General features: G+C 68.7%; 90 protein-coding genes, 1 tRNA gene and 2 pseudogenes (2 of these 93 only partly in view). 33 read left to right on the top strand and 60 right to left on the bottom strand.

All coding sequences use genetic code 11. The features are described 5' to 3' along the window. The 15 genes in view from CYFUS_RS22670 to CYFUS_RS22600 are tightly spaced (at most 31 nt apart) and all read right to left on the bottom strand, a layout consistent with a single transcriptional unit that may run on beyond the window. On the bottom strand, positions 1-1005 hold the 5' portion of the coding sequence (locus CYFUS_RS22670; RefSeq protein WP_095987127.1) for a phage tail protein. The gene continues 618 nt to the left of window position 1, outside the view; 1005 of the gene's 1623 nt are visible here — the first part of the coding sequence; it begins with the start codon at positions 1003-1005; its stop codon lies beyond the left edge, outside the window. Continuing rightward, the gene (locus CYFUS_RS22665; RefSeq protein ID WP_095987126.1) at positions 1002-3905 is read right to left on the bottom strand and encodes a baseplate J/gp47 family protein; all 2904 of its coding nucleotides are present in this window, start codon (positions 3903-3905) and stop codon (positions 1002-1004) included. Before CYFUS_RS22665 ends, CYFUS_RS22670 begins: the two co-directional genes overlap by 4 nt. Beyond that, on the bottom strand, positions 3902-5095 hold the full coding sequence (locus CYFUS_RS22660) for a hypothetical protein (RefSeq protein ID WP_095987125.1): 1194 nt from the start codon (positions 5093-5095) through the stop codon (positions 3902-3904). The genes CYFUS_RS22665 and CYFUS_RS22660 overlap by 4 nt, the downstream gene beginning before the upstream one ends. Then, complete coding sequence (locus CYFUS_RS22655; RefSeq protein WP_095987124.1) at positions 5088-5498, bottom strand: GPW/gp25 family protein; 411 nt, start codon at positions 5496-5498, stop codon at positions 5088-5090. Before CYFUS_RS22655 ends, CYFUS_RS22660 begins: the two co-directional genes overlap by 8 nt. Before the next feature lie 7 nt (positions 5499-5505). After that, a complete protein-coding gene (locus tag CYFUS_RS22650; RefSeq protein ID WP_095987123.1) occupies positions 5506-6327 on the bottom strand; it encodes a phage baseplate assembly protein V in 822 nt (273 codons plus the stop codon). Further along, positions 6324-7457, bottom strand: coding sequence for a phage late control D family protein (locus tag CYFUS_RS22645; RefSeq protein WP_095987122.1), 1134 nt, complete (start codon positions 7455-7457; stop codon positions 6324-6326). Before CYFUS_RS22645 ends, CYFUS_RS22650 begins: the two co-directional genes overlap by 4 nt. 3 nt (positions 7458-7460) lie before the next feature. Continuing rightward, a complete protein-coding gene (locus tag CYFUS_RS22640) occupies positions 7461-7751 on the bottom strand; it encodes a LysM peptidoglycan-binding domain-containing protein (protein WP_095987121.1) in 291 nt (96 codons plus the stop codon). Further along, positions 7751-8398 carry a hypothetical protein gene (locus CYFUS_RS22635; RefSeq protein ID WP_095987120.1) on the bottom strand — a complete coding sequence of 216 codons (648 nt, stop codon included), beginning with the start codon at positions 8396-8398 and terminating at the stop codon, positions 7751-7753. The genes CYFUS_RS22640 and CYFUS_RS22635 overlap by 1 nt, the downstream gene beginning before the upstream one ends. Before the next feature lie 31 nt (positions 8399-8429). Beyond that, positions 8430-8657: a hypothetical protein gene (locus CYFUS_RS22630; RefSeq protein WP_095987119.1), complete on the bottom strand. Its 228-nt coding sequence runs from the start codon at positions 8655-8657 to the stop codon at positions 8430-8432. After that, on the bottom strand, positions 8651-9973 hold the full coding sequence (locus CYFUS_RS22625; RefSeq protein WP_095987118.1) for an ATP-binding protein: 1323 nt from the start codon (positions 9971-9973) through the stop codon (positions 8651-8653). Before CYFUS_RS22625 ends, CYFUS_RS22630 begins: the two co-directional genes overlap by 7 nt. Next, entirely contained in the window at positions 9970-10998 is a 1029-nt protein-coding gene (locus CYFUS_RS22620) for a Pvc16 family protein (RefSeq protein ID WP_095987117.1), read from the bottom strand. Before CYFUS_RS22620 ends, CYFUS_RS22625 begins: the two co-directional genes overlap by 4 nt. A gap of 1 nt (position 10999) precedes the next feature. Beyond that, positions 11000-12040, bottom strand: coding sequence for a hypothetical protein (locus CYFUS_RS22615; protein WP_095987116.1), 1041 nt, complete (start codon positions 12038-12040; stop codon positions 11000-11002). A 15-nt stretch (positions 12041-12055) separates the two neighbouring features. Then, a complete protein-coding gene (locus CYFUS_RS22610) occupies positions 12056-12838 on the bottom strand; it encodes a hypothetical protein (protein ID WP_095987115.1) in 783 nt (260 codons plus the stop codon). Next, complete coding sequence (locus CYFUS_RS22605; protein WP_095987114.1) at positions 12838-13347, bottom strand: phage tail protein; 510 nt, start codon at positions 13345-13347, stop codon at positions 12838-12840. The genes CYFUS_RS22610 and CYFUS_RS22605 overlap by 1 nt, the downstream gene beginning before the upstream one ends. Before the next feature lie 17 nt (positions 13348-13364). Continuing rightward, positions 13365-15242, bottom strand: a complete 1878-nt coding sequence (locus tag CYFUS_RS22600) for a phage tail sheath family protein (protein ID WP_198316704.1) — start codon at positions 15240-15242, stop codon at positions 13365-13367. Between the two features lie 514 nt (positions 15243-15756). On the opposite strand from CYFUS_RS22600, the gene CYFUS_RS22595 reads away from it, so the two are divergent. Beyond that, positions 15757-18510, top strand: a complete 2754-nt coding sequence (locus CYFUS_RS22595) for a phosphoenolpyruvate synthase (RefSeq protein ID WP_157758598.1) — start codon at positions 15757-15759, stop codon at positions 18508-18510. Between the two features lie 13 nt (positions 18511-18523). On the opposite strand, the gene CYFUS_RS22590 is transcribed toward CYFUS_RS22595, so the two are convergent. The 8 genes from CYFUS_RS22590 to kdgD all read right to left on the bottom strand — a co-directional run bounded on the left by CYFUS_RS22590 (position 18524) and on the right by kdgD (position 28352). After that, the gene (locus CYFUS_RS22590; RefSeq protein ID WP_095987111.1) at positions 18524-18979 is read right to left on the bottom strand and encodes a type II toxin-antitoxin system VapC family toxin; all 456 of its coding nucleotides are present in this window, start codon (positions 18977-18979) and stop codon (positions 18524-18526) included. Further along, on the bottom strand, positions 18976-19905 hold the full coding sequence (locus CYFUS_RS22585) for a hypothetical protein (RefSeq protein ID WP_157758597.1): 930 nt from the start codon (positions 19903-19905) through the stop codon (positions 18976-18978). Before CYFUS_RS22585 ends, CYFUS_RS22590 begins: the two co-directional genes overlap by 4 nt. Before the next feature lie 250 nt (positions 19906-20155). Next, the gene (gene garD / locus CYFUS_RS22580; RefSeq protein WP_198316701.1) at positions 20156-21742 is read right to left on the bottom strand and encodes a galactarate dehydratase; all 1587 of its coding nucleotides are present in this window, start codon (positions 21740-21742) and stop codon (positions 20156-20158) included. Between the two features lie 15 nt (positions 21743-21757). After that, positions 21758-22999 carry an OprO/OprP family phosphate-selective porin gene (locus CYFUS_RS22575; RefSeq protein WP_095987109.1) on the bottom strand — a complete coding sequence of 414 codons (1242 nt, stop codon included), beginning with the start codon at positions 22997-22999 and terminating at the stop codon, positions 21758-21760. Between the two features lie 18 nt (positions 23000-23017). Next, positions 23018-24370, bottom strand: coding sequence for a glucarate dehydratase (gudD, locus tag CYFUS_RS22570; RefSeq protein WP_095987108.1), 1353 nt, complete (start codon positions 24368-24370; stop codon positions 23018-23020). A gap of 48 nt (positions 24371-24418) precedes the next feature. Then, the gene (locus CYFUS_RS22565) at positions 24419-25756 is read right to left on the bottom strand and encodes an MFS transporter (RefSeq protein WP_095987107.1); all 1338 of its coding nucleotides are present in this window, start codon (positions 25754-25756) and stop codon (positions 24419-24421) included. A 55-nt stretch (positions 25757-25811) separates the two neighbouring features. After that, positions 25812-27422 (bottom strand): aldehyde dehydrogenase (NADP(+)), encoded by a 1611-nt coding sequence (locus tag CYFUS_RS22560; protein ID WP_095987106.1) that lies wholly within the window; start codon positions 27420-27422, stop codon positions 25812-25814. Positions 27423-27437: 15 nt separating this feature from the next. After that, positions 27438-28352: a 5-dehydro-4-deoxyglucarate dehydratase gene (gene kdgD / locus CYFUS_RS22555; RefSeq protein ID WP_095987105.1), complete on the bottom strand. Its 915-nt coding sequence runs from the start codon at positions 28350-28352 to the stop codon at positions 27438-27440. 318 nt (positions 28353-28670) lie between these two features. On the opposite strand from kdgD, the gene CYFUS_RS22550 reads away from it, so the two are divergent. The 6 genes from CYFUS_RS22550 to CYFUS_RS22525 all read left to right on the top strand — a co-directional run bounded on the left by CYFUS_RS22550 (position 28671) and on the right by CYFUS_RS22525 (position 34178). Then, on the top strand, positions 28671-29597 hold the full coding sequence (locus CYFUS_RS22550) for a LysR substrate-binding domain-containing protein (protein ID WP_095987104.1): 927 nt from the start codon (positions 28671-28673) through the stop codon (positions 29595-29597). A gap of 81 nt (positions 29598-29678) precedes the next feature. Further along, the gene (locus CYFUS_RS22545) at positions 29679-30800 is read left to right on the top strand and encodes a branched-chain amino acid ABC transporter substrate-binding protein (protein ID WP_095987103.1); all 1122 of its coding nucleotides are present in this window, start codon (positions 29679-29681) and stop codon (positions 30798-30800) included. A 24-nt stretch (positions 30801-30824) separates the two neighbouring features. Further along, positions 30825-31730: a branched-chain amino acid ABC transporter permease gene (locus CYFUS_RS22540; protein WP_095987102.1), complete on the top strand. Its 906-nt coding sequence runs from the start codon at positions 30825-30827 to the stop codon at positions 31728-31730. Further along, a complete protein-coding gene (locus tag CYFUS_RS22535; protein WP_095987101.1) occupies positions 31727-32686 on the top strand; it encodes a branched-chain amino acid ABC transporter permease in 960 nt (319 codons plus the stop codon). Before CYFUS_RS22540 ends, CYFUS_RS22535 begins: the two co-directional genes overlap by 4 nt. Continuing rightward, positions 32683-33450, top strand: coding sequence for an ABC transporter ATP-binding protein (locus tag CYFUS_RS22530; protein ID WP_095987100.1), 768 nt, complete (start codon positions 32683-32685; stop codon positions 33448-33450). The genes CYFUS_RS22535 and CYFUS_RS22530 overlap by 4 nt, the downstream gene beginning before the upstream one ends. A gap of 2 nt (positions 33451-33452) precedes the next feature. After that, entirely contained in the window at positions 33453-34178 is a 726-nt protein-coding gene (locus CYFUS_RS22525) for an ABC transporter ATP-binding protein (RefSeq protein WP_095987099.1), read from the top strand. 86 nt (positions 34179-34264) lie between these two features. Here CYFUS_RS22525 and CYFUS_RS22520 read toward each other — a convergent pair whose 3' ends face one another. Then, complete coding sequence (locus tag CYFUS_RS22520; RefSeq protein WP_157758596.1) at positions 34265-34540, bottom strand: hypothetical protein; 276 nt, start codon at positions 34538-34540, stop codon at positions 34265-34267. Positions 34541-34722: 182 nt separating this feature from the next. Between CYFUS_RS22520 and CYFUS_RS22515 the strand changes: the two genes are divergently transcribed. Genes CYFUS_RS22515 through CYFUS_RS22505 form a run of 3 tightly spaced genes read left to right on the top strand, consistent with a single transcriptional unit; the run spans position 34723 to position 36141 of the window. Beyond that, a complete protein-coding gene (locus CYFUS_RS22515) occupies positions 34723-35067 on the top strand; it encodes an ArsR/SmtB family transcription factor (protein ID WP_095987097.1) in 345 nt (114 codons plus the stop codon). Next, entirely contained in the window at positions 35064-35540 is a 477-nt protein-coding gene (locus tag CYFUS_RS22510; RefSeq protein ID WP_095987096.1) for an SRPBCC family protein, read from the top strand. The genes CYFUS_RS22515 and CYFUS_RS22510 overlap by 4 nt, the downstream gene beginning before the upstream one ends. Before the next feature lie 46 nt (positions 35541-35586). Next, positions 35587-36141, top strand: a complete 555-nt coding sequence (locus CYFUS_RS22505; RefSeq protein WP_157758595.1) for a Uma2 family endonuclease — start codon at positions 35587-35589, stop codon at positions 36139-36141. A 78-nt stretch (positions 36142-36219) separates the two neighbouring features. Here CYFUS_RS22505 and CYFUS_RS22500 read toward each other — a convergent pair whose 3' ends face one another. Then, positions 36220-37161 carry a glycoside hydrolase family 43 protein gene (locus CYFUS_RS22500; protein WP_095987094.1) on the bottom strand — a complete coding sequence of 314 codons (942 nt, stop codon included), beginning with the start codon at positions 37159-37161 and terminating at the stop codon, positions 36220-36222. 88 nt (positions 37162-37249) lie between these two features. Next, entirely contained in the window at positions 37250-37873 is a 624-nt protein-coding gene (locus CYFUS_RS22495; protein ID WP_232537717.1) for a TetR/AcrR family transcriptional regulator, read from the bottom strand. A 481-nt stretch (positions 37874-38354) separates the two neighbouring features. On the opposite strand from CYFUS_RS22495, the gene CYFUS_RS22490 reads away from it, so the two are divergent. Continuing rightward, positions 38355-39926 carry a CocE/NonD family hydrolase gene (locus CYFUS_RS22490; protein WP_095987092.1) on the top strand — a complete coding sequence of 524 codons (1572 nt, stop codon included), beginning with the start codon at positions 38355-38357 and terminating at the stop codon, positions 39924-39926. A 79-nt stretch (positions 39927-40005) separates the two neighbouring features. Here CYFUS_RS22490 and CYFUS_RS22485 read toward each other — a convergent pair whose 3' ends face one another. The 5 genes from CYFUS_RS22485 to CYFUS_RS22465 form a co-directional block, all read right to left on the bottom strand. Then, a complete protein-coding gene (locus CYFUS_RS22485; RefSeq protein ID WP_095987091.1) occupies positions 40006-43098 on the bottom strand; it encodes a sensor histidine kinase in 3093 nt (1030 codons plus the stop codon). A gap of 197 nt (positions 43099-43295) precedes the next feature. Further along, positions 43296-45587: a hypothetical protein gene (locus CYFUS_RS22480; RefSeq protein ID WP_095987090.1), complete on the bottom strand. Its 2292-nt coding sequence runs from the start codon at positions 45585-45587 to the stop codon at positions 43296-43298. A 222-nt stretch (positions 45588-45809) separates the two neighbouring features. Next, entirely contained in the window at positions 45810-46586 is a 777-nt protein-coding gene (locus tag CYFUS_RS22475) for a MetQ/NlpA family ABC transporter substrate-binding protein (RefSeq protein WP_095987089.1), read from the bottom strand. 6 nt (positions 46587-46592) lie between these two features. Next, entirely contained in the window at positions 46593-47246 is a 654-nt protein-coding gene (locus CYFUS_RS22470) for a methionine ABC transporter permease (RefSeq protein ID WP_095987088.1), read from the bottom strand. Continuing rightward, the gene (locus CYFUS_RS22465) at positions 47227-48270 is read right to left on the bottom strand and encodes a methionine ABC transporter ATP-binding protein (protein ID WP_095987087.1); all 1044 of its coding nucleotides are present in this window, start codon (positions 48268-48270) and stop codon (positions 47227-47229) included. The genes CYFUS_RS22470 and CYFUS_RS22465 overlap by 20 nt, the downstream gene beginning before the upstream one ends. A gap of 223 nt (positions 48271-48493) precedes the next feature. Between CYFUS_RS22465 and CYFUS_RS22460 the strand changes: the two genes are divergently transcribed. Together CYFUS_RS22460 and CYFUS_RS22455 are read left to right on the top strand one after the other, a co-directional pair. Further along, positions 48494-49717: a methyltransferase gene (locus CYFUS_RS22460; protein ID WP_095987086.1), complete on the top strand. Its 1224-nt coding sequence runs from the start codon at positions 48494-48496 to the stop codon at positions 49715-49717. Further along, a complete protein-coding gene (locus CYFUS_RS22455; RefSeq protein WP_232537716.1) occupies positions 49714-50481 on the top strand; it encodes a spermidine synthase in 768 nt (255 codons plus the stop codon). Before CYFUS_RS22460 ends, CYFUS_RS22455 begins: the two co-directional genes overlap by 4 nt. On the opposite strand, the gene CYFUS_RS22450 is transcribed toward CYFUS_RS22455, so the two are convergent. The 6 genes from CYFUS_RS22450 to CYFUS_RS22425 all read right to left on the bottom strand — a co-directional run bounded on the left by CYFUS_RS22450 (position 50462) and on the right by CYFUS_RS22425 (position 58510). After that, positions 50462-51910 carry a patatin-like phospholipase family protein gene (locus tag CYFUS_RS22450; RefSeq protein WP_198316699.1) on the bottom strand — a complete coding sequence of 483 codons (1449 nt, stop codon included), beginning with the start codon at positions 51908-51910 and terminating at the stop codon, positions 50462-50464. The two genes, CYFUS_RS22455 and CYFUS_RS22450, sit on opposite strands and share 20 nt — an antisense overlap. A 142-nt stretch (positions 51911-52052) precedes the next feature. Then, positions 52053-52964: a CheR family methyltransferase gene (locus CYFUS_RS22445; RefSeq protein WP_232537715.1), complete on the bottom strand. Its 912-nt coding sequence runs from the start codon at positions 52962-52964 to the stop codon at positions 52053-52055. Continuing rightward, on the bottom strand, positions 52961-53473 hold the full coding sequence (locus CYFUS_RS22440; protein ID WP_095987083.1) for a chemotaxis protein CheW: 513 nt from the start codon (positions 53471-53473) through the stop codon (positions 52961-52963). The genes CYFUS_RS22445 and CYFUS_RS22440 overlap by 4 nt, the downstream gene beginning before the upstream one ends. 18 nt (positions 53474-53491) lie before the next feature. Then, positions 53492-55150 (bottom strand): methyl-accepting chemotaxis protein, encoded by a 1659-nt coding sequence (locus CYFUS_RS22435; protein ID WP_095987082.1) that lies wholly within the window; start codon positions 55148-55150, stop codon positions 53492-53494. A gap of 9 nt (positions 55151-55159) precedes the next feature. After that, positions 55160-56854 carry a methyl-accepting chemotaxis protein gene (locus CYFUS_RS22430; RefSeq protein ID WP_095987081.1) on the bottom strand — a complete coding sequence of 565 codons (1695 nt, stop codon included), beginning with the start codon at positions 56852-56854 and terminating at the stop codon, positions 55160-55162. A gap of 42 nt (positions 56855-56896) precedes the next feature. Then, entirely contained in the window at positions 56897-58510 is a 1614-nt protein-coding gene (locus tag CYFUS_RS22425) for a chemotaxis protein CheA (RefSeq protein ID WP_095987080.1), read from the bottom strand. Positions 58511-59309: 799 nt separating this feature from the next. Here CYFUS_RS22425 and CYFUS_RS22420 point away from each other — a divergent pair. The 3 genes from CYFUS_RS22420 to CYFUS_RS22410 all read left to right on the top strand — a co-directional run bounded on the left by CYFUS_RS22420 (position 59310) and on the right by CYFUS_RS22410 (position 64377). Beyond that, positions 59310-61118 carry a M20/M25/M40 family metallo-hydrolase gene (locus CYFUS_RS22420; RefSeq protein WP_198316696.1) on the top strand — a complete coding sequence of 603 codons (1809 nt, stop codon included), beginning with the start codon at positions 59310-59312 and terminating at the stop codon, positions 61116-61118. 140 nt (positions 61119-61258) lie between these two features. Further along, positions 61259-62962 carry a serine/threonine-protein kinase gene (locus CYFUS_RS22415; RefSeq protein WP_095987079.1) on the top strand — a complete coding sequence of 568 codons (1704 nt, stop codon included), beginning with the start codon at positions 61259-61261 and terminating at the stop codon, positions 62960-62962. Between the two features lie 140 nt (positions 62963-63102). Further along, positions 63103-64377 (top strand): hypothetical protein, encoded by a 1275-nt coding sequence (locus CYFUS_RS22410; protein ID WP_157758594.1) that lies wholly within the window; start codon positions 63103-63105, stop codon positions 64375-64377. Positions 64378-64397: 20 nt separating this feature from the next. Here the strand turns inward: CYFUS_RS22410 and CYFUS_RS22405 are convergent, their stop codons facing one another. After that, positions 64398-67178, bottom strand: coding sequence for a LuxR C-terminal-related transcriptional regulator (locus tag CYFUS_RS22405; protein ID WP_232537714.1), 2781 nt, complete (start codon positions 67176-67178; stop codon positions 64398-64400). 297 nt (positions 67179-67475) lie between these two features. Here CYFUS_RS22405 and CYFUS_RS22400 point away from each other — a divergent pair, with 297 nt between their 5' ends. The 3 genes and pseudogenes from CYFUS_RS22400 to CYFUS_RS22390 form a co-directional block, all read left to right on the top strand. Continuing rightward, positions 67476-70358: a YncE family protein gene (locus CYFUS_RS22400; RefSeq protein ID WP_095987077.1), complete on the top strand. Its 2883-nt coding sequence runs from the start codon at positions 67476-67478 to the stop codon at positions 70356-70358. A gap of 288 nt (positions 70359-70646) precedes the next feature. After that, positions 70647-70994 (top strand): hypothetical protein, encoded by a 348-nt coding sequence (locus CYFUS_RS22395; protein WP_095987076.1) that lies wholly within the window; start codon positions 70647-70649, stop codon positions 70992-70994. 288 nt (positions 70995-71282) lie between these two features. Beyond that, positions 71283-71699 (top strand): annotated as a pseudogene (locus CYFUS_RS22390) (CHAT domain-containing protein); the annotation flags it as partial. Here the strand turns inward: CYFUS_RS22390 and CYFUS_RS22385 are convergent. Beyond that, positions 71681-72667: an ADYC domain-containing protein gene (locus CYFUS_RS22385; protein WP_095987074.1), complete on the bottom strand. Its 987-nt coding sequence runs from the start codon at positions 72665-72667 to the stop codon at positions 71681-71683. The pseudogene CYFUS_RS22390 and the gene CYFUS_RS22385 overlap by 19 nt on opposite strands. Before the next feature lie 72 nt (positions 72668-72739). Next, a complete protein-coding gene (locus CYFUS_RS22380; RefSeq protein ID WP_095987073.1) occupies positions 72740-76660 on the bottom strand; it encodes a bifunctional serine/threonine-protein kinase/formylglycine-generating enzyme family protein in 3921 nt (1306 codons plus the stop codon). Between the two features lie 118 nt (positions 76661-76778). On the opposite strand from CYFUS_RS22380, the gene CYFUS_RS22375 reads away from it, so the two are divergent. After that, positions 76779-78044, top strand: coding sequence for a hypothetical protein (locus CYFUS_RS22375; protein WP_157758593.1), 1266 nt, complete (start codon positions 76779-76781; stop codon positions 78042-78044). A gap of 181 nt (positions 78045-78225) precedes the next feature. Here the strand turns inward: CYFUS_RS22375 and CYFUS_RS22370 are convergent, their stop codons facing one another. Continuing rightward, on the bottom strand, positions 78226-78723 hold the full coding sequence (locus CYFUS_RS22370; RefSeq protein ID WP_232537713.1) for a DUF4334 domain-containing protein: 498 nt from the start codon (positions 78721-78723) through the stop codon (positions 78226-78228). A 178-nt stretch (positions 78724-78901) separates the two neighbouring features. After that, a tRNA-Arg gene (locus CYFUS_RS22365) sits at positions 78902-78975 on the bottom strand. A 303-nt stretch (positions 78976-79278) separates the two neighbouring features. Between CYFUS_RS22365 and chrA the strand changes: the two genes are divergently transcribed. The 3 genes from chrA to CYFUS_RS22350 all read left to right on the top strand — a co-directional run bounded on the left by chrA (position 79279) and on the right by CYFUS_RS22350 (position 82421). Then, positions 79279-80439: a chromate efflux transporter gene (chrA, locus tag CYFUS_RS22360; protein WP_095987070.1), complete on the top strand. Its 1161-nt coding sequence runs from the start codon at positions 79279-79281 to the stop codon at positions 80437-80439. 116 nt (positions 80440-80555) lie between these two features. Continuing rightward, on the top strand, positions 80556-81821 hold the full coding sequence (locus tag CYFUS_RS22355; protein ID WP_232537712.1) for a hypothetical protein: 1266 nt from the start codon (positions 80556-80558) through the stop codon (positions 81819-81821). Between the two features lie 24 nt (positions 81822-81845). After that, positions 81846-82421 (top strand): metal-dependent hydrolase, encoded by a 576-nt coding sequence (locus CYFUS_RS22350; RefSeq protein WP_095987068.1) that lies wholly within the window; start codon positions 81846-81848, stop codon positions 82419-82421. A gap of 229 nt (positions 82422-82650) precedes the next feature. Here the strand turns inward: CYFUS_RS22350 and CYFUS_RS22345 are convergent. From CYFUS_RS22345 to CYFUS_RS22335, 3 genes and pseudogenes are all read right to left on the bottom strand, one after another. Further along, positions 82651-83430, bottom strand: a pseudogene (locus CYFUS_RS22345) (fatty acid desaturase family protein); the annotation flags it as partial. Between the two features lie 610 nt (positions 83431-84040). Further along, a complete protein-coding gene (locus CYFUS_RS22340; RefSeq protein WP_095987067.1) occupies positions 84041-85882 on the bottom strand; it encodes a sensor histidine kinase in 1842 nt (613 codons plus the stop codon). Then, positions 85879-89214 (bottom strand): response regulator, encoded by a 3336-nt coding sequence (locus tag CYFUS_RS22335; RefSeq protein ID WP_095987066.1) that lies wholly within the window; start codon positions 89212-89214, stop codon positions 85879-85881. Before CYFUS_RS22335 ends, CYFUS_RS22340 begins: the two co-directional genes overlap by 4 nt. Positions 89215-89379: 165 nt before the next feature. Between CYFUS_RS22335 and lexA the strand changes: the two genes are divergently transcribed. Further along, complete coding sequence (gene lexA, locus CYFUS_RS22330) at positions 89380-90042, top strand: transcriptional repressor LexA (RefSeq protein ID WP_095987065.1); 663 nt, start codon at positions 89380-89382, stop codon at positions 90040-90042. A gap of 32 nt (positions 90043-90074) precedes the next feature. On the opposite strand, the gene CYFUS_RS22325 is transcribed toward lexA, so the two are convergent. Next, entirely contained in the window at positions 90075-90818 is a 744-nt protein-coding gene (locus tag CYFUS_RS22325; RefSeq protein ID WP_095987064.1) for an ABC transporter ATP-binding protein, read from the bottom strand. 338 nt (positions 90819-91156) lie between these two features. On the opposite strand from CYFUS_RS22325, the gene CYFUS_RS22320 reads away from it, so the two are divergent. After that, entirely contained in the window at positions 91157-91429 is a 273-nt protein-coding gene (locus CYFUS_RS22320) for a hypothetical protein (protein WP_095987063.1), read from the top strand. A 78-nt stretch (positions 91430-91507) separates the two neighbouring features. Further along, positions 91508-92707 carry an HEXXH motif-containing putative peptide modification protein gene (locus CYFUS_RS22315; protein WP_157758592.1) on the top strand — a complete coding sequence of 400 codons (1200 nt, stop codon included), beginning with the start codon at positions 91508-91510 and terminating at the stop codon, positions 92705-92707. A gap of 112 nt (positions 92708-92819) precedes the next feature. Here the strand turns inward: CYFUS_RS22315 and CYFUS_RS50825 are convergent, their stop codons facing one another. Then, positions 92820-93059, bottom strand: coding sequence for a hypothetical protein (locus CYFUS_RS50825; protein ID WP_157758591.1), 240 nt, complete (start codon positions 93057-93059; stop codon positions 92820-92822). Between the two features lie 165 nt (positions 93060-93224). Between CYFUS_RS50825 and CYFUS_RS22305 the strand changes: the two genes are divergently transcribed. The 4 genes from CYFUS_RS22305 (at position 93225) to CYFUS_RS22290 (ending at position 97804) form a co-directional block, all read left to right on the top strand. Then, positions 93225-94088: a hypothetical protein gene (locus CYFUS_RS22305; protein ID WP_095987061.1), complete on the top strand. Its 864-nt coding sequence runs from the start codon at positions 93225-93227 to the stop codon at positions 94086-94088. A gap of 69 nt (positions 94089-94157) precedes the next feature. After that, positions 94158-96602, top strand: coding sequence for an ABC transporter permease (locus tag CYFUS_RS22300; protein ID WP_095987060.1), 2445 nt, complete (start codon positions 94158-94160; stop codon positions 96600-96602). Between the two features lie 178 nt (positions 96603-96780). Then, complete coding sequence (locus CYFUS_RS22295) at positions 96781-97485, top strand: C40 family peptidase (protein WP_198316694.1); 705 nt, start codon at positions 96781-96783, stop codon at positions 97483-97485. Between the two features lie 151 nt (positions 97486-97636). Beyond that, complete coding sequence (locus CYFUS_RS22290) at positions 97637-97804, top strand: microviridin/marinostatin family tricyclic proteinase inhibitor (RefSeq protein WP_095987058.1); 168 nt, start codon at positions 97637-97639, stop codon at positions 97802-97804. 9 nt (positions 97805-97813) lie between these two features. On the opposite strand, the gene CYFUS_RS22285 is transcribed toward CYFUS_RS22290, so the two are convergent. The 5 genes from CYFUS_RS22285 to eno form a co-directional block, all read right to left on the bottom strand. After that, positions 97814-98953, bottom strand: a complete 1140-nt coding sequence (locus CYFUS_RS22285) for a tetratricopeptide repeat protein (protein ID WP_095987057.1) — start codon at positions 98951-98953, stop codon at positions 97814-97816. A gap of 16 nt (positions 98954-98969) precedes the next feature. Further along, positions 98970-99995: a hypothetical protein gene (locus tag CYFUS_RS22280; protein WP_232537711.1), complete on the bottom strand. Its 1026-nt coding sequence runs from the start codon at positions 99993-99995 to the stop codon at positions 98970-98972. A gap of 102 nt (positions 99996-100097) precedes the next feature. Continuing rightward, on the bottom strand, positions 100098-100985 hold the full coding sequence (locus CYFUS_RS22275) for a LysM peptidoglycan-binding domain-containing M23 family metallopeptidase (protein ID WP_095987055.1): 888 nt from the start codon (positions 100983-100985) through the stop codon (positions 100098-100100). Between the two features lie 2 nt (positions 100986-100987). Further along, on the bottom strand, positions 100988-101779 hold the full coding sequence (surE, locus tag CYFUS_RS22270; protein ID WP_198316692.1) for a 5'/3'-nucleotidase SurE: 792 nt from the start codon (positions 101777-101779) through the stop codon (positions 100988-100990). A gap of 33 nt (positions 101780-101812) precedes the next feature. Continuing rightward, positions 101813-103108: a phosphopyruvate hydratase gene (gene eno / locus CYFUS_RS22265; RefSeq protein WP_095987053.1), complete on the bottom strand. Its 1296-nt coding sequence runs from the start codon at positions 103106-103108 to the stop codon at positions 101813-101815. An 85-nt stretch (positions 103109-103193) separates the two neighbouring features. Between eno and CYFUS_RS22260 the strand changes: the two genes are divergently transcribed. Next, positions 103194-104255 (top strand): ADP-ribosylglycohydrolase family protein, encoded by a 1062-nt coding sequence (locus CYFUS_RS22260; RefSeq protein ID WP_095987052.1) that lies wholly within the window; start codon positions 103194-103196, stop codon positions 104253-104255. 30 nt (positions 104256-104285) lie between these two features. Here CYFUS_RS22260 and CYFUS_RS22255 read toward each other — a convergent pair whose 3' ends face one another. The 4 genes from CYFUS_RS22255 to CYFUS_RS22240 all read right to left on the bottom strand — a co-directional run bounded on the left by CYFUS_RS22255 (position 104286) and on the right by CYFUS_RS22240 (position 106721). Continuing rightward, on the bottom strand, positions 104286-104465 hold the full coding sequence (locus CYFUS_RS22255; protein WP_071902205.1) for a hypothetical protein: 180 nt from the start codon (positions 104463-104465) through the stop codon (positions 104286-104288). Positions 104466-104832: 367 nt separating this feature from the next. Further along, the gene (locus CYFUS_RS22250; RefSeq protein WP_095987051.1) at positions 104833-105258 is read right to left on the bottom strand and encodes a type II toxin-antitoxin system RatA family toxin; all 426 of its coding nucleotides are present in this window, start codon (positions 105256-105258) and stop codon (positions 104833-104835) included. Positions 105259-105310: 52 nt separating this feature from the next. Continuing rightward, on the bottom strand, positions 105311-106276 hold the full coding sequence (gene glpX / locus CYFUS_RS22245; protein WP_095987050.1) for a class II fructose-bisphosphatase: 966 nt from the start codon (positions 106274-106276) through the stop codon (positions 105311-105313). Between the two features lie 43 nt (positions 106277-106319). Beyond that, positions 106320-106721, bottom strand: coding sequence for an acyl-CoA thioesterase (locus tag CYFUS_RS22240; protein ID WP_095987049.1), 402 nt, complete (start codon positions 106719-106721; stop codon positions 106320-106322). A 96-nt stretch (positions 106722-106817) separates the two neighbouring features. Between CYFUS_RS22240 and CYFUS_RS22235 the strand changes: the two genes are divergently transcribed. Then, complete coding sequence (locus tag CYFUS_RS22235; protein WP_095987048.1) at positions 106818-108443, top strand: alkaline phosphatase family protein; 1626 nt, start codon at positions 106818-106820, stop codon at positions 108441-108443. A gap of 6 nt (positions 108444-108449) precedes the next feature. On the opposite strand, the gene nadC is transcribed toward CYFUS_RS22235, so the two are convergent. From nadC to CYFUS_RS22215, 4 genes are all read right to left on the bottom strand, one after another. Continuing rightward, positions 108450-109292, bottom strand: a complete 843-nt coding sequence (nadC, locus tag CYFUS_RS22230; RefSeq protein ID WP_198316686.1) for a carboxylating nicotinate-nucleotide diphosphorylase — start codon at positions 109290-109292, stop codon at positions 108450-108452. 24 nt (positions 109293-109316) lie between these two features. Then, positions 109317-112811, bottom strand: coding sequence for a valine--tRNA ligase (locus tag CYFUS_RS22225; protein WP_095987047.1), 3495 nt, complete (start codon positions 112809-112811; stop codon positions 109317-109319). Between the two features lie 94 nt (positions 112812-112905). Continuing rightward, positions 112906-114183 carry a response regulator gene (locus tag CYFUS_RS22220; RefSeq protein WP_095987046.1) on the bottom strand — a complete coding sequence of 426 codons (1278 nt, stop codon included), beginning with the start codon at positions 114181-114183 and terminating at the stop codon, positions 112906-112908. A 121-nt stretch (positions 114184-114304) separates the two neighbouring features. After that, on the bottom strand, positions 114305-115117 hold the full coding sequence (locus CYFUS_RS22215) for a chemotaxis protein CheW (RefSeq protein WP_095987045.1): 813 nt from the start codon (positions 115115-115117) through the stop codon (positions 114305-114307). Between the two features lie 48 nt (positions 115118-115165). On the opposite strand from CYFUS_RS22215, the gene CYFUS_RS22210 reads away from it, so the two are divergent. Further along, positions 115166-115343, top strand: the 5' end (the start) of a protein-coding gene (locus CYFUS_RS22210; RefSeq protein WP_095987044.1) for a diguanylate cyclase. It continues 1199 nt past the right edge of the window; 178 of the gene's 1377 nt are visible here — the first part of the coding sequence; its start codon is at positions 115166-115168; its stop codon lies beyond the right edge, outside the window.

The following is a 115343-nucleotide window of genomic DNA, read 5'->3' as shown; positions in this document are numbered from 1 at the left end:
ATGCTCCTGGTCGCCCGCGTCGAGCGTCACGTCCCCCACCACCACACAGTTGCGCAGGACGAGCCGGCCAGCGACCACCTCCAGGCCCTGCGGCTCGACGATGACCCGGTTCTCGATGAGGTGCTCGCCGTCCGTCTCGAAGCGGCGGCTGGGGAGCGAGCCGGGACGGCGGCGGGGCCGGGAGCGCCAGGGATCCTCCGGCGCATTGGAGCTGTCACCCTGCTGCCAGCCCGGCGCGAAGAACCCGACACGGGGCAGCACGAAGGCCAGGACGCGCTTGGGGTGGAAGTGTCCCTGGCGGGGAGAAGGAGCGCGCAGATCCGGCGTCCGGCGGGACGTGTCCTGGAAGCGGCCCGGAGCCAGGGGGACGCCATGCGGGTTCATCTGCAGGGGGGGCCGGGGAGTCTTGTCCGCATACGGAGGCAACGAGACCTTCCGGGAGATGTACCGGAAGTCCACCGTCGCCACCGGCAGCGCGGGTGCGCGCACCGCCCGCCGGCGGGGATTGCCCGTATCCGGCACGGGCAGGGCCCCGACGGCTTCCGGCGACGCGAGCGGTTGACCGATGCGCGGCGTCACCGCGACGCGCCGCCAACCCTCCTGGAGGTACACGGGCAGCGCGGGTTCCCGCGCCGGATCCTCGGTCTCCCAGGCAAAGCGCCCGAGCGTGAGCAGGATCTGCTCCACCGCGCCCACCGTCCCCTTGCGCTGGCGCAGCGCCACGGTCTGCGCCAGCTCCTGCCGCCACTCCGCGTCGCTGGGGGAGGCGAGCTTCACGTCGAGCAACTGGGCGAGATACGGCAGCACCCACCCCTGGCTGTCCGGGTGATCCGGGAGCGAGTCCGCCAGGCGCTGTGTGAGCGCGCCCCGGATGAGATCCATCACCTCGCCGCACGCCTCCAGGTAGTTGCGCAGGTCGCCATTGTCCCGGCTGCGGTACACCTCCGGAAGCAGCCCGTAGAGCTGTGCGCCGATCCCCGTGCCGCCCGTGTTTCCCGTGCTCACAGCGAGTACTCCTGGAAGTTCAGGGTGAGGCCCGACGCTCCGGCCTCGAGGTGGATGACGTGCGCCCGGGACCACGCATCCAGGCGCTGCTTGCCCGGCGTCCCGTCCATGACGCAGACCGAGTTCTCCACGCCCGGGACCGCCTCGACGACCTTGTAGACATCACTGAGGTAGAGCGGCTGGCCCAGCTCCCGCCGGCGCAGCGACAGCGCCTCCGCGAGCACCTCGCGCACCGCCTTCACCACCGTGTCCGGGTTGTACGCCCGGGTATCCACCTCCACCGTCACATCGAGCCGCACGGGCTGGGGCTTGTAGGCGGACACCTCCACCTCCACGCCCGGCACGGCGTGCGCCTGCAGGTACTCCTTGAGCGTCTGCCGCAACGAGCCGAGCCCACCTCCGTCCGCGGGGACCACCACCACCTCCACGCGCTGCTGGCGGGAGTCGCCGCTGCGCCCGAGGAAGGACAGCGCCTGCCAGACGCTGCTGTGCCCCTCGGCGAGGCTGGCGAAGTCGCTCGTGGACACCGCGCGCTCCAATGACAACACCGTCGCCGGGGCGCTGCGTCGCAACGCCTCCACGCCCTCCATGTCGTTGCCTCCCGTGGCGCGCAGGGGCTGACCCACCGCCTCCACCAGCGGATGCGGCCGACTCGGCTTCACCAGGCTGCCCTCGGCCAGGTTGCCCACCAGCCCCGAGCCCACCCGGAAGGAGACGCGCACGTTGTTGGTGCCCGTGGGCAACCGCCGGCCATTGCGCCCATCGCCGAACACCACCGCCAGATCGCCCTCGAGCACCACCCGCACCATGTAGTGGGGATCCGTGGGTCCGGAGTCACGCAGGCTCACCACCTGGAGCCACTTGCGGCCCTCCACGATCACGTCGAGGTCCGCGCGCACGCCCGAGGGGCGCGTGGCGTCCGGGACGAACGAGAGGTCGCGCTCGCGCAGCACGAAGGATTGATTCGTCCGGGTGGCATCGCCGCTGCCGAGCACCCGCTCCGGTCGCCGCTCGCCGTGTCCCGCGACCACGACGTTGGCGTGAAGCACCAGGTTGTCCACGGTGCTGCCCGCGGGCAGCGAGTCGGCCAGGATGAGCGAGCCTCCCTGCACCGCGCGCACCCGAGTGAGCCGCGGGGGCTCGCCTCCCTCCTGGCGCATCACGAGCAGGCGGCCATAGCGCAACGCCTCGGGCAGGACCTCGAGCGGGACGGCGTTGCCGGTGAGCGGCGTCGTGTTCACGTTCCACCCCACCAGGCGGGCCACCTGCTGGAACTGGCCGAACACGCGCGTGCTCGCCACCGGGAAGTCCTCGCCCCCGCGGCCCGACCAGCCCTGCTCCGGCCACAGCACGGCGCGCCGCGCGTCCGTGTCCACCACCACGGAGCCCACCCGTCCCCACGCGGCCTGACTGCCCGTCACCGCGACCACGACATCCCCCGCCGCCAGTCCCTTGGGCTGCGTCACCGTCAGCGAGGCTGGCAGGCGCGAGTCCGGATCGTCCGCCACCAGCGTCACGTCCACCTCCCACGCCGCCGACACGGGAGGCACCAGGAAGGACGGCGGATTGGCCAACTGGGAGGCGTCGTTGCTCCCCAACCGCTGCCTGAGTTGCAGCGTCGTGTAGCCCTGACCCGCCTGCGTGCTCGGGGTCACCGGAACGGCCGAGGCCCCCACCACCCGCACGTGGCGCTCCGCCACCTTGCCCTCGAAGGCCCGGGGATCCGCGAGCGTCTGGCCGATGAGCCGGCTCCAGTCCCCGACGACCTGGACACGGTGCTCCACCTCCGGGGGCGAGCTGCCCTGGATCGGCCCCGAGCTCAGCCAGACCGCCACCGCGAGCAGCATCGGCCGGGCCACTGTCGCCCGCGAGAGGATGAGCGGGCCCACGGCCACGTCCAGCTCGAGCCGCCGCCCGTCGATCGACGTCACCCGCCGGTAGCACCAGGTCTGCCCGTCGGTGAGGGTGACGAGATCCCCGGGCAGCAGCCCCTGGGGCTCCACCTTGAGCCGGAGCACCCGGCCCACCGTCACCGCCGTGCCCACCACCGGGCCCACGGGCGCCAGCCGCTCGCGCGGCCGCACATGCACCCGCGTGCGGCCCCGGAGGAAGGCGTCCGTCTCCAGCGCGGGGGTCACCGTCACGAGAGTGGAGGCCAGTCCCAGCACCACGTTCTCCACCACATGGGCCACGAGCCGGGGCGTCGCCTCACCCTCGCTCTCGAGCACCAGCGGCTCGCCCACGTGGATGCCGGAGAGCGCGCCCTCCAGCTCCAACACCTGCGTCCCCGCGTCGAGCACCGCCGGGTTGACGCCATACCCCGACGGGCGCAGCGCGTTGAGCCGGGAGTCGATGTCCAGCTCATCCAGGGTCTCGAAGACGATGGGCGCGCCCCCATCCGCGGGCGAGTAGCGCGCGGCGAAGCCCTGGCCCACCCTGCCCCGCGCACCGGGTTTGGCGTCGAGCACCAGCGGCGTGGAGGCGGAGGCCGAGGGCCGCGGGTGGTAGTCGATCATCTCCACCAGGCGCCGCAGGTTCTCCCATTGCGTGGCCGTTCCCAGGTACGCCTCGTTGGCGTAGGCATCCAGGTGCTCGGTCAGCACGTGGGAGGCACGGGCCAGGGCACGGGCGATCTCCCAACCCCAGTCGGGCACGGGGGCTCGTGGTGCCTGATAGCGCGCGAGCAGGCTCGCCTGACGCTCCGTCTCCTGCTCGGACTCGGACGCCCGCAGCCCCGCCCCCCCCTTGGACTCGGGCACCTGCATCGCCTGCCATTGGGGAAACCGCTCGGCGAGGCGGATGCGGATCTCCTCGAGCAGCGTGGCCGCGTTGGCGTCCACGTAGCGCAGCCGCCGCAGTCCCGCGCGGTTCCACCGGGTGATGTCCGTCGCCTTGCTCATCCCCGCCTCCCCCCCTGGAGCTTCAGCGTGTACGCGCCCCGCTCGGGATGCGCGGGATCATTGTCACAGGTGGCGATCTCGATGCCCTTGAGCAGGATGCGCCCGGAGGCCGCCTGATCCAGGTAGCGCGAGCCCACGCGCTTGAAACGATCCAGGAACACCGTCTCCACGCCTTCCAGCGCCGTGAGGGCCTGGATGAGATCGCTGGCGTTGATGTCCTCGCCGAAGCGCAGCCGGCCCGGCTCGAAGAAACCTCCGGGAGCGCGGCCCAGTGCCTGCTCGATCGCGGCGCGCACCTCGGACTGGAAGTAGTCCGGGGCCACGCGGATGGACAGGCCCAGCAGGATGCCCACCGGCACCGCGTCCTCGAGCTGCACCTCCTGGCCGATCATCCGGTAGCGCTCCACGTAGCTGGCCAGCACCGCGCGGAAGGTGGCGTCCGTCCACTGGGGAGGCATGAGCCCCCGCTCGATGTGGAAGCGCTCCACGCGCCGCCGCAGCTCCAGGGGCACCGTGGCGCTCGCATCCGAGCCCTCGCGCGTGTCGAGCCTCCGGTCGTTCCAGCCGATGACCGCCACCCGCACCACGGACCACGAACCGCTCCACTCGATGGACGCCTGCGCGTGACGCACCAGCGGGTGCTCCTCCAGCAGCCGCCCGTAGTCCTCCACGGTGACCATGCGATGCTGCACGTGCAGCTCGCGCGGGCCCGCCTGCCGCGCCGCCTCCATCAGGAAGGGATTGCCGGCCCAGGCTGCCTCCAACTCGGCGCGTGCACCCGCCTCATCGTCCGCCGGGTTGCTCTTGATCTCCCCGGCCGCGAACGCCATCCGCTCCGCGTCGTACCCGATGAAGCGCAGCAGCCGGCGCACGGACTCGGGCCGGCGCGCCGTCTCCAGGTAGGCCTCGGCCGCCACCCGGTCCGCCATGTCCGAGAGCTGATCCAACACCGCGGCCATCGCCTCGACGAGCACCACCTCCAGGTCGGCCGCCGTCCACCGTTGGCGCTCGGGGAAGCGCGCCGCCAGCTCCTCCATCATGAAGAGGCGGAAGCCGTCGTAGTCGCGCACCTGCCAGTCGAAGTCGTTGCCCACGTCGGGCAATGGCCTGGGCAGGCCGCGCACCACGCGTCGGCCACAGCCCGGCAGTCCCGGCTCGAAGACGATCTCGGAGTACGGAGTCTCAGCCACCAGTGCCTCCCACGGAGAAGGTCTGCTGCTGGGACACGCCCAGCGTGGTCAGCCGGTAGCGCACGGTGATCTCCATCTGCTCGCCGCTGCCGGTGACCTCCATCTCCAGGCTGCCGGGATCCACCTCGCCCCGCAGGGCCTCGGCCAGCGCCGCCTGCAGCCGCCGTCCCGTCACGTCCCACAGGGGCGTGCCATTGGGCTCGAAGACGAGGGTGCGCGCGCCGCCCCCGAAGTCCGGACGGAACACCCGCTCCCCGGGCGTGGTGAAGAGCACCTGCTCGATCTGCTCGCGCACGTGCTGGTTGCGCCGGCTGATGGCCGGGCCCTGGGTGCCCACCCGGAAGGGAAACGCCAGACAGGGGGGGTCTCCCAGGCGCTGGCGCTGATCGAACGAGTCACTCATGCGTCCCTCACGAGGTCGTCACCTTCATGGACAGCGTGCTCATCTCCCCCTGCGGAATGGGGGGGGACGTCGGGCCGCCCGGGGGCCCGGAGGTGTGCATGTGCGTGGCGAACAGCGACAGGAAGCTCTGGCCCTTGATGACGGGCTCGCCGCCACTGCCCCCGAGCATCACCTGGGAGGCCTCGACGACGACCTTCTGCGCGGACACCGTCGCCCCGGACGAGCCCAGCTCGATCCGATTGCCGTTGGCATCCTCCACCAGCACGCCGCTCGAGCCGAGCTGCACCGAGTTGCCATGCGAATCCTCGATGCGCAGCGTCTTCGCCTCGGCGTCCAGCACCACCGTGGCGCCCTCGGCGTCCGTGAGCGCGATGGAGCCCTTGGGCTCGAGGCTCACCTCCGCCCCGCTCGGGTGATGGAGCAGGAGGCGCTCCTGGTCCGGCTCATCGTCGAACTGGAGCACGTGCCCCCCCGGCGTCTGGAGCAGACGCGTGGTGGGAGGCGTCTTCGCCGCCGGCTCGGGCACGTCCGCGGACTTCTGCCAGAACGTCCCGGTCCAGATGGGCCGGCGCACGTCGCCCTCCTCGAACTCCACCCACACCTGGGCATCCACCTCGGGCAGGAGGAACCAGCCCTGGCCCGCGAGTCCCCCGAAGGGCATGCACGGCAGGGCCCAGGGCGAGGGCTCCTCGCCCAGCACCGAGGGCACCATCACCCGCAGCCGCCCGAGCTTCTCCGGGTCCTCGTTGTCCACCACGAAGCCGCGGTACTTGCCGTAGTACTTCTCCCGGACCTGCCGGGTGAGCTGGACGAGCAGTTCATCCGTCACGAGAAGAGCCCCCGCAGCGCGTTGACGGCGCCACTCCCGAGATCATCGCCATAGGCGTTGCGCAGCAGGCGGATGGTCTGCAGGTAGCCCTCGTGCGAGAAGACATGCGAGACGCGGTCCACGTAGAACACGCCCCCCAGCCACTCGCCAATCCCATCCACCGAGACCGGCTGGCCCACCCGCAGCACATGGCCATAGGCAGTGCCATCCACCTCGCCCTCGGCCTTGATGCGCATGGAGAAATCATTCGCCCGGCGCTGGGCGCGCGCGGTGAGCTCCTCCTCGTCCGCCGAGCCCTCGCGCGTGAGCAGCCAGGTGAAGTCACGCAGCTCGCGTCCACCCTCGGCGGGCCGCGAGCCGAGCAGGGGCAGATCCGGTGTCAGCTCCCGCCGGCGCGCGCCGCTGCCTTGCTGCGCCGCCAGGTCCACCGCCACCTTGTTGGGCTGGTGCCCGTCCGTCGTCACCGACAGCGAACGGCAGTGGGTATCCGGCCCCGCGTACACCCGGAGGGTGGGCTGGGGCGTGGCCTCCAGGCGCATGGGGCCGAAGTAGATCTCCCCGCCCTGGAAGAGCAGCTCGTAGCCGTTGGCCTCGGCCCGCGCGCGCAGGAAGCGGATGTCCGTGGAGTCCTGCGGCAGCACGAGCCCGCTCATCCCCGCGCCGCTGGTGGGATCCACGCTCAGCCCATGTTGTCCGGCGATCTCCAGGAGGATGAGCTGATCTCGCGTGGGGACGTCCGCGCCCCAGACCCGGCGCACGTGCTCGCGATCGAGCGCGAGGGACTCGTCCTGGCACTCCACCGTCACCCGGGCGCTCGCGGTGTTCTCGGGGTAGTCGGCGCGCACCTGGCGCACGAAGCCGCGGAAGACCTCCTCCGTCCGGTGACCGAACACGGCCTCGATGCTCAGCGGCTCCCAGGGGACGAGCACCTCGGCGTCCTGCACCACCCAGCGCCCGTGCTCGTCGCGCCGCGTCTCGAAAACGAGCGTGGCCACACCCGCCTGTTCCCGGCTGCACTCCACCCGCACCTCACCGAGAAAGGGGTAGAGCTCGGTGATGGGACGACCGCGCACCCGGATGTTGCACTCGGCGGGGGCGCGGAAGCGGTCGGAGAACAGGTCGTCCAGCATGGGCTACTCCCCCGCCCGGGGAATGAGGATGATCTCGCCCACGTTGCGCTCGAGCGTGAGATCGCCGCCATAGAGGAAGGCCGGGTTGGCGTCCACGATGCGCCACCACAGGCGCGGATCGTTGTAGTAGTGCCGGGCGAGCAGATCCAACCGGTCCCCCGAGCGCACCATGTGCTCGAGCACGCCGGTGGCGGGCCCGATGGCGCGCGGCCGGACGCCGCGGAAGACCTCGCCGAGCACCGGATCCGGCGCGAAGGCACGGGCCTTGTCGTAACGCGAGCCTCGCAGGAACATCAGAACACCCCCTTGAGCACGTCGGCCGACAACCGGCCGACACCCACCGCGGCGCCCACGAGCTGGCGCGCCTTCTCCCGCAGGTAGAACGGGTTGTTGCCCTCGATGACCTGCAGCGTGAGCGAGGCCGTGGCCCGGTACGGGATGAGCGAGGGCAGGAAGTCCTTCTCCTCCACGCGCACCGAGGTGAGGAACACCGGCAGCACCTGTCCGCCCCAGACGAAGAGCAGGACGGAGGCGAACTGATCCCGGCGGAAGGCGCGCTCGGTGCCCAGCCCGAGGCTCGCGAGGAGTTGCAGGCCGCCCGGCCCCTGGGACTTGGGCTCGATCATCGAGCGGAGCGTGTCCAGCTCGGGCTGGATGCCCAGGGAGCTGGCCACGGCCTCGCCCTCGTGCATGCGATCCGTCGCGTCCAGGAGGATCTCCAGCGTGAAGGACTCGGGCTGGACGGTGACGCCCTGGGCCACGCGCGGGGTCTCCGTGGGCAGGGCGAAGTCATAGCCTCCCCGGAGGCCCGGCGTGCCCCCCGTGTTCACGGTGAGGGTGCGCGTCCGGGAGAGGGTACTCGGGTTGAAGTCGAACACCAGGGCCAGCGGTGGAACGGACAGCCCGTACTCCACCAGCGCCCCTCGGGTGACCCTCAGCATGGGTGAGCTCCTCGCATGGTTTGCCCCGGGTTCATCGCGTGCCCTCCACCGTGGCCAGCAGCGCCGTGGCGATCCGCCGGGCGATCTCCCCATCCGACAGGCCCGGATCGAGCTGCAGGGACAGCCGTGCGAGCGGCAGCGAGAGCTCGGCCTGGACGGGGGCGCGTGACAGCTCGCGCCCGAGCAGGTGGACGATGGAGGAGGCCCGGTGCTCGAACCCGGCGGGCAGCCGCAGGTGCAGCGTGTCGATGCTCAACATGGGACAGCCTCCGGGAGGTAGCGGCGCAGCGGGCCCAGCTCCGCGAGGGAGACGTCCCGCCCGTCCTTGCCCAGCTCGCGCCAGATGGCGAGCGCGAGGTGCCGCAGCCCGATGGGCCCTCCGGTCCCGGCGGCCAGGTAGGCCGCGTGCAGCGCCGCGTTGCGGATGCCACCTCCCGACAGGCTCACCGCGGTACCGAGCAACTGGGGATCCACGTCGGGCTCCAGGGGAGCCCGGGGAGGGAGCTGGCCCCGCCACAGCCGGGCCTGTGCCTGGGCATCGGGCCGGGGAAACTCCACCACCAGTTGGAAGCGGCGGGTGAAGGCCGGATCCAGGTGCCCCTTGAGGTTGGTGGTGAGGATGCAGGGCCCCTCGTGCTGCTCGATGCGCGCGAGCAGGTGGCTCACCTCGAGGTTGGCGTAGCGGTCGCGCGCCTCCCGCACCTCGCCGCGCTTGCCGAAGAGGCTGTCCGCCTCGTCGAAGAGGAGGATGACCTCGCGACCATGCGCGGCCCCGAAGAGACGGTTGAGGTTCTTCTCCGTCTCGCCGATGTACTTGCTGACGAGCGCGCCCAGGTCCACCCGGTACAGTGGCCAACCCAGCTCCGTGGCCAGCACGGACGCGGCGAACGTCTTGCCCGTGCCCGACGTCCCCGCGAACAGCGCCACCGGGCCGCCCACGGCGCGGCCTCCCCACTGCTCCACCACCACCTGGCGATGGCGGATCCACAGGAGGAACTCGCGCAACAGCTCCAGCCGCGAGGGAGGCAGGATGAGCTCCTCCCAGCGGGCGGTGCCGGCAACTCGCAGCGCCCCGGGGATGACGAGTGGCGGCTCGGGTGCGCCCAGCAGGCGCGCGGCGACTCCCCGCCCGGGACGGATGGCGGCGTACGCTCCTGGCTCCTCGCGCTCGATCAACCCCAGGCGCCGCAGCGGCGCGTCTTCCGCCAGTGCCACCATCAACCGCTGGCCCTCCTCGTGCCGCAGCGCGAGGAGTTCCTGGAGGAGCGCCGCGCTCGGATAGGAGGGCTGGGCCGCGCCCGGCTGGAGCTGCTGGAACAACCAGCCGACCTTGGGCTCCACCTCCGGCGCGATCACGCAGGCCAGCACGTCGTACTCGAGCGCGGAGAGCGCGGCCGCGCGCAGCCGCTTCCAGGCCGAGTCCTCCTCCTCCCGACCCCGCCGCACTCCCGCCTGGGCGGTCCGCAGCGGTTCCAGCAGGGTGTCCTCCAACGGCCCGCCCGCCCGGAGCCGCACGAGGCACTGTCCGAGCAACTCCACGCGCTCCCACTCGGCGCGCAGTGGCTCGCCACTCATGGCGCACCCCCGTGGAGCGTCACCAGGAGGGGGTTGCCGCGCACCTCGAGCTCGGCGCCCTGGGGCCCATCCGCCACGCGCCGGTAGCGGCGGACGGCGTAGAGCACGGCCTGACCGGGCTGGGTGGTGAATGGCAGGGCGACTTGCGCCCGGGAGCTGGCCGGTAGCTGCCGGGGATCCGCCTCATGGATCGCCACGCTCACGTCGACTCCCGAATCCACCGTCCGCCACCCCTGCTGCCGATCCCACACATCCCAGCGCAGGCGCACGGAGGTCCCCGGCTCGCCGACCACCAGCACCTCGGGTTGGAAGCTCACGAGTTCCGGGCTGCCCACCTCGAAGGCGATGCTCCGCAGACATTCGCCGTCGCGCACGAGGCAGATCTCCGGGGCCCAATCCTCCCGCTCCACGTCCACGCGCAGGAACGCAACGGGCGGTGTCCACTCGCGCCCGGGCCCACCCGGCCCACCGCGCGTGCGCACCCGCGTGACGACGGAGCCCACCCGGGGCCCCTCGACGGCGCGCGTCCGGGGCACCACCGGGACGAGCGCCAGCTCATAGGCCACGGAAGGCCGATAGGTGACGTCCTTCTGGGTGGACCACAGCCGGTTGATGTCGTCCAGGCTGAGCGGTTGGAAGAGCACCTGGATGCGGATGACCTCGCCCTGATCATCCACCGCGTCCATGAGGGGCTTCTCGTGGAAGAAGCGGATGACCTCGCCGAGCAGGCGCAGATCGTTCTCGCCCGCGCTCACCGAGTCCTCGACGACGGCGAACGCCGTCACCAGGCAATGGACCCGGATGTACCAGGACTGTCCGGGCAGCACGTCCGGCCCGACCAGGGACGGCTCGAAGCGGTGGAAGAACAGGTTGATCCGGTGCTCGGAGCTGGATGCGTCCGTGACGGCCTCGGCGGGGGTGCCAATGAGCACCCGAGGGGTGAAACCCTGCGCGCGGAAGCTCTCCCGGACGAACTCCGCCACCGAGCGACAGGCCACGGACACCGAGGATTCGGGCAGCGCCATCTCAGGTGCTCCGGAGGTAGTGGCGGCTGAGCAGGCTCGGGGAAGCGGCGGGCGCCGCCGGCCTGGGCGCCAGTGCGGGCGCGGTGATGGTCACATGGACCTCGCCGATATGGACGCGGGGCGCCGGCGGCTCGCTCCGGGGAGGAAGGACCGGCGCGCGCTCCGGGAGGGCCGGAGGTCCGGGCACTTGCGCGCGCTTCGACGTCGCCCCACGCTCCGTCCGGACGCCCTCGGAAGAGGTGGGCGCGACCGCCCGGGGTGCGTCCGGGGTAGAAACCTTGCTCCCGACATCGCCGGAATCCTGGCCGGCGCCCGCCCACGAAGACATGGACGGCCCCCGCGCCTGCCGGGAAGAAACGTCCTGCGCCGCTCGCGATGAGGGCGCGCCACGAGCTTCTCGAGGTGCCTCCCCTCCCCCCGAGGAGACGGTGAGCTCCGCCACGGCGTCCCCGAGAATCCTGGGGTGCACCGGCCCGCGCGTCTCGCGAGGCGCGGGCAAGGGCTCGAGCGCCTCCCTCCGGGAGGGCACGGGCGCTGGCGCGGGGCTCGTCCCCACCTCCCGTTCACCCGCGAGTCCGATGGGGGCTCCGATGGGGGCCTCTTGCGCGATGACCTCGGGCATCGCCCGGGAGCCAGACGAAACCACCGTGGGCGGAGGACGTGGCACGTGGACGCCGGCGACGCGGTGCTCGGCTCCGCCCGGTGCATGCGTGGGGGTCTCCACCGAAGCAGCCGCCGGAACGCGCGCGCGCTCCGCCTGCCCCTCGAGGACTCGAGTCGGGGCGGACGGGAACCCGGCACCCACCGGGGCCGTGTCCGTCACCACCGGCTCCAGCCTCGCGCCGTCTGCCGCGGGCAACGTCTCCACGACCCGGGCCACGTCGCCTGCTGTCGCGAAAGGGGGCTCGGACACATCGCTCGAGAGCGGTGAGCCGTCTTCCACCCATCCCGGCGCACCCTCGTCGCGCATCAGGGCATTGCCGGTGTGCCGGGACTCCGGGCGCCGGAATGCGTCAGCAAGGATATCGGACAGGAACCCCATGTACGGACTCCAATGTCACGCCACCTGACCCGTGGCCCGCTCGACCAGACGCAAGTACTGCCGCCGACGATGCAGCGGGAGCGCCAGGATGTCCCGCTCGCTCCAGTGATACGCGGAGGCCAGGGTGTGGACCTCCTCCAGCAGTGTCGACTCCATGAACAGGCAGGAGTACGGCTCCAACGTCACCACCTGGGTCGCCCCACATCCCGGGCATGTCGCGCCCACCCGCGTCACCACCCCCGGAGACACCGCCTCCAGGGCCTCCTCGATGAGGGCGATGTCCCCTTCCTCCAGCCGTGCCACGTCGGCCGGGAACAGACACCGCTCCAGCAGAGCCCGGACGTCCGCCGTGACCCGCTCGGCCAACGCCAGTTGATCCGCTCCCGTGGGAACCCTCCCGCGCACCCGCCCCTGCCCCGTCTCCACCTCCACGAAGGGGAAACCCGCGCCCGCCTCCTTCACCGGCAGCTCCGCCACGTTCAGCTCGAAGTCGAAGCGCTCCTGGCACCCCGTGCAGCGCACCGTGTGCCACGGCTGCTCGTCGCCCAGCCACGTCCGCAGCCGCCGCATGAGGAACTGCCGATCCGCGATGCACAGCTCCTCCACCTTCGCCAGCTCCGGCGGCTCGCCACCCAGGTGCTCCAGCGCCGCGACCAGCACACGGCTGACCTGGCGGGGCAACGGTTCCCGCCGCCGCGCGCCCTCCAGGATGCTCAGCTCCAGCGCCCCGTCGGGCTCGCGAAAGCGGAACTGCCGCCGCAGCTCCCCTTCCCGCAGGAGGCCTCCCGGCAAGCGCATCAGGTCTCCGCCGGCTCGGGAACGCTCGTGTCACGCTGCCAGCCCTCGTGCTGCAACGTGAGGGTCTGGATGCCCACCGCGTTCATCGAGCCCGCGTCCAGATCCGGCAGTGCCTGGAACTCGGACACCCAGGCGCGGAAGATCTTGTACGACAGGGCCACCTTGCCCTGGAGGTTGAGCACGTTGAGCACGAGATCCTTGCGAAAATTCTTCAAGGACATCGCGGCGTCACCCTCGACGTTGTTCACCAGGTTGGCCCAGTTCTCGAAGACCGGATCGTGCGTGAGGCCCTGCTCCAACACGAGCGGCTCGTAGCTCGTGCCGCCCGGCAGGATGCGCTCGTGAGAGGGATCTCCCGCGGTGCGCCACTTGATCGCCTCCGTCTTCCTCTTCAGGGCTCCCACCTTCTTCAGCCCGGCCACCGGCTTGCCATCGATGAGCAACTGGAACTTGAACGTCCGGTACGGATCATGACGGTGCGTGTTCACCGTGAACAGCGGAGCAGCCATGTCTCACCTCGGGTGGCCTATTGCTGGAGCTTCTGCTGGATGCGGATGATGACGAACTCGGCGGCCTTCAGGGGCGCGAAGCCCACCACGGCGATGACCTGGCCCCGGTCGATGTCCCCCTGGGTCATGGTGTCACCCAGGCCGCAGCGCACGAAGTAGGCATCGGAGGCCTTGTCGCCCTGGAAGGCGCCGGCGCGGAACAGCCCATCCATGAAGGAGCCGATGTTGGTGCGCAGCGCGGACCACAGCCGGTGATCATTGGGCTCGAACACGGCCCACTGGATGCCGTTGTAGACACTCTGCTCGATCATGATGGCCGTGCGGCGCACGGACACGTACCGCCACTCGGGATCCGCCCGGGTCGCCAGGGTGCGAGCCCCCCAGAGGACCGCGCCGAAGTTCGGCAGGACGCGCAGGCAGTTGACGCCCAGGGGGTTGAGCTGATCCTGCGCCCCGTCGTCCACCTGGAACTCGAGGCCCGCGGTGCCCAGCAGCGAGGTTTCCACGCCCGCCGGCGCCTTCCATACTCCCCGGCGCGCATCGATGCGCGACCACATGCCCGCGGCGAACGCCGAGGGAGCCACCGTCACGGTGGGGCTCGCCTTCACCGTCGCCCCTGCCTTGTAGAACGGGTTGGCCACCTTCACCCGCGGGTAGTACAGGACGGAATAGGTCGAGGTCGGCAGCCGGAGCTGGTTCACCTCCTGGGCCGACTTCAACTCGAAGCCTGGCGGAGGATCGATGATCAACACCCGGTTGCGCATCTCCTCGCAATGGGCGAGCGCCGCCGCGATGCCCGGATTGCCCGTGCCATCCGGTGGCAGGGATTGGTCCGGCAGCACCACCACGCTGATGTCGGAGATCTTCTTGAGCGGGCCTCCGAAGACGGACTGGTAGTCCTGTGCGCGGGGAGGCTCGGCCGCGCCGCTGGTGAGCTTGGTGGGCTCCACCGCCGCGGGAACCAACGGCAGCGAGCCGTGCACCCGGGTGGGCGTGGAGGCGGGCTCCAACCGCATGGCCTTGGCCAGGCTCGGACCCGCGCCCGAATCATAGATCTCCACGGAGGACGAGGCGGAGGCGGGCGAGCGCAGGGTGAACCGGTGCGTCGCCGCGTCATAGGTGCACGTCACCCCCTGGAAGGGCTCCTCGCTGGGAGCGATCTGCTGGATGGCGTCCTGGACCGCCTTCGCGACCAGCGCGGCATCCGCGTCGCCGTTCGTCCCTCCCAGTTTCAAGGACGTCTTGGTAAAGGAAAGGGTCTTCGCTCCCAGACCATCGATGTTGACGCTCAGGGACAACTTCTCGGGAAGACTGGAGAACCGGTCGCCCGCCACCGGGCTCGCGATCGCGGCCCCCACCAGGGTCCCATGTCCCGCCAGGTCCTCGGCGGTGGTGTCATTGACGAACTCGAGCTTGACGGTGCCCGCCGACCCATCCACCAACCCGAGCGCATACGTGGGCGCGCTCTCGTTCATGGACAAGTTGGAGAAGGTGGCATCCGCCTTGAACTCGCTGACACCTTCCACCAACTCCAGATGGCCCACCTCCAAGGTGAAGACAGGCGCGGCGGTGGAAAAGGAAGTCGGCCGGGTGACCCGGAAGTAGATGTCGTTGCCCCACTCTCCCTCGCTCGTCGCCGACAGGGTGAGCAGCGGCTCGGGCGTATCCGCATCACTGCCCAGCGTGGCGAAGGCCGCCTGGGCGCCGGTGGGATCGGCAACCCGGACGATGTACGCGTCCTTGCCCCCATTCTGGTAATAGGCGAGCGCCGCGAAACCCATCGCGTCCTGCTCACTGCTGATGGCCCCATAGGTGCGCTCGTAATCGTCCAGGCTGTGCACCAGGACGGGAGTCCCCAGCGGTCCCCGGGTCGCGGGACCCACGAACGCAGTCAATGAGGTCGCAACCCCTTCGATAGGTTTTGCACCACTGGGAATTTCCTCGAGATAGACCCCGGGGTGCAGATAGGCCGCCATATCGCCGCTCCTTAGGCAAAGGCATTCCACTCGCCAGATCCTCTCGTGGATCCTGGCGTCACTCCGTGTACCGCCGCTCTCGATTCGGAGAGAACAAGCCTGGGCTGGCTGAGCGCCCCCCTGACCATCACAGCACTTCCATACCATGGTCCCGCGGTATGAGGCCATGGCGAATTTCATATCGTTCAGCATCAGGCTCCAGCCGCGCATCACGATGTGTCTGGCTCTCTCCAAGAGCTCCTTTGATTACACGCGGGCTGCACCTGAGACACATGGACTGCATTTCAACCCAGGCAACAAGAGCACGGGCATCCCGTCTTGACACAGAGGTGAGACGAACGATCTATGTCTTTCCCGTATCGCGTCAGCGATCATGCCGCTGCCCGAGACGCGTGTTGCTGGACGGTGTCGCCTCCTCGAAGTGGAGAACCCCATGAGTACAGGCAACACCCTCGACGAATCCGCGCGCACCGTGGAAGCGGAGTCCTTCATCCTCCCGTTCGAGCGCATCTGCGCGGCGGACCTGCCCCACGTGGGCGGCAAGGGGGCCAACCTGGGCGAGCTGGCCCGCGCCGGGTTCCCCGTGCCTCCCGGCTTCTGTGTCACCACGGCCGCCTTCGATGCGTTCTTCGCCGGCGTCGGGGAGACCCAGGCGTTGTACGCGGCGCTGGAGTCATTGGATGGGAAGGATGTGGAAGCGGCGCGTCGCGTCGCCGAGGCCACCCGTGCCGCGCTCGGCCAGGCGCCCCTTCCCCCGGCCGTGGCCGACGCCGTGCTCGCCGCCTGGAGGGCGCTGGGGACCGAGGCCGCGTGGGCGGTGCGCTCCAGCGCCACGGCGGAGGATCTGCCGGACGCCAGCTTCGCGGGCCAGCAGGACACCTTCCTCAACATCCGCGGGGCCGAGTCCCTGCTCGACGCGGTCCGGCGCTGCTGGGTGTCGCTGTTCACCGATCGCGCGGTGCTCTACCGGGCCCGGAATGGCTTTGGCCATCGCGGGGTGAAGCTGAGCGTGGTGGTGCAGCGCATGGTGATGCCCGAGGTGTCCGGCATCCTCTTCACCGCGGATCCCCTCACCGGGCGGCGTGGCACCGTATCCATCGACGCGGGCTTCGGGCTGGGCGAGGCGCTGGTCAGCGGGCTCATCAACGCCGACCTGTACAAGGTGGACAAGGCGACGGGGGAGTTCCTGAGCGTCCAGGTGGGTGACAAGGCCCTGGCCATCCGTCCCAGGCCCGAGGGCGGAACCAGGGAGGAAGCCTTGCCGGAAGCCACCCGCAGCGCCCGGGCCCTGGATGACGTGACCGCACGGGAGCTGGCCGCCCTGGGCGCGCGCATCGAAGCGCATTACGGCGAGCCGCAGGACATCGAGTGGTGCATCGAGGCCGGGCGCATCTACGTGGTCCAGGCCCGCCCCATCACGAGCCTGTACCCGCTGCCCACGCCCGCTCCGGACGACGGGGGCACGCATATCTACCTCGGCTTCGGCCACGTCCAGATGATGACGGACCCGATGCCGCCGCTCGCCCTCCAGGTGTGGCAGTTGACGATTCCATTCGGCAGGACGTCGTCGGGCACGGAGGAGCCTCCCCACGAGACCCGGTCCGTCGCCGTCGCGGGCAGCCGGCTCTTCCTGGACGCGACGCCCATGCTGCGCCATCCCCTCCTGCGGCGGCGGATGGTGGGGATCGCCCGTCACGTCTACGAGGATCTGGGCCGGGGCATGGACGCGTTGGCCAACCAGCCGGCCTTCCAGCGCGGCGCACGCGGCGGACGGGCCACGGTGAGGGGCGTTGGCCGCATCGCCTTCCCCCTGGTCACCCGGATGTTGCACCGGCTGTTCGTCGCGGATCCCGCCTCACTCCTCTCCCGGGTGGAGACGTTCAGCGAGTCGCTGCTCACCGAGATGCGGGCCCGGCTCGCGGCGGCGGCTCCGGGCGCGGCACGGCTGCGCGAGTCGCGGCGTGTGCTCTCGGAGCTCATGAGCCGCGCCCTCGCCCTGCCCCCGAACCTGCTCGTGGGCGTGGTGGCCAAGGGGCTGCTCGGCCAGGGAATCCGGAGGGGACTGCTCGGCGGGACACTGGAGGATCTCTCCGCGCTGGAGCGGGGCCTGCCCGGCAACGTCACCACCGAGATGGATCTGGCCGTGGGAGATCTGACGGATCTCGTCCGCCCCCATCCGGCCCTGGCCGCGGTGCTTCACGACCGTCCCGCCCCCGAGGCCCTGGCCGCGGCGCGTGACCTCGAAGGAGGGCCGGCCTTTCTCACGGCCTGGCGGGCCTTCCTCGAGCGCTATGGCATGCGGGGACATGGGGAGGTGGACCTGTCCCGGCCTCGTTACAAGGAGGATCCCTCGCTCCTTCTCGCGACCATCGTGGGAGGAGCCGGACCGGCGGGGGCGAACCGGTCCGCGGGCGAGCACCGGGCCCACCACGCGGCGCTGGCCGCCAGGGCCGAGGCCGCGGGCGAGCGACTCGTCGCCGCGTCCCGACGCGGTCTGACCGGAAGCCTGCGCGCCCGGCTGGCTCGCCGGTGGGTACGACTGGCCCGCGCGGGCCTTGGGCTGCGGGAACACCCCAAGTTCCTGCTCGTCCGTGTGCTGGAGCTCGTGCGTGACGCAGTGCTCGAGGCCGGGAGTCTCCTGGTGCGGCGCGGGGCGCTCGGGGCGCCGGACGAGGTGTTCCTGTTCCGCTTCGAGGAGCTGATCGCGGCGCTCGAGGCCGAGCGAGCGCCCGATCTACGGCCCCTCGCCGAGGAGCGGCGGGCCGCGCTCCGGCGCGACGCCAGACGAGCGCCTCCCTTGGTGATGGCGAGCGATGGCGAGATTCCCGTGCTGGCGGGCCGCGAGGATCTGCCACCGGGAGCCATGTCCGGGACGGCGGCCTCGGCGGGCGTGGTGGAGGGGCGGGCGCGCGTGGTGCTCGATCCGACGCGCGAGGTGCTTCACGCGGGAGAGATCCTCGTGGCGCCGCATACGGATCCAGGCTGGACGCCCCTGTTCGTGCACGCGTCTGGACTGGTGACCGAGGTGGGCGGGCTCATGACGCACGGCTCGGTGGTGGCGCGCGAGTACGGCATTCCGGCGGTCGTCAGCGTGACGGGCGCCACGCGGCGCATCCACACCGGCCAGCGCATCCGCGTGGACGGCACCCGGGGCATCGTGGAGCTCCTGGACGAAGGTGCCGCGTGAGCATGACTGGTGCTCATAAGTTTCGAGGGCTCGGTGCCGGGTCGTACCAGGCGCGGCGCAAGAGTCCTTCCTGGTGAAGGGGATCGAAGTCCTTGTCCGTGGTCAACAACAACGCGCCGGTCGCCGCGGCCGTGGCGGAGATCCACAGGTCGTTCTTTCCCAAGGCCCGTCCACGGGCTTCGCGGAAAGCATCGAGCGCGGCGTAGTGTTCCAGGACTTCATTGGAGTGGATGTCGACGATGACGAGCTGCTGAATCAGTTCCCGCAGTGCGGTGACCTTGGACGTTCCCCAGCCGCGCTTCCTCGCGAATGCCAGGGCCTCGCCCACGGTGACGATGGAGAGCAGAGACCGCTCGCTCCGGCTCCGCAAGGCGTGTTCGCTGGCGGCCCTGGCGCCCAGGGCCGTGGCCCTGAGCAGGTGAATGAGGATGTTGGTGTCGAGCAGGACAAGACCACTGGCCGCAGTCACGAGAACCCCTCGAGCGCGGCCACGAGTTCCTCCTCCGACTCATCACCCGGCCACTGGCCGTAGATGGCATTGAAACCCGACCGTTCATCCTGGGCCACCCGTAGTGCTCGGGTGTCCAGCGGAACCCGCAGCGGCCTGGGCAAGCGGGACCACAGAGAGGTCTCCTGCGCGCTGGCCTCCTGCATCTGCTCCACGTCGATCCGCGAGACAGAACCAGAAGGCCGGAACACCGCCATCCCCGACACCACCACCTGCTTGCCGAAGAGCGACGCCATCCGTGTGGGTTCCAGTCGCTCCGCGACCCCCTTGAGCAAGGCACCGGATTCCAGCACCAGGGTGAAGACCCGATCACTGTGCCGGATGGTGTCGAGCGTGCCCGCGATCCGAACGGCCTGGGGGGCAGGAATCTGGCGGCGGAGCCGGATCATCCGCTCTACTCCCTCGGAGTCGATGGGAATGGTGCGGCCATTGACGATCTCGATGGCCTCCACGCCTTGTTCGAAGACCCGGGCGAATGCACTGAACGTCTCGACGAGTCCTTCATCGAACGTGTCGCTGTCCGTGGCTCCGGCGAGCGCGTCCTCGAGCCCCTCCTCGAAGAAGTCCACGGCCGTCCGGGCCAGATCGAGGCCGTGCGGGGCCTCACCCGGCCGGAGGTTCGCGGGGAGGACCTGCCTCAATGGGCGTGACTCGACCCGGAAGACTCCAGGCTCGGACGGGGGCTCGATGAGCAGATCGAACTGCGCGGCAGAGCGCATCCACGCGGGCTGGGTTCCCCGCGCGGTGCTCCGTCCCTCGATGCGCAAGCGCAGCGCCCGCTGCGCACCCTCGACGAAGATGTGCAGCAGTTCCTGGAGAAGAGGCGCCGGGATGCGCTCCGGACGAATGACCGACCCCTTCAACTTGATTTCATGCCGTGAACTCACGAACGCCCTCCTCGACCACCACGGCCCTTCCTTAAGGGTTCCAGCTTCGCGCTGCCAGGGAGCAAATCCAGGGCCATACCCTCGAATGGCCGCTCGCCGCCCACCGCGTCGCGAGAACTCCAGGAACCCGAGTCCTTTTGTCAGGAGGCGTCCCGCATGGAGACTCCGCGTCCTCGCGCATTGGATTGAGGCGGACCAAATCCACGCCAAGGAAGAGAAGATCGGCCGGTAGCTCACCCCCGGCCGGACCTCACGTCACGGGAGCGGGATTGAAGAGCACCAGGGCGTTGTGAAGCTTCCACTGTTCCGCCCACGTCTTCTTGCGACCGCTGGCCACATCCAGCATGAAGCGGAAGAGTTCCCACCCCACCTCCTCGATGCTGGCGGAGCCATCCGCGATGGTTCCGGCGTTCACGTCCATCAGGTCATGCCAGCGCCGGGCCAGATCGCTGCGCGTGGCGACCTTGATCACCGGGACCGCGGCCAGGCCATAGGGCGTGCCACGACCGGTGGTGAAGACATGCAGGTTCATGCCCGCGGCCAGTTGCAGCGTGCCGCAGATGAAATCGCTCGCGGGAGTGGCCGCGTACGTGAGTCCCCTCGTCTTGAGCTTCTCTCCGGGCGACAGCACCCCGGAAATCGGCGACGAGCCGGACTTGACGATGGAGCCCATCGCCTTCTCGACGATGTTGGACAGGCCGCCCTTCTTGTTGCCCGGCGTGGTGTTGGCGCTCCGGTCGGCACCGCCTCGCTTCAGGTAGGCGTCGTACCACGCCATTTCCCGGATCATGGCTTGGGCCACCTCCGGGGTGGTGGCGCGTGCGGTCAGTTGGGCGATGCCATCACGCACCTCGGTCACTTCCGAGAACATCACGCTGGCGCCAGCACGCACCAGCAGGTCGGTGCAGAAGCCAACCGCCGGGTTGGCCGTCACCCCCGAGAACGCATCGCTACCACCGCACTGGACCCCCACCACCAGCTCACTGGCCGGCACGGTTTCACGTCTTCGCGCGTTCAGGCGCGCCAGATGGGTCTCGGCCTGCCGCATGATGCTCGCCACCATCGACATGAAGCCGGTGTGGCTGTCGTCCTGCAAGCAGACCACGCTTGGCTTCCCGCCCTCCTCGGCTCCTCCCCGTTGACCGACGACCGGGAGCGAGCCGGGTGGCATCAAGCGCTCGGGCTGCAACTTCTCGCAGCCCAGGCTCACCATCATCACCTCGCCGCCGAAGTTCGGGTTGAGGCTGATGTTGCGCAAGGTCCGGATCGGCACGATCGCGTCGGGCACGTCGATCGCCACGCCACAGCCATAGCCATGCTCCAGGGCCACGACATCGTCCACGTTCGGGAAGCGGGGCAACAGCTCGGTCTTGATGCGCTGGACGGCGAACTCCGTGACGCCCGCCACGCATTGAACCGTCTGGGTGATCGCCAGGATGTTGCGCGTGCCCACGGAGCCATCCGGGTTGCGGTAGCCCTCGAACGTGTAGCCCTCCAGCGGCGGCAGGGGCGCGGCCTTCGCGGTGGCCAGGGGGAGGTCATCCAGCCCACGCGCCCCCGGCATGTCGAGCAGGCGCTCGTGCACCCAGCGTCCGGACGCGATGTCCTCCAGGGCGTAGCCGATCGGCACCCCGTAGCGCAGGACCGCCTGACCCCGGGGCAGATCCACCAGCGCGACCTTGTGCCCTTGCGGCACGCGCTCCTTGAGCACGAGCCCCTCGGGCAATACCGTTCCAGCCGGCAACCCACCCTCGTTGGCGACGATGGCGACGTTGTCATCGCCATGCATGCGAATGGTGAGGGGCTGCGTTCGCATGGACTCCGCGCGATCGGTCATCTGCCTTCTCCTTCTCTAGAACTCCAGCTGGAGCCGCGCCGTCACGGCACGTGTGTCGTCCAGCGCGGTGACATTGAGCGGATCCTCGACCGTGGCCAGGATGCCATTCACCGTGAGGCGGACGCGCTCGTTGACGTACCAGTTGATCCCCGCGGTCGCGGCGTGGACCTCGATCCCATTCGACACCTCGACAGCGGGCGTTGTCAGGCCTCGTGCCACGTCGTAGCGGACCGCGAGTTCCAGGGCGCCGAACCTGCCACGCGGCACGAGGCGTTGGAAGCGGCCACGCGTGGCATCGTAGGCACGGCTCTCTCCCGTCAGGAACCCGCTGGCCTGCACATACCAGGTGCTGAGCCGGCCCCGCGCGCTCCGGCTCGCGTAGCGCCCCTGGGCCGCCTCCGCCTGCAAGGAGAGCGGACCGTAGACGCCAGCGAGCTCGAGCACTCCCTTGGTGCTGTCCACGGAAGAGTTGTCGTTGAAGCCCAAGAGCAGGAAGCGGGAGCCATCGGCGAGGTGGCCGGCCGTGCGCACCCGCAGCGAGACGCCGGGCTGCTTGCCGTCACCCATCAGGTCCGTGTGCTCGCGAGCCACCGCCACACCCACGTGCAGCACCCGCCCCTCGGTGCGCCAGGGCGCGAACGTCACCCGGCCAGACCCTCCGAACCCCCGATCGTGACTCGCGTTGTTGCGATCGAGGTTGTACAGCGCCACCCCGTAGGTGAAGACCCCGACATCGCCCGCGTATCCAACGCCGATCTGGAAGCCGGGCGCCAGGGTGCTCGCGAGAAAGCTGCGCTCCTGCATGACGACGTACAGATCGTTCGTCTGGTCCTCGATCGAGAAGGCGGGCTTGAACTGGCCGACGGTGAGCTGGCCCGGCCCCAGCGTCCTGGAGATCCACAGGTCCTGTGCCTCCACTCCATCTCCGGCGAAGTCCACTTCCACCAGGTAGCGCCAGCCGAGTGCCTGCCCGGCGGCGCCCAGTCGCACGCGCCTCAGCTCCGTGCCACTCACGTTCTTGGTGCCCAGCGCGTCGTTGCGGAACGCGCCGCCGTCCACCTGGATGCGCCCTCTGAGTGTCACCTCGAACTGGCCATTGCTCGAGGTGACGTTGAGGCCGCCCGTGGACGGCAGGGTGATCTGGCTCGTCGCCGTTGGCGCGTTGGCCGGGGGCGGCGCCTCATCGGCGCGCACCGGAGCGGCGAAGCTCCACGTCATCAAGCTGGCTACCATCCAACCGCGCTTCAAGGTCCGCATGCCCTGCTCCCAGACGCTTCAACGCATGAGGCAGGGGCGCTTGGGGTCGAACTTCCACCCCGGCACCAGGTACTGCATGGCAGCCGCGTCGTTGCGCGCCCCCAACGCCTGGGCGCGGTAGAGGGCGTGGGCACGCTCGAGCTGGTCCGGATCCAGCTCCACGCCCAGCCCGGGGCGATCCGGGACCGTCAACTGCCCGCCGGAGATGCGCAGCGGCTCGCGCGTCAGGCGCTGGCCGTCCTGCCAGATCCAATGCGTGTCGATGGCGGTGATGCGCCCGGGTGCCGCCGCGGCCACGTGGGTGAACATCGCCAGCGAGATGTCGAAGTGGTTGTTGGAGTGCGAGCCCCAGGTCAACCCCCACTCGTCACACATCTGCGCGACGCGCACCGACCCCTGCATCGTCCAGAAGTGCGGGTCGGCCAGCGGGATGTCCACCGAGCCCAATTGGATGGCGTGCCCCATCTCGCGCCAGTCGGTGGCGATCATGTTCGTCGCCGTCGGCAGACGCGTCTGTCGGCGGAACTCCGCCATGATCTCGCGACCCGAGTAGCCCCGCTCCGGGCCGCAGGGGTCCTCGGCATAGGCGAGCACTTCTCCGCTGCCGCGGCACAGCCTCACCGCCTCCTCCAGCGACCAACAGCCGTTGGGGTCCAGGGTGATGCGTGCGTCCGGAAAGTGCTCGGCGAGCGCCGTCACCGCCGCCATCTCCTCCTCGCCCCGCAGCACGCCGCCCTTGAGCTTGAAGTCCCGGAAGCCGTAGCGCGCGTACGCGGCCTCGGCGAGCCGCACCACGGCCTCCGGCGTCAGCGCCTCCTCGTGGCGCAACCGCAGCCAGTCATCCTTCGCGTCTGGCTCGGAGCGGTAGGGCAGATCCGTCCGCTTCCGGTCGCCCACGTAGAAGAGGTAGCCGAGTACGTCGACGCGCTCGCGCTGTTGCCCATCGCCGAGCAGCGCCGCCACGGGCACCTCGAGGAACTGGCCGAGCAGATCGAGCAGCGCGCACTCGAGTGCCGCCACGGCGTGGATCGTCACCCGCAGATCGAAGGTCTGCTGTCCGCGCCCCCCGTCGTCGCGGTGGGAGAAGCGCCGGCGCACCGAGTTGAGGATGTTGCGATGGTTGCCCAGACGCTGCCCGAGAACGAGCGGGATGGCCTCCTCGAGCGTCTGGCGGATGGCTTCGCCGCCGGGCACCTCCCCCACGCCCGTGTGGCCAGCGCTGTCCTCGAGGACCACCACGTTGCGAGTGAAGAAAGGAGCATGGGCACCGCTCAGGTTCAGGAGCATCCCGTCGTGCCCGGCCACCGGGACGACGCGAACCTTCGTCACCGTTGGCGCTTCGTTGTGTCCCATCACCAGATGCGTCGTCATGGCCCGTGTCCTTTCTGTCCTGGGTGACCGCTCACGACCGGAGGTCCTCTACGCCTGCTTCAGCTCCAGGCGCCGGATCTCACCGACGACGAGCAGGTAGCAGACGATGGCGAGCAAGGCGTTGGCGCCCACGAACACGAGCGCGGCGGCGAAGGAGCCGCTCTGCTTCAAGAGGTAACCGATGATGATGGGCGTGGTGATGCCCGCCGTGTTGCCGAAGGTGTTGAAGACCCCGCCGCTCAGGCCCGCGACCTCCTTGGGCGAGGTGTCCGACATCACCGCCCAGCCCAGCGCGCCCACGCCCTTGCCGAAGAATGCGAGGGACATGATCGCGACGACCAGCCACTGAGAGTCCACGTAGTTGCACACCACCATGCTCGTGGACATCAGCATCCCGACCACGAGGGGCGTCTTGCGCGCGAAGGTGAGCGAGTGGCCGCGGCGCACCAGGCCGTCGGAGATCACTCCGCCCAACACGCCACCGATGCACCCCGCCACCGCCGGAAGCGACGAGACGAAGCCCGCCTTGAGGATGGACATCCCGCGCTCCTGCACCAGGTACACCGGGAACCAGGTGAGGAAGAAATAGGTCAGCGTGTTGATGCAGTACTGGCCCACGTAGATGCCCATCATCATGCGGTTGGCGAGCAACTGTTTGATGGTGCCCCGCTGAAGGGGGACCTTGGCCACGGCCCCCTTCTCCAGGTTCACGAGTCCGCCGCCGCGCTCGATGTGCTCGAGCTCCGCGCGGCTGATGCGCGGGTGGGCCTTGGGTTCGTGAATGGTGTACAGCCACAGCGCCGCCAGCACGAAGCCCAGGCCCCCCATCACGAAATAGACGCTCCGCCAGCCGTGGGCCTGGGTGAGGTAGGCCATGAGGGGGGTGAAGAGCACGGCCGCGAAGTACTGCGCCGAGTTGAAGATGGCGGACGCCGTACCTCGCTCGGCGGTGGGGAACCAGGCCGCCACGAGGCGGCTGTTGCCCGGGAACGCCGGTGCCTCGGCGAAGCCGACCATCAGCCGGCAGAGGAAGAACGCACCCACCACGGAGGCGGCGGGCAGCGAGCCCACCACTCCCGCCAGCAGCGTGAAGAACGACCAGAGGACGATGCTCCACGCATAGACGCGCTTGGTGCCGAAGCGGTCGAGCAGCCATCCGCCGGGGACCTGCCCCAACACGTACGCCCAGGCGAACGCGGAGAACAGGTAGCCCATCTGCACCGGATCCAACCCCAGCTCCTTCTGCATCGTCGAGCCGGTGATGGAGAGGGTCGCGCGATCCGCGAAGTTCAGCGTGGTGACGATGAACACCATGAACAGGACGAAGTAGCGCACACGGCTGCGCGTTCGTTCGCCTGCGGTGCTCACGGCGGATACGTCTTCCATGCGAAACCCTCCTCGCTGCGGGTTGCGGGTGAAGCCCAGGCGTCAGTTCAAACGGTCAGCGGCGTGACTCGGAGGGCGGAACGAGCTTCCCGTCCACCCGCCGCCACAGCTCGAGCGGGTTGCCATCACGCAGCGCCTCGGGCAACAGGGCCTGCGGCAGGTCCTGGTAGCAGACGGGACGCAGGAAACGCCGGATGGCGAGCGAGCCGACCGAGGTGGCACGCGGGTCGGACGTGGCCGGGAAGGGGCCCCCGTGCACCATGGCGTGGCACACCTCGACCCCCGTGGGGAAGCCGTTGACGAGGATGCGCCCCGCCTTGCGCTCGAGGACTGGCAGGAGCTGGCGCGCCACGGGAATGTCCGCCTCGTCCATCTGGAGCGTCGCGGTGAGCTGCCCCTCCAGGCGCTCGGTCGCGGCGCGCATCGCCTCCACGCTCTCGCAGCGCACCACCAGCGAGGAGGAACCGAACACCTCCTCCTGCAGCACGGGATCGTTCAGCAAGCTGCCCGCATCGGTCGTGAAGAGGGCGGCGCGAGCCTGGTTCGGCCCGTTCGTGGCCACTCCACGCGCGATCGACTTCACCCGGGGATGGGCCGACAGACGCCCCACTCCCTCGTCGTACGCCGCGTGGATGCCGGGCGTGAGCATCGTCGCACACGGACTGTCACGCAGCACCCCGGCGGAGGCCTCGAGGAAGGCCTCGAGGCCAGGGCCCTCGACCGCGAGCACCAGACCCGGGTTGGTGCAGAACTGCCCCGCGCCCAGCGTGAGCGAGGCCACGAACTTCCGCCCGATGTCCGCTCCGCGCGCCGCCAGGGCGGCCGGCAGCAGGTACACCGGGTTGATGCTGCTCATCTCGGCGAAGACGGGGATGGGCTCGGCACGGGCGGCGGCGACCTTCATCAGCGCCATGCCCCCGCGTCGCGAGCCGGTGAAACCCACCGACTTGATGCGCGGGTCCGCCACGAGCGCGGTGCCGACCTCGTTGTCCGAGGCGAAGAGGAGCGAGAAGACGCCCTCGGGGAGGCCACAGTCGGCCACCGCCTGACGGAGCGCGCGCCCGACGAGCTCCGACGTGCCCGGGTGGGCGTTGTGCGCCTTCACCACGACGGGACAGCCCGCCGCGAGCGCGGACGCGGTGTCACCACCCGCCACCGAGAAGGCCAGTGGGAAGTTGCTCGCGCCGAACACCGCCACGGGCCCCACGGCGATGTGACGCTGGCGCAGGTCGGAACGCGGCGCGGGCTGGCGCTGCGGCAGGGCGGGATCGATCCGCGCCTCGAGCCACTCGCCTCCGCGCACGACCTCCGCGAAGAGCCGCAGCTGGCCGACCGTGCGGCCCCGCTCACCCTCGATGCGCCCACGCGGGAGTCCCGACTCCGCGCAGGCTCGCTCGATCAGCGCGTCGCCCAGGTCGAGAATGCGCTGGGCCGCCGTCTCGAGCAGGCGGGCGCGCGTCTCGAGGTCGGTGTCGCGGAACGCGTCGAACGCTTCCCACGCGAGCTGGCAGGCCCGCTCCACCTCGGCCGGAGTGCCGCCGCCGTAGGCCGGCTCGAGCCATGCGCCACGCGCCGGGTCGTGTCCGCGGAACGTCCCCGCCGTGCCGCGCACCCGCGCCGCGCCAATGAACATCTCTCCAGTGAGAGCCTCGGAATGGGTCGCCATGGATGGGTCCTCGTTTCAGGAGCGTCCGGCGAGGAGGGTCTTGAGCTCACCGAACTCGCTCTCGGTGAGGTCCAGCAGCGGAGGACGCACGGGTCCGGCGGAACGGCCCATCGCGCGCATGCCCGCCTTCACGATGGAGACCGCGTAACCCTTCTTGCGGTTGCGGATCGAGATGTACGGGAGCACGAAGTCACGCAGACCGGACGACACGGTCGCGAGGTCGCGCGCGCGGACGGCGTCATAGAAGCGGAGCGCGAACTGCGGCAGGAAGTTGAAGATCGCCGAGGAGTAGGTGGTGACGCCCATCTCCAGGTACGGGAGGGCGAAGGTCTCCGCCGTCGGCAGTCCGCCGATGTACATGAGGCGGTCGCCGATGCGCTGGTGGATGCGCGTCATCGTCTCGATGTCACCCACCCCGTCCTTGAAGCCGACCAGGTTGGGGCAGCGCTCGCACAGGCGCGCGAGCGTGACGTCATCCAGCACGGCGTTGGCGCGGCTGTAGAAGATGACACCCAGCCTGGTGGAGGCGCACACCGCCTCGACGTGCGCGGCGATGCCGTCCCGGTCGCACTCGGTGAGGTAGGGCGGCAGCAGCAGCAACCCGTCCGCGCCCGCGGCCTCGGCGGCCCGGGCGAGGTCCTTCGCCATCGCGGTGCCATAGCCGGTCGGAGCGATCACCGGCACCTTGCCACGCGTCTCCTCCACCGCCGCCCTGACGACCCGGTTCACCTCGTCCGCCGTGAGGGAGAAGAACTCGCCCGTCCCGCCGGCCGCGAACAGGCCCGCCACGGGGTACTCGCTCAACGAGGCCAGGTTGGTGCGATAGGCGCGCTCGTCGAAAGCGAGCGTCGCGTCGAAGTGCGTGACGGGGAAGGACAGCAGCCCCTTACCCAGCTGCTTTGCCATATCCAACGGAGTCATCTGCGTCATGGGCCTTCATCTCCTCGGGTCGGCCTCGGTTCGCGGTCCGTCCCACGCGAAGCAAGGTACGTGGTGGCTCGATGTCGCTCCAAACCAAAGAGGGCATGTACTCATGCGCGAAGTGCATGAATGCGACGCTCCGCGCCATGACGCCTCCGCGAGGGGCTGGCGAGACTTCGTGCCCCTGCCCGCTCGAAAGGAGCCTACCCACCGTGAAGGCGCGGTGCGTCATCGTTCAATCCCGTGCGACCCCCGAATGCACGGCGCGCGTGCGGAAGAATGCCAGATAGACTTCGCACGGGCTCCATCCATGCTGGGGACGCATCAGTGTTCGAGTTCAGCCAGCTCCGTTGCTTCGTGGCCGTCGCCGAGGAACTGCACTTCGGGCGCGCGGCCACACGGCTCAGCATGACCCAGCCGCCGCTGAGCCGGCAGGTGCAGTTGCTGGAGCACCACCTGCGGACGCAGCTCCTCGAGCGCACGAGCCGTACCGTCAAGCTGACCCCCGCGGGCCGCGCCTTCCTTCCGGAAGCACGCCGGCTGCTGAGCCTGGCCGAGAGCGCCGCGTTCAGCGCGCGGCGTGTGGCGAGCGGTGACGCCGGCACGCTCAACCTGGGCTTCACCGCGGCCTCGGGCTACAACTACCTGCCGGGTCTCATCTCCGCCCTGCGCTCGCGCCTGCCCGGCGTGGACCTGATCCTCAAGGAGCTGGTGACGACCGCGCAGGTGGATGCCCTGATGTCCAAGCAGCTCGACGTCGGCCTGGTACGTGTGCCGGTGGATCACCAGGACTTCGCGTCGCGCTGCGTGCTGCGCGAGCCCCTCATCGCCGCGATCCCGCGGACGCATCCACTCGCCGCGCAGCCATTCCTGGCCCTGGGGGACTTCGAACGACAGCCCTTCATCATGTACTCGCCCTACGAGGCGCAGTACCTCCACAACCTCGTCCTGTCGGTGTTCGGCAGGGCGGGAGTGGCACCCCGGTACGTGCAGAACATGAGCCAGATCCATTCCATCCTGGCGCTGGTGCGCGCGGAAATGGGCCTGGCGCTCGTGCCGGAGGCCGCGGCGGCCCTCAACTTCGAAGGGGTCGTCTTCAAGGCCGTGCAGATGGAGCTGGCGAAGCCCGTCGAGCTCTTCCTCGCGTGGAGCCGCACCAACGACAACCCCGTGCTCGGCGCCTTCCTCGAGACGGTGTTCGCCGCGTCGGGTACGGCGGGGACGGAGGACCGCCCCACCCCACGTGCCGACTGAGTCCTGGCGAGAATCTGCTCTTGCCCACCGCCGCGCACTGATATGGAACTGACCGCTTCCTGAACCTCCGAGGAGAACCTCATGAAGAGAGCGATGGGTCTTGCCCTGGCACTGTGCCTCCTGAGCTTCGGCTCAGCCCGTGCGGCGGATACGATCAAGATCGGCCTCCTGGCGCCCATGACCGGTTCCTGGGCGAGCGAAGGCCAGGAGATGAAGAAGAACGTCGAGCTGCTCGCCTCCGAGCTGAACGCCAAGGGTGGGCTCCTGGGCAAGCAGGTCGAGGTCATCATCGGGGATGACGGTGGAGATCCGCGCACCGCGTCGCTCGCGGCGCAGCGCCTGAGCACCCAGGGAGTGGTGGCCGTGATCGGCACCTACGGCTCGGCGGTGACCGAGGCGACCCAGAACATCTTCGACGAGGCGAGCATCATCCAGGTGGCCAACGGCTCCACGAGCGTGCGGCTCACCGAGAAGGGCCTCAAGTACTTCTTCCGCACCTGCCCGCGCGATGACGAGCAGGGACGGGTGGCCGCGGCGACGCTCGAGGCGATGAAGGCGGCCAAGGTGGCGCTCCTGCACGACAACTCGGCGTATTCCAAGGGCCTGGCCGACGAGATCCGGGGGATCCTCAAGGCGAAGAAGATCAACGTCGTCTTCTTCGACGCCCTCACGCCCAAGGAGCAGGACTACTCCACCATCCTCACCCAGCTCAAGGCGGCCGGTCCGGACGTGGTCTTCTTCACCGGCTACTACCCGGAGGCGGGCCTGCTGCTGAAGCAGAAGAAGCGGATGGGGTGGAACGTGCCCTTCCTCGGCGGGGACGCCATCAACAACCCGGACCTCGTGAAGATCGCCGGCAAGGACGCGGCGGAGGGCTTCCAGTTCCTCTCGCCCCCGGTGCCCAAGGATCTCGACACCCCCGAGGCCAAGGCCTACCTGGCGAGCTACACGAAGAAGTACAACGAGACGCCGGGCTCCATCTACGGCGTGCTGGCGGGTGACGGCTTCCGCGTCGTGGCGAAGGCCATCGCGGAGACGAAGTCGACGGACGCGGACAAGCTGCGCGAGTACCTCACCACGCGCCTCAAGGACTTCCCGGGCCTCACGGGGAAGATCTCCTTCAACGCGAAGGGTGATCGGCTCGGCGAGCTGTACCGCGTGTACAAGGTCGAGAAGACGGGCGACTTCGCGCTGCGGAAGTAGGCACGCCGCCCGGCGCCAACCCACATGGAGCACTTCTTCCAGCAGCTCACCAACGGACTGGCCGTCGGGGGCATCTACGCGCTCATCGCCCTCGGCTACACCATGGTCTACGGGGTGATGAAGCTCATCAACTTCGCCCACGGCGACCTCTTCACGTACGGCGCCTATCTCGGGATGACCCTGCTCACCTCCTTCTTCCTCCAGGACCGGCTGGGGATGGTGGCGGGGCTGGTCATCCTGGCCGTGATGGTCATGGGGCTCGTCGCGCTCATCGGCGCCGTCCTCGAGCGCGCGGTGTACCGGCCCCTCCGGGAGTCGCCCCGGCTCTCGGCCGTCGTCTCGGCGCTCGGCGCGTCCATCTTCCTGCAGAACGCGCTCATGCTCCTCTACGGCGCCCGCGTCCACGTCTACCCGGAGGACCTGCTTCCCCAAGCGACGGTGAACGTGCTCGGGCTCGAGGTGCCCCTCATGCGGATCGTCGTCGTGTTGGCGTCGGTCGTCATGATGGCGGTCCTCTACCTCTTCGTGCAGAAGACGAAGATCGGCACCGCGATCCGGGCGGCCGCGATCGACCAGGGAGCCGCCCGCCTCATGGGCATCGACGTGAACCGGGTCATCCTGCTCGTGTTCCTGATCGGTCCCGCCCTGGGCGGCGCCGCCGGGCTGCTCGTCGGGCTCTACTACGGGCAGGTCAGCTTCACGATGGGCTGGCTCTACGGGATGAAGGCGTTCACCGCGGCCATCCTCGGGGGGATTGGCAACATCCCCGGTGCGATGGTGGGCGGCCTGCTGCTGGGCGTCATCGAGGCCCTGGGCGCGGCCTACCTCTCCCTCGCGTGGAAGGACGCGCTGTCCTTCCTCGTGCTCATCTTCATCCTGATCGTTCGTCCCACGGGACTGCTGGGCGAGCGGGTGGCGGACAAGGTATGAGCCGCGGCCTGCTCGTGTCCTACGCGATCCTCACCGTCGTGCTCGCCGGGGCCCCGCTCGTCCTGGACGCGTACTGGGTGGACGTGCTCAACAGCGTGGGCCTCTACGCCCTGCTGGCCTTGAGCCTGAACATCATCCTGGGCGACGCCGGGCTCTTCAACATGGGCCATGCCGCCTTCTACGCCGTGGGCGCGTACACCACGGCGATCCTGAACACCCGGCTGGGCCTGCCCACCCTGTGGGCCCTGCCGGTGAGCGGACTGGTGGCGGCGCTCTTCGCGGCGCTGGTGGCCCGCCCCGTCATCCACCTGCGGGGGGACTACCTGCTCATCGTGACGATCGGGCTGGGGGAGATCGTGCGCATCGCCCTGGTGAACGATGTGTTCGGCCTGACGGGCGGGGCCAACGGGCTCTTCGGCATCGCGCGCCCTACCCTCTTCGGCCTGAAGATCCGCCGCCCGCATGAGTTCTTCTATCTCATCTGGGCCTTCGTGGCGCTCACGGTCTTCCTCTTCCACCGGCTGGAGCAGTCGCGGTTCGGGCGGGCACTCAACTACCTCCGGGAGGATCCGGTGGCCGCCGAGGGCAGTGGCGTGAACACGGGCCGCTACAAGCTCCTGGCCTTCGCCCTGGGGGCGGCCTGGGCGGGAATGGCCGGCAACCTCTACGCCGCGAAGATGACGATCATCTCCCCGGAGTCGTTCAGCTTCTGGGAGTCCGTCCTCCTCTTCCTGATCGTCATCCTCGGCGGCTCCGGCTCCATTCCCGGGGTGCTCCTCGGCGCCTTCCTGGTGGTGGGACTGCCGGAGCTCTTTCGCGGCTTCGCCTCGGCGCGAATGCTCGTCTTTGGTCTGGTGATGATGGTGTTGATGGTGTTCCGCACGCAGGGGCTGTTGCCCTTGCGGACCGTGCGCTTCAAGAAGTCCGACCTCGAACGGGCCCGGGCCGCGCCATGAGCGCCCTTCTCGAGGTCCGGGGAATCACGAAGGCTTTCGGTGGGCTGACCGCCGTGCGCGACGTCTCCTTCGAGGTCGCCGAGGGGTCCGTCGTGGGGCTCATCGGCCCGAACGGCGCGGGGAAGACGACGACCTTCAACCTCATCACGGGCAACTACCGCGTGGATCGCGGGACGGTCCGGTTCAAGGAGCGCTCCCTGGTGGGACTGAGGCCCCATCAGATCGTGTCGCTGGGAGTGGCCCGGACCTTCCAGAACATCCGCCTCTTCCAGCAGCTCTCCGCCGTGGAGAACGTGCTCGCCGGACGCCATTGCCGCACCCGCGCCGGGCTCCTGTCGGCCTTGTTGCGTCTGCCCGGACAGGTCCGCGAGGAGCGCGAGGCGGTGGCCCGGACGATGGAGGAGCTCGCCTTCGTGGGGCTGTACGGCCGGGCGATGGAGCTGGCGAAGAACCTGTCCTACGGGGACCAGCGCCGCCTGGAGATCGCCCGGGCGCTGGCGACAGAGCCCAGGCTGCTCATCCTCGACGAGCCCGCGGGCGGCATGAACGAGCAGGAGACGGACCAGCTCGTCGAGCTGATCCGGAAGATCCAGCAGCGGGGAATCACCCTCCTGCTCATCGAGCACGACATGAGCCTGGTCATGCGAGCCTGCGAGCACCTGGTGGTGCTGGAGTATGGCGAGAAGATCGCCGAGGGGCCGCCCGCGGCCGTCCGGAAGGATCCGAAGGTGATCGAAGCCTACCTGGGAACGGAGGAGGTCTAGCGATGGCCGAACCGCTCCTGGAGCTGAAGGACTTGAGGGTGAAGTACGGGAACGTGGAGGCGCTCCACGGCATCGGGCTCACGGTGCGGCGGGGAGAGATCGTCACCCTGCTTGGCGCCAATGGCGCGGGGAAGACCACCACCCTGCGAGCCATCAGTGGTCTGCTCCGCCCCTCGGCGGGGGAGATCTGGTTCGAGGGAAAGCCCATCCACGCCCTCCCGGCGCACGAGCTGGTGAAGAGAGGCATCGCCCAGGCACCGGAGGGGCGGCGCATCTTCGCCACCCTCACCGTCCGCGAGAACCTGATGCTCGGTGCCTTCACCCGGACGGACAAGCCCGGAATCGCCGAGACGCTGGCGTGGATCCACCGGCTCTTCCCGGTCCTGGAGAAGCGAGGCACGCAACTGGCGGGGACGCTCTCGGGGGGCGAGCAGCAGATGCTCGCCATCGGGCGGGCGCTCATGGCCAGGCCGCGCATCCTCCTGCTCGACGAGCCCTCGCTGGGGCTCGCGCCACTGCTCGTGAAGGCGATCTTCCAGACCCTTCGGGAGATCAACCAGACGACGGGCGTCACCATCGTCCTGGTCGAGCAGAATGCCCGCGCGGCCCTGAAGCTGGCCCACCGGGGCTACGTGATGGAGGTGGGCCGGCTCGTCCTGGAGGACTCGGCGCAAGCGCTCCTGTCCAATCCAAAGGTACAGAACGCCTATCTGGGCACCAGGGTCTGAGCGCGGGGACGCGTGGGGCCGGACTCCAGGGATGGGGCAGGAGGAACCCTTTTGCCCCATCCACCGCTCGCCAACGACCGAAGACATCAATCGCCCAGGAGGTCCTCCCGTGTCCGCCTGGCCTGGTCCAGCTCCGCCTGTCCCTCGGGTGTATCGGCACTCGCATACAGCGGCGCCGCCTCGGCCCGCTCGATCTTCTCTTGAGTCCTGATCATGACGGCGGCCACGCGGTAGGCCCACCGAACCATCTTCTCGGTGTCCTCCAGCGGATCACCGCGACTGATGGCCGCGGAAAGCACCTGCACCGCGATCCAGTCACGCTTTGTCAGGCCCGGCACCGTCACAACACTCGCTTCACTCATGAGACTCCCTCCTCTGACCTTGTCGCGCTCCAAGTGCCCGCGCAGCGTACCCTGGATGGCCATGCCGGTGAGCACCTCGGACCCGTAGTGCCAGGCCGCCGCCTCCCAGTCCGCGAGCAGGAGGGACGGAGACGGATTACTTAGCCCTTGCGCTAAGTTTTCATGCCGTGATACTTAGCTTCATGGATCAGTATCCAGAGCAACTGAACGGCATTTTTCAGGCGCTGGCGGACCCCACTCGCCGAGCGGTGTTGGGGCGGTTGGGCAAGGGACCCGCGAGCATCAGCGAACTGGCGGAGCCTTTCGACATGGCTTTGCCCTCCTTCATGAAACACATCCATCTCCTCGAGGAGAGCGGATGGATCCAGACGCGCAAGGAAGGTCGCGTGCGGACATGCGCCCTTCAAAAGAAGCCATTCGCCGCTGTCGAGACATGGCTGGCCGAACAGCGCTCCCTTTGGGAGGGCCGTACCGACCGGCTCGAGTTGTTTGTCACCACCCACCAGAAGAAGGAAGGATCGGAATGAGCCCCTCGCTGAATCCAGAACTCGACCTGACCCTCTCGCGAGTCATCAAGGCGCCCCGGTCGGCCGTCTGGCGCGCCTGGACGGACCGCGCGAGCTTCGAGCAGTGGTGGGTTCCCGCGCCCGCCCGATGCAGGGTCCAGGAGATGGAACTCCGTCCCGGCGGTTCCCTCGTCACCCTGCTCAGCGAGAACGGTGGCGACTTCACGCCGCACCTGCGGGGTTGCTTTCTCGCCATCGACGAGCTCGAACGTCTCGTCTTCACGAACTCCCTGGTCGGTGGATGGAGGCCCGCGGAGGAGCCCTTCATGACCGCGATCATCACCCTGCGCGAGCATCCGCTGGGCACCGACTACGTCGCCCACGTGATGCACAAGAGCAACGCCGATCGAAACCTGCATGAGAAGATGGGCTTCTACGATGGGTGGGGCACCGTCACGGAGCAGCTCGCCCGGCTCGTGGAGCGACGATCGTAGCCCGGGAGGGGGTCCATGTCAGACCCCCCGGGCATGGTGGCGCCCCATGACCGCCCTGATGCCCGGAAGCCCTGTCACCGCCCATCTCGAGGCCTATCCCTCCCGCCGGCCGGGGGCCCTCCCGAGGGCCGTGCGCCCCGTGAACCCCCGCGCCGCCGCGCTCCACGCCTATGCCACCTCCCAGCTCGGCGCGGAGCTCATCTCCACCTACGGTGCCGGCCGTGGCATCCCCGGCTCCTGGCTCCTGCTCTCCGGGTTGGAAATCCACCTCGGCCAGAGCCTCCTCGCCCCGGACCTGATGGGCTGGCGGCGCGAGCACATGCCCCGCCTGCCCCGGAGCTCCTCCGGCATCGCGATCGCCCCGGACTGGGTCTGCGAGGTGCTCTCCCACGCCGAGGAGCGCGCCCAGCGCCTGCCCCTCTACGCCCGCGAGGGCATCCGCCACGTGTGGCTGGTGGACCCCGAGGTGCGCACCCTGGAGGAGCTCGAGCTCGACGGCCGGCGCTACTCGTTGCGTGCGCTGCACTCGGGCTCGGAGACCATTCGTGCCGAACCTTTCAGCGCGCTGGAGTTGCCGTTGCGCCTCCTGTGGGGGGAGTGAACGAGAGCAACTCCGGGCTGCTGGCACTCCGTGGTGGGACTCCGTGAGCGTCCTGCTCGCCTCCCTTCTGGGCGGGCCTCAGTATTGAGGCCAACCCGAGGAGTCCCAGCGCAGATCATTGATGAGCAGCTTGGGCGCGCCGTTGTCGGTGGCATCGTAGGCGTGTCGGGCGATGACGTTGTCGTTGTAGATGTCCTGTCCACCCGGCCCCTTCCAGACCGTGTTGCCGGCATCGAGCACCGTTCCGCCCCCACTCATCATGCTCACCCCATTCTTGTCCAGGTAGGGACCGGTGATGCTGGTGGAGCGCCCGTAGACGATCTTGTACGTGCTGTCGACTCCCCTGCAGCAGGCGTCGATGGAGGCGAACAGGTAGTAGTAGCCATTGCGGTAGGTGATGCTGGCGCCTTCGATGCCATTGGCGCGGGAGGCAATGGAATAGAGAGAGCCGGTGGGCTTCATGGTGTTCTTGTCGAGCCGCGTCAACTTGAGGCCGCTCCAGAAGGAGCCAAAGGCAAGCCAGGGATTGCCCGAGGCGTCAATCACCAGGTTCGGATCGATGGCGTTGTAGTTGTTGGCGCTGGTGGTCCGGATGACCAGCCCGTCGTCCCGCCAACTGCCCGCGCCCACGCTGGTGGCGGAAACCAGTCCAATGGCCGAGGTGTTGGAGCCAAAGCTGGAGATGGAATAGTACAACCATACCCGCCCATTGTAGAGCTGCACGTCGGGTGCCCAGACGTCATTGCGCGTCTGATTGGGGACATGGCTGCTCCACCAGGAGGGCGGATTCAGGAAGATTTGCGGAACCGTGTACCACTGGGTGCCGTTGTCCGAGCGCCTGACCTGGATGCCTTGCCCCGTATGGAACTCGTACCAGGTGCTGCCCTCCTTGATCAGGGTGGGATCGTGCGAGATGCGCTCCCCCGTCAGTTCCCAGAACTCCGCCTGGGCGGAGAAGGGAGTCAGAGCGGCCATGGACGAGGCGAGTGCGAGGGACACACCAAGGCGGGAAAATGTCATTTGCACGGTATTCCTGTTTTCAGTGGTGTCCTCGACTATTGCCATGATTGATGTTTGATGGCAAATCCATGGCGCGTCGGACCGGGCGTCATTTCCGCTGCTTCGAGACGATCTCCGGACGTTTGGGAAGGTGGCGCAGACCCTTCCAGACGAGGGATGAGATATGCGCGGCAACCTCCTCGACGGGTGGCTTGCGCACGCCCCTCCACCACTGGCCGACGAAGGTGACCATGCCGACCAGGGCGTGTGCGTAGATGGGCGCCACCTTGGGCTCATAGCCCGCGGCCTTGAACGAGGTGAGGAAGATATGGCCGACGCGCTCGGCCAGCTCGTTGAGCAGTGACGACATCCCACCGCGAGCAGAGGTAATGGGTGTGTCATGCGCGAGGACGGCGAAGCCGTCGGGGTGATCCTTCACATACGTCAGGAACGCGAGGGTTCCCTGTTCGACGCGTTCACGGGCACTGCCCTGCGCGATGGCCTCGGAGATGCGCCGGACCACGTACTCCATCTCTCGGTCCACGATGACGGCGTACAGGCCCTCCTTGCCGCCGAAATGCTCGTAGATGACAGGCTTGGACACCTTCGCCATCTCGGCGATTTCCTCGACGGAAGCCCCCTCGTATCCGCGTCGGGCGAAGACAGCGCGTCCGACATCGATGAGCTGGGCTCGTCGGGCGGAGGCGGGGAGGCGTTGAGCGCGGCTGGCCATGGAAAACATTCTAGTACACCCGACTCCACCCCCGCGCCGCATTTCGCAGTGCGTCGTATGACTCGGCCATGGGGAACGGCGCGAGCGCGCTCCCGGCAACCTACGCAGAAGTAGATTCGGACCCACGCGTGCCGCCATCGGGCGCTCGAGGGCCACCCATCCGCAACTGATTCGCGGCCATCCACGCCTGTCGGGAGCATCCGGTTTGACAATCTAATTACGCTTTCGTAACTTACGTGCCCGTAGGTTTCAGGCGAGCAGGTGGCTCTCGAGAGCAGGGAGCAGCCACCGTGACCGACGCACCGGCGGCGATGAGGGACGGGGGGGACGCGACGGCCAGGTAATCTTTTGCCGCAAGGCATCATCCACCAACAAGCCGCGTCGAACCCCCTCGGCACAGGCCGCCGGGGCCAAGACCCAGGGCGGCAGCGTCGAATCCATTCGTGAGTGCAGTGCCTGGTCCCCCCACTGGAGGTATGCCTTGTCCTGGTTGCGAGCAATCGCCGTGTCCGTGGTTTTGTCGCTGTGCGTTATCGCGGGTCCCGCGTCCGCATCTTCGTCCTTCCGCGTCATCGACATCACCGTGCGTGATGGAGTGACCCTGAAAGGCAACGTCTTCACGCCCGATACTCCGGGGCGCTACCCGGCCATCATCTTCATCACCAGCTGGGCGCTGCCCTCCTTGGAGTACTACGTGCAGGCGCAGCAGTTCGCCGATGCCGGGTACGTCGTGGTCTCGTACACCCCGCGAGGCTTCTACTCATCGGGGGGCGGCATCGACACGGCTGGCCCCAAGGACATTGGCGATCTGAGCGAAGTCATCAATTGGACACTTGCCCATACTCCCGCGGATCCGGCCCACATCGGTGCGGCGGGCGTCTCCTATGGCGCGGGCATGGCGTTGATCGGCGCGGCCTTCGACTCACGCATCCGCGCCGTGGCCGCGATGAGCTGCTGGACGGATCTGACGTACTCGTTGTTCGCGAACCAGACGCGCCATCTGCAGAGCGCCGGGCTGCTGTGGCTCTCGGCGGAATTGACCGGACAGCCCTCGGCGGAGCTGCGGCAGGCCCTCTCGGACTTCTTCGCCAACCAGAACCTGGACAGTGTCATCGCCTACGCCCAGACGCGCAGCGCCGCGACGTACCTGGATCGCATCAACGCGAACCGTCCCGCCATCCTCATGGCCAACGCCTACGGCGACAGCTTCTTCGGGCCGAATCAGCTCACCAGCTTCTTCACCCAGCTGGCGGGGCCGAAGCGGCTCGAGCTCCGCCCGGGTGACCATGCCATCGCCGAGCTGACCGGCATCTTCGGCATTCCCAATGACGCCTGGACGAGCACGCGCCGTTGGTTCGACCAGTACCTGCGCGGCGTGGACACGGGCATCGCCGCGGAGAACCCGGTGCAGCTCCAGCTCCGGGGCCAGAGCACGTATGAGTCGTACCCGTCGTGGAGCGCCGTCTCGACGAGCACCACGCGCTACAACCTGAGTGATGTGTACGGGTGGAGCAACGAGGGCGACCTCCTGACGAGTTCTCAGACGGGCTGGAGCAAGACGATTTTCGCGGGTGATGACACCCTCGCCAACGGAGGCGTGGCGCTGCTGACCAACGGCGTGGAGGCCATCACGGGTGAACCGCCCACGGCGTGGATTCCGGGGGTGAATCGGGCGAAGGCGGCCGTCTGGCAGTCGGAATGGTTCACGAGCCCGCGACGCGTGCGCGGGGCCTCGCACCTGAGCCTGACCGTCACTCCGGGCAACTCCGGGCAAACGACGGTCATCGCCTACCTCTACGACTCGGACTGGGGAGGGACGGGAAGCCTCGTCACGCACGTCGCGGTCACGCTCCGAGGCGCCGTTGCTGGCCAGCCCCATGCCGTGGACGTGGACTTCCCGGCGACGGCCTATGACATTCCCAGCGGCCATCGCCTCTCGCTCGTCATCGACACCGTCGATGCGCTCTACGCGGACAAGGCGCCGGACTTCTCCACGGTGAGGTTCTCCTCGCCCGCGAACAGCCCGTCCTATGTGTCCCTGCCCCTGAAATAAAGGGGGGCGGAGGCGTGGGCGCGTGGACGAGAAAGGCCAGCGCATCCCGCTGCCTTGGTAGGCCCACGAGGCAGCGCCACTACCCAGGCTTGCGCCTTGCCACCGCCGCATAGGCGATCACCGCCGGCAGGCGCAGCTGCACCTCGGTGCCCGCGCCCGCGCGGCTCCACAGCTCCAGCTGACCGCCCAGGCGCTGCGCGCGCTCGTGCATGCCCACGAGGCCCCAGTGCCCGGGCCGAGAGCCCTGCGCCAACACCTCCCCGTCGATGCCCGTGCCGTCGTCGCGCACGCGCAGCAGGAAGGCGCCTGTCTCGTAGACGAACTCCACCTCGACGGCCTGGGCCCGTGCATGCGCGAAGGCGTTGAGAATCGCCTCGCGGCCGATGCGGTAGGCCTCGTCGAGCACCGCGCCCGGCATGTCGCGCGGCGTGCCTTTGACGACCACGCCGAAGCGCGTGGAGCGCTCGCGCGCGAGTTCCTCACCCAGCACGGCGAAGGCTCGTGGCAGGTCCTGGTCAGCGGTGTATTCGGCCCGCAGGTCGCGCACGCGGTCGCGCGCTTCCTCCACCACCTGGTCGGCGCGGTCCAGCACCGCCTCGATCCTGCCGCGCGTGGGGTGCGCCTCGGGCAGCTCGGCGGCCAGTCCCTGGATGCTGAGGATGAGGCCCTGCGTGCCCTGCAGCAGCGTGTCGTGCAGCTCGCGCGCGATGCGCTCGCGCTCCTGCGAGCGCGCCTCCAACCGCGCGCGCAGCTGCGCGGCCACCTGGCGCAGCCGCAACTGGTAGATACCCCACAGCAGCGCCGCGGCGGCCAGCGCGCACAGCGCGTGGAACCACGTGGTCTGGTGGAAGGCGGGCCGCACCGTGAAGGTGAAGACGGCGCCGGTGTCGTTCCACACGCCGTCGTTGTTGGCGGCCGTCACGCGGAAGCGATACGAGCCCGGCCCCACGTTGGTGTAGAACGCACGCCGCCGGTTGCCGGCCTCCTGCCAGTCCGCGTCCACGCCCTCGAGCTGGTAGCGAAAGCGCACACGCTCGGGAATGGTGAGGCTGAACGCGGTGTAGTCGATCTCGAAGGCGGTGGTGAGCGCCGGCAGATGCAGGCCCTCGCTGGCCGCGTAGGCCGTGCCCGCCGCCGTCACCGTACCGACGTGCACGCTGGGCGCGAACGGATTGCGCGCGATGCGCCGCGGATCGATGCGAAAGACATTGGTGCTGGTGGGCAGCCATAGCTGGCCGTCCTCGCCCTGCAGCAGGGTGGGGATGGGGCCGAGCGGCTCGGGCGAGCCCTCCAGCCCATCGTCCGCCGTGAAGCGCTCCACCTGCACGGCATGCGCAGGGTCGCGCACGAAGGCCTCCACCTCCTCGCGCGGCACGCGCACCGCACCACCCGCGCCGTGGATCCACAGCTCGCCCTCGGCCGTCCGCGCGAGGCCGGACACGCCGCGCAAGGCGGGGCCACTCGCGGGCATCAGGGCATGGAAGCGGCCTTGCGCATAGAGCGCCACGCCCGCGTTGCCGCCCACCCACAACCGCTCGCCCCAGGGCCGCAGCGCGGCCACGTTGCCGACCTGCAGTCCCTCGGACGGACCCAGCATTCGCGCGCGGCCGTGCTCCACACGGGCGAGCCGGTTGTCGAAATAGCCGAGCCAGACGCGCCCGGCCGGATCCGCCTCGATGCTCACCACCGAGTCCCTGGGCAGGTCGGCCACGCCGCCGTTGGCGCTCCACTGGCCGTCCTTCCAGCGGTGCACGCCCAGGCCGCGGAAAGACATCCACAAGCCCCCCTCGTTGTCCTCGGCGATGGCCTGCACGGCGCTGCCACGCTTGTTGATGTCGACGGGCGGCTCGATGCGCTCCAGACGGCCCTTCGGCTGGCCGCCGGCCAGGCGCCACAGCTCGCCGACCTTGCCGATCCACAGGTCGCCCGCGCGGTCGCGGTGCAGCACGATGATCGACTTGTGCGGCGATGGGCCGTCCAGCGGCCCCTGCACCTGTCCCGAGGCGTCGCGCAGAAAGAGGCCGTGGCGGCTCGTACCGATCCACAGCCCGTTGTCGGCGGCGGGGGCGAGCGCGACGTTGGGCCATTGGGGACCTTCGGGCAGCGCGGGCACCACCTTGTTCCTGCGAAAGCGGTCCATGCCGGCGTTGGTGAGCACCCAGACGTTGCCTTCGCGATCCTCGAACAGACTCAACACGGTGCTCCCGCTCAGGCGCACGGCGGCGCCGGTGCGCTGCACGTCCGCGAACGGTTCGGTCTTCGGCGCCCCGGACAGCACGCTCGCCGACGGCAGCCGCGCCAGGCCTTCCTCCAGAGCGATCCACACGCCGCCCTGGCGGTCGAACAGGCACAGGCCCTGCGTCCCGGCGCTCGCGCTGCCGAAGCTCTTGCCGTCGAACCACCGCTGGCGGTCAGCCAGTGGCATGAGGCCCCCCGTCACGATGGCGAACCAGGGCTCACCCGCGCCATCCACGCAGACGTTGATGCCACCGAGCAGAGTGCGCTCGCCGCCGGAGGCGTCACGCGGCATTGGCACCGGCGCGAAATGCGCCGCGCCGCGCGGCCTCGCGAAAATCTGGAACGAGGTGGCCGCCCACACCGTGCCACGCGGATCCACCGTCACGGTCTGCACGTTGCTGTTTGGTTTCAGCCCGCCGTCGTCGACGACCTGCCAGCGCCGGCCGTCGAAGCGGTACAGGCCACGCGAGGTAGAGGCCCACACGTCGCCCTCCAGGTCCTGCGCGAAGTCGGTCACGGTGCTCGGGGAGAGACCGTCCTCCTGGCCGTAGCGCGTGAGCACGCCCTCGCGCAGCACGTGGATGCCGCCCAGTTGCAGGCCGATCCACAGCTCGCCCGAGCGGCCGACGTAGAGGCGGTAGGCTTCGTCGGTGAGTGGACGGCCCGTGTCGGGCGCGGTGTAGAGCTCGAAGCGCATGCCGTCGAAGCGGAGCAGGCCGAGCGGCGAGCCGATCCACAGCGTGCCATCCGGCGTCTGCGCGATGCCGTAGGCATTGCCCGGCGCGCCGTCGCGCTCGGTCCACGCCGTGTGATGCATGTGCTCCAGGGATTGGGCTTCGGGCGGCGGCGCCTCGGCGGCGAGGACCGATGCACGGGGCAACAGGCACGCCGTCATCAGGGCAACACGCAGCAGGAACGTGGCGGCTCGACTCATCGGGGACTGGTTCGGGTTCGGAGGTGAACGGGCGGGGCGCGCCGACTGTACGCTCCCCAGAAGCAGCGCCGCCAGCGTCAGCCAGGCGCCTTCGCGGCCCCCTCCCCTCTCGCTTCCGCTCGCGATGTCTGTGGGTACCACGGGCCCGCTCGCCGAGTGAATGCCCGGCCGCGCCTGGAGGCACTGGCCCTGGCGCGCTAGAGATTGAACCCGATGTCGCCGATCGAAATGCTGGGCCCGAACATGAAGGACCACTTGCTGGAGGGGACCCGCAGGTCGGTGTTCGGGTCCTCGCCGGGCTTCAGGTTGCGCGTGACGTCGCCCCGGAACTCGTGGGCAATCCACGCCTGGACACCCACCGCCGCTCCCGTGCCGATCGGCACGCGCAGTCCCACGCCGCCCACGAGCGCCAACGTGGGCGGGAAGTGGATGTCGCTCGACTGGGGAATGAGCCCCAGCCCCATGAGGCCGATCTCGATTCCCAGCAACCGCTCCTGACCTTCTTCGTTCAGCAGGACCAGACGGGACAGCACCCCGAAGTTGAGCGTGAGCTGACCGCTGGGTTGCGTCACACGGTAGAGGCCCGCGGGAACGGCGCCCGTCGCATAGAGCCGCAGGAAGCCTCCCTCGACGATGGCCGACCATTGCGCCGAGGGAAGACCCGTCCGGTCCGTCGCGCTCAGGGCGTAACGGGACTCGTCGGCGACATGCGCGACCTGCACCAGGATCCGATCGAACTGACCGAGGCCGCCCTGGACGGGGATGATGCGCTCCTCTCCTCCGGGCCGCAGCAGCATCCGCTGCTCGACATGACTCTCTCCCCGGGAGGAACCGTCGCGCTTCGTGACATCGATCCGGAGGATGATCTCCTGGATTCCCTCCTCGGGGTTGAGCCGCTCGCGATGAACGATGACCCGACAGGTGTGCCGCATGGCGTAGTTGATGCGGTAGGGCCGGCTCGGTTCAATGAGGTGATCCACGCCGTCCTTGTCCGCGCAGACGAACTCGATCAGCCGGGAGACATCCGTGGGGACGCTGGCTTCTCGCACCGCCCGCTGGACGCGCTCCTCGACCTGCGCGAGGTCCGCGGTCGACAGCTCACCGGGAAGCGAGGGGACCCGGTAGCCGAAGCGCAGCGACACGAATCCACCCGCGGTCGTGTCTCCGTGAACCAGCGTGGTGTTGCCCTGGGTGATGACGCGATAGGCCCCTTCGATGGGGAGCAGCACGAAGCGCCCCTGCTCTCCGCTGCCAGTGACCTGCACGAGCGCGGGACGATTGGTGGGGATGAAGTCGAGGGCCCCGTGGTTCGGCAGCTCGAGACTGACGCGTGGGTAGGGCAGCGGCTGGGTCTTCGCGGTCGTCGAGGCGACCACGGTCCGCTCGAGGGGAGAACTGGCCGCCGAGATGGTGACCTGCTGGGACGAGGTGCCCCCCGTGCGCAGGAGCACATAGGTGCCCTCGGAGACCTTCACCACACGCCCCACCGCGGCGCGCTCGCCATTGACCGTCCAGAGCAGGCCTTGGGGATCATGTCCACAGGACGGATCCAGACGCACCACCAGGGCCGATTCCGCGGCATCGCGCAACACGGTGCCCTCCACCGCGGTCAGGGGACAGGACAGGACGGGCAACGTGGCGGACACCGTCGCGTCGAAGGCGTCCCCGCGAGCCAACAGGACGCGGGGGACGAGCCGCAGACGAAGGGTGATCTGGGCCTCCAGCCCCGTGACGTTGCGGATGGCGATGAAGTCCTCGGTGGGCTCGCACCGGGCGGGAGCGCAATCAGCGGAGGCGACCGCCTCGGGATGGGAGACCATCACCCGGCCTGGCCCCTTGGACAGGTCCACGCCACTGGACTGGAAGAGCGGTCGGGTCAGGATGATGCGGCCGGGCCGGAGCTGGAAGGACTCGGGCGCCACGAGGGTGCCGTTGGCATCGTAGGTCGTCACCTCGGGACCGCGCTTGCCATGGGGCGGAATCCAGAAGAGCGCCGCATCCGAGGGGAGACCGGACGCCAGGGGCACGGTGCACTCGGACTGCCTGGCTCCGGAAGACGGATTGAGGCAGAGCTCCATGCCTTCGCGGGGGCCCTCCTGCTCATTCTTCGCCGGTACGAACCAGCCCACCGCGACGTCCTGGAGACGCTGTCCCTTCAGCTCGATGCGCCCATCGTCCGGAAAGAAGCTCATCCCCGCGGTGTCGATGATCGGAAAGGGCCCGGTGGCGATGACGGTGACGATGTCCTGGCTCGACGCGCACTGAGATGCGTCCTCCGCGACCTTGAGGTCGAGTGTCCGCGCGGCTCCCTCGGCGCCTGAAGGAGGCGGCCGGATGGAGCGCCCATCCGCCGACAGCAACCACCCTCCGCTCACCGGGCCGCACACGATCCCCTGCTGAATGACGGGGATGGCGCGTCCTCCTTCGGGGACCTGTTTGATGGGCGCGGCGGCGGCGGCCCAGGCGAGGAGGAGCGTCAGGAGCGCCATTCCACGGGGCAGGTGCCGGTTCAAGAGCATCAGTGCGGCGGGAAGCATTCTGGGCCCCTGATTTAACCCGGACCCGGCCCTGACTGAACGAACGAATCCGGGTCCGCATACCTCCTGACGCTCCTCGGCCGGCTCGCCGCCGTCCGACCCGAGGACCCCCTGACCCCATGGAAAAGTTCAGTGGGCAGGGAGGCTGCCCTCATGGCGTGGGGGCGGCACGGGCTACCAGGCCGTCACGATGGCGCCGCGAAACGTCTCGTCGATGAAGCGCTTGACCTCGGACGAGTGGTACGCCCGGACCAGGACCTGGAACTCGGGACGGGAGCGCTCGCTCTCGCGCACGGCGAGCACGTTGGCATACGGAGAGGCAGCAGCCTCTCTCACCAGCGCGTCCTTCAGGGGATTGAGTCCCGCTTCGAGCGCATAGTTGGTGTTGATCGCCGCCGCATCCACATCGTCGAGCGAGCGAGGGAGCTGCGCGGCATCGAGTTCGATGAACTTGAGCTGTTTCGGGTTGGCTTCGACATCGGTGACGCTGGCGTCGATCCCCACTCCCTTGCGCAACTGGATGAGCTTCTCGCGCTCGAGCAACTTGAGGACACGCCCACCGTTGGTGGGATCATTCGGGAGCGCCACCCGCGCCCCCTTGGGCAGTTGCCCCAGTGCGGTGTGCTTGCGCGAGTAGACACCGATGGGAAACGTGACCGTGCGCGCGATGGAGACAATCCGGTAGCCGCGGTCCTTCTTCTGTTGGTCCAGGTAGGGCTGGTGCTGAAAGCTGTTGGCGTCGAGCTCACCGGCCGCCAACGCCTCGTTGGGCTGCACGTAGTCGCTGAACTCGATGATCTTCACCGTCAAGCCTTCCTTGGCGGCGACGCGAGCGGCCACCTCGAGGATCTGTGCATGGGGCCCGGCGGTGACACCCACCTTCAAGACACGCGGCTGAGCGGAAGCCACCGCGGAAACGGAAAGGACGAGGAGAAACAAGCCGCGAAGCATCGGAGCCTACTTTCGCGAGAGCCGGCGCACGAGAACATCGCCAGCGAGTTGAACCGCATTGACCAGCACCATCAACACCACCACCACGGCGGCCATCACCCACGGCTGGAAGCGCTGGTACCCATAGCGGATGCCGAGATCTCCCAGCCCGCCGCCCCCCACCGCACCGGCCATCGCCGAGGAGCCGATCAGGCTGATGACCATGACGGTCGCCGCGGCGACCAGGCCAGGCAGCGCTTCGTGGAGCAGCACCTTCCAGACGATCTGCCAGCGGGTCGCCCCCAGCGAGCGGGCCGCGTCAATCAGCTCGCGATCCACCGCCTGGAGCGCCGTCTCGAAGAGCCGCGCCACGAACGGGGCCGCGGCGAAGGCCAGCGGGACGATCGCCGCGCGAGTGCCAATGGCCGTGCCCACCAGGAGCCGTGTCAGCGGAATGATGCTGACCATGAGGATGATGAACGGCGTGGAGCGGGTGGCGTTCACGATGAGCGCGAGGACCCGGTGGAGCCACGGCCGCTCGTAGAGGTGGCCGGGAGCGGTCAGCAACAGCCCGACTCCAAGTGGCAGCCCGGCGGCGATCGCGAGCACGCTGGACACGCCCACCATCACCAGCGTCTCCAAGAGGGAATTCCCCAGCAACTCAAGCATCGCCGGCGACATGGCCGAGCACCTCGACTCCAATGTGACGTTCGCGCAGGAAGTGGATCGCCGCGCCCATCCGCTCGGGCTCGCCCGAGGCCAGCAGGGACAGGCTTCCCCACCTGCGGCCCTGGATGTGCTCGATGCGCCCGGCCACCACGTCGACGTTGAGCTCGAACCGCCGCACCAGCACGCTGACCAGCGCCTCGTGCGCGGACTCGTCGGGCACCGCCAGGGTGATCAACGTGGCCGCTCCGACGCCCGGTCGACGCTTCGCTTCGAACCGAAGCGCCTCCGGAATGGGCGAGGCACTCAGCTCCGCGGCGAAGCTCCGAGCGGTCTTCGAGCGGGGCTGGGTGAAGATGTCGAAGACGCGACCCTGCTCGACGATCCGACCACCCTCCATGACCGCTACCTGGTCCGCGAGCCGCCTGACGACGTCTCCCTCATGCGTGACGAAGACGATGGTCAGCCCCAGCTCCTCGTTGAGCTCGCGGAGCAGCTCGAGGATCTGCGTCGTCGTCTCTGGATCGAGCGCCGAGGTGGCCTCGTCGCACAAGAGCAGCTTGGGAGAGGTGGCGAGCGCCCGCGCAATCCCCACGCGTTGCTTCTGGCCTCCGCTGAGCTGAGACGGCCACGCTTCTTCCTTGTCCTTCAGTCCCACCCGCGCCAGCAGCGAGCGCACCCGAGGAAGAATGTCCGCGCGCGAGTGGCCCGCCAGCTCGAGCGGCAAGGCGACGTTCCCAGCCACGGTCCGCCGCGCGAGCAACCCGAAGTTCTGGAACACCATGCCGATGTCGCGTCTCGCATTGGCCAGCGCCGGTTCGTCGAGCCGCGTCAGGTCGCTCCCGTCCACCTCCACGGAGCCTTGCTCTGGCCGTTCGAGCAGGTTGATGGTCCTCAAGAGCGTCGTCTTGCCCGCGCCGCTGCGCCCGATGATCCCAAACATCTCGCCCTTGGAGATCTCGAGCGAGACTCCGTCGAGCGCCCTCTCCGCTCCCTTCGCGGAGGAGAAGGTCTTCACCAGATTTCGCAGCCGAATCACTGAAGCCCTCCGGGCTCGAGGCCCAGACATGGAGTGGGTTGGAACGCCGCGAACCCAGCACCTCTTCGGCCGCATCCGTTATAACGGACACCCGTCCAATGTCAACGCCAACGGCTTGGAGGGCTTTCATCCCGGTACAGGACGGTCGAGTATACTTCTTCCTTCTCGCGGGATACGCGGCCTGTATTCAGGTGCTCGTTCGTGGTGGGTGAAGTGGAAGAGGATGAACCTTCAAGATCGGTTGAAAGCGCTCACCGACCTGCTCAGGCCGTGGTCCGAGCTCTGGTCACGTTCCATCCTCCAGAACTGGCCGGAGTCCGGAGCCGCTTATCCCGAGGCCTGGCTGCCCTACGCTGAATCACTCGACGACGAGGGTGAACGGAGGCTGGATGCTGGGGAGCTTCCAGGTGAGCCTCCCCGATCGCTGTACTCGCTCGTGCTCGCTCTTCGTGAGCTGACAGCCCTGCCCTGGCATGAAGGCGTTCAACGTCTGACGACCGCGGACGCACAGGGACTCAATGCCAAGAAGGCTCATGAGATCGAGCGGGTCCTCGCCCTGCTCGGACCGAGAACCAGGACGATTCGCCAGGCGGTCGACATCGGTGGCGGCATGGGACATCTCGCTCGTCTCTGTGTCAGGACTTTCGATTGGACCTTCCACAGCATTGATCGTGATGCCGCTTTGCAGGAGAAAGGTCGGGACTGGCTGCGAAGGGCAAGGAGCCTGCCGCGGGAAAAGCTGTGTTTCATCCACTCCTCCGTCGAAGATGGGCCGCAGGGTGAGATTGATCCGCTCTTTTCCGGTCAGGATCGGGTCTCGATTGGCCTACACACCTGCGGGTCGCTCGCGCTGACGCAGATTCGCAAGAGCCAGCAGGCAGGACTCCTCCTGAACTTTGGTTGCTGCTACGACCAGATGGATGCCGCACGGGACTACCCTGTCTCCCGCCTCGGGAAGGCGCATGCACTTCCCATCACCCGACGTGCCCTGTTCCTGGCGACGCGTGGACGACACCACAAGACCGAGGCGGAATTCGCGCTGATGAAGCGCGTCTACCAGCAACGGTTCGCGCTCGATCTCCTGCTGAGGCGGAAGTTTCCCGCGCTCGGCTTCGTACGGGCGGGGGATGCACCCAAGAAGCTCTATGCCGGGAGTTTCGCGGCCTATGCGCGTGATCGCCTGGAGCGCCTGCGACTCGATGTCGGCATGACGGACGCCGAGCTGGATTCCTTTGAATCGTCCGCTCGTCTCGAGGCGAGGCGCATCTTCCTCTACCATCTGCTGAGGGATCGCTTCGCGAGGGCCCTGGAGCTCGTGATCCTGCTCGATCGCGCGCTCCTCCTCGAGGAGATGGGCTTTCAGGTCGAACTCCTGCAGGTCTTCGAACCGCACCTCTCCCCACGCAATATCGCCCTCATCGCGTCAAGGGCGGAGATTTCCTCGTGAACGAATCAGCAACGGTGGTCCACGAAGCCGACTCGCCCTTCGGGTCCGTGTACGTCGTGGACGAGGGCGACCAGCGCTCGCTGCGTTTCGACAACCCGGATGGCACCCTCCAGAGTGCCATTCTCAAGAGCGATCCGCTGGCGGTCCCCATCGACTACGTGCGCGTGGCCACCGCCGGGCTCGCGCTCACCCAGGGCCGCTCTCGAATCCTGGTGGTGGGCCTCGGCGGAGGCTCGTTTCCCATGCTTCTGCACCGGCTCCTGCCCCGCAGGGCACGGATCGACGTGGTGGAACTCAACCCGGTGGTGGTGGACATGGCCCGGCGCTTCTTCGGAGTCCGTGAGGACCACCGGCTGCACATCCATGTGGATGACGGCTCCCGCTTCATGACGCGGCAGGGCTCACGCTACGATCTCATCTTCCTCGATGCCTTCCTGGACCGAGGCACTCCGGATCACCTGAAGGAATCGCGCGTCTTCGAGGATGTCCGGCACAGGCTCTCGTTCGGGGGCGTGGCGGTGATCAACGTCGCGCTGGAGGATCCACGGAACGTGGCGAAGCGAATCGAGACCTTCGCCCGTTCCTTCGAGGACTGCGCGATGCTGCGAGGTGCCCCGCAGTACAACAACCTCATCCTGGTGGGCACGCTGGAGCCCCTCCCCCCCGAGCCCCTGTTCCGGCAGCGACTCTGGCGGCTCGCGCGCGAGCTGGACTACCCAGAGCTGGTGGAGAGTGTGGTGTCCTTCAAGCGGGTTTCTGGCTGAGCTCCTGGCGCTGCGCCGCATGGGCATTCAGGAAGGCCCGGGTGTAGCGCGCACCCGACTCCACCAGGAAGTCGTAGTCGGCCGGCATGAGGCGGAAGTCCGACGTGCCGATGTAGTCGGTGTAGATCGGCACCGTGCGGCCCCGGTCCGTCGGCGCCATGTCCTTGCGCTGACTGGAGGCGAGGATGGTGTTGAGCAGACCCGACATGAAGTCGCCCACGGAGAGGGTCTTCCTCGTCCGAAAGCCTCCCAGCAGGCGGGTGGTGAGGTCGACGTTGCGCGCGTCCATGAACTTCTGCAACTCCCCCATGTCCACGAAGCCATCCTTGCTCTCGTCGAGCTGCGTGAAGATGTCCTGCACGTGGGTCGAGCCAAAGAGCAGGACGGCGTCATCCTTCGTGAACTTGCCGCTCGTGAAGAGGTCCTCGCACTCCTTCCGGCTGATCCGCCCGTCTCCGTTGCGCTCGACGTTCGCCAGGGACTCCAGGAGCCTGCCGAAGGCGCTCTCCAGGTCCGCGACCCTGGCGTCCCGCTTCTGGATGGCGACATCTATCGCCTTGCGCGCCCGGGAGAGCTTGGTATCCGGGCGAGGCGGCGGGCTGGCGCCGTCGGCGAGCCAGGCGGAGGTGATATCCTGATCATCGGCATTGAACGCGGTGAACCCCAGCGTCGCCGGGTTGGGCGGAAAGAACGTCTTCGCCGGATCGGCGAGCTGCTCGATCTGCGAGAAGGGCCGCAGCCGGCGCAGGAAGGTGTCCTCGGGACGCATCGAGAGCCACCAACCATCGAAGGCGCGCAAGGGGTAGTTGTTGAGAACACCGCCGTCCGTGTAGAGGTCTTCCTCGTCCCAGGCACCACTGCCCGTACCGAGCGTCCGGAAGACCCGGTAAGGCCGCATGAGCACCGGGAGTGACATGCTGACGGTGACGGCGACCCGCACCGGCATGTTCGGCGTCGTCTTGGGATGGCAGTACTCGATGTTCATCCGGGAGACGTTGGTGATCGGCACGCACAGCTCCCGGCCGGTCCGCTCGAGGAGCTGCGCGAAGGTCACGTCCTTGGAGCCTGCCCCCGAAGCGAGATGCTCTCCGACGAACTCGAGCAGGCGCGCGCCAGGGTTCATCCCGTAAGAACGAAAGATATTGAAGAGTCCGCCGAGCATTCCCATGCGCGCGTCCTGCATGAGCCAGGTGAAGTCGGTCGACTTCAAGATTCTAGCCATCTCCTGCGCTGGGAACCCCAGCGCGGTCCAGGTCGCGCACAGGCTCCCGACGCTCGCGCCCGCGACCCGCTTGATGCGGTTTGGGTAGATGCCTTCCTCCTCGAGGACCTGGAGTGCTCCAGAGTACGCGACGCCCTTGACGCCTCCTCCCTCGAAGACGAGGTTCTCCCATGGCCACTTCGTCGCTCCGCTCGGCTCCGAACGCATGGAGGACCCGGTGTTCGATGCTGTTTCTAGATTTTGATCCATCCGATAAGCCTAACCCCTGCGTTCTCCCTGGATCAAGCCAAGGAGAGACAACTCATCCAATGCCAAACAGAGCGCGAGGGAAGCGCGGGTGAAGGACCCGTCAAGCGGGGCCTCCGCCACCCACGGGCTGCGGGGACTTCGCGCAATAGATGTTGGGAGCCACGCAGCGAGCGGGCTCGGCGCTGCCGGTGAGGCTCTCGGCGTGACCCAGGAAGAGGTAGCCCGTCGGAGGTAGCCGGCGCAGCAGCGAGCTCAACACCCGGGCCCGGGCCTGGGCCCCGAAGTAGATGAGCACGTTGCGGCAGAAGATGAGCTCGAAAGGCCCCTCCGGCCAGCCGTGCTCCTCGTTCAGGTTGACGCGCGCGAAGCGCAGCACCGCCCGCAGCTCCGGACCCGCCTTCATCCACCCCTCCTGGCCGCGCACCCCCTTGAGCATGAAGGTCCGCAGCAGGGGCCGGGGGATGCCGGCCGCCCGCTCCACCGGCCAGAGCCCCTGCCTCGCCCGCTCCAGCGCCCAGGTGGACAGGTCCGTCGCCAGCACCTCCAACTCCCACCCCGAGCCCGGTGGGAAGTGCGAGAGCAACGCCATCGCCAGCGAGTAGGGCTCCTCTCCCGTCGAGCACCCCGCGCTCCACACCCGCACGCGCCTGGTCATCAGGCCCTGCGCCGCTCGCCGCGTCCACTCCGGGAAGACGCGCTGCCGCAGGAACTCGAACTGCCCCGGCTCGCGGAAGAAGTGCGTCTCGTTGGTGCAGAGGCAATCCAACATCCGCACCCGCTCCTCCTCGTTGCCGCGCATGCAGACGAACCGGTAGTAGGCACCGAAGGACGTCAGCCCCAGCGCCCGCACCCGCCGGGACAACCGCCCCACCAGCAGCGCCTGCTTCGAGGGGCCCAGGTGGATGCCCGCCTCCCGCTCCACCAACGTCTGGAAGAGGGAGAACTCCCGCTCCGACAACGGAAGCGGACCCACGCCGGACACGATCGCCTCCGAGGAGCTTCCCGCTCTCATGCGCCCCCACTGGCCGCGGCGCCCACGAGTCCCAGCAACTCCTCCGCGGACAACACCCGGTCCAGGTCCAACAGGAGGATGAAGCGTTGCTCCTGCCGGCCCATGCCTCGCAGGTAGTCCACCGGCGTGCGCGTGCCGAAGGCGGGCGGCGGCTCGACGTCGTCCGGCGCCAGATCGAGCACCTCGCTGACCGAGTCGGCCAGCAGCCCCAGCGTGGTGCGCTCGCCGTCCATCACGGCCTCGACGACGACGAAGCACGTCCAGCGCGTGATGGGTCGAGGACCCAGTCCCATCTTCACCGCCAGGTCCACCACGGGCACCACCCGGCCCCGCAGGTTGATGACTCCCAGCACGGCGGAAGGCATCCCCGGCACCCGCGTGATGGGCACGTGCTCGATGATCTCCCGGATGCGCAGCAGCTCGATGGCGTACGTCTCGCCGGCCAGGGAGAAACCCAGGTACTGCGCGGGGCGGATGATCTCGGAGAGGGTATTCGTGTTCGTGAGCATGTTGGGAGGTCCTTCATCCTAGAAACGCTTGAAGTCGTGATCCGGAGTGGGTGACATCCGCATCGGCAGCACCTGCGCCACCGTCTTCAGTCCCCGCGCTGGCCAGTGCTCGGGAGAGGGCATCGGGGCGGGACCCGGCACGTGTACCGGCTGCGCCACCCGCCCCGACTCCACCACCCGGAAGAACGTCATCATCTGCTGCAGCGACTCGGCCTGGGCCGCCAGCTCCTCCGCCGTCGACGACAACTCCTCCGCCGCCGACGCGTTGCGCTGTGTCACCTGGTCCACCTGCACCATCGCCCGGTTCATCTGCGCCACTCCTCCGGCCTGCTCCCGGGACACCGCCGCCACCTCCTGCACCAGGTCCGCCGTCTTGCGAATCGACGGCACCAGTTCCTTGAGCAACCTTCCCGAGCGCTCCGCCACCTTCACGCTGCTGCCCGCCAGACTCCCTATCTCCTTGGCCGCCTTCTGGCTCCTCTCCGCCAGCTTCCTCACCTCCGAGGCCACCACCGCGAATCCCCTCCCGTGCTCCCCCGCCCTCGCCGCCTCCACCGCCGCGTTCAACGCCAGCAGGTTCGTCTGGTACGCAATCTCCTCCACGATGGAGATTCGCTCCGCGATGGCCGCCATCGCCTCCACCGTCTCGTTCACCGCCTGTCCGCTCTCCTGCGCGTCCGCCGCGCCCTTCACCGCCATCGCCTCCAACTGTCTGCTCGTCTCCGCGTTCTGGCTGATGGAGATGCTCAGCTGCTCCAGGCTCGTCGTCGTCTCCTCCACCGAGGCCGCCTGCGTGCTGGTGCCCTGCGACAGCGCCTGTGCCGCCGCCGCCACCTGCCCCGAGGCTCCCGACAACGAGCCCACCGCTCCCCGCACTTCTCCCAGCACGCCGCCGAAGCGCCGCACCATCTCCCTCAGCCCCTCCATCATCCGCGCCGTCTCGTCCCGCCCACGCACCTCGATGGCCGCGGTGAGGTCTCCCGAGGCCAGCTTGCCGGTGAGCCCCACCGCCTCCTGTAGAGGCCGGACGATGCTGCGCGACAACAACCACGCCAGCAGCACCGCCAGCACCGGCCCCACCACGCCTCCCGCCACCAACATGAGCTTCACCAGGCCCACCCCCCTGCTGGATATCTCGCTCCGCTGGTCGCGCTGGAGCTGCTCCTCGTGGCGGATGGTGTTCGCCAGCTCTCGCATGGAGGCCAGGATCTTCTGTCCCTGGGCCTCCTTGACGTATGCCACGAGCTGCTCCAGGGGGACACGGCCCGCGTCCACCTCCCGGCGCAGCGCCACCTCGCGCTCGGCGTAGGGGAGGAACTTCTGCTGGTAATGGTCCAGCAGTTGTCGCAGCCGTTCCTGCTGGTGGGGGTTGTCCATCGTCAGCGACTTCACCTTCGCGTGGCTGGCGAGGAACTCGGACTGCCGTTGAGGCACGAACTCGAGGAAGGCCTCGTCGCTGGTGAGCGCGAAACCCTGGAGCCGGGCCTCATGATCTATCAGGGCGATGCCCATGCTCCGGACTTCCAACAGGCCATCGTAGGAGCGGTAGTTGTCCACGGCCGACTCCACCAGGGTCTGGAAAAGAAAGAAGGTTCCCCAGGCCACCACCGCGAGCAACGAGACGAACGTGCCGAAACCGAGCTGCAGCTTCCGAGTGATGCTGACGTTTTCGAACATGGAGGACCCCTAGAAGCGCTTGAAGTCGTGGTCCGAGCCGAACGACGCGCGCTCGGGTACCCCCGGGAATGACGGGGTTGGCAGCGTCTGCGCCACCGCCTTCAGCCCCTGCGTGGCCGGGGACATCGGGAGGTGCGCCGGTGCGGGCCTCGGCGAGCGCGCCGGCTGCCCCATTCCCTGCACCGCCCACCCCGACTCCACCACCCGGAAGAACGTCATCATCTGCTGCAGCGACTCGGCCTGGGCCGCCAGCTCCTCCGCCGTCGACGACAACTCCTCCGCCGCCGACGCGTTGCGCTGTGTCACCTGGTCCACCTGCACCATCGCCCGGTTCATCTGCGCCACTCCCCCGGCCTGCTCCCGGGACACCGCCGCCACCTCCTGCACCAGGTCCGCCGTCTTGCGAATCGACGGCACCAGCTCCTTGAGCAACCTTCCCGAGCGCTCCGCCACCTTCACGCTGCTGCCCGCCAGACTCCCTATCTCCTTGGCCGCCTTCTGGCTCCTCTCCGCCAGCTTCCTCACCTCCGAGGCCACCACCGCGAATCCCCGCCCATGCTCCCCCGCCCTCGCCGCCTCCACCGCCGCGTTCAACGCCAGCAGGTTCGTCTGGTACGCAATCTCCTCCACGATGGAGATTCGCTCCGCGATGGCCGCCATCGCCTCCACCGTCTCGTTCACCGCCTGTCCGCTCTCCTGCGCGTCCGCCGCGCCCTTCACCGCCATCCCCTCCAACTGCCTGCTCGTCTCCGCGTTCTGGCGGATGGAGGCGCTCAGCTGCTCCAGGCTCGTCGTCGTCTCCTCCACCGAGGCCGCCTGCGTGCTGGTGCCCTGCGACAGCGCCTGTGCCGCCGCCGCCACCTGCCCCGAGGCTCCCGACAGCGAGCCCACCGCTCCCCGCACTTCTCCCAGCACGCCACCGAAGCGCCGCACCATCTCCCTCATCCCCTCCATTATCCGCGCCGCCTCGTCCCGCCCGCGCACCTCGATGGCCGCGGTGAGGTCTCCCGAGGCCAGCTTGCCGGTGAGCCCCATCGCCTCGTGCAGCGGCCGGACGATGCTGCGCGACAACAGCCACGCCAGCAGCACCGCCAGCACCGGCCCCGCCACACCGCCCGTCACCAGCATCCGGGAGACAGACAGCGTCTGCGCGTCGGTCTCCTCCGTGAGACGGCGGCGCTGCTCCACCACTTCCTGCTGGAGCAGCGCCGATGCGCTGGACATACGCTCCATGCTCTGTCCTCCCTTGTCCTCCTTCACGTACGCGACGAGCTGCTCCAGGGGAACCCGGCCCGCGTCCACCTCCCGGCGCAGCGCCACCTCTCGCTCGAGGTGGGGGAGGAACTTCTGCTGGTACTGGTCCACGATCTGTTGCAGCAACTCCTGCTCACGCGGATATCTGGCCGTCAGCACATTCAGCCGGGCATGGGACTCGAGAAACACGGCCTGACGCTGGGGCAAGGACTCGAGGATGTCTTCGTTGCCCGTGAAGGCGTACTCCAGCGCCCGGTGCTCCATGTCCATCATGTTGATGCCGAGGACATGCAGCTCCAGCCGCACATCATGGGAGCGGTAGTACCCATCATTGTTCACCAACATCTGGAAGAAGATGTAGGACCCCCAGATGACGGCGGCGAGCAACACGACGAGGAGTCCAAATCCGAGCTGCAGCTTGCGGGCAATGGTGAAGTTCTTGAGAAGCATGGTCGTCCTTCGAGCGGTTGGAGGGTCCAGGTCATCAGGGCGTCAGCCCATGGCGGCCCGCTGGCGGATGGCGGTGCGCAACAGGGTGGGCACGTCCAGGACGAGCCCCACGCGACCACTGCCGAGAATGGTGGAGCCGGACACGCCGGGCAGGTGGCGGAAGAGCCGGCCCAGCGGCTTGAGGACACACGGGCCCTCGCCATACAGCGCGTCCACCACCAGGCCCGCCCGGCTCCCACCGTGGCCCAGCACGACAACGCTCTCCCGGGCCGACACGGGGCCGTCCACCCCCAGCACCTCGCGCAGCCGCAGGTAGGGCAGCGAACGGCCTCGCAGACTCAACAGGCCGGCACCGGACTGCCCGTGGCGATCCGCGGGCAACTCCAGGCACTCGCGCACCGCCGCCAGCGGCAACACGTACGTCTCCTCGCCCACGCCCACCGAGAAGCCCTGGATGGAGGCCAGCGTCAGCGGCACCCGCAGCGTCACCGTGGTGCCCTTCCCCTCCTCACTGTGCAACGACACCAGGCCCCGCAGCGCCTCCACGCTCCTGCGCACCACGTCCATGCCCACCCCGCGCCCGGAGACCTCCGTCACCGCCTCCGCCGTGGACAGTCCCGGCAGGAAGACGAGCTCCTCCAGCTCCTCCACCGTCATCCGCCCGGGATCCATCCCCAGCTCGTGCGCCTTCTCCCGCAGCCGCGCGTAGCGCAGACCCCGGCCATCATCGGACAGCTCCACCACCAGCGAGCCCGGCTCATGGAAGGCCCTCAGCACCAGCGTGCCGCACGCCTCCTTCCCCGCCGCCCGCCGCTCCTCCGGCGTCTCCAGCCCGTGGTCCACCGCGTTGCGCACCAGGTGCAGCAGGGGCTCGCGCAAGCCCTCCACCAGCGCCGTGTCCACCTCCACGTCCTCGCCCTCCAACACCAGCCGCGCCCACTTGCGCTCCACGCGCGTCAGGTCGCGCACCGTGCGCAGGTGCTGCCGGAACAGCGGGCCCACCGGCACCATCCGCACCCGCATCACCTCTTCCTGCAACTCCTCGTGGAGGCGGTCCGCCTCGCAGTGCACCTCCTGGGCCTCCTCGGCCGTGCCCGTGCTCAGCACCTGCGCCAGCCGCGTGCGAGCGATGGCCAGCTCTCCCGTCAGGATGGCGATGCGATCCAACTTCTCCACGTCCACGCGCAGCGTGCGCCCGCGCCGCCCACCCACCTCCACCGCCGATTCCTCCGGCCGGGCGTACACCCCCCGACGAGACTCCTGCCGACGCAAGGACTCGCAGCAGTCCCGCAGCCGCGCCACCAGCCCCGCGTCCTCCTCCGCCGGCCGCTCCCGACCCTCCAGCACCGCCCGCAACAGCTCCCGCAGCCGGTCCACCGCCGCCAGCAGCAGCGTCACGTGCTCGTCGGACACCGGCAGACGCCGCTCCAGCAGCGTCTCCAGCACGTCCTCCAGCACGTGCGCCACGTCCGTCATTCCGGAGAAGCCCAGCGCACCCGCCGCCCCCTTCACCGAGTGCGCGGCCCGGAAGATGGACCGCAGCCGCTCCTGGTCCGGGTGCTCCTCCAGCGAGACGAGAATCTCCTCCATTTCGGTGAGGAGCTCTCCCGACTCCTCCGCGAAGGTGGCGAGCAGCCGCTCGCGATCCAGTTCCAAAGGTCTCCCCCCTCTCGAGAAATCGCCGCCCACTCAGGACAGCTCGTCAGTGGCGATGCCGCGTGCGCGGTACAAGGCCCCCGCCCCTCCGTCGCGAGCAGCTCCAGCGGCTCGCGGGCCTCGGGCTCAACCCCACTCCGCCCCCCGCCTCCCTGATTCCTTGACGGGTGCAAGGAATCAGAGAGCACTTCGCGATATCGAGATGAATGGGAATACGGGAAACCGGGCCTGCCCGCCTGCCGGGGCCAAACTCAAAGCCTCATCCATGGGCGTTAGCGAACACTTGCCTGTCATCACAGGACAATGGTTGCCATTTCTTCCGGAAGAACAGGCGAATACATCGTCTACCAGCCGACGATGAATTGCCCTCACGAACGGTGGGAGCTGATCCTACCATAAGGTTGTTGCCTCACGGTCCACAGCCGTCGGGAAAGGTGTTCAAGCAATGGAAAAATCCATGTCGTGTATTGGGAATGATCCACCCTGACAACACTCCCACACCCGGAAATGTGGGTTATGTGAGGAATTAGCTACCCTCGAGCGCCACCCGTCCCACGGTGAACGGGCCGGTGAGTGACTCTCGGCTCATCCCGGAGGATGACGCGGAACGCCGCCGAGCCCCGATGCTGGAGCATCTGGGATGGCCCACGGCAGGTGCGGGTCTGGCCCCGGTGCGAGGGCCACTGTGCGTCTTGCACGCAACAAAGCCCCTGTTCCTGCTATGTGTCCGCGTGGATCGTGTGGCTACCTCCGGTCCGCAAAGGTGAATCCCGTGCTCCACATGAATGGAAAGAATGGCATGTCTGGATTTGGAATTCGACTCGTCTTCCTGGTGTTGTTAGGATTTGCATGCACGTGCACCCCGACAGAGGAGCCGTTCGAGCCCTCGGGCGATGGGCTCGAACGGCTCCAGCACTACATCGACGAACAGTTGTTCGATGACCTCTCGAAGTTCGTCGCGGCCCAGACCTACCGCGGGGCGGACCTGTCCGAGGCCCAGGTCGTGGCCAATCTCCAGAAAATCCAGGAGGAGGTGCGGCTCCAGGTCGAGCAGTTCAACGAGGAGCAGAAGGTCCACAAGCTGGTTCCCTTCGAGTGGAAGAAGAGCATCGATGGCCGGGAGTACTGGCTCTTCGGCGTGCGTGTGGGCTCGGGGCCGCACCGGGTCGCGCTGAGCAGCCATCTGGACACGGTGCCGCCGGGGACGCTGGCGGGCTGGGAGCCCTTCAAGCTCGTGAAGGAGCAACGGACCTACTTCGGCAAGGAGCAGGAGTTCTACGTCGGCCGCGGCTCCATCGACGACAAGGGCCCCGCCCTCATCGCCTTCAACGTCCTGAAGGCCGTGGCCCGGCAATACGACGGCGACGCCAGGCTCGATGGCGTCACCCTGGAGGTTCTCTTCGACACCTCGGAGGAGACCGACATGGCGATGCCCTACTACCTGGAAGACAAGCCGGAGGAGAACCCGGACCTGGGGGTCATCTTCGACGCCATGTGGTGCATCCGCGCCGAGAAGGGACTGGAGCGCCCCGTCTTCACCATCAAGCGCGGGACCACGGCGCCCACGGGCGTGTGGATTGAGTCGCTCGACACCCCCCAGGGGCCCGCGAACCAGATTCCCGACTCGGCCACCGCCGTCATCCGCTCGGACTCGCCGGAGGCCCTCCAGAGATTCGCCCAGCAGGTGGAGGCCCTGTACCAGAACCACGTGTTCGACGACCCCGCCTACCGCCGGGCCCAGCTGCGCGTGGACGCGTCGGGACTGACCAACAACCGCCTCGTCCTCGAGACCCGGGTGAGCGGCGCGCAGCACGGCTCGGCACCGGACGAGAACCGGGAGGAGGGCGCCAACCCGCTGATCTCCCTGGCCAACTTCTTGAGCGCCCAGGTGGGCACGCACCTGGCACGCAATGAGATCAGCGAGCTGAGCCGGTTCATCACCTGGAGCTGGGGCACCCAGGTCTTCGGCGAGCACCACCCGGACCTGCTGTTGCGCAACGATGAGGTCTTCACGGCGGGCAACGGGACGACCTATGCCGTGACCCGCTTCTACACCAACCCCGCGAGCGCCCCCGACGTCGCCGCGCGAGTGGCGATCGACATCCGCTATGCCCTCGGCCACCACAGCGTGGCGTGGGACGGGAAGACCGAGGGACTGGTCGGAGGCAAGGCCTCCAAGAGCGTCTTCCAGGACACCTTCGCGACGCTGCTGCAGCAATTCCCCGCCGAGGCCGGTTACACCGTCGGGTTCCAGACGGCGACCTCGTTCCCGCCCGATGTCCGGCTCCCGGAGGGCAATACGTTCCGGCGCGTCAACCGTGCGTTCGAGCAGGTTCTCGACGAGCAGTGCCCGCGGAGGGCCATCGGTGGTGGAACGGATGCCAAGGGCAATACGAATCTGATCGCCGCCGGCGCGCTGTTCTCCGAGAAGATGGGGCCGCCCATCAACTACCACGGCATCAACGAGGGCGCTCCGGTCGAGGATCTCCGCAAGAGCGCCAACATCCTCTACCGACTGTTGACGGATGAGGTGGAAGGCGCCGCGAAGAAAGCCTCCACCGTCCGGCCCCTCTTCACGCCGATGCGCATCACGCCGGACTTCCACTAGTCCGCGACGGGAAGCCTCCAGCGACGTTCCGCGCGACCTCCTCCCACCCTCCGTGGAAGGGGTCGCGCGAGCACCTGCTCGAGCGGAGCGCCGGGATTTGCCTTGCCGCCACGGCTGGCTGCAAGACAATGAGGCTTCCCATGCCTCCCTCCGACCCTCCGGGCAGCGCGGCGCCGCTCGGCACACAACTGCTCGCCGAGCACTTCCGGGCGGACGCCATCGCCCGTGAAGCCGCGGTGAGCCGGTTCATCAGCCGGGTGTCCTGCATCTTCATCGTCTCCACGCTGGGGCTGGGCGCGTTCATCGGCTGGCCCCGCTCCCTGTCCGTCGCGGGCCTGTGTGCCTTCTTCGCCGTCTACTACGGGGGGGTCTCCCGGATGCTGCGGCGAGGCTGGTTCCACCCCGCCGTCCACTGGGTCAACATCGGCCTGGAGACCACCACCGGGGCGTTCCTCTTCGTCTGCGACACCCTCTTCGCCAATGCGGAGCAGGCCCTGGCCAACCCCATGTCCGTGCTCTGGAGCGCGACCATCGTGCTCGCGGCCCTGCGGGGCAGGCGCAACCTGGCCCTCTTCGCCGGCGGCCTCGTGGCCGCCCAGACGCTGCTGCTCTACTTCCTGCTGGCCTGGCCCCGGCTCGTGGAGCCCGTTCCGCTGATGTTCACGCCGCCGCTCGTGGTGCTCCGGGCCGCCTACTACTTCGTCATCGGATGGCTGGCGGCGCTCGTGGCCGGCTACCTCACGCACAGGGCCGAAGAGGCGCTGCACGCCGTGCGAGAGCAGGATCTGCTGGGCAAGTACTTCCTCCACGAGCGGCTGGGGGTGGGTGGCATGGCCGAGGTGTTCCGCGCCACCTACAGCCCCGAGGGTGGCTTCGAGAAGGCGGTGGCCATCAAGCGCATCCTCCCGGCCTACGCCGAGGACGAGGACTTCGTGACGCTGTTCCGCCGGGAGGCGGAGCTGGGCTCGCTGCTCAATCACTCCAACATCGTCCAGGTGCTCGACGTGGGCCGGTTCCGGGACACCTACTTCATGGCCATGGAGTACATCGAGGGTGTGTCCCTGCGCGAGCTGCTCAAGAGCCACGGGCCACTGCCGCTGGCGGTGGTGGCGTACCTCGGGGCCGAGCTGGGCGAGGCGCTCGACTACGTGCACCGGCGCACCTCGAGCGAGGGCCTGCCGCTCAACCTCGTGCACCGGGACGTGAATCCGCCCAACATCCTGCTGTCGCGCATCGGCGAGGTGAAGCTGGGAGACTTCGGGGTGGCGCGCGCGGCCATTCACGTCCGGCTCACGCGGGCGGACCGGGTGCGCGGCAAGCTGGGCTACCTGGCGCCGGAGCAGGCGCGAGGCCAGGCCTTCGACGGGCGAGCGGATCTCTTCGCGCTCGGACTCACGCTGCATGAGGCGCTCACGGGACAGCGCGTCTTCCAGGGAGAGGATGCCTCGGACATGGTGCGCGGCGCCCCGCCGCCCTTCCTCGTGCCGCCCTCGGCGCACCGCCCGGAGGTCCCCCCGGCGCTGGATGCCGCCATCATGGAGCTGCTGCGGTGGCAGGTGGCGGACCGCACGGACCGGGGCCAGAGGCTGCGTGAGCAACTGTGTGCCCTGACGGGAGCGTCCGCGCCCCTTCCCCACGGACAGCGGGAACTGGGCCGCCTGGTGCAGGAAGCCCTCGCGCGCAAGGCGGGCCTGGTTCCGGTGCGAAACACGGAGCAGGAGACCCGGGTGGAGCACCTCTCCTCCCCGGCGAGCAGTGAGGCGCCCACGGCGGTGCTGCCGGGCGGAGATCCGCTCGCGGAGTGCCCGGTGTCCCATGGAATCAAGGATGGAATCGGCCGGTGAGCCGCCAGCCTGGGCTGTCGGGAACGCGCGCTCCCGGAGGGGGTTCGAACGAGCGTCACAAACGGCATGACGTCAATCCCTGACAGAGGGGGTGGAGATTGCGTCATCACCGTGAATCAGGAAGTCCGAAACCGGCTGTCGTGGCCGGGAAGAACCCGCCAACAGGCTCACCGCGCACGAGGGGCGAGCGCTGGAGCGTGTTGCTGCTGCTGCTGTTGAGTTCGATCATCGTGGCGGGGCTGGGGCTGTTGTTGCAGGCGATGAAAGTGACAGGGCCCCACCTGGTCCTGGCGCTCGTGGGCTCGCTGATGCCGAGCTTCCTGCTGCTGGGCTACCGGTTGCTGAGCGCCCAGCGCATGTTCGGTGTGCGGCGCGAGGAGGTGAGGAACTACCAGTCCTTCCTGTGCACGTATGCGGAAAGGCGGACCGATGGCGCCCTGCCTCCCGTCTTCAGCCGGGAGCTGAGCGATGAGGTGATCGAGCAGCAGGGCTACCTCCGGCAATTCATCCTCGGGGTGTTGCTGCTCGCCGTGCCCTTCTTCAGCCTGGCCCTGATGCTGGTCACCCAGGGGCTCGATCTCATGAGCCCGAACGGACTGCTGGGGCTGGAGTTGGCCGGCTGCGGCATCTACGTCTACACCCTGGGGCTCGCCATCTTCCGCATCCGGACGGCGGCCCTCTCCGCCGAGTTCGTCATGTCCGCCGCCCTCCGGGCGCTCATCCTCATGGTGCTGGGCTACGTGCTGGGCTCCATCGGCTTCTTCCATCCAACCCAGAGTATGTCGGCCGCCTTCCTGTATTTCTCCCTCGGGCTGTTCCCCTCGGTGGGGATGAAGGCACTCAATCAGCGGCTCCGGCAGACCCTCCTTCCGGATGCGCCCGGCACCGAGCCCCTGCCCATCACCTATGTCGATGGCATCACGGAGCAGGTCGCCGAGCGGCTCGAGGAGCTGGGCATCTTCGATATCCAGCACCTGGCCCGGGGGGAGCCCGAATGGTTGGCGCTGCGCACCCTCTATCCCCTGTCGCGCATCATCGACTGGATGGATCAGGCCCTCCTCATCTCCTACCTGCGCGAGGAGATCCTCCATGCGCGCGAGGTGGGCATTCGCGGGGCCATCGACATGCGGTCTCTCTGCCGGCAGAGCCGCCGCGCGGGCTCGTCCGACTCGAACCCGGAGAAGGCCCGCCTCCCGGATACCAGGGGCGAGCAGTCCCTCAAGGTGCTCCAGGAACTGGCCAAGAGGAGCAAGCTGTCACTGGAGACGATCCAGTGCATCGGTGGCGAGCTCCAGGGGAGCAGCCTGGTCGATCTGCTGGCCTGTCTCCAGAACGGATGCTGCCCGGACAGGAAGCGGAATGTCCCTCGCGGGTCGACCGCCCTCGAGGCGCAGTCCGAGCCGCGCGTGGCGTGAAGGAGGAAGCCGCTGGCGCCTCACAGGTTCCGCTGGAGCCGCTCCTGGGCCTTCACGATGGCCGCGGTGCGGGTGGTCACCTCGAGCTTGGCGAACACGTTGCGCAGGTGCCACTTCGTGGTGGAGAGCGCCACGTTGGAGCGCTCGCTGATCTCCTGGTTGCTCAGCCCCTGGGCGAGCAGCTTGAGCATCTGGAGCTCGCGCTCGGTGAGCGGCTCGAGCGGCGCGCTGGGCGGGTCCGCGAACTCCCGCGGCCCACTCATCCCCGCCGAGAGCACGTCCTGGAACCGCTCCGTGTACCGGGAGGGCAGGACGTGGCTCAGCTTCCGCTGGGTGGCGGCCGCGACGATGACCTCCTGCAGCCCCGGCGTCTCGTCGAGCACGCCGCGGGTGAAGCCGAAGCGCTGCACCAGCGCGAAGCCGCGATTGAGCGCGGCGAACGCCGCCGTGGGATCTCCGGCTCGCCAGTGACACACCGCGATCGCCGCGAGCAGCGCGCTCTCCCGGGACACGTAGCCCACGTCATGGGCGCTGGCTCGCAGCGTCTCCAGCAGCGCGTGCGCCTTGCCGTACCGCCCGCGCGCCATCAGCACCCACGCCTGCGCGAGCCCGAGCCGCTCCCAGGTCTCGTCGTAGAAGCGCCGCTCGCTCCACTCTCCGCGCCGCATGCGCTCGCCCAGGCCGAACTCCTGCGCCACCACCCGCATGCGCTCCGGCGCCTGCTCCATCAGGCTGAGCCGGATCTTCTCGCCGCACACATGGGCGAGAAAGCGCGTCTGGTGACCGCACTCGAGGACGCTGTGGAGGTAGTCCAGGAGCTGCCAGGCCTCCGTGTGCTTGCCGCGGATGGACTTGATTCGGACCAGCACGAGGTAGGCCATCGCGCAGGTCTCGAACGCGGGCGCCTGCGGCAACAGGGGCAGCACCTCGGTGCAGAGCGCCTCGGCCTCGTCGAGCCGGTTCTGCTCGTAGCGGGCGTTGGCCAGTGCCGTCGCCGCGTTCACCCATACCGGGTTGCGCCGGCCGCGGTTCGCCTGCGCGAAGGCCACTTCGCACCGCTCCGCCGCGTCCTTCATGTTCCCCTGCGCCCGGTCCGCCAGCGCGATGAGGACGTCCGTGTAGCCGTTGATGAAGGGGCTGTTGAGTCCCTGCAGTGTCTCGCGCGCGCTCAGCGCGAGCCGGCGCATCGCATCGAACCTGTTCGTCCGGAGCGCCTGGTAGGCCTTCGCCGCCAGCAGCACGCCCGCCATGAAGACGTCCGGGTCCTCATGGCCCGGCCACGCGTCCAGCTCGATGCCGGAGCCCGGGGCCGCGCCGGACAGGATGGAGTGCAACAGCGTGAGGCGCTCGAGCTGCTTCGACAGCCGCTCGTGCCCCGGTTCGGACGTGGAGTGCGCGGCCGCGAGGCGGTGCCTGGCGTCCCGCAGCGCCGAGGAGGCCTGTGCGTAGCGCCGGGACAGGATGAGGCACGCGATGTGCGCCACGCAGAGCGCGGGCGAGCGGATGACCTCCTCCGCCGTCAGCTTCTCCGTCCAGTGGAGCACGGAGGCGATCTCCCCCTCGCGCATCCACGCCTCCGCGCAGCGCGCCGTGAGTTCGAGGCACCAGCCCCGGTCTCCGGAGGCGAACGCGTGCTTCAGCGCCTCGTCCGGCCGCTGGTGCTCGGCGAACCACGCGCTCGCCGCCCGATGCAGCCAGGGGATGCGGTCGCCGAAGTCACACGCGAGCTGGCTCCTCAGGAAGTCGAGGAACAGGGCGTGGTAGCGGTACCACTGACGCTGCGGGTCGAGCGGCTGGATGAAGAGCTGCGCCCGCTCGAGGTTCGCCAGCAACGCCGGGCCATGGGTGATGCCCAGCAGCGAGTTGCACAGCTCCCCGTTGAGCTGGTCCACCACCGAGCTCAGCACCAGGAACTCGTGCACCTCCTCGCTCTGCTCGCGCAGCACCGCGTCCGCGAGGTAGCGCGCCACGTCCCGGTTGGAGCCGATGGCCTCGCGCAGCGCGTCACCCACGTTCGAGTGCTCACCCACCGACAGCAGCGCCAGCTTCACGCCGGCGACCCATCCCTCGGTGCAGGAGCGCAGATACTCGACGTCATCGGGCACGAGCTCGGTGTCACACAGACGCTGTCCCAGCTCGCGGATGGCCTCGCCATCCAGGCTCAGGTCGCGGCTGTCGAGCGCCACCAACTGCTCGGTGAGCTTCAGCTTCGCCAGGCCCAGCTCGGGCAGGCTGCGCGACGCGACGACCCAGTGGACGTGCGGCGGCGAGTGCTCGATCAGGTACGAAAAGGCCCGCACCAGCGCCGGCTCGCGCAGCACGTGGAAGTCGTCGAGCACCACCACCAGCTCACGTCCCAGGCTCCACAGGCTGCGCAGCACGACGGACGTGGCGTGGTCGAGCGGAAGCCCCACCTGCGCGTCGAGCGGGCTCGCGATGTACGCGTCGAAGCCTGGAGCGGCCCGGCGAATCGCCCCCACCAGATACGAGAAGAAGCGCTCGGGCGCGTTGTCCAGCTCGTCGAGCGACAGCCACGCGCACAGCCGTTGCGCGCGCGCTTCGCGGTACCACTGCGTCAGCAGCGTCGTCTTGCCCCAGCCGAGCGGCGCGGTCACCAGCACCAGCTTTCCGCCGACGCCGCGATCCATCTTCCGCAGCGGCGCGCCACGTGCCACCAGCACGGAGGTCGTCTGCGGCGGAGACAGCTTCGTCGGCAGCAGATGCGAGAGATGTTCGCCGCACGGTGCCGCATGCTCCGCGACGTCCGTCAGAAAAGACGATGACGCACGACGACTTCTCATTGCGGTTCGAAGGCTCGGCATTGGCACATCCCCCGGCGGCCGATTTCAGGGTCAATATAGAGCACGGACTCCTGGTTCTTACCTTATTTCGTGGAAATATAGTTTTACAGCCCTTGTGGTGCGATGCGTTGGAAGAAGGGCCCTCCTGCCCAGGACGCATCGCGTCAACGCGCTCGTTCGCGAGCCGGATGGGGCGTTCCCCCTCCCTTCGGTGGGGGCGATGTCGGGGCGCCGCTTGGTACTTCCCGTCCGTTGCGGTTCGAACTGCAACGCTTACCCCCCCGAGGAGGTCCAACCATGGGTACCCAGCAAGTGGGCGCGAGCCTGAGCCGATGGCGCGCTCGAGCCGCTTCGTTGTGCGCCGCCGCATCGATGTTGGTTTCGGTCAATGCCACCGCACAGACGCCCTCTTTCATCGAGTTCGATAGCGCGCACGTCCGTCCGATGGCCCTCTCGCCCGACGGGACGCGGCTGTTCGCCGTGAACACGCCGGACAATCGCCTGGAGGTCTTCTCGGTCTCCGACTCCGGCCTTTCGCTCATCGCCGAGGTGCCGGTCGGCCTCGAGCCGGTCTCCGTCGCCGCGCGCAGCAACACCGAGGTGTGGGTGGTCAATCACCTCTCGGACAGCATCAGCGTGGTGAGCCTGGAAGGGACCGCGCGCGTGGTGCGCACGCTGCTCGTCGGCGATGAGCCGCGCGACATCGTGTTCGCTGGCACCAAGGGCCATGCGTTCATCACCACCGCGCACCGCGGCCAGCACCGCACGGATCCGTCCATCGCCTCCGTCCCCGGCGCGGGCGACCCGCAGCTCACCACGCCCAGCGTGGGCCGCGCGGACGTCTGGGTCTTCAACCCGGCCTCCCTGGGAACGACGCTGGGTGGCACGCCCGTGCGCATCATGACGCTCTTCGGCGACACGCCGCGTGGCCTCGCCGTCAGCCCGGACAAGAAGACGGTCTATGCGGCCATTGCCCAGTCCGGCAACCAGACGACGACCGTCAACATGGACAGCGTGTGCGACGGGTTCGAGGACACGGGCATCTGTTTCGTCTTCCCCGACACGTGGCCGTGGGGCAACAACCTCCTTCCGGGCGGCCAGCCCGGTCCGCGCACGAACGTCGCGGGCGCGAAGGCACCCGAGACGGGCTTGATCGTCAAGTGGAACAAGACCACCGGCCAGTGGGAGGACGTGCTCGGCCGCAACTGGAACAACGGTGTACGCCTGAACCTGCCCGACAAGGATGTCTTCGCCATCGACGCGGACAACCTGCAGGAGAAGGCCGTCTACACGGGTGTGGGCACGACCATCTTCAACCTGGCCACCAACCCGAAGACGGGCGTGGTGTACGCGACCAACAGCGAGGCCAACAACCTCACGCGCTTCGAGGGCCCCGGCGTCTTCGGCGGCAGTACGGTGCAGGGCAACATCGCGAAGATGCGCATCAGCGTCATCTCCGGGGGAACGGTCTACCCCCGCCACCTCAACAAGCACATCGACTACTCGAAGCTGGCCAACTCCGCCGGGTTCGATCCCACGGCCAGGAACCACAGCCTCTCCACCCCGACGGAGATGGCGATCTCCAGCGACGGCGCGAAGCTGTACGTGGCCGCGTTCAGCTCGAACAAGGTCGGTGTCTTCGACACCGCGGCGCTGGAGGCCGACACCTTCAACCCGAAGACCGCGAGCGCCAACTACATCCCCGTGAGCGGCGGCGGCCCCAGCGGTCTGGTGCTGGATGAGGCACGCAACCGCCTCTACGTGATGACCCGCTACGACAACGGGGTGAAGGTCATCGACCTCGCCACCAGGAAGCAGGTGGCCTCGGCCGCCCTCTACAATCCGGAGCCCACCTCCGTCGTGGAGGGCCGTCCCTTCCTGTACGACGCGAACTTCTCCTCCGCCAACGGCGAGGCCTCCTGCGCCAGCTGCCACATCTTCGGCGACAAGGACGAGCTCGCGTGGGATCTGGGCAACCCGGACGACGAGGTGTCCTCCAACCCCATCGACAAGCGCCTCGCGAGCGATCTGGCGATCGGCGCGTTCAATGCGCTCACCGGGCACCCGGGCTCGCCCATCAACGGCACCGGCGACCAGCACTCCTTCCACCCGATGAAGGGGCCCATGACGACGCAGACCCTGCGCGGCATGGCGAACTCGGGCGCCATGCACTGGCGGGGTGACCGCTCGAATGGGTTCTTCGGCGTCAACTCGAACGCGGAGGACGTGTCGTTCAAGAACTTCATCGTGGCGTTCGAGGGGCTGCTCGGCCGCGTGTCGATCCCGACCGAGGAGGAGATGAACAAGTTCACCGCCTTCCAGCTCCAGGTGCAGCTGCCGCCCAACCCCATCCGCAAGTTGGACAACTCGCTCACCACCGCCCAGCAGTCCGGCCGCGACTTCTACTTCGGCAGCCGGCGAGTGGACGGCATCGCGATCGGCACGGACACCGGCTTCAACTGCAACGGCTGCCATGCCATTGACGCCTCGCAGGGCTTCTACGGCACCGACGGCAAGTCGAGCTTCGAGGGAATCAGCCAGATCATGAAGATTCCCCACGTGCGCAACATGTACACGAAGGTCGGCATGTTCGGCTTCCCGGACAGCAGCTTCTTCCAGCATCCGGAGACGGGGCCGATGGGAGACCAGATCCGCGGCTTCGGCTTCACGCATGACGGCGCGGTGGACACCCTGTTCCGCTTCTTCAGCGCCATCGTGTTCTCCAACACCAGCGTCGGTGGGCCGCTCGTGGGCTTCCCGGGTGACACCGACCGCCGCAACGTGGAGGCCTTCATGCTGGCGGCGGACTCCGATCTGGCGCCCGTCGTGGGCCAGCAGGTGACGCTCACGTCGACGAACGCCGCCACCGTCGGCACGCGCATCGATCTGCTCATCGCGCGCGCCAAGGCGCCGTTCGTGTCGAAGGTGCTGGGCGGCGCCACCTACGAGGCCGACCTGGTGGCGAAGACGGTCGTGGGCGGCAAGCCGAAGGGCTTCCTCTACGACCGCGGGGCGGGGACGTGGAAGCCCGACGACGGCTCCGCGAACATCACCACCACGGCCCTGCGCGCGCTGGCGATCAAGGCAGGCCAGGAGGTGACCTTCACCGCGGTTCCGCCGGGCTCTGGCGTGCGCATCGCGCTCGATCGCAACCTGGACGGCAAGCTCGACGGCCAGTAGCCGACAAGTAAGGCGGGCTCCCTGCCCGTCATGCCCCGCCCCGGTCCCACCGGTGGCGGGGTTTCTTTTTGTGATGCGGCCTCCCCCGAGTCAGGTACCTCACGAAACGGGACGGGCGAAAAACAACGCAAATTCCCTGCATAGGTCGCCCACGTCCCCCTTCTATTGAAATGAAGGGCGGAGGATCGGGGGGATCCTCCGCGACGAGAGCAGTACCTGGAAGAAACGTCAGGCAGTTGTCCTGGCGTCACGTTCGTTCGCTTGCATCATTGAAGAAAGGTCTATTTCATGAAGAGCATTTTCGCTGGCATGAGCATGTTGATGTTGGGAGCGGCCCTCGCGGTGGGGTGTGGTGGCCCCGAGGTCTCGCAGGAGGAGACGCAGACCCCTGCCCCCACGCAGACCTCGGCTTCCGGGAATCCAACCACCACTTCGGAGGAGCCCTCGCCCTGGACGGACGGACAGACTGGCGCGGGGAAGGTGGGGGAAGCGGCCGCCTGTTGTTACGTCAAGTGCTCGAAGTGGCATGGCCCTTTCCCGAACGTCGCCTACGGCAACTGCACGAACTACGGCAGATACTACTGCGGCCAGGCGGGCGGCGGTGCCTTCTCGGACGCCAAGTGGGATGACTGCTGAGAGCATCCAGCCTGGACCTCACCTCCGAGCCATCGCTCGGAGGTGGAGTCGTCGGTCTCGTGGGAAGAGAGGGATTGCCGAAACCCTCCCGATGGATGCCGGATTGGTGTTCAGCCAACATGAATACCTGAATGTCTACTTTCAATGAAGTACCCGAGCATGCTCGACGGTTGGCTGCCAACGGCGTCGGCTCTGAGCATTTCATGAGGGCACTGGCCCAGCGCAGGTGTCACATGGCCTTGGAGAGGGGGAAAGATGCGTCGGTTTTTCGGATGGGTGACGGATTCCGATGTCTCCCTCGCCACCGCGGCGGAACTGGCCGGGCTCGATCTCTGGGGCACCCAGCTCGTCGTCCTGTCCGCCTGCGACACCGGCCGCAGCCAGGTCCGCCTGGGCCAGGGCATTTATGGTCTGCGCCGCGCCCTGGTGATCGCCGGCGCCGAGACCGTGATCATGAGTCTATGGAAGGTGAACGACGACTCCACCCAAGAGCTCATGAACATCTACTACCGCTACTACCGCAACCTGTTGGCGGGACAGGGGCGCGCCTCCGCCCTTCGCGAAGCCATGCGCTCGTTTCGGAAAGAGCATCCCGAGTCCCATCCCCAAGACTGGGCCCCCTTCATCGCCCTGGGCAGCGATGCCCCCCTGCGAGCCATCGCCCCCAGCACGCCTCGAAGCGAAGCCTATGGCACCGCGCCCTGAAACAGGGCCTGCTCGCCATGGCCATACGAGCGGTTGCGCAGCGGCGCCTCTTCGACGTTCGCCCCCTTGCGCACCACCGTGCACTGGTCGCCCTCGCCCAGATCCTTGTCCGATCTCTGGAAAAGATTGGGGCATTCCGCCATCACCTCCTCCACCGCCCGCCCGTCTCGCGTATGTGACAAACACAAAGCGCCCTCGGTGCTCCACGCCGCCTCGAACGAACCCCGCCGCACATCCCAGAGCTCGTTCGACACCGTCGAGCGCTCCATCACCTTCAGCCCATCGTAGACGTCAATGGAGTTGCCATCCCGCGTGTGGCTGTTCCCATTCCCGCAGTAGTCCGCCCTCGCCATGCGCGTGCACGCCTGGTGAATGTCCGCCAGCGATTTCCCATCCTTCTTCGCCCATGGCTTGTAGCGCCACTCCACACACTTGGCGATGGCGCCGGCCTCACACGCGAAGGTGAACGCCCCCGCCATCTCCTGGCGAGCACCGGATGCATCCCACACCCCCGGCACGGCCAGCGCTCGCGGCGTGGACACAGGGTCCGTGGCCATGCACGGGTTCTCCCACATCGCGTGCTCTGGCTTCCACACCTCGATCTGGTACCTCACCTGGGAGGGATCCATCTGATAGGGCTCGGCGAGGCAGAGCGCCACCTCCACGGATTTGCCATCGAGGGTCTTCCCCTGGAACACCACACCCTCCAGGGAGGGAGAATCGGGAGAGGCCACCAGGTGCCCCCTCTCCAGTCGCAGTCCCGACAGGGTCTTGTCCTCGAGCCGCGCACCGTCCAGCGCCACCGATGCCAGCACGCCCTCTCCATTCATGCCCCAGAGGAGCGTGCCCTGTCGTGTGCCATTGCGGTCGGGGCTCCGGTCCTGGCAGGGCCGCGGCCGCGGAGGTGCGGCGAGTACAGGAGTGCCCACCATGAGACAAGCCACAACGACCAGTCGATTCTTCATCATGATCCTCTCTTCCGGGTTCATGAGAGAAGAAGGCACCGCCCACGGAGTTATGCGGAAATTCTCATCCGCGCATCACCGCGGGGGCCATGAGGCGCACAGGCGCACACCCACGGTGACATCCCGAGACGTGGCGGTGAATGCCTGACGATTGGGAATGAACGCCACGATGCGCTCGAAATACCAGGCGCCCCCCGGAATGACGATGTCACCGAGATCCGCGACCGGCGGTTGAACCATCTCGGAGACATTGCCCGCCATGTCGTGGATGCCAAAGGGACTCACCGCGGCGGGATGGGCGCCGACCTCATCGGGCCCGAAGTTCTCGGGCTGACGGCCATAGGTCTCATCGAAATTGGCATCGTCCGGCTCGAGTTGGGAGCCGTGCGGATACCTGCGATCGTCGGCACCTCGAGCGGCACGCACCCACTCCATCTCATTGCACAGGCGCACTCCCGGCAGCTCGGTGCGGTTCAACCAGGAGAGGTAGCCCGAGAGTTCCTTGGCGGAGACCCCCGCGAGGGGGAATCGTCTCCAGTTCTGCTCCTGGCGCAAGCTCCGGTGGGGGTAGCGCAGACGCTGGTCGTCGCGCGCCGTGAGGACGTCCCCACTCGCCAGCTTGAGGGAAAACTCCCAGGAGTCAGCGCCCAGGGGCCGCAGCGTGAGCGCCCCCCACGCGCTGGATTTCTCCGTCACCAGCAGGTTTCGCTCCTCCTCCGTCGCGGCCCCGGATTCGAGATACCTTATCCAGTCGTCCAGGGTCACCTCGTACTTGCCCATGAGGTAGCCCTCTCCCTCCTTCATGCAGCGCTTGTGCATCGGCATGCTGCGCATGAAGTCCCGCACTTCTTCCAGATCGTTGCTGCCCATAAGGAAGCACCCGGGGGGAATGTAGACGTAGTCTTCGGGCACGGAGGAAGGAAGGTTGATCTGGATCTGCTCGGTCTTGCCCCGCTCGAGCAGGAGTGGAAGATCGACCGGCGCCTGGCCCTCTCGGGTGAAGCGGAGATGATAGGAGCCCGCCTCGAGAGACAGCCGGGCGATGGGCGTCTGGGGGCTGGGCAAACTCACGGGCTCGCACTGCCACATGCCTTTGGACTTCTTGTACCGACAGAGTTCGACACCCGCGCCCGGTGGCGTGGTCTGGACCTCGAGCCCCGCCAACGCATCGAGCCGCTCCCGCCAGACGGGGTCCGTGGCCGTCAGCCGCTTGAGGTCCAGGAGGAACTGGGCGCTTGCCTCCGTGCGGTGGAATTCCTCGGCGAGCAGGAGGCGCTCATGGGTGAGCTGGATGCGAAGCTCGTGCGTATCCGTCTCATTGCCAACGCGCTCGAGGATATCTTCGAGGGCTCGCCACGCTTCGGCATGGGCGGTGTCGGCGATGTTGAACGCCTGGATCGCCTCCTCACGCCAGATCTCCTCGGCCTTCGCCCAGCGCTGGTGCGGTTCTCCTTTCGTCCCGGCGCCTTCAGGGTCGAACAGCTCAAGCGCCTGAGTGCGAGCGGCGCTGGCGCGCTGACGCCATTCGTGCCCCAGGGCGAACTCCGCCCGGGCGAGGCCCCGCTTCTCTTCGACGGCGCACTGGGTCTCCAGATGCCCCCACAGACTCAATCCGCCATAGATTCCTCCCACCAGGAACACGACGAGGAACATGGCCAATCCGCGGCGCAGCTCCTCGCGGCGCACGGCGCGCCATGAAGCGCGGAGGAAGTCCTGCTCGCGCGAGCCCGGGTCCGCGGCGGGGAGAGCCCGCGCCTCATCCAGCTGGCGCTTGCGCCAGAGGAGCTCCTCGGGACGCCCCAGACGCTCCCACTCGGCACGAGCCACCTCCAGGCGCTGCCGGAGCGCGCGCTGGCCGACGTCCTCATCGAGCCAACGGCGCAACGTCCCCCAACTCGTGATGAGTGCCTCGTGGGCCAGCTCGTAGTGGGTCCGTCCACCCACGGCGCGCGCCTGGAGCAGACGCCCTTCGACGAGCGCTCGCAGGGCGGTGCCAGCCTCCGGGGAGACCGTGAGAAGTTCCTCTTCGCTCCGCTCGCCACGGGTCCCCTCGGCCGTGATGAGCAGACCGAGCAACTGACGCGCGGCCCGCTGCCCGGTCTCGTGGAGCGGCGCGAGCACCGCGTCGGCATGGCGCGACAACGCGCCGGCCACGCCGCCCATGGCCTCCAGCGAGGCCTGGGTGATGTGGCCCCTGACGGAGTCCCGGCGCTCCCACAGCTCGGCCAGGGCGAACTGGAGCAGGGGCAGGCTGCCCGAGCCCCGAGCCATGGCCTCGACGAGGGTCTGGAGGGCCGCGGCCTCGAAGGTCACGCCTCGACCCCGGGCGGGGCCGACAATGGCCTCGCGGACCCCGTCGGCGCTCAGGGGCCGCAACAGGTAGAGCGCCCGCTCGAACGCGGTGTCCAGGCCCGGCAGCACACCGGCCCGGGTGAGGAAATCACCGCGCACCGCGACGAGCACGCGGACACCGGATGAGGACTCGGTCAACTCGCCCAGCTCACCCAGGAGTCGCGCGAAGTGCTCCGCCTGGGCGGGCTCGCTGAGGGTGATGAGCTCCTCGAGCTGGTCGACGAAGAGGAGCAGACCCTGCCCCGGCCCGCAAAGGGCCCGGAGCGCCGGCCCCAGCCGTCCGGGCTGCTCGGCGAGCCATGCGCCGAGCTCGTCCTCTGGCCGCTTGAGGACGGGCACGAGTGCGGCGGCGAGGGCCGCGAGAGGACGTCGGCCGGGCTGGAGCGTGAGGGACGTGAAGTTGCGGGAGCCGTCGAGCGCGCCCTGGGTGGCTCGAGGGAGGATGCCGGCGCGGCACAGTGAGGACTTGCCGATCCCCGAGTCCCCAGCGATGAGGACGAGGGGCTGGCGGCGCAGGCGCTCGAGCACCCCTTCGATGTCGGCGTCGCGCCCGAAGAAGAGCGCGCGGTGCTCGGCCTCGAAGGACGCCAGGCCCCGGTAGGGATTGCCCTCCCAGCGTACCTCGGGCACATGGAGCCTCTCGAGCGCGGCACGCAGGGCCTCGGCGGAGCCGTAGCGCTGGTCGGGAGCGACGTGGAGACAGCGCTGGATGAGCGAGGCGAAGTCCAGGTCGATGCCCGGCACGTCCTCGGTGAGCGAAGGAGGGCCCTCGTCCTCCGAGGACCGCGCGGGCTCGGGAGGGGATTTCGTGCTCCCGGTCCAGGAGCGCGCGGGCAGCTTCCCCGTGCACAACTGATAGAGGACCACGCCGAGCGCATAGAGATCGCTCTGTGGCGTCGCCGATTCTCTCTGGAAGAGCTCGGGTGCCATATAGGAGGGTGTTCCCACGACGGTACGCGCGAGGCCCGACTCGCCGGGGGCGGAGTGGTCGACGAACTCGGCCAGCCCGAAGTCGAGCAGCTTCACTTCACCCGAGAGGGTGAGAAAGGCATTGGAGGGCTTGAGATCCCGGTGCAGCACTCCCGCGGCATGGGCGGCCTCGAGCCCTCGCGCCAGACCGACCCCCAGACCGAGGGCACGTCGCCAGGGCAGCGGCAGGTCCAGCGTGCTCAGGGTCTGTCCTTCGAGGTACTCGGTGATGATGTAGGGGTGGTCACCGACCTGGCCGATGCGGAACACGGTGACGACGTTGGTGTGTTGCAGTTGCGCGATGGCCTGCGCCTCCTTGTGGAACCGCTCTCGGGCCTGTGCCTCCGGATGGCGCGAGGCGATGAACTTCACCGCGACCAACCGTCGCAGCCTCGTGTCCCGTGCGAGGTAGACGACCCCCATGGCACCCTGGCCGAGCGGGCGCACCAGACGGAACTCATCGAACTCAGTGGGAGGTGTCCAACCCGCGATGGGAAGCGGCGCTGTCTCTTCCTGAGACTCTTCCTGGGAGGAAGTGCGGTGGATGAGCCTGAGGACGAACTCACGGCATTGGGAGCATTCATCCATGTGCTCATGCATGTGGGTCAGCTCCTCCGCGGTCAGCCGCCCATCGAGGAGCCTCGCGAGGATCTCATCTGTCAGACATTCGGACATCGGGTTCTCCGTCGGGTAGCCAGGGTGACTCCACGACCATGGTAAGCGAGGCGACACTCACACGAATCTACTCACAAGGATGCAGCGGGAAGAAGACAATCCAGGTAGCATCGGGGCAATGAAACCACCGAAACCACTCACCCCGGTTTTTCTTCAGCATACGAAGAGACACGGAGACCTGCCAGCCGATGGCGAGGAGTTGGAACGCCTGCTCAAGCACGCCGTCGACCGCGGTTGTCAAGGGAAGCCGTTTGGCTTGGCTGACAAGGTCTTCGTGGGCTACGTGGCACATCGGCTGCCTCCGACCGAAGAGGGTGTCACGCTCGCCCAGGTCTTTGCGAAAATGAACCTGGAAGATCTCTATCTCGCATGCGCCTGCGTGCACAAAGTGCCCGAAGCCATCGCGACGTTGGAGGCGCACCATCTGACCGAGCTACGAACCTGGCTCATGCGGACGAACTCCGTCTCCGTAGTGGATGAGGTCTGTCAAAATGTCCGCATTCAGCTCCTGGTGGGCCTGACCCCCGCCGGGCCGCGGCTCGCGACGTACCGGGGCAACAGCACCCTGCAACACTGGATTAATGTCGTCGCCAGTCGTCTGCTTCCACCCGGCAAACAGCCGTCCGGCAATGGCTCGCTCCCGGCGAGCCTCCTGGATGCCCTGGAAAACATCCCCTTCCAGGGGCCCAACTCGGAAATCGAACTCATCAAGCGTCGATTCATGGATGCCTTCCGTCAGGCTTTGAGTGATGTACTCGACGAGCTGCCGAAAGAGCAGCGACGGCTGCTCTGGTACTACTATGTCAAACGGCTGACGACAACCAAGCTGGGCAAGATAATAGGCAAGGATCAATCAACGGCGTCTCGTAAACTCGCGCTCGCACGGGAGGCGGTCTACGAAAAGACGAAACGTCTCCTCAAGGAGCGCCTCAGTCTGGCCTCGAAGGAGTTCGACAGTTTCCTGGCCGAAATCCAAAGCATCCTCGATGTGAGCCTCAGTCGGATCCTGGGTGAGACGGACGATGAGGAGGATGAGCGTCGATTCATGGATGATTTCCATCAGGCTTTGAGTGATGTACTCGACGGGCTGCCGAAAGAGCAGCGACGGCTGCTCTGGCATTACTATGTCAAACGTCTGACGGCAATCGAGCTGGGCAAGAAGATAGGCGAGGATCAATTGACAGTGTCCCGTAGACTCGAGCTCGCACGGGAGGCGGTCTACGAAAAGACGAAATGTCTCCTCAAGGAGCGCCTCCCTCTGGATTCGACAGAATTCGAAAGCCTCCTGGCCGTCATCGAAAGCAACCTCGATGTGAGCATCAGTCAGATCCTGGGTGAGATGGACGATGAGGACGATGAGACGGACGATGACGATAAGGAGTAGCGACTCAAACCTATAGACGGCCGGGGGAAGACGGTTATGCATGACTTTTTTCGTCAACACGCTCACCGCCCCGTACAACCCCGTCCCCTCCGGCTGCCTCCGCCGGTACGCCCGCCCGCTCTCCCCCACCGGCTCGGCGATGGCTCGTGCGCTCCGTCGCGGGGCGCCCGCGCGGCGTGGCTCAGGCGCCTTCGCGGCGCAGCTGGAAGAAGAATGGCTGCGGCATTCCCTTCAGGTCCATCGCGCCGAGCACGGTGACGGCGTCGAGCTTGCGGAACACGTCGTGGATGGGCAGGTCGTCGTAGATCATCGTCGCGCTCACCTTGCCGCGGTGCTCCATCATGCGCACGCGGGCACGAGCGCGACGGGTCTGCAGCGCGAACTTGAGCGGCAACGACAGCGCGTTGAGCAACGCCGAGCGCGGCAGGCGAAGCTTCCAGAGCAGGCCCATGGGCATGAAGCGCGGGCTGATGCTGACGACGCCGCCGCCACGGCGAAACAGCAGCGGGTGCACGTCGTCGGGCGTGACGAAGGCCTTGCCGTACCAGCCGAAGGTCTCGAGCAGGCCGTCCATGGGATGGTGCGTGTCGAAGCCGGCGCCGACCCAGCGCCCCATCATGAAGTCGAGGTCGACCGGCTCCAGGGAATCGAAGAGCGCGAGGGCATCGTCGGTGGACATGGGGGGCTGGGTCTGGAGGACAGCGGTCATCGGCATCGCTCTTCTGGATCGCGGGAGGGAGGCGAGTGTAGCGCCTCGCCCATCCCCCACTGCCTTCCCGAAGAGCGAGGCCGCACCGCCCTGAACGCCACCGGACAGAAAAACGCCCTGCTTCCGGGAACTTGGGAAGCAGGGCGAGTGGCCCCGACTGGAATCGAACCAGTGGCCTGCGGTTTAGGAAACCGCCGCTCTATCCAACTGAGCTACGGGACCGTGGGCAGACGGGGGTTTATCGCAGGCCGCACCTCGGATGCAACGCCGTCGCGTCGTCTCTCGCGCGGACAGGGCCCGCCACGGGTTGCCTCTCGGCTCGCCCGAACGATCTCTGACCGATTCTCGACGGTGGCGGCCGTGCTTCGATGACCCCCATGAGTCCACCCCCCCTGAAGTCACGCCTCCTCGCCACCAAGGCTACCGCCGCCACGCTCCTCATCCGCCCAATGCCCGGTGGCGTCTTCCTCTTCTTGGAGGCACGGTGGTGGAAACGGCACGGAGCTCCGCGTGTCTGAGGTCGGGATGGCTCGCGCGCAAGCGTTGAAGGAAGTGGCGCTGCTCTTCCTGCGGCTCGGCTTCACCGCCTTTGGCGGACCCGCGGCCCATGTCGCCCTGATGGAGGACGAGGTGGTGCGCCGGCGCCGCTGGCTCACCCGCGACGAGTTCCTCGATCTGCTGGGCGCGACGAACCTCATCCCAGGGCCGAACTCGACGGAGCTGGCCATCCACCTGGGCCACCGGCGGGGCGGATGGGCGGGCCTGCTGGTGGCGGGCGTCTGCTTCATCCTCCCCGCGATGCTGCTCACCCTGGGGGCCGCCTGGGCGTATGTCCGCTGGGGCACCCTGCCCTCCCTGGAAGGCGTGCTGTACGGAGTGAAGCCCGTCATCATCGCGGTGGTGCTCCAGGCCCTCTGGGGCCTCGGCCGGAGCGCGGTGAAGACCCGCGTGCTCGCCGCGGTCGCACTGGCCGCCGTGCTCGCCAACGGCCTGGGCCTGCACGAGTTGCTCGTCCTGTTGGGCGCCGGGGTGCTCATGGTGCTCTGGCAGGGGGGGCGGCGCGCGGCGGACCGGGACGGAGCGCCAAAGGGGATCGACGGGAGGCGGGTGGGAGGACCCCTGGTGCCGCTGGGCCTCGCGGCCGGAGTCACGAGCGCCGTGCCCTTCAGCCTGGGAGGACTGTTCCTCTTCTTCGTCAAGGTGGGCTCCGTGCTCTACGGCAGCGGCTATGTGCTGCTGGCCTTCCTGCGCACGGACCTGGTGGAGCGCTGGGGTTGGCTGGGCGAGGCGCAGTTGCTGGACGCGGTGGCGGTGGGACAGGTGACGCCCGGCCCCGTCTTCACCACGGCCACGTTCATCGGCTACGTGCTGGGGGGCGTGCCCGGCGCGGTGGTCGCGACCGTGGGCATCTTCCTGCCGGCCTTCTTCTTCGTCGCGGTGAGTGGACCGCTGGTGCCGCGCCTGCGCCGCTCGTGGGTGGCCGGTGCCGTGCTCGACGGCGTCAACGTGGCCTCGCTCGCGTTGATGGCCCGCGTCACCTGGGAGCTGGGCCGGGCGGCCCTGGTGGACACGGTGACGGTGGGGCTCGCGCTCGTCAGCGCCCTGCTCCTGTTGCGCTATCGCATCAACTCCGTCTGGCTCATCGTCGGCGGCGCGGCCGTGGGGCTTCTGCGTCTCTCCTGGTGATGTGGACTTCCAGCGCCGCGTCTCGGGGTGGGACACGTGTTGCCTTTCCTTTACACAACCTTGAAAATCACGTCCTCACTGTTTATCAGGAGGTAGCTGTGTTCGGACGTGACCCGATGGCTTGGAGTCTGTTCATCGCGACGTGTCTTGGCGGGTGTGGCCCCGCTCCGGACGTGGAGGCCAGCAGCGAGACCGCCCTGGAATCGCAGGCACGGCCCCTCACCGAGGGCGCGCCGCTCACGGCCCACGACGCGAGCTGTCTGCGGCTGGTGGATCAGAACACCTGGACGAACTCCGTCGCGAACATGGCGGACGTGGGCCCCGCGCTCGGGCTGCCGGCCCTCCTGGGCGATCTCAACCGCGCGGGCCCCGTGCTCACCGCGAGCACCTATCCCCCCGCCACGGGTTACAAAGGCGGCTTCCGCTGGAACGACGGCGACATGGCCACCACCGACTGGATTCCCCAGGCCCTGACGGCGGGCGTCTCCGGCGACACGAATGTCGCCCTCGTCTCCTGGCACTACGCGCCGAGCAACCCGGACAAGGGCGTACGTCTGTCCGTGGCGGACATCTCGAACATGTCGGGCAGCACGGTCAACTACCGGCACGTGCTGCTCGTCCGACCCACCAGCGCGGGCCAGTTCACCACCGTCAACGAGCATGGTGGCGGGCTCGCCTGGTTCGGCAACTACCTCTACATGGCCGATACCTCGGACGGCCTGCGAGTGTTCGACCTCACGCAGATCCGCCAGGTGGACACCAGCGCCACGTGCGAGACGCAGGTGGGCAAGGTGGGCTCGGTATGGTGCGCGTACGGGTACAAGTACGTGCTGCCCCAGGTGAGCGCGTACACCGTGCCCTCGACCATCGCGAGCCCTTGCCGGCCCAAGTTCTCCTTCCTCGGCAAGGACACGCGCGGTGGCACGAGCGCGGTGCTCTCGGGCGAGTACTGCAACAGCAGCGACGCGCAGTGCCCGTATGACGGCTCCACACCGGGGCTCGGCGGGCGGCTCTACCGCTGGCCCCTGAACGCCACCACGAACCGGCTCGTGGTGGTGAACGGCGCGGTGGTGCCCGAGCGCGCCTGGATCATGAACGAGCCGAACGTGCAGGGCGTGGCGCCCGTGATGACCTCGACGGCCACCACCTCGTACTGGCTGAGCTCCACGCGCTACGGCGGCGCGCTCTTCAAGGTGTCCACGAGCGCCTCGCGCAAGGCGTACCTGTCCGGCAGCTCCCAGTGGGCGCGGATGCCCGAGGGCATGCACGCCACGGGCAGTGGCACCAACCTGTGGACGGTCACCGAGGGCGTCAGTGGCGTGACGAATCCGGCCACGGGCGGACGCGTGGTGTTCTTCGTGGATCAGGCCGCCGTGGACTGAAGCTAGACTCCCCACACAAAGCACATGGCGAGCTTCGGACACATCGCGGTGGGACTGGCGCTCGGGCGCCTGGGTGGAAGGACGGCATCTCCCCGGAGGCGAGGGGCCGCGATGGTGGCCCTGGCCGCGCTGGCCATGCTGCCGGACGCGGACGTCGTCGCCTTCAAGCTGGGCATTCCCTACGCGGCCGAGTGGGGACATCGTGGCGCCTCGCACTCGCTCGTGCTCGCGGTGCTGGTGTCGCTCGTCGTGGCGGTGGGGACGCGGGTGGCGCGAGGACCCGCGCTCGAGGCGGGGCTGCTCGCCTTCGTGGCCGTGGGCAGCCATGGCCTGCTGGACGCGATGACCACGGGGGGCCTGGGCGCGGCGATCCTGTGGCCCTTCACCACCGCCCGCTACTTCCTCCCCCTGCGGCCCATTCCCGTGGCGCCTATCGGGGCGGGCATGCTCTCCGCGCGTGGCGTCTACGTGGTGATGGTGGAGCTGCTGCTCTTCCTCCCCTTCTGGGGCTACGCCCTCTGGCCACGCCGCCGGGCGGTCTCCAGGGAGGACGGCCCTGGAGGCTTCCCCGAAGGTGCCCAGGACGTTCGCCGCCGCTGAGTTCCACCCACCTCTCGAGACAGGTGTCCAGGGGGGCACGAGCCTCGGAGGGAATCGAAGCGAGAGCGGTGTCCGCCCCCATGAAAACGGACATCAGGAGGATGAGTACCGCGCGTGGCGAACCGGGGATGGAGCGCCCTCCGGGACGACGGTGTAGCAGGGGCCGATCGCGGTGCAGGAAGCCCAGCAGGGCGGGCACTGGCGAGATGACGCGCTCGGCGCCCTCCAGTTGGGCGGTGAGCTCATGCCGCACCTCGGGCAGGAGGCTCCAGTGTGCCTGCGGCCGCAGGTGGTGCTCCTGGTGATAGCCGTCGTTGAAGGCGAGCAGGTTGTAGAGCCGGCCGTAGTAGCTCACCGAGTCCGTGTAACGGCTCTCGGGGGCCGCGCCGAAGTGCTCGAAGTAGTTCTGCAGGTTCACCAGCACGAGTGCCAGGAAGAGGGCCGGCAGGTAGCAGCAGAGCGTCCAGCGCCACGACAGGGCCAGGAAGACGCATACCCCGGCGAAGTGCGCCAGGCGATCCAGCCGCACCTGGCGCAGCTCCTGCTCGCGCCGGGCCGGACCCTTCGCCACCAGTTCGAGCAGCTCCCGCTCGTGCTCGCCCACCCGCCACAACCGCGTGACCGAGAGCAGCCCCCGTCCGGTGGTGCCCAGCATGGAGACCGCCCCCCTGAAGACATAATGGAAGAGGCCGCCGTGCTCTCCACCCTCGCCCTGCTGGAAGGTGGAGGTCAGATCCTTCGTCTTCCCGTCCGCGTCCTTCCGATCGTTGTTGTAACGGTGGTGGTTGCGCACGTGGAACAGCTGATGGCGCTGCAACGACTGGCCGATGATGAACGAGTTGAGCGCCGACGCCAGCGCGTTGAGCCGCCGCGACTCGAACCAGGGCTCATGCATGAAGAGGTGCGAGATGACGATGAAGTTGTACGTCACCGTCAGCACCAACAGGCACGCGCCCCCCAGCCGACAGAGCCAGGAGGACTCATCCCAGGCCGCCGCCAGCGCGAACATCGTCGCCGCCTGGGCGAGGCTCAGCGCCAACAGGACCGCGTCACGGCGCGAATGCTTCCAGATCTTCATTCCCATCCAGAGCGGCACTGGCCAGAGGGGGCCATGCGGTCTGGCGGTATCGTCCCGGGGGGCAAGCACCACTGTCAACCGGGTGCCCCGCGCCTCCTCCCTCCCGCCAACCCCTTGATTCAGCGATCAAGGGTGAGCGCGGCGCTTCCGCCCAACGTGCAGGAGCAACGCGGAAAGGCGTATGCCATTGGGCGCTTGCTTCCAAATCGTGCGCGCGAGCGGAGGACGGCCGTAGCTCGATTCATGCGTCAATGGACGCGGGGGCCATCGCGGCGAGCGTGGACTCCTGGTACGAGAACACTCCGGGTGCGTATGCTCTCCCTGCGCCCATGACCGGGCGTGATCCTACGGCACGGGTGGTGGGGGTGGTGGCGGCGGTCCGATCTGCCCCGCGCGCTTCTGCTCCGAGGATCTGGACTGCGAGTGCAATGGGCGGATCGGCTACTGCGGCCCTGACTCCGTCTGCTCCTTCTGAGTCGCTCGTCCGCCGAGCACTCCCGCGATACCGGAATGGGTCCTGTCACCGTTCCGAAGCACTCCTTCACGCCTTGGGCAGCCACACGGTGAAGCAGGTGCCCTGCCCCACCTCCGTGCGCAGCTCGATGGTGCCCCCCGCCTCGCTCACCACCCGCCAGGCGACGGACAGGCCCAGGCCCACGTTGCTCCACACGTCCTTGGTGGTGAAGAAGGGCTCGAAGACGCGCGAGCGGTGCTCGGGCGTAATGCCCTTGCCCGAGTCCTCCACCTCGAAGAAGCCCTGCCCGTCGCGCTCCCCGGTGCGCAGCGTGAGCCGACGCTGCTCGGACTTCATCATCGCGGTGCGCGCGTTGGACACCAGCGCCAGCACCACCTGGGACAGGTGCCCCGGATCCGCCCGCACCCGCACGGGCGGGCTCGCCAGCTCCATGGAAATCTGGATGCCCTCCGCCTGAATCTGGTTCTCCGTGAGCGAGAGCGCGTCGCGCAGCACGCCCCCCAGGTCCACCGGGCGCAGCTCGGGCCGCGCGCGTTGCTGCGAGAAGCGCAGCAGGTTCTGGGTGATGTCCTTGCACCGCTTGGCACTCAGCTCGATCTTCCGCAGCGTCTCGAAGTCCGGGTCCTTCTCGCCGCGCTCGAGCATCAGCAACTGCGTGTTGCCGAGGATGCCGGCCAGGGGGTTGTTGATCTCGTGCGCCACGCCGGCGCCGAGCTGGCCCACCGCCGCGAGCTTCTGCGCCTCGAGCAACTGGCTCTGCGCCGTCTTCAGCTCCGCGGTGGCCTCGTCCACGCGGACCTTGAGTTCGTCGTTCCAGCGCAGCAGCCGCTCCCGGGCCCGCTCCAGCTCGCCGCCCATGGCATTGAAGGTGGACGCCAGGTCGCTCAGCTCGTCATCGCCGTCCACCTGGACGCGCTGGTGCAGCTCGCCCCGGCTGAACGCCTCGGCGCCGGACACCACGTGGGCCAGCCGGCGGTTGAGCCGACGGGTGAAGAGCGCCCCCACGCCGAGCAGCACCGCGAAGGCCCCCAGGATGAACAGCAGTACCGTGCGGCGCATGGCGCGCACCGGGGCCAGCGCGGACGCCTCGTCCAGGGACACCACCACCGCGAAGTCGGGCACCTGGGGCACCCGCGCGGTGCTCACCCGCAGGGCGAGTGGCTCCACCCGGAAGCTCCGCCCCGCCGTGCCGCCCGCGTCCGTCAGCGCCGAGGCCAGCGCCGGCTCCAACGTCTGCAAGCGGCGTCCGGGCCAGGTGCTGAGCAGGATGCGTCCGGCCGACACCTTCACCAGCTCGATCCGTCCGAGCTCGGGCCGCGCGCGCCGCGCCAGGAGCGACTCCAGCTCGGAGAAGACGACCTCGGCGAGCGCGAAGGAGGAGTTCTCGCCATCGGCGAGCTTCACCGCCATGGCCATCGCCGTCTGACCGGAGGGCTGGTGCGCATAGACACCGCCCAGGAAGACCTGGCCCCGCTCCGCCTGGCGCAGCGAGCGCACCGGCACGGCCTGGGCGAGCGCCAGCGCCGCGGTGGGCTCGAAACGCGGATGGTCGTTCTCTCCCTCCGCCTGGAAGAGCGGCGCCCCCCGGGGCCTGCCCTCCGCGTCGACCGCCAGCACCGCGCTCACCGCGTAGGACTGCCCGTAGAGCAGCTTCAGCCCGCCCTCGAACTCCGCGGGGGTGATGTGCTCCCAGTCGATGAGTCCCGCCGAGCGCCCGAGCGCCTCCGCCGTCTTCATCAGCTCCCCGGAGAGTGCCTCGGCGGTGGTCTCGGCGATGAGGCCCTGCTCGGAGACGATGCGGCGGGTCAGCTCCGACTCGGCTTCCGACAGCAGCGAGAAGCCCACCGCCGCCAGGGGCAGCACCGAGGCGGCCAGCATGAAGAGGATGAGCTGCTGGTAGAGTCTCATCCCACGCTCGTCCGCACGAAGGCCTGATCGCGATCACTGCGCAGGTAGACCGAGCCCGGGATGGCCTTGGCGCGCTTCTTCATGTCCGAGGCCCGCCGCGCCAGCTCCGTGAGCGCCTGGCCGGGCACGCTGTCGCTGAGCACCGCCACCACCGACACGCTCATGATGGGACAGCGGCGCGTGTCCCCATAGCGCCCCTGCGTCTCGATGTAGCCGCGCTCCCGGTCCTGCTTGTCGTAGTAGAGCGGGATGAGCCGATCGAAGACCTCGAGCGCGCGCTGGCACACCCGGTCCACGCTCTCGGCGGAGGTGACGAAGACGAAGTCATCTCCCGTCATGTGCCCGAGGAAGTCACCGGGCAGCCCCTCGCGGGCGAGCACCTCGCGCAGGAGATCTCCCGTCTGGCGGATGACGCCATCGGCCTTCGCCAGGCCGTAGTAGTCCTGGTAGGCCTTGAGGTTGTCCAGATCCAGGTAGCAGTAGGCGAACGGGGTGCGCTCGGAGGAGCGGCGTTGGATCTCCCGCTCGATGGCGCCCGGGCCGGGCAGTTGCGTGGTGGGCGAGGCGCCGCGCTCGCGCTGCTTGCGGCGCAGCACCGCCTCCACGCGCGAGCCGAGCGTCAACGCGTCGAAGGGCCTGGGGAGCACGTCATCGGCGCCGCGCTTCAGGGCGCGCACCTTGATGCCCGTATCGGCCGAGGGGGCGAGGAAGAGGACGGAGATGGAGCCGCTGGCGCGCTCGGCCTTGATCTCCTCGAGGAAGTGGTAGCCGTCGCCGTCGGGCAGTTGCGCGCCGAGCAGCAGCACGTCCGGGCGGTGCTCGCCCAGGGCGCGATGGGCGAGCGCCAGGGAGGTGGCCACGCGCACCTCGTAGCCGAGGCCGCCGAGTGCCTCGTGGCAGAGCGAGGCCACCTTCTCGTCGGCGTCCGCGAGGAGCACGCGCCCCTGGGACTTGCCGGCGCGTCCGCGCACGAGTGAGTCCGCGGTGGCCACCAGGCTCTCGGCGCTCAGGGGCATGGACAGGAAGGCATCCGCCCCGGCCCGGAAGGCGCGCGGGCGCTCGTCGAAGGCGGAGAGGATGAGCACGGGCAGCAGGCGCGTGCGCGGATCCTGCCGGAGCAGCTCCGTGAGCCGCAGCCCATCGATGACGGGCAGCCGGGCATCCACGAGCATGGCGTCCGGCGGCTGGGTGCGCGCGAGCGCCAGGGCCTCCTCGGCGTTGGGGGCGATGCGCACCGCGTAGCCGCGCGCGAGCAGCAGCGCCTTGGTGATGAAGGCGATGTTCGGATCGGACTCCACGAGCACCAGGTGGCCGCGCGGCGCGGCGTCCTGCTTGCGCTGGGAGTCCAGCTCCTCGGGCCGGAACGGCTCGGCGCCGGGCTCCAGGGGGAACACCGCGATGAAGCGCACCCCATCCGAGCACGGCTCGCTCCAGATGTGGCCGCCGTGCGCCTGCACGATGTTGCGGCAGATGGCCAGCCCCAGCCCCGTGCCGCGCACGGTGCGGTTGGCCTGGGTGCGCGCCTGCTCGAAGCGGTCGAAGATGCGCTCCAGGTTCTCCTGGGCGATGGGCTCGCCGCTGTTCCAGCACGACATGGCGAAGTAGCCGGGCACCGCCGAGGTGCTCTTGAGCGCCAGCCGCATCTGGCCGCCCTCGGGGGTGAACTTGGCGGCGTTGGTGAGCAGGTTGTTGAGCACCTGGGTGATGCGGTTGGGATCCACCTGGGCGCGCTGGCCATGTTGCGGCAGGGCGGTGGTCATCGTCACGCCGCGCGCCTGGAAGGCCGGGCCGTACTTCTCCACCGCGCGGCGCACCAGCTCGTCCACGTGCGTCCACTCGAAGTTCATCCGCAGCCGGCCCTTGGCGAACTTGGCCAGGTCCAGCAGATCATCCACGATGGCGTTGAGCTTCTCCGTCGAGTCGCGCGCGAGCAGGAGGTAGCGCCGCTGCTTCTCGTTCATGTCCGTGGTGAGGAAGTTGAGCACCAGGTCCAACGAGCCGGAGATGGAGGTGAGGGGCGTGCGCAGCTCGTGGCTCACCATGTGGACGAACTCGTCCTTGCGCTCCTCGAGCTGCTTCTGCTCGGTGACGTCGCGCAGCACCACGCACACGCCGCGCAGCACGCCCCGCGCGTCGTGCACCGGTGTCACCGTGGTGTGGATGGTGCGCGCATCCAGCGTGAGCTCCTCGCGCAACACCTGGGCGCTGCCCGCCTCCCAGCCGTGCACCAGCTCGAAGGGATCGAACCCGAGCCGCTCGCGCAGCCGCGCTCCGGCGTCCTGGAGGGCGCCCTCCTCGAGCCGCAGCAGGCGGCGCGCGGCGGGGTTGAGCACCACCACCTCGTTCTTCTCGTCGGTGAGCAGCACGCCATCGGCCATGGACTGCACCATGCGCTCGATGCGCTGGCGCGACGCCTCCTCGGAGGCGCGCAGGGCCTGGATGGCGGCGGCCGTCTGGTTGGCCAGGGTGTCGAGCAGCGCGCCATCCTCCTCGGAGTAGGCGTGCGCGCGCTGGGAGAAGAGCGACAAGAGCCCCACCGGACGGCCCTCGGCGGTGAGGGCCACGGTGAGCTGGCTGCCCCAGACGACCGGGGCGGCGGTGTCCGGGGACGTGGTGCCCTCGACGTGGGTGATGACGCGGTCCTCGGACAACATCAGCCCCGAGCGCGTGCTCCAGGCGCCCAGCATGGACTCCTTGACGCCGAGCAGGGCCTGCTCGCCCACGGCCAGCCCCTGGCAGCGCAGGCGCAGGGTGGCCGTACGATCCCACCCCAGCGCGATGAGGGCCGCGCCACAGTCGTATGGCAGCACGCGCGACACCGCCACGAGCACCCGATCGATGATGGCGTCGTAGTCGAGCGGCTCTCCGGCGCTCGCGCGCGTCACCGCGTAGAGCACGTCGAGCGCCTCCACCCGCTGGTGCAGCTGGCGCAAGAGCCGCTCCTTGTCGCGCCGCAGCTGGGTGTAGTCCACCGCGTTCTTCACGGTGAAGACGAGATCGTTCAGGTCCCACGGCTTGGTGATGTAGCGGTAGACCTGCCCCCGGTTGATGGCCGCGATGATGTCCTCGGGGTTGGTGTAGCCGGTGAGCAGCAGCGCCGTGACGTCGAGGCCCTCGGCGCGCGCGGCCGTCACCAGCTCGATGCCCGTCATCTCCGGCATGCGCTGGTCGGTGATGAGCACGTCCACGGGATGGCGCCTGAGCAGCTCCAGGGCCTCGCGGCCCGAGGAGGCCGAGAGCACCTGGTAGCGCTTGTGGAACATGCGCTGGAGGAGATCGATGACATCCGGCTCGTCATCGACCAACAGCAGGGTATGTCGGGTGTCGGACACGGTTGGCCAAGTCTACGCCCAGCCGGGGTGCCCCCTCAGCATCCGTCCTCGGAGGGCTGCAAGCCCCTTGAACGCATTGACTCTATACGTATGTTCAGGGAGCATGCTGGGACTGAAAGCCTGTTTCGCAGGTGGGTTGCCCACCAGCCGAGGGAGCCGGGCATCATGGAAGAGCTGACCGAACGTCAACGGGAGATCCTCGCCTTCATCGTGAAGGAGACCGAGTCGCGGGGCTTCCCGCCGACCATCCGGGAGATCGGCGAGGAGATGGACATCCGCTCGACCAACGGGGTGAATGATCACCTCAAGGCGCTCGAGCGCAAGGGCTACCTCAACCGGGGCGAGCAGCAGAGCCGCTCGCTGGTGCCCACCAAGCGGGCGCGCATGCTGCTGGGACTGGGCGTGAAGAAGGAGTCGGGGATGGTGGAGGTCCCCCTGCTCGGCAAGGTGGCCGCCGGCGCGCCCCTGCTCGCCCAGGAGAACGCGGAGGACTCGGTCCGCATCGACAGCTTCCTGTTGGGGGGCAACGGGCGCGAGGTGTTCGCGCTCCGGGTCAAGGGCCAATCGATGATCGACGACGGCATCTTCGACGGGGACTACCTCTTCGTGCGCAAGACGGCGCAGGCGCAGCCCGGCGACATCGTGGTGGCGCTCATCGAGGACGAGGCCACGGTCAAGCGCTACTACCCCGAGGGCGAGCGCATCCGCTTCCAGCCGGCCAACGCCACCATGCAGCCCATCTACGTGAACCGGGCGGACTTCCGCTCCACCATGATCCTCGGCCAGGTGGTGGGCGTGTACCGCAAGCTGCCGGGCGGCAAGAACTGAGGCGCCACGGGGCCCCTCCTCGTCGAGGCCGCTCAGCGCAGGCGCTCGTCCTGGACGATGCGGCCATCGAAGAGACCCACCTGACGCGTACCAAGCCGCGCCTGATTCGGATCATGGGTCACCATGATCAGGGTGGCGCCGCCCTGGTGCAGCTCGGTGAGCAGTTGCATCACCTGCGCTCCATTCTTCGAGTCGAGGTTGCCGGTGGGCTCGTCCGCCAGGAGCAGGAGGGGCTCGCCCGCCACGGCGCGCGCCACGGCCACGCGCTGCTGCTGGCCACCGGAGATCTGCCCGGGCATGTGCCGCGCCCGGTGGCTCATGCCCACGCGCTCCAGGGCCCGCTCCACCCGGGCCTGGCGCTCGTCCGCCACCATGTCGCGATAGGTCAGCGGCAGCTCCACGTTCTCGTAGACGGACAGGTCACCAATCAGGTTGAAGCTCTGGAAGATGAAGCCGATGTGCCGGTTGCGCACCAGCGCCCGCTGCGCCGGGGACAGCTCCAACACCTGCTGCCCATCCAGCAGGTAGCGCCCCCGGGAGGCCGTGTCCAACAGCCCCAGCACCGCCAGCAGGCTCGACTTGCCCGAGCCCGAGGGCCCCACGATGGACACCCACTCGCCCTGGCCCACCGAGAGGTTCACCTCGGAGAGCGCGTGCGTCTCCATCTCGTCGGTCTCGAAGACCTTGGTAAGGCCCTCGAGCCGCAACAGCTCCTTCGCCGGCGCCTCTCGCGGCTGCTCGTCGCGCGCCCGCGTTTGCCCCGCTCCGCTCGTCATCGCCACCTCCCACGGCAGATCAGACGCCTCCCGGATACTCCCCCGAAACGCTGAACGCTCGAAACAGAAGAGGGAGCGGTGGGATGCCACGTCCGGGAAAACCACATGCGCCCGGAAGGGAAGTCCAGGCGCCGACGGCCCCCGCGGACCGGGTAGTCCCCGAGTCCCATTCTGGTTGATTTGACAATCATGACGCAAAGTGCCGGGTGCTGTTGACTGGCAGTAGTTTTGTTTCTATAACTTTTCTCACCGTTTGCGCGGCTGTGACGCAGCCCCCTGAACAGCAGACGCGCCAGGCGGTTTCGTAGCGCCCTCTACCAACGACAAGGGAGTGCCTCATGAAGAAGCTCAACTGCGCCGCTGCCATCGCTTCGCTCGCTGTTGCCGCTGGTCCCATCGCCGTCGACGCGTCCGTCGACAGCGACAAGACCCTGACTCTGAGCGCCGAGCAGGCCGAGGCTTCGTTCGCGTTGGAGATCGAGGGTTTCAACGAGCTCATCGCGGCGAAGAGCAGCCAGCAGCAGCAGCAGCAGCAGCAGCAGCAGAACCGCAACCAGAGCGACAGCGCGGGCGTCCAGTTCGCCCCCAGCGACAGCGGCTTCGCGGTCTGATTCCGCTGTAGGGAAAGGCCCCGGGCCCGAATGCCCGAGGCCTTTTTTTTCACTCCAACCGCGGGGTGCCCTCCTGTGTTGCAGATCATCTATTCATTGACCGCTGGTGGTTCCTGCCCACCCCTCATTGACAATCAGGTCGAGCACTTCGTCCAGAAGCTCAAGTTCCAGTTCGAGGATCTCCTGTGGCTCGCGCGGCTGTCCTCTCCGGAGACAGCGCGGGCGGCGAGCGCCGCCTATGAGGCGTTGAGCGCGCGGGAGCGGTACGCCTTCTTCCTGTCGCCAGCGGTCTTCTCGGAGATGTTCCGTCAGCAGTGGGCGGGGAAGACTCCGGAGCTCCGGGGCCTGATCGATCTGTGCATCGGGGAGAGCGCCCTCGAGACGTCCGCCCAGTACCCGGGCGAGGCCCGTGAGCGTTGGAATCCCCTGTTCTCCAAGGCGAGTCACGCCGGGGGCATTCCGGGCAACGCCTATGTGGCGCCACTGCTGGGTGGTTCGGTGACGGTGGACCTGTCGAGCCCCTTCTGCAAGCGCTCGGACATGACGAGCCCCGTGTTCTTTGGCGACTTCGTGCCCTTCACCGAGGAGGAGAAGGAACGGGTGCTGAGCAAGCTTTCCGCGGCCTTCGCCGAGATCGAGGCCACCGCGCCCATCTTCGCGCGCATCATCCGCAACTACACGCGCGTCGCATGCGTGCGCAAGCGCGAGGGGGCGCCGCCCGCCTCCGAGCAGGTCTCCGACGAGATTGGCGCGATCCGCCTGCTCAACGTGCACAGTCCGGACTACACGCACGAGAGCTTGATGGATGACTTGATCCACGAGTCGGTGCACAACCTGCTGTCGACGTACGAGTATCTGGAGCATCCGTTCCAGATCGTCGGAGGCGAGTCGGACGGTGATGCGCGCCCCGTGTCGCCCTGGTCGATGCGCCCCATCCGGGTGCTTCCCTTCCTGCACGCGGTGTTCGTCTATTTCGCCATCCTCCACTACACGCTCAAGCGGATGGAGCGCGGGGAGCTCTCCGCCGAGCAGCAGCGCCTGGCCGTGAAGCGGCGCAATCGCTACGCCTCGGGCTTCCTGATGCCGGGCAAGCTGAGCGACTACGTGAAGCCCTTCTCGAACGTGGATCCGCGCACGCTGCATGCGATGGATCAGATGCAGCAGATCATCCGCCGGAGGTTCTCGCCCCTGCCCGAGTCCCGCCCGGAGAACGTGGCCGTGGCGCCGGCGGGTGGCGCGCAATACCAACCGCCCGTCCAGAAGGGAGCCGCCCCGTGACGACCTCCGCGCTGTTCGTGGGTTTTTTCGTGCTCGCGGTCGCTCCGAGCGGCCCCGCGAAGCCGTCCGGTGAGCCCCAAGGAGGCCATCAGATGAACACCCGAATGACCGCTCAGACGGACCGGGCCCAGATCCAGGCGGGCTCGGCCTCGCTGGTGCTCGAGTCCAGGACGCAAGGCGTGGTCGCCACCCAGTCGACGCCGGCGGGGTTCTGGCCGTTCCAGGCGGGGGATGTGGTGAGGCGCATCGATGGCCGCGTCATCAGCAGGCCCTCCGATGCCCTGTTCGTCTGGCGGGAGAGCGCCGGCTCGGTGTTCGACTTCGAGGTGCTGCGCAACGGCCAGGTCGTCACCTTCCGGGCCGGCCCCTCGGACTTCCCCGGGCTCGACCTGCCCCCCACCCCGAGCCCCCCGCCCCGCCGCCCCCTCCGGGGACGATGCGCTAAGCACCCGGGAAGATCGGGAGCTGGCCAGGAGCCACCGCGCGGGCACGTTCCCGCCAGCCTGCTGGAGCCTTTGTGGAGATTCTTGTCATCTCGGACGATGCCGTCGAAGAGCAGATTTCCCGTTCACTGGAGGCGAGCCCGAGCCTTCCCTGGCGCATCTCCCGCTCGAAGGTCAGTGACTTCCTGCGCGCCAGTGGCGCCACGTTCAGCGACGAGGACGGGCTGTTCCACCACCAGCAGCCCGCCGCCGGGGGCTCCACGTCCGCCCAGCCCATCATCCTCAATCGGGTGGTGGAGATCTCGGATCAAACCCTGAAGGCCCTGGGGGGAGAGAACTCGCTGCTCGCCCGGGGGCTCGTCACCAGCGCGCTCGATCACGTGCTGCGCGGGTACAAGAAGGTCATCGGGACTCCGGGCGTGTGCTCGCCGGTGGGCCACCTGGTGCCGCTGGTCAGCCAGTGGAAGCTCATCGGGAAGAAGGTCCCCGGGCTGCGCACGCCCGAGTACAAGTACGGCTACGGGCCCGAGCCCATCGACTCCGCCCCCTTCGCGCGGCCGATCTGGAAGAGCCCCTTCGATTTCTACTCGTGGAAGGTGTCGGACGCGCCTCCCGCGGTGCACTGGGACTCGTTCGTGGTGAACAGGCCCGAGGGCACGCCGGTGCTGCTGTACTTCTTCGGCAAGGCGTGGGACGCGCAATTCCTGGCCCCGGGCCAGGCCCTGTCGGAGGAGTTGAAGGGACGGCTGCGCGAGCTGATTCCCGCGCTCCAGGAGACGTTTGGCGCGTTCTCGGGTGAGAGCCTGATGTTCGCCGACGGCCCGGTGCTCACCTTCGCCTCCTTCTCGCATTACTTCAGCGCGGCCTCCCGCCAGGCCCGATTCCAGAGCGTGCTGCTGGAAGGACTCGCCGCGGAGCTGCCGCTGGCGCGCGGGTGAGCGGCGGGCACCCGTCGCTCGGGGGGCGTCCGGGGATTTGCTAGAGTCCAGCGGGATGAGGTGCGACGGGTGCGTTTGAGCAAGTGGTGGGAGGACGTCGCGCGCGATCTGCGCTTCGCCGCGCGCATGCTCCGCAAGAGCCCAGGCTTCACCGCCGTGGCGGTGCTGTGCCTGGCCTTCGGCATTGGCGCCAACGCGGCCATCTTCAGCGTGGTGGACTCGGTGCTCCTGCGCCCGCTGCCCTACCGCGATCCCGAGCGGCTCGTGCGGCTCTACGAGACCCAACCGGCGAGGGATCCCGACTGGAGGGGCTCGGTGTCGTGGCCCAACTACCAGGACTGGGCGGCGCAGCTGCGGAGCTTCAGCGGCATCGCCGCCTATGAGATGCAGGGCCGCAACCTGACGAGCCCGGAGGGCGCGGAGCGGCTCAAGGCGGTGGCGGCCACGGCCAACCTCTTCCAGGTGCTGGGCATCGTCCCCAAGCTCGGCCGGGGCTTCTCCGCGGACGAGGACAAGCCGGGCGCCGCGCCCGTGGTGGTGATGAGCGAGCGGCTGTGGCGCCGCCGCTTCAGCGCCAATCCGGCGCTCCTGGGCCAGACGCTGTCGCTGGATGGCCGGCCGCACACGGTCATCGGCATCCTCCCGGACACGGTGCGCTTTCCGGCGGGCTCGCAGGCGGAGCTGTGGCTGCCCCACGTGCCCACGGAGGGCCGGGTGGACAACCGGGGCTCGCACTACCTGGGGGTCATCGCGCGGCTGGCCCCGGGCATGACGCCGCAACGGGCCAACACCGAGCTGCGCCAGGTGGCCCAGCGCATCGAGGAGGCGTATCCCGCGCAGCAGACGGGGCGCGGCGCCACGGCCGTGGCGTTGACGGAGACGGTGGTGGGCAAGGTGCGGCCCGCGCTGCTCATCCTCCAGGGCGCGGTGCTGCTCGTGCTGCTCATCGCGTGCGCCAACGTGGCCAACCTGCTGCTGGCGCGCGCGGCCGCGAGGCAGCAGGAGGTGACGGTGCGCTTCGCCCTCGGGGCGAGCCGGGGCCGCATCGTGCAACAGATGCTCGTGGAGAGTCTGCTGCTGTCGCTGCTGGGCGCGGTGCTGGGGTGGCTGCTGGCCGCCTGGGGACTGGGCGCGCTGAGCCCCCTGGTGCGTGACTCGCTCCCGCTCGCCGGGGAGCTGACGCTCCAGGGCCGCGTCTTCGGCTTCCTGCTGCTGGTGGCCGCGGGCAGCGCGGTCCTCTTCGGGCTGACGCCCGCGCTGCAGGCCACGCGCGGCGAGCTGAGCGCCGTGCTCGCCCAACCGGGCACCAAGACGTCCGCCTCGCGCTCCCAGCACACCTTCCGCAACGGGCTCGTGGTGGCGGAGATCGCGCTCTCGCTCGTGCTGCTCGTGGGGGCGGGGCTGTTGCTGCGAGGCTTCGTGAACCTGCTCGGCACCAAGACCGGGCTGAACGAGCAGGGGGTGCTCACCGCCCACCTGCCCATCGCGGGCAACAAGTACGCGCCGGAGCAGCTCACCGAGCGTCTGCTCAAGCCGGTGCTCGAGAAAGCGCGTGCCCTTCCCGGGGTGAGGTCCGCGGCCCTCATCTCGCTGCTGCCCATCCAGGACGCCTGGACCAATGGGGACTACACGGTGGAAGGAGAGCCGCCTCCGCCACCCGGCAAGGAGTTCTTCGCCGAGCACCGGGTCACCAGTCCGGGCATCTTCCAGTCCCTGGGCATCCCGTTGCTCGCCGGGCGGGACTTCGCCGAGGAGGATGGCCTGCGCCGCGAGCAGGTGATCATCATCAACCAGACGCTGGCGCGGCGGCATTTCGAGGGCCGGGACGCGGTGGGGCGGCGGTTGATGCTGGGAGGCGATTCCGCGGAGATCATCGGCGTGGTGGGCGACGTGCGGCAGGCGGGGTTGGATCAAAAGCCCCTGCCCGAGGTGCACCTGCCCTACAACCATCCCCTCTCCCAGCGGTGGTTGTTCCAGGAAGCAACGCTGGTGCTGAAGACATCGGTGGAGCCGCTCAGCCTGACGTCCGCCCTGCGCGACGCGGTGCGCGGCGTGGATTCGGATCAGCCGATCTCCGAAGTGGCGACCATGGAGGAGGTCATCTCGCGTTCGGTCGCGGGGCGGCGGTTGAACCTGGCGCTGCTGGGGACCTTCGCCCTCATCGCGCTGGTGCTCGCCACCGCGGGCCTCTACGGCGTCATCTCGTATGTCGTCGCCCAGCGCACGCGGGAGATCGGCATCCGGATGGCGCTGGGTGCCCAGCCGGGCGACGTGGTGCGGTTGGTGATGCACCAGGGCGTGGTGTTGGCGACGCTCGGGGTGGGCATCGGGGTGCTCGTGGCGCTCAGCCTGTCGCGGTTCGTGGAGAGTCTGCTCTATGGCGTGAGCGCCCGGGATCCGCTCACCTTCGGCGTGCTCTCGGTGCTGCTCGGTGGCGTGGCGCTGCTGGCCACGTGGCTGCCCGCCCGGCGCGCGTCGCGGGTGGATCCGATCATCGCCATGCGCGGCGAGTGAGCCGTCCTGGCGCACGAGGCCACGGTCCGTTTCTCGCGTGACGGGCGGATCGTGCCTACCTTGGACGTGAGAGGAGAAGGAGGCCACGCCCTGTTGCCTGATGGACAGGTGGGCGGGACTCGCCGGGACGCGCCGCGAGGGAATTGAATCGCCGAAGCGAGGGCCCGTCCAGAACGCCATGACGTGTCGTCCGCTCCTGCTGGCCTGCCTGCTGGGCGTGTTCTTCGCGCCTCCCGTGCTGGGGGCGCCCCGTGCGCCCGCGAAGCCGGCGGCGGTGAAGAAGCAACAGCCGCCCGCCGCGTCCAGCACCGTCGCGAAGAAGTCCACGAAGTCCACGCCCGCGAAGACGAAGCGCAAGGTCGTGCCGCTCTCCCGGGGCCGGCGGGTGGCCCAGCGGGCCGCGGGCCTGGTGGGCACATCGCTCTCCGCCCACCGCGTCCCGGATGATTGCTCGGGGCTCGTGCGGCTCGCCTATCGGTCCGTGGGCGTGGAGTTGCTCTCGCACGGCACCCGCCCGGGAGAGAACGCGGCGAGCGCCATGTACCGGCGCGCCCAGACCAAGGGCGCCCTGCACCGCAAGGCGCCCCAGCCCGGCGACATCGTCTTCTTCCGCGAGACGTATGACCGGAACCGGGATGGCCTGCGCAACGACGGGGTGACGCACGTGGGCGTCATCGAATCGGTGGCCCGCGATGGAACCATCGTCTTCGTGCACCGCGGAGGCAAGGGCGTGGGACGGGCGCGGATGAACCTGCGCCATGCCGGGCACCAGGGCATGGGGGGACGCGTCCTCAACGACTACATCCGCCGGGCCGAGCAGGGCGAGCGCGCACGCCTCACGAGCGAGCTGTTCGTCGGGTACGCGTCGTCTACCCGGCTGTAGGCGCGTGGATGAGCCCCCGGTTCATCGGACCGTTGTCCGAGCGGGAGAGCAGGAGGAGGCTGGTTGGCGACTTTCCCCGCGACACCTCGGGTTGCATTTTCATCAACCCAGGCGGGCGAGTCGGTTCCCGCCTACCCCACGGAGGCAGGCCATGAAGCAGGAAACGAAGCAGAAACCCTTCTTCGCGCGGTTGCTCGAGAGCCAGGGAAGCGAGCCCTCCGAGAATGGACAGAGCGCGACGAAGAAGTACCCCTCGGACAACGACGAGGATCAGACGCTGAAGTACCCCTCGGATCAGGAGGATCTGGGAGGGGCCTGAGTCGCGCCCTCAGGGGCACTTCTTGGGGGTGCCCCCATCCCCCACGAGGCGCGCGCACGCGGCGCGCACCACGGCCTCGTCCTTCAACTCCCGGGCGAGCGCCGCGGTGCGCCGCTGCAGCTCCACGTCCCGGGCATGGTCCGGCTCGGCGCTCAGGTTGGTGAGGATGCGCAGCGCATCCGGCTTGCGCCCGAGCGTCGAGAGCAGCTCGGCCAGCTCCATGAGCTCGCGCACGTCCGAGCCCGACACCGTCTCGAGCGCCTTGCCCAGTTCCTCCTCCGCCGTCTCGCGCTCGCCGCGGCCCAGGTGGATGCGCGCGATGGCCACGTGGATGATGGCCCGATCCTTCACCCGCAGGGACTCGCGGTAGGCCGCGAGCGCATCGCCCGGCTTGTCCAGGCGCGTGTAGATCTCCCCCACGAGCTCCCACAGCGTGGGATCCCTCGGCGACTGGCGCGCCGCCTCGCGGTAGGACTCGGCCGCGGGGAGCAGTTGTCCGGCGCGCACCTGCTCGTCTCCCAGCGCCGAGAGCAGCGACGGATCCCTCACGCCCTTGGCGCCCGTCCACTCCCCGAGCATCAACAGGGCCTCGGCGTGGCGCCCCGCGGCGATGAACACCTCGGCGGCGCGCAGCACGAGCGGGGCCTTGCCGGCGTCGGGGCTCGCGTCGGCCGCGAGCAGGAAGTGCTTCACGGCGGAGTCCTTCTCGCCGCGCTTGAGATCCAACTCCCCGAGCTGCTCCAGGGCATTGAAGTCCCGGGGGTAGATGGCCAGGGCCTTGCGCAGGGCGCTCTGGGCCTCCTCGGTGTGGCCGAGCTGGGCGTGGATGAAGCCCACCCGGCTCCAGTTGGTGGAGCGCTTGGGATCGCGCTGGAGGGCGAGCTCGAACTGGGCGAGCGCCTCGTTGAGCTTGCCCATGGACAGGTAGACCTCGCCCAGGGCGGCGGGCAGGCGGGGGTCATCCGGGGACAGCTCCTTCATGGAGGCGAAGGAGGCCAGGGCCTGCTCGAAGTTGCCCTGGAGGTACTCGGTGGTGCCCTTGATGTAGTAGCCCTCCGCCCGCTCCTTGGGGCCGGGCTTGGGAGGGCCGTCCTCGCAGCCCGCGAGGAGGAGGACGAGCAGGGACAGGACGTGCCAGCGCGGATGCATGGAGTGGGCTCCAGGCTCAGAAGTGCCAGACGATGCCGGCGTTGAGATCGAGGTTGAGGCCACTGCCCAGCCCCCCGTCCGCCAGGCCGAGCGTCGCCTGGGCGATGTTGGTGGAGGCCTCGAGCTGCACGCCGAGGTGATTGAAGAAGAGGTACTCGAGGCCCACGAAGCCGATGACGGTGGGCAGCGGGCCCGTCTGCCGGAAGATGCCGAACTCGCCGAAGGACAGTTGCACGCCCAATCCCAGGCCCCAGTACGGACGCAGGGGATTCTCGATGCCGTGGTAGTGGCGCAGCCCGAGCACGCCGGGCACCACGTTGAGGCCGCCCTTGGTGCCCGTCTGCGTGGAGGTGACGAAGGTGAGGCCCAACTGACCGAACACCACCCACTCGGGATGGAACTGGTAGCCGAGCTCCACGTCGCCGCCGGGGTTGAACGAGGAGAGGTTGGAGATGAGGCTGTTGTTGATGCGCACGCCGGCGAGGAACGAGCCCTGGCCCGGGCGGGCTTCCTCGGGCACGGGCGACGTGGCGCGGGCGTTGGGGTCCGGCACGAGCGTGGCGAGGATCTGATCCGCCAGGGACACGGCGGCGCGAGGCAGGGCCTCGCGGGCGGCCACCTCGGCGCGGGGCCGGAGCAGGGCACGCCCGCTCTCCGAGTCCACCAGGGTGGCGGTGAGCAGGAAGCGCGAGCCGAAGGCATCGAGCCGGCCGGTGACGACGTAGCGGGCCTTGGTGGCGCGCGCGGCTTCCTGCTCGCACGAGCCATCCGCGCAGGCGCCCGCGGTGCGCACGGCCTGGACATCCGACTCGGTGGACACCGCGAGGCGGGGGGACTCGGCGAGCCGGCTCGCCATGAGCGCCGTCAGGCCAGGGGCTTCCTCGCGTGCCTCCGCGTCGGCCTTGAGGGGCAGGAGCACGAGGCGCATCGGCGCGGGAGTCTCCGCCTCGGGGGCGGGAGGCGCCGGGGACTCGGAGGCGGGCCGGGCATGGACGGCCGGGGCGAGCAGGAGCAGGAGCAGCAGCGGCGGGAAACGGCACACGCGCGACACTCTAGTGCCAGATGCTCCCGGGTGGGGCACGGAGCGAGGAGGCGCTCCGCCCGTTCGGTCCATCATCGGACGCACATGGGACTCACATGGGACTCACGAGGAGGGCAGCGCGCCCAGGTAGTCGAGCGGATCCACCGGCTTGCCATCCACGCGCACCTCGAAGTGCAGCTGGGGGCCGCTCGTCTTGCCCGACTCGCCCACCGTGGCGAGCACCTGCCCGCGACGCACCTTCTGGCCGGTGCGCACGCGCAGGTCGCGGTTGTGCGCGTAGAGCGTGATGAGGTGCTCGGAGTGCTGGACGATGACGATGAGGCCGTAGCCGCGCTGTTCCCCCGCGTACAGCACCTCGCCCTCCTGGGCGGTCTTCACCGGAGAGCCCACGGGGACCGCCAGGTCGATGCCGTCATGGGGCTCGCGGCCCTTCTTGCCGAAGCGCGCGTAGAGGACACCGCGCAGGGGCCAATCCAGCGTGCCCTTCGTCTCCGGGACGGGCTTGGGAGGCGTCTGGGGCGGGGGCCGGCCCGCCGGGCGGCGTGACGGCGACGAGACGATGGGTCCCCGGGACGACGGCGTGGGGCTGGACGTGGTGGGCGCGCGCGCGGGCGGCGGCGAGGACTCGGTGGCCACGGGAATGGGCCGGGGGGCACCGGGAATCACCAGCTCCTGGCCCACGGAGAGCGTGCGCGGATCCTTGATGCCATTGGCCGCGGCGAGCTGCTCCACGCTCAGTTGGTGGTTGACGGCGATGCGGTAGAGCGTCTCGCCCGGGGCCACCGTGTGGGTGCGCGAGGAGGGCACGGGGGGCTCGGAGACGAGCTCCAGCTCCGGGTGGGGCTCGTGCAGCTCGGCGAGCGCGATCGGGGGCACGGCGGAGGAGCGCGTGTCGGAGGGGCGCACGGCGGAGGGCACCACGGCACAGCCGGAGGCCGTCAGGAGCGCGAACAGCGCGAGCAGTGCCGGACTGGCCGCCGCGCCCCGCAACCTCAATCCCCTCCCCTGCCCGCGCCCGGGAAGCCCTCGAGGCTCCAGCCCGAGAGATCCTTCAGCATGGGGGTGTCGGTGAGCTCGAAGTTGAGCGGCGTGACGGAGATGAGGCGCTCGTCGTGCACGGCGTTGCAGTCGCTACCGGGCAGGTCCTCGTGCGCGTAGGTGCTGCCGCCGATCCAGTAGTACTTGCGGCCGCGCGGGTCTTCCTTCTCCACCACGTCATAGCCGTACGAGTGCCGGCCCAGGCGGGTGACGGCGTAGCCCCGGGGCTCGCCCGAGGGCACGTTGACGCTCAGCAGCATCCGGGGAGGCAACTGGGGCTGGGCGAGCGCCGCCGCCACCAGCGAGCGGGCGAAGCGCGCCGCGTGCTGGAAGTCGAACGGGGCGCGCGACACCAGGCTGAAGGCGATGGAGGGGATGCCCAGCAGGGCCGCCTCGCGGGCGGCCGCCACCGTTCCCGAGTAGTTGACGTCGTCGGCCAGGTTGGCCCCGTGGTTGATGCCGGACACCATGATCTTCGGGCGATCATCCTTCAGGAGGTGATGGATCGCCAGATAAGCGCTGTCCGCGGGGGTACCATCCACGGAGAACCAGCGCTCGCGGATCTCGGTGAGGCGCAGGGGGCGCCAGAGGGAGATGGCGTGCGAGGCCGCGCTCTGCTCGCGATCGGGCGCCACCACCCACACCTCGCCCAGGGGACTGACCGCGTCCACCAGGGCCCTGAGCCCCTCGGAGAAGTAGCCGTCATCGTTACACACCAGGATGCGGGGTTGCTGCGTGCCGGCCACTTCTCCGCCTTTCTTCAGGTTGTCTGCCTGGCCTTACTTGGCCTTCAGGCCCTTGATGGACTTCATGCCCGCGTACCGGGCGCCCGCGCCCAGTTCCTGCTCGATGCGCAGGAGCTGGTTGTACTTGGCGATGCGGTCGGAGCGCGAGGCCGAGCCCGTCTTGATCTGTCCACAATCGAGCGCGACGGCCAGGTCCGCGATGGTGGTGTCCTCGGTCTCGCCCGAGCGGTGGCTCATCACCGAGGTGAAGCCGGCCTTGTGGGCCATGCGCACCGCGTCGAAGGTCTCCGTGAGGCTGCCGATCTGGTTGACCTTCACCAGGATGGAGTTGGCGGTGCCCGCCTCGATGCCGCGGCTCAGGCGCTCCACGTTGGTGACGAAGAGATCATCTCCCACGAGCTGGATCTTCCCGCCGAGCACGTCGGTGATCTTCTTCCAGCCGTCCCAGTCGTCCTCCGCCATGCCGTCCTCGATGGAGACGATGGGGTAGCGCGACACGAGCTGCTGGTAGTAGTCGAGCAGGCCCGAGGCGTCGAACTCCTTGCCCTCGCCCTTGAGCTTGTACTTCTTGGAGCCCTTGTCGAAGAACTCGCTCGCCGCCACGTCCATGGCGAGGAACACCTGCTCACCGGCCTTGAAGCCCGCGGCGGAGATGGCCTCCATGATGAGCTTGAGCGCCTCCTCGTTGGCCGGCAGGTCCGGGGCATAGCCGCCCTCGTCGCCCACGGCGGTGTTGAGCTTGCGGCCCTTGAGGATCTTCTTGAGCGCGTGGAAGATCTCCGCGCCCCAGCGCAGGCCCTCGGAGAAGGAGGGAGCGCCGGCGGGCACCACCATGAACTCCTGCACGTCCACGCGGGTGTCGGCGTGGGCGCCGCCGTTGAGGATGTTCATCAGCGGCACCGGCAGGGTGCGCGCCTGGGAGCCGCCGATGTAGCGGTAGAGGGGCAGACCGTGGGCATCCGCCGCGGCGCGCGCCGTGGCCATGGACACCGCGAGGATGGCGTTGGCGCCCAGCTTGCCCTTGGTGGGCGTGCCGTCCATCTCGATCATCTGCTGGTCCACGGCGTACTGATCCGCCGCGTCCATGCCCACCAGCTCGGGGGCGATCTTCTCGGTGATGTGCTCGACGGCCTTGCGCACGCCCTTGCCCAGGTAGCGGCCCTTGTCGCCGTCGCGCAGCTCCAGCGCCTCGTGCTCGCCGGTGGAGGCCCCGGAGGGCACCGCCGCACGGCCCTTGGCCCCACCCGCCAGCAACACCTCGGCCTCCACGGTGGGGTTTCCGCGGGAATCGAGTACTTCACGCGCCACGATTTGAGCAATCTCGGTCATGGCGCGGGGTTCTAGAGGACGTCCCCCAGGCTCGCAAGCAGACTGCTACACTTCGCGGGCACTTCACCCCCACCCCTCTCCCGCCATGCCCCCGCGCCGCCCCACCGAGTCCCCTCCCGACATCTACCCACGCCTGCGAGGCCGGGGCGCGCTCCTGGGCCTCGCCGTCGGAGACGCACTGGGCAGCACGCTGAAGGGCCGGCGGCTGATCGCCCCGGCCTTCCCGCACCTGTCCGACGGAGTCCACCGGAACATGCGCGGAGGAGGCCCGTTCTCCCTCAAGCCGGGACAGGTGGGCGAGAGCGGCCAGATGGCTTGCTGCCTGGCCGGAGGCATCCGGGAATCCGGCACCTACGACACGGAAGCCCAGATGCGCCGCTACCTGAAGTGGCGCCCGCACGCCGTGGGCATGGACGACTACACCAAGGAAGTGTTGACCGAGATGGCCGAGTCGACCCTGCCCAAGGCGAACGCCGCGCAGCGCCTGTGGCTGAAGGATGGGCGCAAGCGGGCGCTCAACGGCAGCCTGGCGCGCACCCCCCCCATCGGCGTGTTCTTCTCCAAGGACGCCTCGATGCGTGCCATGGCCTCGTTCGCCGACAGCATGCTCACGCACTTCGATCCGCACTGTCTGCTCGCGTGCGCCACCCTCAACGCGTCCATCGCCCATGCGCTCCACGCGGGGGAGAAGCTGACCAAGGAGGACCTGTTCAAGGCCACGCTGCGCGAGCTGGCCGTGATGAGCGCGCAGCTCGGGCGCACCCTCAGCAGCTTCGTCAAGGAAGTCTCCGCCGCCACCGCCGACGTCCGGGAGGACCTGTCGGTCTCCAACCAGAGCGATCCGCTGCTGTACTGGCCGGAGCTGCACATGCACCGCAAGCTGGACCATGTGCGCGTGGCGTTCCGCCTGGCCTACTGGGAGCTGTGGCACGCGCCCTCGTTCGAGGCGGCGCTGGTCGACGTCGTCAACCGGGGAGGAGACTCGGACGTGAACGGCGCCGTCACCGGAGCGCTGCTGGGCGCTTTCTACGGAGAGGACGCCATTCCCGCGCTCTGGCGCCAGGCCGTCCTGGAGGCACTCAACTTCAGGGCCGGGCCGCTGTGGACCCTCTACCACCCGAAGGACATGGTGCTGCTGGCGGGCTGAAGGGCCACCCCGGGCCACCCGCCCCGAGACTCAGCCAAGCAGATCGATGATGACGACGCCGCGTGGCGGCTTCTCGTCATCCTCGGCGTCCGAGCGGCGCCGGGGGCGCTCATCGGGCCGAGGCAGGGGGATTTCCAGCACGGGACGATCCCGGTCATCCCGGTTCCGTTCCCGGCGCTTGATTTCCTCGATGATGAAGGCGTCGAGCATGGGTTCGGTTTCTCCCTCGGCCTACGTACCCGGTGGATGCTCGTCACTCCTTCAGGAGGGATTCGCCGCCACGGGTGCTTCAATTTGCAAAGTAAGGGCCCCATTCACGATTGGAGGACTCCTGGGCTGGCAAGCCCGCTTGTCCGTCCTCCACCCGACAGCCGGACCCGGTGGAACGTTCCTCGGTCCGCGGGTCGTCCACCCGCGGACATTCAGAACGTGAAGTGGATTGTAATGAACTTGTACGGGCCCGCAAGCGATGCCTGGGGCTCCGTTCCGCTCTCCCTGAAATGACAGGACCGACGGGAAGGGGGCCCGGTCTCCCGCCCGCTCCTTGGAGGACCGAGGGAAGGACCTGGGCGAGGTGCTAGGTGGCCTCGGCGCGGCGCTTGAAGGACTCCAGCATCTTGGGCAGGGACGTCTCGGTGAGGGCGTTGACGATCGCCTTGGGGACGAGCGGCCCCAGGGCGAGCTCCACCGTGTAGGTGGCCTTGGTGCGACCCTCGCCGTCGGGCTCGAGCACCCAGCTGCCCTTGTTGTCCTTCATCACCTCACCCTCGACGAAGGTCCAGGACATGCGCTTGGGGCGCTCCTCGGTGACGAGGATGGTGTAGCGGATGGTCTTGATGACATCCACCTCGTACTGAACCTTGAGCGTGTTGTCCTTGCGCTCGAGGACGCGGATCTTCTTCACCTCGGAGAGGAACTCCGGGTACTTCTCGTACTGGGCGATGACGTCGAAGAGCTTCTCGGGGGGGGCGTTGATGACGATGGTGCGAGAGGCGCCAGCCATGGTGTGTGTCTCCGAGGGGTGAAGAGGTTCTCTGTAGAGGTTGAGGGCGTGCCTAGAAGTTGTAGCCCGGCTTCTTGTCGAACTTGTGACGTGACTGGATGAAGCGCACCGTACCGGTCTTGCTGCGCATGACCACCGAGTGCGTCTCGCACCCACCGCCGAAGAAGCGCACACCGCGCAGGAAGTCGCCAGTGGTAACGCCCGTGGCGGCGAACATCACGTCGCCGCTGGCCAGATCCTCGGCGGAGTAGATCTTGGAGATGTCGGTGATGCCCATGCGCGCGGCGCGGGCGACCTCCTCGGCGTTGCGCGGCACGAGCCGCCCCTGCATGTCCCCGCCCACCGAGCGCACGGCCGCGGCGGCGATGACGCCCTCGGGCGCGCCGCCGGTGCCCATGAGCACGTCCACGCCCGTGTCCTCGAAGCAGGTGGCGATGGCGCCCGCCACGTCCCCGTCATCGATGAGGCGGATGCGCGCGCCCGCGGCCCGCACCTCCTTGATGAGCTCCACGTGTCGCTCACGCTCGAGGATGATGACGGTGAGGTCGGCCACGTAGACCTTCATGCGCTCGGCGATGGAGCGCAGGTTCTCCGTGGGGCTGCGGCGCAGATCGATGGCGCCCCGGGCGCGCGGCCCCACGGCGATCTTCTCCATGTACGTGTCCGGCGCGTTGAGCAGCTTGCCCTTGTCGGCCATGGCCACCACGGCGATGGCGCCCGGGCGGCCGTAGGCGCACAGGTTGGTGCCCTCGAGGGGATCCAACGCGATGTCCACGGAGGGATCATCCGCGTGGCGCCGGCCCACCTCCTCGCCGATGTAGAGCATGGGGGCCTCGTCGCGCTCGCCCTCGCCGATGACCACCGTGCCGTTGATCTGCAGGGCATCGAAGGCGCGGCGCATGGCGTCCACGGCGGCCTGATCCGACTCGTTCTTGCCGCCGCGGCCCATCAGCCGCGCGGAGGCGATGGCCGCCATCTCGGTGACGCGCACGACCTCCATGGCCAGGTTGCGATCCATTGTGGGTTCCTCCTGAGGAAACGGGATGTGAAGAGGTGGAGACTCAATCCGCCGTTTGCAACAACTGCACGAGCACGGGCGGCAGGCGCGTGGGCCTGCCGTCGCGGCCCACGCAGGCATGGACGGTCTGGCCGGTGCACAGCAGGGTCTCGGGAGCGCCCTCGCGCCGGACGTCATAATGGAAGGTCAACGATGCGCGCTTGAGCTCACTCACCCGGGCATGCACCAGCAGCACGTCGTCATAGCGCGCGGGGGACTTGTAGGCGATGGAAGCTTCCACCACGGGCAGCATCAGTCCCTCGCGTTCCACGTCCCGGTAGCTGCCACCCCGCGCGCGGAAGTACTCGCCCCGGGCGAACTCGAAGTAGCGGAAATAATTGGCGTGATACACGACACCCATCTGGTCCGTATCGCCGTAGATGACTCGGATTCGTGCCTCGACCATGAGTCCCGCCGACCGTAACAAGGCAGTGTCCAACCGGGAAGCATGAGCCCCGGGAGTTGGTTGCTTCTGAGCACGAGGCGTGGAGGATGCGAGCCCATGTTCCGCCCCCGCGCTCCCCTCCCCCTGCTGCTGTTGCTCCTCGCGCTGCCCGCCTGGGCGAAGCCGCCCCGGTTGACGCTCTTCATCACCGTGGACGCGATGGGCTCGGATCTGCTGCTGCGCACCCGGCCCCGGCTCCAGGGCGGCCTGGGCAAGCTGATCGACTCGGGGGCCTTCTACCCGTACGCGCGCTACGACTACGCCAAGCCGCGCACCGCGCCGGGCCACGCGACGCTCGCCACCGGCGCCAACCCGTGGCGCCACGGCATCGTGGACAACCGCGTCATCGATCGGGCCACGGGCAAGCCCGCGCGCGTCTTCCCGGACGCGCAGCACCCGGTGCTGGAGGCGCCCCTGTCCGAGGACGACGTGAGTCCGGCCAACCTCCTGGCGGAGACGCTCGCGGACCGGCTGCGGCTGGCCACGAACGAGCAGGGCAAGGCGGTGGCCCTGTCGGGCAAGGCGCGCTCGGCCATTCCGCTCGCGGGCCGGCTCGGCCAGGCGTACTGGTTCGACGAGACCGTGGGGAAGTTCGTCACGGGCACCTGGTACACGAAGGAGCTGCCCGGCTGGCTCAAGGCCTTCAACGCGGCCAACCCGCCCACCACCTGGTTCGGCAAGACGTGGGAGCCGGTGCGCAAGCGCACCGAGTACCTGGGCGAGGATGATCGTCCCTACGAGGGCGAGTACTACGGGCTCGGGCGCGTCTTCCCCCACCCGCTCACCGGAGGGCTCACGCAGCCGGGTCCCCAGGCCTACAGCGCCTTCGCCATCTCCCCGTTGTCGCTCGATCTGGTGGTGCGCGCCGCCGGGGCCGCCATCGCCGGCGAGGGGCTGGGCAAGGACGAGGTGCCGGATCTGCTCGCGGTGAGCTTCAGCGCCACGGATCGCGTCTACCACCAGTACGGCCCGAACTCCTGGGAGATGCAGGACACGATGTTCCGCCTGGACAAGGCGGTGGGTGATCTGGTGGCGCTGGCCGAGCGTGCCGCGGGAGGCCGCGCGAACCTGCTGGTGGTGCTCTCGGCGGACCATGGCGGCGCGGCGGCGCCCGAGTACTGGACGGCCCAGGGCATGGAGGCGCGGCGCGTGAGCCCGGGGGAGCTGTCCAAGGGACTGACCGAGACGCTGCGTCAGCGCTTCGGCGGAGACGTGACGGCCACCGTGGAGGAGCTGGACGTGTACCTGGGAGGCAAGACGCTGGAGGGCGGCAAGGTGGACGGTGCGGCGGTGCGGCGCGCCGCGGCGGACTGGCTGAGCAGGCAGCCCGCCATCTCCCTCGCGGTGGCGAGCGATGATCTGCCCACGCTGCCGGACGTGGCGGGGCTCGCGACGGCCCTGCGGCGCGGCTACTACCCGGGACGCAGCGGCGACGTGCTCTTCGTGGTGAAGCCCTTCCACGTCATGAGCGCGGATACCGTCGGCACCAACCACGGCGCGCCCTACGCGTATGATCAACTGGTGCCCTTCGTGCTCGCGGGCAAGGGCGTACGCCCGGGCTCCTATATGCAGCAGATCAGCACCACCGACGTGGCGCCCACCGTGGCGGCGGCGCTGGAGATGAACCTCCCCGCGTCCGCCGAGGGACACCCCCGCTCGGAGGCGCTCGGAACCGGGCGCTGAGACGGCTCACGAGGCCTGGAGGATCTCCAGGGACAGGTCCATGGCGCGCGCCGAGTGGGTGAGCGCCCCCATGGACACGAAGTCCACGCCGAGCTTCGCCAGCCGGGGCAGTCGCTCCAGGGTGATGCCGCCGGAGACCTCGAGGGGAATGCGGCCGGCCGTCAGCTCCACCGCGCGGCTGATCTGCGCGTCGTCCATGTTGTCGAGCATCACCACGTCGGCGCCTTCCTCGAGCGCCTCGGCGAGCTGCTCCAGGTTGGTGACCTCGATTTCGATCTTCACGAGCTGGGGGGCGTTGGCCCGGGCGCGGCGGAGCGCCTCGCGCACCGAGCCGCCCACGGCCGCGATGTGGTTGTCCTTGATGAGGATGCCGTCGAAGAGGCCGAAGCGGTGGTTGAAGGCCCCACCCGCCTTGACGGCCAGCTTGGACAGCGAGCGCATGCCCGGGGACGTCTTGCGCGTGTCGAGCACGCGCAGGCGAGAGCCCTTCACGGTGTCCATGACCTGGTGGGCCATGGTGGCCATGCCCGAGGTGCGCTGGACGATGTTGAGGGCGGTGCGCTCGGCGGTGAGCAGCGAGCGCAACCGGCCATGGACCCGGGCCACGAGCGCCCGATCCTGGACCTCCTGACCATCCGACGAGAGCAGCTCGATGCGGACCTCGGGGTCCACCCGCTGGAAGACGCGGGCGAAGGCGTCCAGTCCGGCGATGACGAGCCGCTCCTTGGCGATCAGCTCGGCGGAGCCCAGGGCCTCCGCCGGGACGAGCGCGTGGGTGGTGATGTCCCCCGCCGCCCCGAGGTCTTCCTCCAGGGCGAGCGAGATGAGGCGATCCAGGAAGGCATCCATGCGCGTCGTGTCTCCCGTGGCTCTCTACCGGCGGGACTTCGCCGGCTTTCCCTTGGCCTGCTTGCGCGCGGGCCCCTTGGACTTCGCCGGAGCCTTCTTGGCCGGGGCCTTCTTCGCGGGCGCCTTCTTCGCCGACACCGCCTTCTTGGCCGGGGCCTTCTTCGCGGGCGCCTTCTTCGCCGACGCCGCCTTCTTGGCCGGAGCCTTCTTCGCGGGCACCTTCTTCGCCGACGCCGCCTTCTTGGCCGGAGCCTTCTTCGCGGGCGCCTTCTTCGCCGACGCCGCCTTCTTGGCCGGAGCCTTCTTCGCGGGCGCCGCCTTCTTGGCCGGGGCCTTCTTCGCGGGTGCCTTCTTGGCCGACGCCGCCTTCTTGGCCGGGGCCTTCACCGACCTGGAGGACCCGGACTTCCGAGCGGGAGGTGCCGCGGGCTCCGGCTCCGCCTCGTCCTCGTCGGCAATGGCCTCGACGACGTCGTCCTCGTCGTCCTCCTCCTCGGTGTCGACGACGGCTTCGACGACGTCGTCCTCGTCGTCCTCCTCGGTGTCGACGACGGCTTCGACGACGTCGTCCTCGTCGTCCTCCTCGACGACCGCTTCGGTGGAGATGACCTCCGCCTGGACGAGCTGGGCCTCGACGACGTCGTCATCGCCGACGCTCTTGGCGGTGACGGGCTGGGACGCGGGAGTGGAAGCGGGCGCGGAGTCCCGGCCCTCTAAGTCCCCCACCGTCTGTCCGGAGGTGGGCTCCGCGGCCTGGGGCGAGAGCCGCTCCAGGTTGTCGCGGAGCTTGGTCACGCGGGCCTCGAGCTCCTCGACGCGGGCGCGATCCTTCTCCACCACGTCCGGGGGCGCCTTGGCGACGAAGTTGGGGTTGTCCAGCTTGCGCTTGATGCCACCGAGCTCCTGCTCGGAGCGGGTGATCTCCTTGCCCAGGCGCTCGCGCTCGGCGTCCACGTCGATGAGGCCCGCGAGCGGCACGAAGATCTCCAGCTGCGCGCTGACGAAGGCCGCGGACAGGGGCGGCTTGGCGCCCGGCGCGGCGATGTGCAGCTCACCGAGTCCGGCCAGACGCGTGACATCCCCCCGCCACCGCTCGAGCAGCTCGCGGGTGCGCGCGTCGGCGCTCTGCACGTGCGCGGTGATGCGGGCCGAAGGCGCCAGGTTGCTCTCGCCGCGGATGTTGCGCAGCCCCTCGATGGCGGTGATGACGGTGCCGATCTCCGCCTCGGCGGCGGTGTCCTCGAGCGACACGTCCGGCTCGGGGAACGGGGCGATCATGATGGAGTCCGTCTGCCGGGTGAGGGGCAGCTTCTGCCAGATCTCCTCGGTGATGAAGGGCATGAACGGGTGGAGCAGCCGCAGGATGCGCTCCAGGCAGAACACGAGCACCGCGCGGGTGGTGTCCTTGGCCTGGGCGTCCTCGCCATAGAGCGAGCCCTTGGCCAGCTCGATGTACCAGTCACAGAACTCGCTCCAGAGGAACTGGTAGAGCGTGGAGGCGGCCTCGGCGAAGGCGTAGGCCTCCAGCGAGGTGCGCGTCACGGCGATGGCGCGCTGCAGCCGCGAGAGGATCCACCGATCGGCGAGCGTGAGGGGGCGCTCGGTGAGGGGCCGGGAGTCCAGGGTGAAGTCGCCCATGTTCATGAGGGCGAAGCGGCTGGCGTTCCACAGCTTGTTGCCGAAGGCCTTGTAGCCGGCCACGCGGTCCAGCGAGAGCTTGATGTCGCGGCCCTGCTGGGTGAGCGAGGCCAGGGTGAAGCGCAGCGCGTCCGCGCCGTGCGCGGGCATGCCCTGGGGGTACTTGTTGCGCAGGTTCTTGTTGAGCTGCTCGGGGGGCGCGCCGAGCACGATGTCGAGGGGATCGATCACGTTCCCCTTCGTCTTGGACATCTTCTCGCCCTTCTCGTCGCGCACCATGGCGTGCAGGTAGATGGTGCGGAAGGGCACGTCCTTCATGAAGTGCAGGCCGAACATCATCATCCGGGCGACCCAGAAGAAGAGGATGTCGTGGCCCGTCTCCATGACGGAGTTCGGGTAGAAGGCGCGCAGGTCGGCGGTCTGCTCGGGCCAGCCCAGGGTGCTGAAGGGCCACAGGCCGGAGGAGAACCACGTGTCGAGCACGTCGGGGTCCTGCGTGAGCCGCGAGCCCGAGCACTTGGAGCACTTGTCCGGCGCGGTGCGCGCCACGATGGGCTCGGCGCGCGAGTAGTCGATGGTGCCGGTGGCCTCCAGGCGCGGGCTGCACTCCTCGCAGTACCAGGCGGGAATCTGGTGGCCCCACCACAACTGGCGGCTGATGGTCCAGTCGTGGATGTTGCGCATCCAGTGGAAGTACGTGTTGGTCCACGACTCCGGGATGATCTTCGTGCGGCCCTGCTCCACCGCCTCGATGGCGGGCTTGGCCAGGGGCTCGATCTTCACGAACCACTGCGGAGACAGGCGCGGCTCCACCACGGTGCCGCAGCGCTGGCAGCCACCCACCGACAGCTTGTGCGGCTCCTCCTTCTCCAGCAGGCCCTGCGCGGCGAGATCCTCGGCGATCTTCTTGCGCGCGGCGTAGCGGTCCATGCCCGCGTAGGGGCCGCCCTCGCTGGTGATGCGCGCGGCCTCGTCCAGGATGTTGATCTGCGGCAGCTTGTGGCGCAGGCCCGTCTGGTAGTCGTTGAAGTCATGGGCGGGCGTCACCTTCACCACGCCGGTGCCGAAGGCCGGGTCCACCAGCTCGGCATCGACGATGATGGGGATTTCACGGCCGACGAGCGGCAGCACCACCGTCTGGCCCGCGAGCCCGTGGTAGCGCGGATCCTCCGGGTGGATGGCCACGGCGGTGTCACCGAGCATCGTCTCCGGCCGGGTGGTGGCGACGGTGAGCCGCCGGTCGCTGCCCTTCACCGGGTAGTGGATGTGCCAGAGCGAGCCCTGCTTCTCCTCGTGCTCGACCTCCAGGTCGCTGAGCGCGGTGAGGCACGAGGGGCACCAGTTGATGAGCTTCTGGGCCCGGTAGATGAGGCCCTCCTCGTACAGCCGCACGAAGACCTCGCGCACGGCGGCCGAGACGCCCGGATCCATGGTGAAGCGCTCGCGGCTCCAGTCCAGGCTCGCGCCGAGCACCTTCTGCTGCTCGTTGATGCGCTGGCCGTACTTGTCCTTCCACTCCCAGACGCGCTCGAGGAACTTCTCGCGGCCCAGATCATGGCGGCTCTTCTTCTCCGTCTGCTTGAGCTCGCGCTCCACCACCATCTGCGTGGCGATGCCGGCGTGGTCCGTGCCCGGCACCCAGAGCGTCTTGAAGCCGCTCATGCGCTTCCAGCGGACGAGGATGTCCTGGATGGTGGCGGTGAGTGCATGGCCCAGGTGCAAGCTGCCCGTCACGTTGGGTGGAGGCAGCACGATGCTGAAGGCGGGCTTGTCGGCGTCGGCGTCGGCGCGGAAATAGCCGCGCTCCTGCCAGCAGGCGTACCAACGGGCCTCGACCTCCTTGGCGTCATAGGACTTCGGCAGTTCGGTCGTGTCGCTCATAGAAAAAACACAACCGGCCCCGTGGGCCGGTGAAAGGACCGGCCCGACAAGGGCCGGTCGGGGTGAGAAACCACGGATGGAGCGGGCCAGGCACTCAGTGCTTCGTCTCGCGATCCTTGATGAGCCGCTCCAGCTCCTCGCGGATGATCGTCTCGGCGAGCTGGGGAACGACCTCCCAGGCGATCTTCTCGATGACCTCGCGGGAGGCCCTCGAGAGGGCCTCGCGCAGCAGCGCCTCGCCACCGTCGGCGGACGGCGCGGCGTGGGTCACGGCGGCGGGCCTGGACTCGGGGACCGCGACGGGCTCCGGAGCGATGGGCTCATCGAGCGACAGCTCCTCCAGGCCATTGGCCTCGGCGGGCTGCGGCGCGACGGGGGCGGGCTGCGGCGCGCCGCCTCCCAGACCGAAGGGATCCCGTCCCCGGCCCGCGGGCGCACCCGGCAGCGGCCCGGCCCCGGGAGGACGCGGCAGACCGCCGGCCATGCCCGGAGGCGGAGCGCCCGGTCCCGGAGGACCGCCCGGCCGCGCCATGCCCGGAGGCGGCGCCCCAGGGCCCGGCATACCCGGCCGCGTCATGCCCGGAGGCGGAGCGCCCGGTCCCGGAGGACCACCCGGCCGCGCCATGCCCGGAAGCGGCGCCCCAGGCGCGGGCGGCATGCCCGGACGCGGACCCATGCCCGGAGGCGGAGCGCCCGGTCCCGGAGGACCACCCGGCCGCGCCATGCCCGGAGGCGGAGCGCCCGGTCCCGGCGGACCGCCCGGCCGCGCCATGCCCGGAGGCGGCGCACCCGGTCCCGGCATGCCCGGACGCGGACCCATGCCTGGAGGAGGCGCACCCGGTCCCGGAGGGCCACCTGGACGCGCCATGCCCGGAGGAGGCGCACCCGGTCCCGGCGGACGCGGCGCACCAGGACCCGGAGGGGCCGCGGGCCCACGGGGCTGAGCGGCGGCGGGACCGGGAGCCGTCACCTGCGTGGCGGCGGACGCGGGCATGGTGTTGGACTTCTGACCCACCAGCGTCTTGACCTTGTCCAGCAGGACCTGGCTCTCGAAGGGCTTGGTGATGTGATCGTCCGCCCGGGCGACGCGCGAGCGGGCCTCGTCGAAGGCCTCGAAGGTGCCCGCCAGCAACATCACGGGAATGTGCTGCGTGGCCGGATCATGCTTGAGCGCCTCGCAGACCTCGTAGCCGTTCTTGCCCGGCATCATCACATCCGCGAGCACCACATCCGGGCGCAGCTCCCGCGACCGGCTGATGGCGTCCAGCCCGTTGTCGACCGCGGTGACCTGGAAGTCCTCGGTCGCGAAGATCATCCCGATCACCTTGCGGATGGTGAGCGAATCATCGGCGACCAGCAGAGTCTTGGGCATCGGTTCGGGCCTCGGGGGAGGACTCCCCCTCAGAATCGGTGAACGGCGGGACGTCGCGTCCCACCGGCAGGCCGGGCAGCTTACGGTTGCCTACCCACGCCTTCAAGAAAACAAGCGGGGTTCAGGAAAACATGCGCCACAGGTCCACGAAGAGGATGGGGTCCGGCACGCCGGAGACGGTGAACTCCCCGGGGTTTCCGGTGGGATCGAAGCGCGGGTAGACGCCAATCACCCGCGAGGCGCACAGGCCCAGGGTACGTCCTTCCACCTCGGCGAGCACCAGGAAGTCCTCCGCGGCGGCCCGGCCCCCCAGCAGCGCGGGCACCGAGTAGAGGGGCCAGAGCACCTGCCCATGGGGCATGAGTCCCGCGATGGCGCCTCCCCGTCCGGGCAGCGCGCTGAAGGACTCGCCGCGCATCACCACCTGGGAGATGAAGGGCAGCGGCAGACCGAACAGCCGCCCCTGGGACTCGAAGACGAGCGAGCGCTCGGGGGGAAAGCCGAACAGGTGGAGGGTGGGCAGGGGGGGAGGCGTGACGACGCCGGGCTCGTGGGGCAGCACGTCCGCGCCGAGCTCCAGGTAGAGCCGCCCCTTGTGCATGACCGCGCTGTGGCTGAGCGCGGCCAGCGAGTCGCCCAACCCCGAGGGCAGCACGAAGTGGATGGCCCGGGTCACGTCGGCCACCTCGACGACGGAGCTCACGCGCACCGCCAGCGTGGGGCTCACGTCCAGCACCACGACCATGCCGGGGGTCGGCTCGGGCTCGCCGCCCAGCAGCACCGAGAGATCCTGGACCTCCAGCACGCCGCGCAGGTTCGTCTGGTCGGGGTCCGGTGCGGCCACTTCCGTGACGGAGGTGGCCTCGACGCTGAAGCGCGTGCCACCCGCTTCCAACAGAAGACAGAGTCGGCGTCCGCTTTCGAAGAGGGGCACCCGGGCAGGCTAGCAGCGTTGGGACCTTGGTGCTAAGCCCCGCGTGCGATGGCGCGTCTCCTCCTCGTCGATGACGACAAGATGGCTCGGGAGCTCTATGGGGACTCCCTGCGGGCAGTGGGCCATGAGGTCTCCACGGTCGCCACCATCGCCGAGGCCAAGGAGGCCCTGGAGCACGGCCGCTACGACGTGGTGGTGACGGACCTGCTGCTGCCCGAGGGCAACG

It is taken from the genome of Cystobacter fuscus (genome assembly GCF_002305875.1).
GTDB classification, from domain to species: domain Bacteria; phylum Myxococcota; class Myxococcia; order Myxococcales; family Myxococcaceae; genus Cystobacter; species Cystobacter fuscus_A.
Note: the sequence above shows the minus strand (reverse complement) of the source record. Positions and strands in the feature narration are given on the sequence as shown.

What these genes read in the sequence shown, in the direction of transcription:
- CYFUS_RS22370 (WP_232537713.1), bottom strand. Translation starts at nt 78,723, where the DNA reads ATGTCCACCGACGATGCCCTCGCGCTCTTCGATTCCCTGGAGCCGGTC.
- CYFUS_RS22625 (WP_095987118.1), bottom strand. Translation starts at nt 9,973, where the DNA reads ATGAGTGGCGAGCCACTGCGCGCCGAGTGGGAGCGCGTGGAGTTGCTC.
- CYFUS_RS22450 (WP_198316699.1), bottom strand. Translation starts at nt 51,910, where the DNA reads ATGCGTTCGGAGCCGAGCGGAGCGACGAAGTGGCCATGGGAGAACCTC.
- CYFUS_RS22525 (WP_095987099.1), top strand. Translation starts at nt 33,453, where the DNA reads ATGGCCGAACCGCTCCTGGAGCTGAAGGACTTGAGGGTGAAGTACGGG.
- CYFUS_RS22460 (WP_095987086.1), top strand. Translation starts at nt 48,494, where the DNA reads ATGAACCTTCAAGATCGGTTGAAAGCGCTCACCGACCTGCTCAGGCCG.
- CYFUS_RS22510 (WP_095987096.1), top strand. Translation starts at nt 35,064, where the DNA reads ATGAGCCCCTCGCTGAATCCAGAACTCGACCTGACCCTCTCGCGAGTC.
- garD (WP_198316701.1), bottom strand. Translation starts at nt 21,742, where the DNA reads ATGACCGATCGCGCGGAGTCCATGCGAACGCAGCCCCTCACCATTCGC.
- CYFUS_RS22540 (WP_095987102.1), top strand. Translation starts at nt 30,825, where the DNA reads ATGGAGCACTTCTTCCAGCAGCTCACCAACGGACTGGCCGTCGGGGGC.
- CYFUS_RS22225 (WP_095987047.1), bottom strand. Translation starts at nt 112,811, where the DNA reads ATGAGCGACACGACCGAACTGCCGAAGTCCTATGACGCCAAGGAGGTC.
- CYFUS_RS22595 (WP_157758598.1), top strand. Translation starts at nt 15,757, where the DNA reads ATGAGTACAGGCAACACCCTCGACGAATCCGCGCGCACCGTGGAAGCG.
- CYFUS_RS22395 (WP_095987076.1), top strand. Translation starts at nt 70,647, where the DNA reads ATGAAGAGCATTTTCGCTGGCATGAGCATGTTGATGTTGGGAGCGGCC.
- CYFUS_RS22375 (WP_157758593.1), top strand. Translation starts at nt 76,779, where the DNA reads ATGAAACCACCGAAACCACTCACCCCGGTTTTTCTTCAGCATACGAAG.
- gudD (WP_095987108.1), bottom strand. Translation starts at nt 24,370, where the DNA reads ATGACGACGCATCTGGTGATGGGACACAACGAAGCGCCAACGGTGACG.
- CYFUS_RS22530 (WP_095987100.1), top strand. Translation starts at nt 32,683, where the DNA reads ATGAGCGCCCTTCTCGAGGTCCGGGGAATCACGAAGGCTTTCGGTGGG.
- CYFUS_RS22440 (WP_095987083.1), bottom strand. Translation starts at nt 53,473, where the DNA reads ATGCTCACGAACACGAATACCCTCTCCGAGATCATCCGCCCCGCGCAG.
- CYFUS_RS22495 (WP_232537717.1), bottom strand. Translation starts at nt 37,873, where the DNA reads ATGGCCAGCCGCGCTCAACGCCTCCCCGCCTCCGCCCGACGAGCCCAG.
- CYFUS_RS22220 (WP_095987046.1), bottom strand. Translation starts at nt 114,183, where the DNA reads ATGCCCAAGACTCTGCTGGTCGCCGATGATTCGCTCACCATCCGCAAG.
- CYFUS_RS22620 (WP_095987117.1), bottom strand. Translation starts at nt 10,998, where the DNA reads ATGGCGCTGCCCGAATCCTCGGTGTCCGTGGCCTGTCGCTCGGTGGCG.
- CYFUS_RS22605 (WP_095987114.1), bottom strand. Translation starts at nt 13,347, where the DNA reads ATGGCTGCTCCGCTGTTCACGGTGAACACGCACCGTCATGATCCGTAC.
- CYFUS_RS22295 (WP_198316694.1), top strand. Translation starts at nt 96,781, where the DNA reads ATGACGTGTCGTCCGCTCCTGCTGGCCTGCCTGCTGGGCGTGTTCTTC.
- CYFUS_RS22575 (WP_095987109.1), bottom strand. Translation starts at nt 22,999, where the DNA reads ATGCGGACCTTGAAGCGCGGTTGGATGGTAGCCAGCTTGATGACGTGG.
- CYFUS_RS22435 (WP_095987082.1), bottom strand. Translation starts at nt 55,150, where the DNA reads ATGTTCGAAAACGTCAGCATCACTCGGAAGCTGCAGCTCGGTTTCGGC.
- CYFUS_RS22385 (WP_095987074.1), bottom strand. Translation starts at nt 72,667, where the DNA reads ATGATGAAGAATCGACTGGTCGTTGTGGCTTGTCTCATGGTGGGCACT.
- CYFUS_RS22665 (WP_095987126.1), bottom strand. Translation starts at nt 3,905, where the DNA reads ATGAGCAAGGCGACGGACATCACCCGGTGGAACCGCGCGGGACTGCGG.
- CYFUS_RS22645 (WP_095987122.1), bottom strand. Translation starts at nt 7,457, where the DNA reads ATGCTGGACGACCTGTTCTCCGACCGCTTCCGCGCCCCCGCCGAGTGC.
- CYFUS_RS22445 (WP_232537715.1), bottom strand. Translation starts at nt 52,964, where the DNA reads ATGAGAGCGGGAAGCTCCTCGGAGGCGATCGTGTCCGGCGTGGGTCCG.
- CYFUS_RS22535 (WP_095987101.1), top strand. Translation starts at nt 31,727, where the DNA reads ATGAGCCGCGGCCTGCTCGTGTCCTACGCGATCCTCACCGTCGTGCTC.
- glpX (WP_095987050.1), bottom strand. Translation starts at nt 106,276, where the DNA reads ATGGATCGCAACCTGGCCATGGAGGTCGTGCGCGTCACCGAGATGGCG.
- CYFUS_RS22485 (WP_095987091.1), bottom strand. Translation starts at nt 43,098, where the DNA reads ATGAGTCGAGCCGCCACGTTCCTGCTGCGTGTTGCCCTGATGACGGCG.
- lexA (WP_095987065.1), top strand. Translation starts at nt 89,380, where the DNA reads ATGGAAGAGCTGACCGAACGTCAACGGGAGATCCTCGCCTTCATCGTG.
- CYFUS_RS22250 (WP_095987051.1), bottom strand. Translation starts at nt 105,258, where the DNA reads ATGGCTGGCGCCTCTCGCACCATCGTCATCAACGCCCCCCCCGAGAAG.
- CYFUS_RS22640 (WP_095987121.1), bottom strand. Translation starts at nt 7,751, where the DNA reads ATGTTCCTGCGAGGCTCGCGTTACGACAAGGCCCGTGCCTTCGCGCCG.
- CYFUS_RS22285 (WP_095987057.1), bottom strand. Translation starts at nt 98,953, where the DNA reads ATGCATCCGCGCTGGCACGTCCTGTCCCTGCTCGTCCTCCTCCTCGCG.
- CYFUS_RS22470 (WP_095987088.1), bottom strand. Translation starts at nt 47,246, where the DNA reads ATGTCGCCGGCGATGCTTGAGTTGCTGGGGAATTCCCTCTTGGAGACG.
- kdgD (WP_095987105.1), bottom strand. Translation starts at nt 28,352, where the DNA reads ATGACGCAGATGACTCCGTTGGATATGGCAAAGCAGCTGGGTAAGGGG.
- CYFUS_RS22635 (WP_095987120.1), bottom strand. Translation starts at nt 8,398, where the DNA reads ATGCTGAGGGTCACCCGAGGGGCGCTGGTGGAGTACGGGCTGTCCGTT.
- CYFUS_RS22480 (WP_095987090.1), bottom strand. Translation starts at nt 45,587, where the DNA reads ATGGCGCTCCTGACGCTCCTCCTCGCCTGGGCCGCCGCCGCCGCGCCC.
- CYFUS_RS22500 (WP_095987094.1), bottom strand. Translation starts at nt 37,161, where the DNA reads ATGACATTTTCCCGCCTTGGTGTGTCCCTCGCACTCGCCTCGTCCATG.
- CYFUS_RS22505 (WP_157758595.1), top strand. Translation starts at nt 35,587, where the DNA reads ATGACCGCCCTGATGCCCGGAAGCCCTGTCACCGCCCATCTCGAGGCC.
- CYFUS_RS22255 (WP_071902205.1), bottom strand. Translation starts at nt 104,465, where the DNA reads ATGCTCGACGCCTTCATCATCGAGGAAATCAAGCGCCGGGAACGGAAC.
- CYFUS_RS22420 (WP_198316696.1), top strand. Translation starts at nt 59,310, where the DNA reads ATGTCTGGATTTGGAATTCGACTCGTCTTCCTGGTGTTGTTAGGATTT.
- CYFUS_RS22415 (WP_095987079.1), top strand. Translation starts at nt 61,259, where the DNA reads ATGCCTCCCTCCGACCCTCCGGGCAGCGCGGCGCCGCTCGGCACACAA.
- CYFUS_RS22405 (WP_232537714.1), bottom strand. Translation starts at nt 67,178, where the DNA reads ATGAGAAGTCGTCGTGCGTCATCGTCTTTTCTGACGGACGTCGCGGAG.
- CYFUS_RS22320 (WP_095987063.1), top strand. Translation starts at nt 91,157, where the DNA reads ATGAAGAAGCTCAACTGCGCCGCTGCCATCGCTTCGCTCGCTGTTGCC.
- CYFUS_RS22655 (WP_095987124.1), bottom strand. Translation starts at nt 5,498, where the DNA reads ATGAGTGACTCGTTCGATCAGCGCCAGCGCCTGGGAGACCCCCCCTGT.
- CYFUS_RS22475 (WP_095987089.1), bottom strand. Translation starts at nt 46,586, where the DNA reads ATGCTTCGCGGCTTGTTTCTCCTCGTCCTTTCCGTTTCCGCGGTGGCT.
- CYFUS_RS22235 (WP_095987048.1), top strand. Translation starts at nt 106,818, where the DNA reads ATGTTCCGCCCCCGCGCTCCCCTCCCCCTGCTGCTGTTGCTCCTCGCG.
- CYFUS_RS22615 (WP_095987116.1), bottom strand. Translation starts at nt 12,040, where the DNA reads ATGGGGTTCCTGTCCGATATCCTTGCTGACGCATTCCGGCGCCCGGAG.
- chrA (WP_095987070.1), top strand. Translation starts at nt 79,279, where the DNA reads ATGGCTCGCGCGCAAGCGTTGAAGGAAGTGGCGCTGCTCTTCCTGCGG.
- CYFUS_RS22560 (WP_095987106.1), bottom strand. Translation starts at nt 27,422, where the DNA reads ATGGCGACCCATTCCGAGGCTCTCACTGGAGAGATGTTCATTGGCGCG.
- CYFUS_RS22260 (WP_095987052.1), top strand. Translation starts at nt 103,194, where the DNA reads ATGCCCCCGCGCCGCCCCACCGAGTCCCCTCCCGACATCTACCCACGC.
- CYFUS_RS22400 (WP_095987077.1), top strand. Translation starts at nt 67,476, where the DNA reads ATGGGTACCCAGCAAGTGGGCGCGAGCCTGAGCCGATGGCGCGCTCGA.
- CYFUS_RS22515 (WP_095987097.1), top strand. Translation starts at nt 34,723, where the DNA reads ATGGATCAGTATCCAGAGCAACTGAACGGCATTTTTCAGGCGCTGGCG.
- CYFUS_RS22545 (WP_095987103.1), top strand. Translation starts at nt 29,679, where the DNA reads ATGAAGAGAGCGATGGGTCTTGCCCTGGCACTGTGCCTCCTGAGCTTC.
- CYFUS_RS22350 (WP_095987068.1), top strand. Translation starts at nt 81,846, where the DNA reads ATGGCGAGCTTCGGACACATCGCGGTGGGACTGGCGCTCGGGCGCCTG.
- CYFUS_RS22430 (WP_095987081.1), bottom strand. Translation starts at nt 56,854, where the DNA reads ATGCTTCTCAAGAACTTCACCATTGCCCGCAAGCTGCAGCTCGGATTT.
- CYFUS_RS22630 (WP_095987119.1), bottom strand. Translation starts at nt 8,657, where the DNA reads ATGTTGAGCATCGACACGCTGCACCTGCGGCTGCCCGCCGGGTTCGAG.
- CYFUS_RS22240 (WP_095987049.1), bottom strand. Translation starts at nt 106,721, where the DNA reads ATGGTCGAGGCACGAATCCGAGTCATCTACGGCGATACGGACCAGATG.
- CYFUS_RS22610 (WP_095987115.1), bottom strand. Translation starts at nt 12,838, where the DNA reads ATGCGCTTGCCGGGAGGCCTCCTGCGGGAAGGGGAGCTGCGGCGGCAG.
- CYFUS_RS22290 (WP_095987058.1), top strand. Translation starts at nt 97,637, where the DNA reads ATGAAGCAGGAAACGAAGCAGAAACCCTTCTTCGCGCGGTTGCTCGAG.
- CYFUS_RS22325 (WP_095987064.1), bottom strand. Translation starts at nt 90,818, where the DNA reads ATGACGAGCGGAGCGGGGCAAACGCGGGCGCGCGACGAGCAGCCGCGA.
- CYFUS_RS22380 (WP_095987073.1), bottom strand. Translation starts at nt 76,660, where the DNA reads ATGTCCGAATGTCTGACAGATGAGATCCTCGCGAGGCTCCTCGATGGG.
- nadC (WP_198316686.1), bottom strand. Translation starts at nt 109,292, where the DNA reads ATGGATGCCTTCCTGGATCGCCTCATCTCGCTCGCCCTGGAGGAAGAC.
- CYFUS_RS22520 (WP_157758596.1), bottom strand. Translation starts at nt 34,540, where the DNA reads ATGAGTGAAGCGAGTGTTGTGACGGTGCCGGGCCTGACAAAGCGTGAC.
- CYFUS_RS22565 (WP_095987107.1), bottom strand. Translation starts at nt 25,756, where the DNA reads ATGGAAGACGTATCCGCCGTGAGCACCGCAGGCGAACGAACGCGCAGC.
- CYFUS_RS22340 (WP_095987067.1), bottom strand. Translation starts at nt 85,882, where the DNA reads ATGAGACTCTACCAGCAGCTCATCCTCTTCATGCTGGCCGCCTCGGTG.
- eno (WP_095987053.1), bottom strand. Translation starts at nt 103,108, where the DNA reads ATGACCGAGATTGCTCAAATCGTGGCGCGTGAAGTACTCGATTCCCGC.
- CYFUS_RS22355 (WP_232537712.1), top strand. Translation starts at nt 80,556, where the DNA reads ATGGCTTGGAGTCTGTTCATCGCGACGTGTCTTGGCGGGTGTGGCCCC.